The 113,333-nt window shown below is 72.4% G+C and carries 96 protein-coding genes and 1 riboswitch (1 of these 97 running past the window's edge); of the genes, 40 read left to right on the forward strand and 56 right to left on the reverse strand.

Going from position 1 to position 113,333, the window contains the following annotated elements; translation table 11 throughout:
* Positions 1–228: 228 nt before the first annotated feature.
* Entirely contained in the window at positions 229–1,077 is an 849-nt protein-coding gene (locus tag M5362_RS21195; RefSeq protein WP_260229259.1) for a L,D-transpeptidase family protein, read from the forward strand.
* A 156-nt stretch (positions 1,078–1,233) separates the two neighbouring features.
* Here the strand turns inward: M5362_RS21195 and M5362_RS21200 are convergent, their stop codons facing one another.
* The 3 genes from M5362_RS21200 to M5362_RS21210 all read right to left on the reverse strand — a co-directional run bounded on the left by M5362_RS21200 (position 1,234) and on the right by M5362_RS21210 (position 4,011).
* Positions 1,234–2,355: a hypothetical protein gene (locus M5362_RS21200; protein ID WP_260229260.1), complete on the reverse strand. Its 1,122-nt coding sequence runs from the start codon at positions 2,353–2,355 to the stop codon at positions 1,234–1,236.
* The gene (locus M5362_RS21205) at positions 2,355–3,020 is read right to left on the reverse strand and encodes an RNA polymerase sigma factor (protein ID WP_260229261.1); all 666 of its coding nucleotides are present in this window, start codon (positions 3,018–3,020) and stop codon (positions 2,355–2,357) included. The genes M5362_RS21200 and M5362_RS21205 overlap by 1 nt, the downstream gene beginning before the upstream one ends.
* Positions 3,021–3,324: 304 nt before the next feature.
* Entirely contained in the window at positions 3,325–4,011 is a 687-nt protein-coding gene (locus M5362_RS21210; RefSeq protein ID WP_260229262.1) for a DinB family protein, read from the reverse strand.
* 75 nt (positions 4,012–4,086) lie between these two features.
* Here M5362_RS21210 and M5362_RS21215 point away from each other — a divergent pair, with 75 nt between their 5' ends.
* A complete protein-coding gene (locus tag M5362_RS21215) occupies positions 4,087–4,821 on the forward strand; it encodes a Clp protease N-terminal domain-containing protein (RefSeq protein WP_260229263.1) in 735 nt (244 codons plus the stop codon).
* Positions 4,822–4,969: 148 nt separating this feature from the next.
* On the opposite strand, the gene M5362_RS21220 is transcribed toward M5362_RS21215, so the two are convergent.
* From M5362_RS21220 to M5362_RS21230, 3 genes are all read right to left on the reverse strand, one after another.
* Positions 4,970–5,521 (reverse strand): hypothetical protein, encoded by a 552-nt coding sequence (locus M5362_RS21220; RefSeq protein WP_260229264.1) that lies wholly within the window; start codon positions 5,519–5,521, stop codon positions 4,970–4,972.
* A gap of 58 nt (positions 5,522–5,579) precedes the next feature.
* Positions 5,580–6,218 (reverse strand): DUF4328 domain-containing protein, encoded by a 639-nt coding sequence (locus M5362_RS21225; protein WP_260229265.1) that lies wholly within the window; start codon positions 6,216–6,218, stop codon positions 5,580–5,582.
* 121 nt (positions 6,219–6,339) lie between these two features.
* Positions 6,340–7,947 (reverse strand): glycoside hydrolase family 20 protein, encoded by a 1,608-nt coding sequence (locus M5362_RS21230; RefSeq protein ID WP_260229266.1) that lies wholly within the window; start codon positions 7,945–7,947, stop codon positions 6,340–6,342.
* A gap of 282 nt (positions 7,948–8,229) precedes the next feature.
* Between M5362_RS21230 and M5362_RS21235 the strand changes: the two genes are divergently transcribed.
* The 6 genes from M5362_RS21235 (at position 8,230) to M5362_RS21260 (ending at position 12,988) form a co-directional block, all read left to right on the forward strand.
* Complete coding sequence (locus M5362_RS21235) at positions 8,230–8,778, forward strand: 2-oxo-4-hydroxy-4-carboxy-5-ureidoimidazoline decarboxylase (RefSeq protein WP_374214506.1); 549 nt, start codon at positions 8,230–8,232, stop codon at positions 8,776–8,778.
* Between the two features lie 193 nt (positions 8,779–8,971).
* Positions 8,972–9,352, forward strand: coding sequence for a succinate dehydrogenase, cytochrome b556 subunit (sdhC, locus tag M5362_RS21240; protein ID WP_260229268.1), 381 nt, complete (start codon positions 8,972–8,974; stop codon positions 9,350–9,352).
* A gap of 8 nt (positions 9,353–9,360) precedes the next feature.
* Entirely contained in the window at positions 9,361–9,834 is a 474-nt protein-coding gene (locus tag M5362_RS21245) for a succinate dehydrogenase hydrophobic membrane anchor subunit (RefSeq protein WP_260229269.1), read from the forward strand.
* Positions 9,835–9,859: 25 nt separating this feature from the next.
* Positions 9,860–11,614, forward strand: a complete 1,755-nt coding sequence (sdhA, locus tag M5362_RS21250) for a succinate dehydrogenase flavoprotein subunit (RefSeq protein WP_260229270.1) — start codon at positions 9,860–9,862, stop codon at positions 11,612–11,614.
* Positions 11,614–12,372 carry a succinate dehydrogenase iron-sulfur subunit gene (locus tag M5362_RS21255; protein WP_260229271.1) on the forward strand — a complete coding sequence of 253 codons (759 nt, stop codon included), beginning with the start codon at positions 11,614–11,616 and terminating at the stop codon, positions 12,370–12,372. Before sdhA ends, M5362_RS21255 begins: the two co-directional genes overlap by 1 nt.
* An 82-nt stretch (positions 12,373–12,454) precedes the next feature.
* The gene (locus M5362_RS21260; protein WP_260229272.1) at positions 12,455–12,988 is read left to right on the forward strand and encodes a hypothetical protein; all 534 of its coding nucleotides are present in this window, start codon (positions 12,455–12,457) and stop codon (positions 12,986–12,988) included.
* 15 nt (positions 12,989–13,003) lie between these two features.
* Here M5362_RS21260 and M5362_RS21265 read toward each other — a convergent pair whose 3' ends face one another.
* Positions 13,004–13,552, reverse strand: a complete 549-nt coding sequence (locus tag M5362_RS21265; protein ID WP_260229273.1) for a MarR family winged helix-turn-helix transcriptional regulator — start codon at positions 13,550–13,552, stop codon at positions 13,004–13,006.
* Positions 13,553–13,638: 86 nt separating this feature from the next.
* Here M5362_RS21265 and M5362_RS21270 point away from each other — a divergent pair, with 86 nt between their 5' ends.
* Both M5362_RS21270 and M5362_RS21275 read left to right on the forward strand, forming a co-directional pair.
* On the forward strand, positions 13,639–14,895 hold the full coding sequence (locus M5362_RS21270; RefSeq protein ID WP_260229275.1) for an MFS transporter: 1,257 nt from the start codon (positions 13,639–13,641) through the stop codon (positions 14,893–14,895).
* Between the two features lie 46 nt (positions 14,896–14,941).
* A complete protein-coding gene (locus M5362_RS21275) occupies positions 14,942–17,491 on the forward strand; it encodes a DUF4132 domain-containing protein (RefSeq protein WP_260229276.1) in 2,550 nt (849 codons plus the stop codon).
* Here the strand turns inward: M5362_RS21275 and M5362_RS21280 are convergent.
* Entirely contained in the window at positions 17,460–18,263 is an 804-nt protein-coding gene (locus tag M5362_RS21280; RefSeq protein ID WP_260229277.1) for an alpha/beta fold hydrolase, read from the reverse strand. The two genes, M5362_RS21275 and M5362_RS21280, sit on opposite strands and share 32 nt — an antisense overlap.
* A 138-nt stretch (positions 18,264–18,401) precedes the next feature.
* On the opposite strand from M5362_RS21280, the gene M5362_RS21285 reads away from it, so the two are divergent.
* From M5362_RS21285 to M5362_RS21295, 3 genes are read left to right on the forward strand one after another with little or no spacing between them, the layout of a single operon-like run.
* On the forward strand, positions 18,402–18,836 hold the full coding sequence (locus M5362_RS21285) for a hypothetical protein (RefSeq protein ID WP_260229278.1): 435 nt from the start codon (positions 18,402–18,404) through the stop codon (positions 18,834–18,836).
* Positions 18,837–18,846: 10 nt separating this feature from the next.
* Positions 18,847–19,269: a thiol-disulfide oxidoreductase DCC family protein gene (locus M5362_RS21290; RefSeq protein WP_260229279.1), complete on the forward strand. Its 423-nt coding sequence runs from the start codon at positions 18,847–18,849 to the stop codon at positions 19,267–19,269.
* 29 nt (positions 19,270–19,298) lie between these two features.
* Entirely contained in the window at positions 19,299–20,084 is a 786-nt protein-coding gene (locus tag M5362_RS21295; RefSeq protein ID WP_374214507.1) for a TetR family transcriptional regulator, read from the forward strand.
* 70 nt (positions 20,085–20,154) lie between these two features.
* Here M5362_RS21295 and M5362_RS21300 read toward each other — a convergent pair whose 3' ends face one another.
* From M5362_RS21300 to M5362_RS21310, 3 genes are all read right to left on the reverse strand, one after another.
* Positions 20,155–21,711, reverse strand: coding sequence for an ABC transporter substrate-binding protein (locus M5362_RS21300; RefSeq protein WP_260229280.1), 1,557 nt, complete (start codon positions 21,709–21,711; stop codon positions 20,155–20,157).
* A gap of 249 nt (positions 21,712–21,960) precedes the next feature.
* Complete coding sequence (locus M5362_RS21305; RefSeq protein WP_260229281.1) at positions 21,961–23,361, reverse strand: metallophosphoesterase; 1,401 nt, start codon at positions 23,359–23,361, stop codon at positions 21,961–21,963.
* A gap of 12 nt (positions 23,362–23,373) precedes the next feature.
* Positions 23,374–23,619, reverse strand: coding sequence for an SCO4848 family membrane protein (locus M5362_RS21310; protein ID WP_260229282.1), 246 nt, complete (start codon positions 23,617–23,619; stop codon positions 23,374–23,376).
* Positions 23,620–23,782: 163 nt separating this feature from the next.
* Between M5362_RS21310 and M5362_RS21315 the strand changes: the two genes are divergently transcribed.
* Positions 23,783–25,129, forward strand: a complete 1,347-nt coding sequence (locus M5362_RS21315; protein WP_260229283.1) for a D-alanyl-D-alanine carboxypeptidase family protein — start codon at positions 23,783–23,785, stop codon at positions 25,127–25,129.
* On the opposite strand, the gene M5362_RS21320 is transcribed toward M5362_RS21315, so the two are convergent.
* The 3 genes from M5362_RS21320 to M5362_RS21330 form a co-directional block, all read right to left on the reverse strand.
* Positions 25,053–26,000 (reverse strand): YihY/virulence factor BrkB family protein, encoded by a 948-nt coding sequence (locus M5362_RS21320; RefSeq protein ID WP_260229284.1) that lies wholly within the window; start codon positions 25,998–26,000, stop codon positions 25,053–25,055. The genes M5362_RS21315 and M5362_RS21320 overlap by 77 nt on opposite strands.
* Positions 26,001–26,149: 149 nt before the next feature.
* On the reverse strand, positions 26,150–27,118 hold the full coding sequence (locus M5362_RS21325) for a decaprenyl-phosphate phosphoribosyltransferase (RefSeq protein ID WP_260229286.1): 969 nt from the start codon (positions 27,116–27,118) through the stop codon (positions 26,150–26,152).
* On the reverse strand, positions 27,111–27,695 hold the full coding sequence (locus M5362_RS21330; RefSeq protein ID WP_260229287.1) for a phosphatase PAP2 family protein: 585 nt from the start codon (positions 27,693–27,695) through the stop codon (positions 27,111–27,113). The genes M5362_RS21325 and M5362_RS21330 overlap by 8 nt, the downstream gene beginning before the upstream one ends.
* 171 nt (positions 27,696–27,866) lie before the next feature.
* Here M5362_RS21330 and M5362_RS21335 point away from each other — a divergent pair, with 171 nt between their 5' ends.
* Together M5362_RS21335 and M5362_RS21340 are read left to right on the forward strand one after the other, a co-directional pair.
* A complete protein-coding gene (locus M5362_RS21335; protein WP_260229288.1) occupies positions 27,867–29,231 on the forward strand; it encodes an FAD-binding protein in 1,365 nt (454 codons plus the stop codon).
* A 25-nt stretch (positions 29,232–29,256) separates the two neighbouring features.
* Positions 29,257–30,012, forward strand: coding sequence for a decaprenylphospho-beta-D-erythro-pentofuranosid-2-ulose 2-reductase (locus tag M5362_RS21340; protein ID WP_260229289.1), 756 nt, complete (start codon positions 29,257–29,259; stop codon positions 30,010–30,012).
* A gap of 98 nt (positions 30,013–30,110) precedes the next feature.
* On the opposite strand, the gene M5362_RS21345 is transcribed toward M5362_RS21340, so the two are convergent.
* Positions 30,111–30,704 (reverse strand): 2'-5' RNA ligase family protein, encoded by a 594-nt coding sequence (locus M5362_RS21345; RefSeq protein WP_260229290.1) that lies wholly within the window; start codon positions 30,702–30,704, stop codon positions 30,111–30,113.
* A gap of 94 nt (positions 30,705–30,798) precedes the next feature.
* Positions 30,799–31,809: a tryptophan--tRNA ligase gene (gene trpS / locus M5362_RS21350; protein ID WP_260229552.1), complete on the reverse strand. Its 1,011-nt coding sequence runs from the start codon at positions 31,807–31,809 to the stop codon at positions 30,799–30,801.
* 130 nt (positions 31,810–31,939) lie between these two features.
* Here trpS and M5362_RS21355 point away from each other — a divergent pair, with 130 nt between their 5' ends.
* Both M5362_RS21355 and M5362_RS21360 read left to right on the forward strand, forming a co-directional pair.
* Entirely contained in the window at positions 31,940–32,533 is a 594-nt protein-coding gene (locus tag M5362_RS21355; protein ID WP_260229291.1) for an RNA polymerase sigma factor, read from the forward strand.
* Positions 32,526–33,308, forward strand: a complete 783-nt coding sequence (locus tag M5362_RS21360) for a hypothetical protein (RefSeq protein ID WP_260229293.1) — start codon at positions 32,526–32,528, stop codon at positions 33,306–33,308. The genes M5362_RS21355 and M5362_RS21360 overlap by 8 nt, the downstream gene beginning before the upstream one ends.
* A gap of 87 nt (positions 33,309–33,395) precedes the next feature.
* On the opposite strand, the gene glyA is transcribed toward M5362_RS21360, so the two are convergent.
* Entirely contained in the window at positions 33,396–34,685 is a 1,290-nt protein-coding gene (glyA, locus tag M5362_RS21365) for a serine hydroxymethyltransferase (protein ID WP_260229294.1), read from the reverse strand.
* A gap of 79 nt (positions 34,686–34,764) precedes the next feature.
* Positions 34,765–34,855, reverse strand: a riboswitch (ZMP/ZTP riboswitch).
* Between the two features lie 107 nt (positions 34,856–34,962).
* Here glyA and rocD point away from each other — a divergent pair.
* Positions 34,963–36,168: an ornithine--oxo-acid transaminase gene (rocD, locus tag M5362_RS21370; RefSeq protein WP_260229295.1), complete on the forward strand. Its 1,206-nt coding sequence runs from the start codon at positions 34,963–34,965 to the stop codon at positions 36,166–36,168.
* Between the two features lie 69 nt (positions 36,169–36,237).
* Here rocD and M5362_RS21375 read toward each other — a convergent pair whose 3' ends face one another.
* Together M5362_RS21375 and M5362_RS21380 are read right to left on the reverse strand one after the other, a co-directional pair.
* Positions 36,238–37,431 (reverse strand): glutathionylspermidine synthase family protein, encoded by a 1,194-nt coding sequence (locus tag M5362_RS21375; RefSeq protein WP_260229296.1) that lies wholly within the window; start codon positions 37,429–37,431, stop codon positions 36,238–36,240.
* Between the two features lie 53 nt (positions 37,432–37,484).
* Positions 37,485–37,766 carry a hypothetical protein gene (locus tag M5362_RS21380; RefSeq protein WP_260229297.1) on the reverse strand — a complete coding sequence of 94 codons (282 nt, stop codon included), beginning with the start codon at positions 37,764–37,766 and terminating at the stop codon, positions 37,485–37,487.
* Positions 37,767–37,856: 90 nt separating this feature from the next.
* Here M5362_RS21380 and M5362_RS21385 point away from each other — a divergent pair, with 90 nt between their 5' ends.
* Positions 37,857–38,711 carry a hypothetical protein gene (locus M5362_RS21385; RefSeq protein ID WP_260229553.1) on the forward strand — a complete coding sequence of 285 codons (855 nt, stop codon included), beginning with the start codon at positions 37,857–37,859 and terminating at the stop codon, positions 38,709–38,711.
* A 62-nt stretch (positions 38,712–38,773) separates the two neighbouring features.
* Here M5362_RS21385 and M5362_RS21390 read toward each other — a convergent pair whose 3' ends face one another.
* Positions 38,774–40,186: a PLP-dependent aminotransferase family protein gene (locus M5362_RS21390; protein WP_260229298.1), complete on the reverse strand. Its 1,413-nt coding sequence runs from the start codon at positions 40,184–40,186 to the stop codon at positions 38,774–38,776.
* A gap of 47 nt (positions 40,187–40,233) precedes the next feature.
* On the opposite strand from M5362_RS21390, the gene M5362_RS21395 reads away from it, so the two are divergent.
* Together M5362_RS21395 and M5362_RS21400 are read left to right on the forward strand one after the other, a co-directional pair.
* Positions 40,234–40,752 (forward strand): carboxymuconolactone decarboxylase family protein, encoded by a 519-nt coding sequence (locus tag M5362_RS21395; RefSeq protein WP_260229299.1) that lies wholly within the window; start codon positions 40,234–40,236, stop codon positions 40,750–40,752.
* A gap of 128 nt (positions 40,753–40,880) precedes the next feature.
* Complete coding sequence (locus M5362_RS21400; protein ID WP_260229301.1) at positions 40,881–41,591, forward strand: isocitrate lyase/phosphoenolpyruvate mutase family protein; 711 nt, start codon at positions 40,881–40,883, stop codon at positions 41,589–41,591.
* Between the two features lie 99 nt (positions 41,592–41,690).
* Here the strand turns inward: M5362_RS21400 and M5362_RS21405 are convergent, their stop codons facing one another.
* The 4 genes from M5362_RS21405 to M5362_RS21420 all read right to left on the reverse strand — a co-directional run bounded on the left by M5362_RS21405 (position 41,691) and on the right by M5362_RS21420 (position 45,719).
* Complete coding sequence (locus M5362_RS21405) at positions 41,691–42,680, reverse strand: malate dehydrogenase (protein WP_260229303.1); 990 nt, start codon at positions 42,678–42,680, stop codon at positions 41,691–41,693.
* Between the two features lie 172 nt (positions 42,681–42,852).
* Positions 42,853–43,875, reverse strand: coding sequence for an XRE family transcriptional regulator (locus M5362_RS21410; protein WP_260229304.1), 1,023 nt, complete (start codon positions 43,873–43,875; stop codon positions 42,853–42,855).
* Positions 43,876–44,187: 312 nt separating this feature from the next.
* Entirely contained in the window at positions 44,188–44,856 is a 669-nt protein-coding gene (locus tag M5362_RS21415) for a DUF3017 domain-containing protein (protein ID WP_260229305.1), read from the reverse strand.
* Positions 44,857–44,858: 2 nt separating this feature from the next.
* Positions 44,859–45,719, reverse strand: coding sequence for a bifunctional methylenetetrahydrofolate dehydrogenase/methenyltetrahydrofolate cyclohydrolase (locus tag M5362_RS21420; protein ID WP_260229306.1), 861 nt, complete (start codon positions 45,717–45,719; stop codon positions 44,859–44,861).
* 256 nt (positions 45,720–45,975) lie between these two features.
* On the opposite strand from M5362_RS21420, the gene M5362_RS21425 reads away from it, so the two are divergent.
* Positions 45,976–46,572, forward strand: a complete 597-nt coding sequence (locus M5362_RS21425) for a hypothetical protein (RefSeq protein ID WP_260229307.1) — start codon at positions 45,976–45,978, stop codon at positions 46,570–46,572.
* 60 nt (positions 46,573–46,632) lie between these two features.
* On the opposite strand, the gene M5362_RS21430 is transcribed toward M5362_RS21425, so the two are convergent.
* The 3 genes from M5362_RS21430 to purN form a co-directional block, all read right to left on the reverse strand.
* Positions 46,633–48,084, reverse strand: coding sequence for a DUF2079 domain-containing protein (locus M5362_RS21430; protein WP_260229308.1), 1,452 nt, complete (start codon positions 48,082–48,084; stop codon positions 46,633–46,635).
* 168 nt (positions 48,085–48,252) lie between these two features.
* Entirely contained in the window at positions 48,253–49,815 is a 1,563-nt protein-coding gene (gene purH / locus M5362_RS21435; RefSeq protein ID WP_260229309.1) for a bifunctional phosphoribosylaminoimidazolecarboxamide formyltransferase/IMP cyclohydrolase, read from the reverse strand.
* Positions 49,812–50,426, reverse strand: a complete 615-nt coding sequence (gene purN, locus M5362_RS21440) for a phosphoribosylglycinamide formyltransferase (protein ID WP_260229310.1) — start codon at positions 50,424–50,426, stop codon at positions 49,812–49,814. The genes purH and purN overlap by 4 nt, the downstream gene beginning before the upstream one ends.
* 265 nt (positions 50,427–50,691) lie before the next feature.
* Between purN and M5362_RS21445 the strand changes: the two genes are divergently transcribed.
* Positions 50,692–51,417 (forward strand): hypothetical protein, encoded by a 726-nt coding sequence (locus M5362_RS21445; RefSeq protein ID WP_260229312.1) that lies wholly within the window; start codon positions 50,692–50,694, stop codon positions 51,415–51,417.
* 20 nt (positions 51,418–51,437) lie between these two features.
* Here M5362_RS21445 and M5362_RS21450 read toward each other — a convergent pair whose 3' ends face one another.
* Positions 51,438–52,991, reverse strand: a complete 1,554-nt coding sequence (locus M5362_RS21450; RefSeq protein ID WP_260229313.1) for a DUF6350 family protein — start codon at positions 52,989–52,991, stop codon at positions 51,438–51,440.
* A 131-nt stretch (positions 52,992–53,122) separates the two neighbouring features.
* On the opposite strand from M5362_RS21450, the gene M5362_RS21455 reads away from it, so the two are divergent.
* Positions 53,123–54,577, forward strand: coding sequence for a helix-turn-helix domain-containing protein (locus M5362_RS21455; protein WP_260229315.1), 1,455 nt, complete (start codon positions 53,123–53,125; stop codon positions 54,575–54,577).
* 109 nt (positions 54,578–54,686) lie between these two features.
* Here M5362_RS21455 and sucD read toward each other — a convergent pair whose 3' ends face one another.
* The 6 genes from sucD to M5362_RS21485 all read right to left on the reverse strand — a co-directional run bounded on the left by sucD (position 54,687) and on the right by M5362_RS21485 (position 62,533).
* Positions 54,687–55,571: a succinate--CoA ligase subunit alpha gene (sucD, locus tag M5362_RS21460; RefSeq protein ID WP_260229316.1), complete on the reverse strand. Its 885-nt coding sequence runs from the start codon at positions 55,569–55,571 to the stop codon at positions 54,687–54,689.
* 20 nt (positions 55,572–55,591) lie between these two features.
* Positions 55,592–56,770: an ADP-forming succinate--CoA ligase subunit beta gene (sucC, locus tag M5362_RS21465; RefSeq protein WP_260229317.1), complete on the reverse strand. Its 1,179-nt coding sequence runs from the start codon at positions 56,768–56,770 to the stop codon at positions 55,592–55,594.
* A 377-nt stretch (positions 56,771–57,147) separates the two neighbouring features.
* On the reverse strand, positions 57,148–58,290 hold the full coding sequence (locus M5362_RS21470; RefSeq protein ID WP_260229554.1) for a VWA domain-containing protein: 1,143 nt from the start codon (positions 58,288–58,290) through the stop codon (positions 57,148–57,150).
* A 152-nt stretch (positions 58,291–58,442) separates the two neighbouring features.
* Complete coding sequence (locus M5362_RS21475; protein ID WP_260229319.1) at positions 58,443–60,812, reverse strand: DUF5682 family protein; 2,370 nt, start codon at positions 60,810–60,812, stop codon at positions 58,443–58,445.
* Positions 60,809–61,978 carry an AAA family ATPase gene (locus M5362_RS21480; RefSeq protein WP_260229320.1) on the reverse strand — a complete coding sequence of 390 codons (1,170 nt, stop codon included), beginning with the start codon at positions 61,976–61,978 and terminating at the stop codon, positions 60,809–60,811. Before M5362_RS21480 ends, M5362_RS21475 begins: the two co-directional genes overlap by 4 nt.
* 144 nt (positions 61,979–62,122) lie before the next feature.
* The gene (locus tag M5362_RS21485) at positions 62,123–62,533 is read right to left on the reverse strand and encodes a hypothetical protein (protein WP_260229321.1); all 411 of its coding nucleotides are present in this window, start codon (positions 62,531–62,533) and stop codon (positions 62,123–62,125) included.
* Between the two features lie 147 nt (positions 62,534–62,680).
* On the opposite strand from M5362_RS21485, the gene M5362_RS21490 reads away from it, so the two are divergent.
* Both M5362_RS21490 and M5362_RS21495 read left to right on the forward strand, forming a co-directional pair.
* Entirely contained in the window at positions 62,681–64,036 is a 1,356-nt protein-coding gene (locus tag M5362_RS21490) for an SWIM zinc finger domain-containing protein (RefSeq protein WP_260229322.1), read from the forward strand.
* Between the two features lie 80 nt (positions 64,037–64,116).
* Positions 64,117–65,721 (forward strand): DUF5691 domain-containing protein, encoded by a 1,605-nt coding sequence (locus tag M5362_RS21495; protein WP_260229323.1) that lies wholly within the window; start codon positions 64,117–64,119, stop codon positions 65,719–65,721.
* 214 nt (positions 65,722–65,935) lie between these two features.
* Here the strand turns inward: M5362_RS21495 and M5362_RS21500 are convergent, their stop codons facing one another.
* Positions 65,936–66,343, reverse strand: coding sequence for a cobalamin B12-binding domain-containing protein (locus M5362_RS21500; protein ID WP_260229324.1), 408 nt, complete (start codon positions 66,341–66,343; stop codon positions 65,936–65,938).
* 293 nt (positions 66,344–66,636) lie between these two features.
* Here M5362_RS21500 and M5362_RS21505 point away from each other — a divergent pair, with 293 nt between their 5' ends.
* Both M5362_RS21505 and M5362_RS21510 read left to right on the forward strand, forming a co-directional pair.
* Complete coding sequence (locus tag M5362_RS21505) at positions 66,637–67,449, forward strand: triacylglycerol lipase (protein WP_260229325.1); 813 nt, start codon at positions 66,637–66,639, stop codon at positions 67,447–67,449.
* Positions 67,450–67,728: 279 nt separating this feature from the next.
* Positions 67,729–69,159, forward strand: coding sequence for a peptidoglycan DD-metalloendopeptidase family protein (locus tag M5362_RS21510; protein ID WP_260229326.1), 1,431 nt, complete (start codon positions 67,729–67,731; stop codon positions 69,157–69,159).
* 77 nt (positions 69,160–69,236) lie between these two features.
* On the opposite strand, the gene pcrA is transcribed toward M5362_RS21510, so the two are convergent.
* Positions 69,237–71,693, reverse strand: a complete 2,457-nt coding sequence (gene pcrA, locus M5362_RS21515) for a DNA helicase PcrA (protein WP_260229327.1) — start codon at positions 71,691–71,693, stop codon at positions 69,237–69,239.
* 276 nt (positions 71,694–71,969) lie between these two features.
* Here pcrA and M5362_RS21520 point away from each other — a divergent pair, with 276 nt between their 5' ends.
* Entirely contained in the window at positions 71,970–73,133 is a 1,164-nt protein-coding gene (locus tag M5362_RS21520) for an NlpC/P60 family protein (protein WP_260229328.1), read from the forward strand.
* Positions 73,134–73,270: 137 nt separating this feature from the next.
* Here the strand turns inward: M5362_RS21520 and M5362_RS21525 are convergent, their stop codons facing one another.
* A complete protein-coding gene (locus tag M5362_RS21525) occupies positions 73,271–73,624 on the reverse strand; it encodes a hypothetical protein (protein ID WP_260229329.1) in 354 nt (117 codons plus the stop codon).
* Between the two features lie 345 nt (positions 73,625–73,969).
* Here M5362_RS21525 and M5362_RS21530 point away from each other — a divergent pair, with 345 nt between their 5' ends.
* Positions 73,970–75,049: a C40 family peptidase gene (locus M5362_RS21530; RefSeq protein ID WP_260229330.1), complete on the forward strand. Its 1,080-nt coding sequence runs from the start codon at positions 73,970–73,972 to the stop codon at positions 75,047–75,049.
* 214 nt (positions 75,050–75,263) lie between these two features.
* Here M5362_RS21530 and M5362_RS21535 read toward each other — a convergent pair whose 3' ends face one another.
* Both M5362_RS21535 and M5362_RS21540 read right to left on the reverse strand, forming a co-directional pair.
* Complete coding sequence (locus M5362_RS21535) at positions 75,264–75,971, reverse strand: response regulator transcription factor (protein ID WP_260229331.1); 708 nt, start codon at positions 75,969–75,971, stop codon at positions 75,264–75,266.
* Positions 75,968–77,236, reverse strand: a complete 1,269-nt coding sequence (locus M5362_RS21540) for an ATP-binding protein (RefSeq protein WP_260229332.1) — start codon at positions 77,234–77,236, stop codon at positions 75,968–75,970. Before M5362_RS21540 ends, M5362_RS21535 begins: the two co-directional genes overlap by 4 nt.
* Before the next feature lie 171 nt (positions 77,237–77,407).
* On the opposite strand from M5362_RS21540, the gene M5362_RS21545 reads away from it, so the two are divergent.
* Positions 77,408–78,760: a PspC domain-containing protein gene (locus tag M5362_RS21545; RefSeq protein ID WP_260229333.1), complete on the forward strand. Its 1,353-nt coding sequence runs from the start codon at positions 77,408–77,410 to the stop codon at positions 78,758–78,760.
* A 156-nt stretch (positions 78,761–78,916) separates the two neighbouring features.
* Here the strand turns inward: M5362_RS21545 and M5362_RS21555 are convergent, their stop codons facing one another.
* The 4 genes from M5362_RS21555 to guaA all read right to left on the reverse strand — a co-directional run bounded on the left by M5362_RS21555 (position 78,917) and on the right by guaA (position 83,488).
* Positions 78,917–79,459 carry a DoxX family protein gene (locus tag M5362_RS21555; protein ID WP_260229335.1) on the reverse strand — a complete coding sequence of 181 codons (543 nt, stop codon included), beginning with the start codon at positions 79,457–79,459 and terminating at the stop codon, positions 78,917–78,919.
* 88 nt (positions 79,460–79,547) lie between these two features.
* On the reverse strand, positions 79,548–80,777 hold the full coding sequence (locus tag M5362_RS21560) for a hypothetical protein (protein ID WP_374214504.1): 1,230 nt from the start codon (positions 80,775–80,777) through the stop codon (positions 79,548–79,550).
* A 184-nt stretch (positions 80,778–80,961) separates the two neighbouring features.
* A complete protein-coding gene (locus M5362_RS21565) occupies positions 80,962–81,756 on the reverse strand; it encodes a class II aldolase/adducin family protein (RefSeq protein ID WP_260229337.1) in 795 nt (264 codons plus the stop codon).
* A 130-nt stretch (positions 81,757–81,886) separates the two neighbouring features.
* Positions 81,887–83,488, reverse strand: a complete 1,602-nt coding sequence (gene guaA / locus M5362_RS21570; RefSeq protein WP_260229338.1) for a glutamine-hydrolyzing GMP synthase — start codon at positions 83,486–83,488, stop codon at positions 81,887–81,889.
* Positions 83,489–83,797: 309 nt separating this feature from the next.
* On the opposite strand from guaA, the gene M5362_RS21575 reads away from it, so the two are divergent.
* Complete coding sequence (locus M5362_RS21575; protein WP_260229339.1) at positions 83,798–84,088, forward strand: chorismate mutase; 291 nt, start codon at positions 83,798–83,800, stop codon at positions 84,086–84,088.
* Between the two features lie 727 nt (positions 84,089–84,815).
* On the opposite strand, the gene M5362_RS21580 is transcribed toward M5362_RS21575, so the two are convergent.
* From M5362_RS21580 to M5362_RS21605, 6 genes are all read right to left on the reverse strand, one after another.
* Complete coding sequence (locus M5362_RS21580; RefSeq protein WP_260229340.1) at positions 84,816–86,645, reverse strand: GMC family oxidoreductase; 1,830 nt, start codon at positions 86,643–86,645, stop codon at positions 84,816–84,818.
* Positions 86,646–86,686: 41 nt separating this feature from the next.
* The gene (locus M5362_RS21585) at positions 86,687–88,315 is read right to left on the reverse strand and encodes a succinic semialdehyde dehydrogenase (RefSeq protein WP_260229341.1); all 1,629 of its coding nucleotides are present in this window, start codon (positions 88,313–88,315) and stop codon (positions 86,687–86,689) included.
* Positions 88,316–88,460: 145 nt separating this feature from the next.
* Positions 88,461–90,113 (reverse strand): serine/threonine-protein kinase, encoded by a 1,653-nt coding sequence (locus tag M5362_RS21590; RefSeq protein ID WP_260229342.1) that lies wholly within the window; start codon positions 90,111–90,113, stop codon positions 88,461–88,463.
* A 103-nt stretch (positions 90,114–90,216) separates the two neighbouring features.
* Positions 90,217–93,090 carry a serine/threonine protein kinase gene (locus M5362_RS21595; RefSeq protein WP_260229343.1) on the reverse strand — a complete coding sequence of 958 codons (2,874 nt, stop codon included), beginning with the start codon at positions 93,088–93,090 and terminating at the stop codon, positions 90,217–90,219.
* Positions 93,091–93,253: 163 nt separating this feature from the next.
* Positions 93,254–95,530: a serine/threonine-protein kinase gene (locus M5362_RS21600; RefSeq protein ID WP_260229344.1), complete on the reverse strand. Its 2,277-nt coding sequence runs from the start codon at positions 95,528–95,530 to the stop codon at positions 93,254–93,256.
* 288 nt (positions 95,531–95,818) lie between these two features.
* Positions 95,819–97,525, reverse strand: a complete 1,707-nt coding sequence (locus M5362_RS21605) for a glycerol-3-phosphate dehydrogenase/oxidase (RefSeq protein ID WP_260229345.1) — start codon at positions 97,523–97,525, stop codon at positions 95,819–95,821.
* Between the two features lie 226 nt (positions 97,526–97,751).
* On the opposite strand from M5362_RS21605, the gene M5362_RS21610 reads away from it, so the two are divergent.
* Both M5362_RS21610 and M5362_RS21615 read left to right on the forward strand, forming a co-directional pair.
* Positions 97,752–98,993, forward strand: coding sequence for a nucleotide sugar dehydrogenase (locus M5362_RS21610; RefSeq protein ID WP_260229346.1), 1,242 nt, complete (start codon positions 97,752–97,754; stop codon positions 98,991–98,993).
* A 90-nt stretch (positions 98,994–99,083) separates the two neighbouring features.
* On the forward strand, positions 99,084–99,575 hold the full coding sequence (locus M5362_RS21615; protein ID WP_260229347.1) for a hypothetical protein: 492 nt from the start codon (positions 99,084–99,086) through the stop codon (positions 99,573–99,575).
* Positions 99,576–99,644: 69 nt separating this feature from the next.
* Here M5362_RS21615 and M5362_RS21620 read toward each other — a convergent pair whose 3' ends face one another.
* From M5362_RS21620 to M5362_RS21635, 4 genes are all read right to left on the reverse strand, one after another.
* On the reverse strand, positions 99,645–100,769 hold the full coding sequence (locus M5362_RS21620) for a GuaB3 family IMP dehydrogenase-related protein (RefSeq protein ID WP_260229348.1): 1,125 nt from the start codon (positions 100,767–100,769) through the stop codon (positions 99,645–99,647).
* A gap of 105 nt (positions 100,770–100,874) precedes the next feature.
* Entirely contained in the window at positions 100,875–102,377 is a 1,503-nt protein-coding gene (gene guaB / locus M5362_RS21625; protein WP_260229349.1) for an IMP dehydrogenase, read from the reverse strand.
* Between the two features lie 139 nt (positions 102,378–102,516).
* Positions 102,517–103,119 (reverse strand): sigma-70 family RNA polymerase sigma factor, encoded by a 603-nt coding sequence (locus M5362_RS21630; protein ID WP_260229350.1) that lies wholly within the window; start codon positions 103,117–103,119, stop codon positions 102,517–102,519.
* A gap of 271 nt (positions 103,120–103,390) precedes the next feature.
* Positions 103,391–104,002, reverse strand: a complete 612-nt coding sequence (locus M5362_RS21635; RefSeq protein WP_003948568.1) for a response regulator transcription factor — start codon at positions 104,000–104,002, stop codon at positions 103,391–103,393.
* A gap of 451 nt (positions 104,003–104,453) precedes the next feature.
* Here M5362_RS21635 and M5362_RS21640 point away from each other — a divergent pair, with 451 nt between their 5' ends.
* Positions 104,454–104,795 (forward strand): WhiB family transcriptional regulator, encoded by a 342-nt coding sequence (locus M5362_RS21640; RefSeq protein ID WP_260229351.1) that lies wholly within the window; start codon positions 104,454–104,456, stop codon positions 104,793–104,795.
* A 254-nt stretch (positions 104,796–105,049) separates the two neighbouring features.
* Here M5362_RS21640 and M5362_RS21645 read toward each other — a convergent pair whose 3' ends face one another.
* Positions 105,050–105,955, reverse strand: a complete 906-nt coding sequence (locus tag M5362_RS21645) for a LysR family transcriptional regulator (RefSeq protein WP_260229352.1) — start codon at positions 105,953–105,955, stop codon at positions 105,050–105,052.
* 79 nt (positions 105,956–106,034) lie between these two features.
* Here M5362_RS21645 and M5362_RS21650 point away from each other — a divergent pair, with 79 nt between their 5' ends.
* Together M5362_RS21650 and M5362_RS21655 are read left to right on the forward strand one after the other, a co-directional pair.
* Positions 106,035–106,712, forward strand: coding sequence for an MOSC domain-containing protein (locus tag M5362_RS21650; protein WP_260229353.1), 678 nt, complete (start codon positions 106,035–106,037; stop codon positions 106,710–106,712).
* Positions 106,713–107,071: 359 nt separating this feature from the next.
* A complete protein-coding gene (locus M5362_RS21655; protein WP_260229354.1) occupies positions 107,072–107,845 on the forward strand; it encodes an SDR family oxidoreductase in 774 nt (257 codons plus the stop codon).
* Positions 107,846–107,935: 90 nt separating this feature from the next.
* Here the strand turns inward: M5362_RS21655 and M5362_RS21660 are convergent, their stop codons facing one another.
* Positions 107,936–109,825 (reverse strand): DUF2264 domain-containing protein, encoded by a 1,890-nt coding sequence (locus M5362_RS21660; protein WP_260229355.1) that lies wholly within the window; start codon positions 109,823–109,825, stop codon positions 107,936–107,938.
* A gap of 172 nt (positions 109,826–109,997) precedes the next feature.
* On the opposite strand from M5362_RS21660, the gene M5362_RS21665 reads away from it, so the two are divergent.
* Together M5362_RS21665 and M5362_RS21670 are read left to right on the forward strand one after the other, a co-directional pair.
* A complete protein-coding gene (locus M5362_RS21665; RefSeq protein WP_260229356.1) occupies positions 109,998–111,146 on the forward strand; it encodes a substrate-binding domain-containing protein in 1,149 nt (382 codons plus the stop codon).
* 76 nt (positions 111,147–111,222) lie between these two features.
* Entirely contained in the window at positions 111,223–111,927 is a 705-nt protein-coding gene (locus M5362_RS21670) for an ester cyclase (protein ID WP_260229357.1), read from the forward strand.
* A 133-nt stretch (positions 111,928–112,060) separates the two neighbouring features.
* On the opposite strand, the gene groL is transcribed toward M5362_RS21670, so the two are convergent.
* On the reverse strand, positions 112,061–113,333 hold the 3' portion of the coding sequence (groL, locus tag M5362_RS21675; protein ID WP_260229358.1) for a chaperonin GroEL. 356 nt of this gene lie beyond the right edge of the window; only the last 1,273 of its 1,629 coding nucleotides appear in the window; its start codon lies beyond the right edge, outside the window; its stop codon occupies positions 112,061–112,063.

Below are 113,333 nucleotides of genomic sequence, written 5' to 3' on the forward strand. Positions count from 1 at the left end.
CTGCTGTGCCTCCCGTTTGGACGTACTGACTGGTGCGGATCCCGCGACGGACATACGGCGAGGGCCGTGCGACGGGTGGGGAGCCGCTCGCCCAGGCCTTCCCCACCAGGATGCTCCGCGGATCCGGCCGGTGCGCAACCAAGCGCGCGCGGGAAGCATCCAATAGGTACACAGGCTGATTCCCGGGGGGCACAGATGCGTCGTACGTCCGTCATAGGCAGAGCACTCATGGCCGCGGTCGCGGTGGCGGTCGCCACCGGCTGTACGGCCCAGGCGGCGGGCGGCGGGGGCGCCTCGCCCTCGGCGAGCGGGAAGCCGTCGGCCTCCTCCTCGTCCCCCACGGCCCCGGCGCCGAGCTCGGACGCTCCGAGCGGTACCCCGACGACGGACGGCAAGCCGTCCTCCCCCACGCCCAGCTCCACCCCCACCTCCGCCCAGCCGGTCGGCAAGGTCCTCATGAAGGACGGCGACGAGAGCGAGCGGGTGCGGGAGCTGCAGGCGCGGCTGCGGCAGATCGGCTACTTCGACCGCGCGCCCACCGGCTTCTACGGCTCGATCACCGGCAAGGCCGTCTCGGCCTTCCAGAAGAAGCGGGAGCTGCCGCAGACCGGGTCGGTGGACGAGGTCACCTGGCAGCGGCTGGTCGGGATGACCCGCAAGCCGACGGCCGACGAGCTGAAGCCGTCCACGTCCAACGCGCTGGACACGCCGGACCCGCGCTGCATGACCGGGCGCGTGCTGTGCATCAGCAAGGAGACCCGCACGCTCGCCTGGATGATCGACGGCAAGGTCGTCTCGTCGATGGACGTCCGCTTCGGTTCGGAGAACACCCCGACGCGAGAGGGCACCTTCAACGTCGGCCGCAAGGTCCGCAACGACTGGTCGAAGCTCTACCACACGCCGATGCCGTACTCGATGTACTTCAGCCGGGGACAGGCGGTGCACTACTCGGCGGACTTCGCGGCCCGCGGCTACAACGGGGCCTCGCACGGCTGCGTCAACGTCCGGGACCGGGTGAAGCTCGCGAGGCTCTTCGACGAGGTGAAGGTCGGCGACAAGGTCGTCGTGCACTGGTGATCACCGGGCGCGGGAAGAAGGGGCGCGGGTGGGACCGGGGGAACGTGTCCCACCCGCGCCGGGTGCGCGGAGCCGGAGGTACGGGGGGAACCTCGGCTCACGCGCGGCCGATGACCAGTCGGCTCACTCTGTACTGCGCCGACGGGCCGAAAAGTGTCACACCTGGTTCGTCACGAGGGTTCTGACGCGGTCCTCGGCCCCGTCCGGGGCGTGGTCCCCGGCGCGGGCGCGGACGGTGTCCGGGGTGGTTCCACCGGTTCCGGCGGCGGGGGCGGAACCCTTGGCGTGACCGGTGTTCCGGTCGGAGGTCCGGTCGTTCCCCTGGTCGTCGCCCCAGCCGTCGCGGCGGCTGTCGGAGCCCGCTCGTTCGCCCTCGCCGGACGAGTCGCCGTCGCCCTTGCCGTCGCCCGCGCCGTCGCCTTTGCCGCCCGAGGAGTCGCCGCCCAGGACGCGCTCGCAGAAGCGCCGCAGGGTCTCGCCCCCGCGCGCCGACTTCTCCAGCCGGCTCTTGGCCGTGTCGTCGATGCGCCCGGCCCGGAAGTCCCGGCAGGCCTCGACGATCTTGGCGCCGAAGTTCGACCCGTCCCTGTCCGGCGTGCCCGTGCTCGTCCCCGGCTCCGGGGTGGTGTCGCCCTCGCCGCCCGTACCGGCGGAACCACCCGGGCCCGCCGTGGCGGGAGGCGCGGGCGTCGAGGATGAGGCGCCGGGGGAGCCGTCGCCGGACGGGGGCGCCGAGGGCGTACCCGTACCGAAGCCGGTGTCCGGGGAGGCCGACGGGTCCGGGACGTGCGGGAACTCCGACGCGTCCGAGGCGACCGGCTCGGGCGTGTCCAGCGCCGACACCGTACCCGCGGGACCGGGACGGTCCGTGGTGAAGGGCAGCATGCCCGTGCCGGAGGCGACGGCGACCCCGCCGACCGCCACGGCGGCGACCGCCGCGGCCAGTCCGTACCGCAGCGAGCGGCCCCAGCGCCGGGCCGCGGGCACCGGCCTGAGCCGTACCGCGCCGAGCTCGGCGGCGGTGGGTGCGAAGGCCGACGGGGCCGAGGCGAGACCGCGCTCGGCCCGCGCCTCGCGGAAGGCGGCCAGGGCGGCCGCCTCGCCGGGAAGTTCCGCGTCCGCCACGGAGGCGAGCGGGGCCGGGCGGGCCGCCGCGAGGGCCTGGGCCAGCCACAGCGCCTCTGCGCGGCTGTGATCGTCGACGGCGTCGACCGGTTCGCCGCGCAGCAGACGCTCCGCGGCCTTCTGGTCGAGCCACTGGTACCGCTCGTCGGCCATCACATGTCCTTCTGCGTACGCGCGCGCGATTGCGTCACACCACCGGGGGCCGGAGCCCCCGGCCTGCGGCCGCGCTGGGGCGGTACGCCGCCGAGGGAGCCCGGGCCGCCGTCGCCCTCGGCGCCGAGAAGTTCGGCGAGCCGCTTGAGGCCGCGGTGGGCCGCGGTGCGTACCGCGCCGGGGCGCTTGCCCAGGGTGTCGGCGGCGCTCTTGGCGTCCAGGCCGACGACGACCCGCAGGACGACGGCCTCGGCCTGGTCCTGGGGAAGTTGGGCGATCAGATGCATGGTGTCGCCGGTGGTCAGTGCTTCCAGCGCCTCGTCCGCGGTGTCGGAGTCGGCGGGCTTGTCGGTGAGTTCGGTCTCGTCGCCGCTGGCCGCGGGGCGCCTGCCGCGCATCCGGATGTGGTCGAGGGCCCGGTTGCGGGCGATGCGGGCCGCCCAGCCGCGGAACCGGTCGGCGTCGCCGCTGAAGCGGTCGAGGTCCCGGGCTATCTGGAGCCAGGATTCCGAGGCGACGTCCTCGGCGTCGGCGTCACCGACGAGCGTGCGCAGATAGCCGAAAAGCCGTGGGTGCACGGCGCGGTACACAGTACGGAAGGCGTCCTCGTCCCCGTTCTGCGCAGCGAGCAGCGCGGCCGTCAGCTCCGCGTCCTCCCCCAGCACTCCCCACCCTGTTCGTCATCACGGCTGGTCACCACCGCCGCACCTTCCGGCACGCATCAGAACGCTACGTCCTTCTCCGGCGCCCCGTCCACGTTCGTCCTCTGATTGTGCAACCTGCAACCAACTTGGGACATGGACGATGGTGTGACAGAAAACGCTTGTACGGCGCTGAAGGGAGTACGGGGCCGTGCTGCGGCTCCGGCGGACGACGACCGGGGCCTCTCCTGTGGGGGGTGGCGGCCCCGGTCGTCTTCCTTTTCCCCTCCGCTCCCGGCGCCGTCGCGGGCCTCGCCCGGGGCTCGTCTCAGGCCGGTCCGGTGGCCGTCCCCGACTCCCGCGGGGCGGCGAACCAGCGCCAGGAGGCGAGTCGTTCGCGTCCGGGGAGCTCGCCCCGGCCGGTGGCCCACAGCAGGGCCGGCCAGCGGTCCGCGTCCCTCGGGGCCTCGGGGAAGAGCCGGGTGAGCACCTGATCACACAGGCCGGCCGGCGGGTGGAACGCGACGCCGAGTCCGCTGGCGATGTCATGGGTGTGGACGAGGGTCTCGACGATCCCCATGGCCGCGAAGCCCTCGGCGTCGGAGAGGCCGAAGCAGTGGTACGCGCGCCGGTCCGCGGGGACCGTGCGGACGACGGCGGTCAGCATCGCGCCGCAGGACTCCAGGACCTGGAGCAGCCCGGTGGTCCCGGCCTCGGGATCGGCGTAGGTGACGTTGGCGGGGCCGCCCTCACGGCGCCGTTCCCAGCGGAAGGGGACCTCGGTGGCGAGCGTCGGCGCGTCGAGGCCGAGCTGGGCCGCGTAGGCGAAGAGGTCGTCGGCGAGGTGCTCGACGGTCTCCCAGCAGCTCCAGCTCAAGGTGCCGGCCGGGCGCTGCCAGTCGGCGACGGCGGTCGTGGACGCGGCGCCGCGCAGGGTGGTGAGGGAGAGGCGGACGGCGTGCTGGAGGTCGTCGGCGGTGATGCCGGGTGCGGTGGGATCGCTCGTCGTCGTCATGGCGATCATCATGGCGCCCGTCGAACTGTCAACCGATGGTTGACACCACTGAACTGTCAACCTAGGGTTGCCTCCATGACGAAACCAGTCGGCATGACCATCCCCGTCCGGCTCGACGACCTCATCGAAGCGATCAAGAAGAGCAACACCGACGCGCTCGACCAGCTGTCGAACGCGGTGATCGCCGCGGACCATCTCGGCGACATCGCCGACCACCTGATCGGCCACTTCGTCGACCAGGCCCGGCGCTCCGGCGCCTCCTGGACCGACATCGGCAGGAGCATGGGCGTCACCCGCCAGGCGGCCCAGAAGCGCTTCGTCCCCAAGGACCCGGACGCGGAGAAGATGGACCCGAACGCCGGGTTCAGCCGCTTCACCCCCCGGGCCAGGAACGTCGTCGTCGCCTCCCAGAACGAGGCCTCGGCGGCCGGCAACGCCGAGATCACCCCGGGCCACGTCGCCCTCGGTCTGCTCGCCGAACCCGAGGGCATCGCGGTGCACTGGATGACCACCCAGGGCGTGACCGCGGAGGCGCTGCGCGCGGCGGTCACCCCGACGCTGCCCGCGGCGGCCGAGGAGGTGCCCGAACTCATCCCGTACGACGCGGCGGCGAAGAAGGTCCTGGAGCTGACCTTCCGCGAGGCGCTCCGGCTCGGCCACAACTACGTCGGCACCGAGCACATCCTGCTGGCGCTGCTGGAGTTCGAGGACGGCGAAGGCGCCCTCACGGGCCTCGGCCTGGACAAGGAGCGGGCGGAGGCGGACATCGCGGCGGCGATCGAGCAGCTCGCGGTGAAGCCGAAGGAATGACGTCGGCGACGCCATGACGGCATCGGCCGGGCACCCCTGGGGGCGCCCGGCCGTGTCCTCAGGCCGTACGCGGGTCTCAGGCCGTACGGGTCTCAGGCCCTACGGGTCCCGGCGTCGTACCGGTCTCAGGCCGTCGGGCCACCGGGGCTCAGGCCGTGCGGGCCCGGCGGGAGACCACCGCGCGGAGTACCCGGCCGCCCTCCGTGGAGAGCTCGCGGGCCCGGCGCAGACCGGTCGGCCCGTGCGCGACGGATTCGAGGACGGTCTCCTGCCGGCGCAGCTCGCCGGCGAGGAGCGGGCCGGCGCCGGCCCCGTCCCCCGCCCGGCAGCGCGCGATCGACTCGTCGGTGACCTCGGCCGCGTCGTACCGGCCGTGCAGGGCGAGCGCGGTGACGGAGCATCCGGAGGCCCACGTCCGCAGCGGCCCGTCGGCCCACTCGGCGGGCGCGGCGCCCAGCATCTCGCGTACGAGCCCGGCCGCCTCGCCCTCCTCGGTACCGGCACCGTCCAGCTCGATCCGGGCCTTCGCGACCGCCTCGCCCCACGCCCCGCCGTCACCACGGGCCACCGCCGCCCAGACGGGCCGCAGCACCTCGCCGCCGTCGGGTGCGAGCAGCGGCAGACACCGGTCCAGGCAGGCGAGCCCGGAGGCCGCCAGACTCCGTTCGTCGGCGCGGTCGATCAGTTCCAGCAGGCTCATGGAGGCCTCCCGTTGCGGACGCAGTACTTCCCTTACTGCGCCGCTTGGCGTGATTACGTCACTGTGCGGCCGGAATCATGCCAGTGGCCTTGGTGTGCTGCATAGAGGTCAGCCGACGGACGAAGAGGATCGCGAGGACGGCGGCCGCGATGTCGAGGACGTATCCCGCCAGGGACCACGAGGCCGCGGTGACGTAGGCCTCGGGGGTCTCGGCCCGCTTGTACAGCTGCGAGGCGATCCGGTCCGCCACCATGTCGGCGACCCAGAGCGTCCACCAACCGTTGAGGAGCGCCAGCTCCCGAGCGCCGTCGGCGGCGTACGGCTGCCACCGGCTGGCCCGCCAGATGTCGGCGGCGATTCCCCGCGGAATCCACAGGTTGCCGATCGGGATGAACCAGCCGCCGACGGCCCAGCCCGGCTTCCGGCGCTGAAGGTCCGGGGCCCACACCCCGGCGTTCTTCCGCAGCCGGTGGAACCAGACGATGAAGACGATCCCGGTCGCCACGTACAGCGTGAAGGCGACGCTGTAGGCCAGGTTCAGGGCGATGATCCCGAACAGGTCCGGTTCGGCGTAGGCCGTGATGTAGTCGGAGACGAGGACACGGACCTCGAACTCGGCCAGCAGCACGTCGAAGGCGATGTTGCCCACGAGCAGGGCTATGACGGCGTACGACAAGCCGTTCGGATTGCGGAGCATGGTTGAGCGAACCCCCACGGGTGTTCGGCTCCCCTCCCCGAGGAGCCGGCGCGGCCGAGCGGCCGCCGCGGAGGGGACCGTACGTCCTGGGGAACCCTTCCGTCCATGGGAAAACCGCAGGTCAGCTGCGCACGTTCACGGCGAGCGCCCGGAACTGGTCCCAACTCATCGTCGGCGTCCGCGAGTCCCACAGCTTCTGCGCCGTCGCCGTCAGCGGCATCCGGATCCCGTCCGCCACCTGCGCCTGCGTCTGCGACTGGGACAGATCGCACCAGACCGCGAACCGGCCGCCCAGGATCTGAGGTCCGTACCGCGCCGGGACGGGGGTCGTGCCGCGCAGCACGAGCGGGGTCCACTGCTCGTAGATGCGGCGGCCGGTGGGGTACGTGAACTGGTTCGGCTCGCCGAGGACATAGTACAGGAACTCGTCGTTGAGGTTCACCAGCTTGCGGCCCTCGGCCAGGTACTCGGCCGGCGGCCGGGCGCCGATCTCCTTGCCGGTCCAGTACTCGACCTCGATGTCCTTGGCGGCGGTGACGGTACCGCCCGTGAAGAAGCCGTCGTTCCACGCCTTCGGGGTCTGCTTCGCGGCGCGCACCACGGCCGCGCGGTCGTTCATCCAGCCCTCGGTCAGGTCCTGGACACCGGCGTTCGGGCCGTACTTCTCCCGGGCCGCGCTCGCCAGCTGCGGGTAGGAGGCGGCGGGGTTGCTGACGGTCAGCGCCTGGTACTCGTCGGCCCCGATGTGGAACCACCGGCCGCCGAACAGCGCCGTGTACTCGCGCAGCAGATCGTCGATGAGCTCCGCCGACTCCGGCTTGGATATGTCGATCGCGCCCTGCCGCGGCACGCCCTGCACGTTGCGCAGCTGGAGCTGCGGGTAGGCCCGCAGCACCGCGCCGAGGTGTCCGGGCGAGTCGATCTCGCCGAAGACGTCGATGTGCAGGCGGTCACCGAGGGCCAGGATGCGCTTCACCTCCGCCGTCGTCAGGTGCGGATCGGTGACGATCTCGGGGTGCGAGGTGGACTCGATGCGGAACGCCTGGTCGTCGGAGAAGTGCAGCCCGAGCTGGTTGAGCTTGAGGTCGGCCATCTCCCGCATCCGGGCTTCGATCCACTCCGCTGTGAAGTGCTTGCGCGCGATGTCCAGGTTGAGCCCGCGCTGGGGCTTGGCGGGCGCGTCGCTGACGGTGCCCTCGGGCATCGCGCCGGAGCCGTTCACCGACTGCTTGAGGGTGCGGGTCCCGTAGAAGACCCCCGCCTGGTCGGGGCCGGTGATCCTGACCCGGTCGTCGCCGGTGGTGAGCGTGTACGACTCGGGGGCGCCCTTGCCGCCGAGGGCCAGCTCGACGTCGCCGGCGCGGGCGGCGACGGCACCCCGGTACGCGATCTTCAGCTCGCCCGCGAGCATCCGTCCCTCGTCGGCCAGCCCCTCGCTGCCCGCTGCGACGACGACGCCGGCCTGGGGCGTGGGGCGCCAGCCGGGTCCGCGGGCCGCCTCGTGGGACCGGACGGCGGGGACCGTGAGCGGGGCGGAGGAGAGCGGGTACGTCCGGGTCGGGCTGGGCGGGGGTGTGCTCGTCGGCGCGCTGGTGGCCGGGGTCGGTGTCCCGGCGCCGGGGGTGGGGCCGGCGGACGAGCTTTCGGAGCAGGCCGTCACGGTGACCAGTGCCACCGCGGCCGCGAGGAGTGTGGAGCCCGCGTGGGGCCTCCGTATGGCGTACCGCATCACTCGGAATCCTCCCTCAGCCGGTGGCGCGCGGCCATTCGGGGCGGGGTCGGCGACCCCGGAACGTCACGCACACGTTCCGAAACTCTCCCTTCCGGGTGAAATTCGCGCATCCTTCGGACAGTTCCCGCACCACGTCGATAACGTTGCGTCACACCCACCCCACCTTTCCCGGAGTCCACGGTGACCAGCGACACCCGAGCCCCTTCCCGGAACCGGAACCCGGGCTCCGCCGCCGCTCCCGGGACATCCGCGAGCCCCGCGACGCCCGCGAACCCCGCCATACCCGCCCAACAGGGCGAACCCCGGCACCCCGCCGCCCGCGCCACGCCCGGCGTCCCCGAGGGTCTCGCGCGGTTCAACGCGGTCGCCGCCTCCGTCGCCGAGGAGATCCTCCTCTCCTGCTGCCACAGCCGCCGCTGGGCCGAACGGGTGACCGCGCACCGTCCGTACCCGACGCTCGACGCGCTGCTCGCCGCCGCCGACGAGGCCGGTTACGACCTGCCCGCCGCCGAACGGGTGGAGGCGCTGGCCGCCGAGGACTCGGCCGCTCCGCACCCCGACGCCCCGCCCGCCGCCCACACCGCGCTGCGGGCCGCCCACGCCGCGTACGAGAGCCGGTTCGGGCACGCCTTCGTGATCAGCCTCGACGGCGTACGCCCCGGTGAGCGCCTCGACCAGGTGCTCGAAGGCATCCGGTCCCGGCTGGGCAACGAGCCCGAGGAGGAGCGGGTGATCGCCGCCGAGGAGCTGCGCCGGCTGGCCCGCGCCCGGCTCGCCCACCGGGTCGGCGCCGCGCCCTCTCCCGTACAGGCGTCCGGAATGCGGTGATTCGGGCGCGGACGATAGCCCGTCCGTGCCTCTTTGATCACACCTATGGACCCCGCGCGAGCGAACCGACAAGTCGTCGCTACGATGACCAGGGCCGGTGGACCGTACCCGGCCGGGTCAGACCGACACTACTGTTCTTAACTGGGTAGAAGATGGCGGCCGACCCTTCTCCCCGCTCCCGGAGGGTATTTCCGTGCCGGCTGGAACGCTGTACCGCGGCCGGGAAGGAATGTGGTCCTGGGTGGCTCATCGAGTCACCGGCGTCCTCATCTTCTTCTTCCTGTTCGTACACGTGCTGGACACCGCTCTCGTCCGCGTCTCCCCCGAGGCCTACGACGAAGTGGTCGCCACGTACAAGACGCCGATCGTCGCACTCCTCGAGTACGGCCTGGTCGCCGCCATCCTCTTCCACGCTCTGAACGGCCTGCGCGTCGTCGCCGTGGACTTCTGGTCCAAGGGCCCGCGCTACCAGAAGCAGATGCTCTGGACCGTCGTGGGCATCTGGGTCGTGCTGATGGCGGGCTCGCTGTACCCCATCCTCGGCCACGCCGCACGTGAACTGTTCGGGAGCTGACGCCAGACATGTCTGCTGACACCACTTCCGCGATCGGTCCCGTCGAGGGCGCGTCCTACGACGTGGACAACCCGGCCCCGTACATCGAGGCCCCCCGCAAGCGCACCGGCAAGACGCCGCGGGCGACGCGAGGCAACTTCGAGATGGCCGCATGGCTCTTCATGCGCCTCTCCGGCATCGTCCTCGTCGTCCTGGTCCTCGGCCACCTGCTGATCCAGCTCTTCCTCGACGGCGGCGTCTCCAAGATCGGCTTCGCCTTCGTGGCCGGCCGCTGGGCGTCTCCGTTCTGGCAGGTCTGGGACCTGCTGATGCTCTGGCTCGCCATGCTGCACGGCGCCAACGGCCTCCGTACCGTCATCAACGACTACGCGGAGCGGGCCAACACGCGCCTGTGGCTCAAGGGCCTGCTGTACACCGCCACGGTGTTCACCATCCTTCTGGGCACGCTGGTGATCTTCACCTTCGACCCGAACATCCGCTAGGCACGGGGCTGAGGTAATCCACGACATGAAGATCCACAAGTACGACACCGTCATCGTCGGCGCCGGCGGCGCCGGCATGCGCGCCGCCATCGAGTCGACGAAGCGCAGCCGCACCGCCGTCCTGACGAAGCTCTACCCCACCCGCTCCCACACGGGCGCCGCGCAGGGCGGCATGGCCGCCGCGCTGGCCAACGTGGAGGAGGACAACTGGGAGTGGCACACCTTCGACACGGTCAAGGGCGGTGACTACCTGGTCGACCAGGACGCCGCCGAGATCCTGGCGAAGGAGGCCATCGACGCCGTCCTCGACCTGGAGAAGATGGGCCTGCCGTTCAACCGGACCCCGAACGGCACCATCGACCAGCGCCGCTTCGGCGGTCACTCCCGCAACCACGGCGAGGCCCCGGTCCGCCGGTCCTGCTACGCCGCGGACCGCACCGGCCACATGATCCTCCAGACGCTGTACCAGAACTGCGTCAAGGAGGGCGTGGAGTTCTTCAACGAGTTCTACGTCCTGGACCAGCTGATCACCGAGGTCGACGGCGTCAAGAAGTCCGCCGGCGTGGTCGCGTACGAGCTGGCCACCGGCGAGATCCACATCTTCCAGGCCAAGGCCGTGATCTACGCCTCCGGCGGCACGGGCAAGTTCTTCAAGGTGACCTCCAACGCGCACACCCTGACGGGTGACGGCCAGGCGGCCTGCTACCGCCGCGGTCTGCCGCTGGAGGACATGGAGTTCTTCCAGTTCCACCCGACGGGCATCTGGCGCATGGGCATCCTGCTGACGGAGGGCGCCCGCGGTGAGGGCGGCATCCTCCGCAACAAGGACGGCGAGCGCTTCATGGAGAAGTACGCGCCGGTCATGAAGGACCTCGCGTCCCGTGACGTCGTCTCGCGCTCCATCTACACGGAGATCCGCGAGGGCCGCGGCTGCGGTCCCGAGGGCGACCACGTCTACCTCGACCTGACGCACCTCCCGCCGGAGCAGCTCGACGCCAAGCTCCCGGACATCACCGAGTTCGCCCGTACGTACCTCGGCATCGAGCCGTACACGGACCCGATCCCGATCCAGCCCACCGCGCACTACGCCATGGGCGGCATCCCGACCAACGTCGAGGGTGAGGTCCTGGCGGACAACACCACCGTCGTCCCGGGCCTGTACGCGGCCGGCGAGGTCGCCTGCGTGTCGGTGCACGGCGCCAACCGCCTGGGCACCAACTCGCTGCTCGACATCAACGTCTTCGGCAAGCGCTCCGGCATCGCCGCCGCCGAGTACTCCGCCAAGCACGACTACGTCGAGCTCCCGGAGAACCCCGCCGCGCTCGTCGAGGAGCAGATCGAGCGGCTGCGCAACGCCACGGGCAACGAGCGGGTGGCCGACATCCGCCGTGAGCTCCAGGAGACGATGGACGCCAACGTGATGGTGTTCCGTACCGAGCAGACGATCAAGACGGCCGTCGAGAAGATCGCCGAGCTGCGCGAGCGCTACAAGAACGTGTCCATCCAGGACAAGGGCAAGCGCTTCAACACCGACCTCCTCGAGGCCGTCGAGCTGGGCAACCTGCTCGAACTGGCCGAGGTCATGGCCGTCTCGGCCCTGGCGCGCAAGGAGTCCCGCGGCGGTCACTACCGCGAGGACTACCCGAACCGCGACGACGTCAACTTCATGCGCCACACCATGGCGTACCGCGAGGTCGGCGAGGACGGCTCCGAGACCGTCCGTCTCGACTACAAGCCGGTCGTCCAGACCCGCTACCAGCCGATGGAGCGTAAGTACTGATGGCTACCCCCGTACTGGACAAGGTGGAGAAGGACTCCGCCGCCTCGCCGTACATCACGGTCACGATGCGGATCCGCCGCTTCAACCCCGAGGTGTCGGACGCGTCGGTCTGGGAGGACTTCCAGATCGAGATCGACCCCAAGGAGCGTGTGCTCGACGCCCTCCACAAGATCAAGTGGGACGTCGACGGCACGCTGACCTTCCGCCGCTCGTGCGCGCACGGCATCTGCGGCTCGGACGCGATGCGGATCAACGGCAAGAACAGGCTCGCCTGCAAGACGCTGATCAAGGACATCAACCCCGAGAAGCCGATCACCGTCGAGGCCATCAAGGGCCTCACGGTGATGAAGGACCTCGTGGTCGACATGGAGCCCTTCTTCCAGGCGTTCCGGGACGTCATGCCGTTCCTGGTCACCAAGGGCAACGAGCCGACGCGTGAGCGTCTGCAGTCCGCCGAGGACCGCGAGCGCTTCGACGACACCACCAAGTGCATCCTGTGCGCCGCGTGCACGTCGTCCTGCCCGGTCTTCTGGAACGACGGTCAGTACTTCGGTCCTGCCGCGATCGTCAACGCGCACCGCTTCATCTTCGACTCGCGTGACGAGGCGGGCGAGCAGCGCCTGGAGATCCTGAACGACAAGGACGGCGTGTGGCGTTGCCGCACGACGTTCAACTGCACGGACGCCTGCCCGCGTGGCATCGAGGTCACCAAGGCGATCCAGGAAGTCAAGCGTGCGCTGATCACGCGTCGCTTCTGACGGTTTGCACGGCCGGAGGCCCGTTTCTGTACGCTCGGCGTGCAGAAACGGGCTTTTCCGTTGGTGGAGAGAGCGGGGAGAGATGAGCGAGCCGAACCCTTACGCGGACGGTGAGTACAAGTGGGGGCCCGGGCAGCAGGCGGGGACCCCGGGTTACGGCTATCCGCAGGCGGGGACGCCCGGTTACGGCTATCCGCAGGGCGGTGGCGGGTACCAGCCGACTCTTCCCGGCGTGCCCGTGCCGCCGCAGTACCCGCCGGTGGGGCAGAGCGGTGGCGCGTCGCTCGCGCTCGGGGACATCACCGTCGTCGGGGACCAGATCCACACGCCGGCCGGGCCGATGCCGCTGAAGGGCGCCGTGTGGAACGCGATGGACCTCTCGCGGACGGAGGAGAAGATCTCCACCGTCGGCATCGTCCTCGCCTGCGTCTTCGTCGCGGCCTGCGGACTCGGCCTGCTGTTCCTGCTCATGAAGGAGCATCAGACGACGGGCTTCGTCCAGATCACGGTGACCAGCGGCGGCCGCCACCACGCCACGATGATCCCCGCGACCGGGCCCCACACCATCCAGTGGGTCATGGGGCAGCTCAACTACGCGCGCTCGCTGAGCATGTGAGCATCTGAGGGACTTTCAGAGGGCGCCAGGAGCGTCCGTCGCGCCGGCGGCCGGCTCCTCGGCGGCCAGCATGATCCGGCGGAGCATGTCGTTGAAGAGGGTCCGCTCGTCCTTGTCGAGGACGCCGAGGAGCCGGTACTCCTCGTGACCGAGGACGTCCATCGCGCCGAGCCAGGTCTCCCGGCCGGAAGGGGTGAGTTCGACGACGACCCGCCGGCGGTCGGTCGTCGAGGGTGTACGGCGGACGAAGCCCCGCTTCTCCAGGGCGTCGAGGCGGCCGGTGACCGAGGCGGGGGCGAGGTCGAGGTCCTGGGCCAGTTCGGAGGGGGCCGCGCTGCCGCCCCGCCCGGCGAGCTTGTGGAGGGTGTCGAACTCGTGGCGCTCCAGCTCGAAGTCGACGAGGGACTGCTCGCGTACCCGCCGCAGGTGGACCGAGAGCTTCTTCATGCGGGTGACCGCGCCCTCCACCACCGGGTCGAGGCCGGGCAGGACGGGCTGCCAGCGGGCCACGTGCTCGTCGGTCCAGTCCCGCTGCGTCGGCCCTGCGGGCTCGGTCGGCTCCATGGGTCGATCCTACGTCGCCATCCATGATCCTTCGGTGCCGAATCTTTCGTTGACGAACCATTTGCCACCGAAGTACTTTCCCTGTCATGCCCACCACTCCTTCCGGCCCCGTCGGTCCTTCCGGCACGGCGTCGGGGCCCCTGCCCGCGCCCGCAGCCGTCCCGCACCCGCTGCGCACCCGTTCCTTCCGGCTGCTCTTCGCGGGCCGCACCCTCTCGCTCCTCGGCGACGCGGCGATCCCCGCCGCGCTCGCCATCGCCGTCTGGGAGGCCACCGGGTCGAGCTCCGCGCTCGCGATCGTCCTGGCCTGTGCGATGGTCCCCAAGCTCCTCCTCCTGCCCGTCGGCGGAGTCGTCGGCGACCGGTTCAACGCCCGCACGGTCGCCCTGACGACCGACCTCGTCCGCTGCGCGACCCAACTCCTCGTCGCCGCACAGCTGCTGGGCGGTGAGCCGTCGCTCGGGGTCGTCGCCGTCGCCGAGGTCGTCGGCGGTGCGGCGGGCGCCTTCTCGATGCCGACCGGTTCGCCCCTGGTCAAGGGGACCGTCGCCCCGGAGGCACTGCAGCGCGCCAACGCCGCGATGGGCATCGCCCAGAGCGCCACCCGCCTCGCCGGCCCGGCCCTCGCCGGAACGCTGATCCTGACGGTGGGGGCGGGGTGGGCGTTCGTCCTGGACGCGGCGACCTTCGCGCTCAGCGCCCTGCTGCTGGTCGCCGTACGGGTGGAGCGGGTGCCGATCCCGCGCCGGTCGCTGCGCGCCGACCTCAAGGAGGGCTGGCAGGAGGTCAGGTCGCGCGACTGGTACTGGACCAGCCTCGTCGGCCACGGCGCCTGGAACGGCGCCGCCGCCGTCCTGATGACCCTCGGCCCGTCCATCGCCCTCACCCGGCTCGGCGGCACGGAGGTCTGGCTCGCGCTCCTCCAGACCGGCGCCGTGGGCCTGTTGCTCGGCTCGCTGCTCGCCCACCGCGTGCGCCCCCGGCGCCCCGTCCTCACCGCGAACCTCGGCCTCGCCACGTACGCCCTGCCGCTGGTCCTGCTCGCGCTGCCGGCCCCCGCGCCGGTGACCATCGCCGCGTACGGGATCGCCCAGGCCGGTCTCGGTTTCCTCTCCCCCGTCTGGCAGACCGCCGTCCAACAGGCGATCCCCGCCCATGCCCTGGCCCGTGTCACCTCCTACGACTGGCTGCTCTCGCTCGCCGCCATGCCGCTCGGCTACGCCCTGGCCCCCGTCGCCGCCTCCGCCTGGGGCCCGGAGGTCCCCCTGATCGCCGCAGCGGTCGTGGTGGGCGGCTGCTGTCTGGGGACCGCACTGGTCCCGGGGGTACGGAAGTTCACCTGAGGGTCCGGGGGCGACACTGTCGGTGCGGCCCCGTACCGTCACCTGCATGGTGGGGACGACGAGTCTGGAAGTCAGGCTGTACGAGGCGGGGGTGCGGCAGCGGACGCAGGGGGGCGCCGCCGTCCAGGAGCTGCTCCAGGGGCTGCCGCCCGACGAGCTGCGCAGGGCGGCCCTGTGGATACACCGGAACCAGTGCCGGGGCGGCGCGGACCGGGTCACCGACTGGAGCGTGTCCTGGCTGGCGGAGCGGCGCCTCGGGTGGTCGGTGTCGCAGGCGGAGGAGCTGCTCGAACGGCTCGTGGGCGTGATGGCCATCGTCGATCCGGCCCAGCTGCTCCAGGAGTACGGGCCGCTGATGCAGCTCCCGCTGGCCGCCGCCCGTGAGGTGGGCGGCTGCGACCGGGCGCTGATGCGGGCGGCCCGCAAGGCCTCCCTGTCGGCCTGGGGGGACCAGACGGAGGGCTCGGAGAACGCCGCGACACGGGAGGTACTCGACCGGCTGATCGGCCCCGAGACGCCCGACGCCACGGGGCTGCCGTGGGCGATCCTGGACGACGAGGACGCGTACGGGCCGCGTATGCGGGCCGAGCACCCGGAGTTGCTCGCGGCGGCCGGTGTGCGCGCCTTCCTGGAGCACTGCGCGGCGCTCGGCACGGCCCGGCCGACCCGGAAGTGGCAGAAGGCCGCCGGGGAGCTGCTCGCGGCCGTGGGGCGCGGTGACGAGCTGGTGCGGGCGCTGCTCGACGGGGCCGCCGAACAGACCGAGCATCTGGTGGTCGCGGCCCGGTCGACGGGCGTGCACCGCGAGTGGGGTCTGGTCGGCGAGCGCAACGAGGCGGTCGTACGTGGGGCCCTGTGGGCGGCGGCCGACCTGACCGGCGCCTGGGTGGTGCCCGCCGTCGGCGCCGTGGCGCTGAACGCCGGTACGGGTACGGGTGGTTCGGGCGGTGTCTGCCGCAGCGCCAGGCTCGCCTCGGCCGGTGTCGCCTTCCTGGGCGCGTGCGAGGGCGAACGCGCCTCCGACGCCGTGCGGTGGCTCGGGCGGCTCAAGGGCACGGTGCGCAACCGGACGGTGGTGAAGGGCATCGGGAAGGCCCTGGAGGCGGTCGCGGGGCGGGCCGGGCTCACCCCGTCGATGCTGCGCGAACGCGGCACGCCGGCGCACGGACTCGACGCGCGCGGGATGCGCGAGGAGGCGCTCGGGGAGTACACGGCGGTGCTCGCGGTACGGGAGCCGGGCGTGGTCTCGCTGTCGTTCCACGGCCCCCAGGGGCGGGTCCTGAAGTCGGCGCCGAAGCCGGTCCGGGAGCGGCACGGGGAGCTGCTGGCGTCGCTGCGCGCCGCGACGAAGGAGCTGCGGACCCTGCTGGCCTCGGAGCGGGCCCGGCTGGAGGACCATCTGGCGGCGGGGACGACCTGGCCGACGGAGGACTGGGAGCGGTACTACATCGACCACCCGGTGACCGGCGCCGCCGCCCGCGCGCTGCTGTGGGAGGTCGACCCCGACGGCGACGGCCGGTGGACGGCGGGGCTGCCGGAGCGCACCGGCGGCGGCTGGGCGCTGGCCGGCGCGGACGGCACCGCTGTCCCGGTCGGCCCGGGCGCCCTGTTGCGCCTGTGGCACCCGGTCCTGGCCGACGGCGAGGAGATCGAGGAGTGGCGGGCCGAGCTCACGGGGAGGGAGCTGCGCCAGCCGTTCAAGCAGGGCTTCCGCGAGGTGTACCGGCTCGCCCCCGGCGAGGTGGGGACCGCTCCGTCCACCGACCGCTTCGCCGGGCACATCCTGCGGTACGGCCGGGCCAGGGCGCTGATGGCCGAGCGTGGCTGGTCCGGTGACGCCCTGGGGTACTTCAGCGGTGGCGGCTCCTCCGCGATGGTGCGGGAGCTGCCGCGCCCGGGTGAGCTGCCGGTCTCCGAGGGCACGTTCTGGCGGTCCCGGCTCGTCGTCGAGCTGGTCGACGCGGGCTCGGCGGCGACCGGCGTCGCGTACCTCTGCTCGACCGGTCAGGTGCGCTTCGAGCGCCGCGCCGCCTCGGCGGGGGCGCGCGGCCCGTGGGAGGGGGCCGCGTTGACCGACGTACCGGCGCCGCTGCGGTCGGAGGCGCTGCGGGACGTCGACCTGTTCGTCGGGGTGGCGTCCATCGGGGCGGACCCGGAGTGGCGAGACCGCGGCGAGCCGCGCGCCCACGACGGGTACTGGGAGAGCTGGTCGCTCGGCGAACCGTCCGAGCCGGCGCGGATCCGCCGGGAGACGCTGGCCCGGCTGCTGCCGCGCACCCGGATCGCGGACCGGACCGAGCTGACGGACCGCTTCCTGCGGGTGCGGGGCGAACTGCGCGCGTACCGGATCCATTTGGGCTCCGGCCACGTCCTGATGGAGCCGGACGGCACCCGGCTGCCCGTCGTCGCGGATCCGGGCGCGGCGGGCGCGGCGCTCGCCGCGGGCGCGGCGGCCGGCGGCGAGAAGGTCTTCCTGCCCTTCGAGGAGGAGGACGGCCTGCTGTCGGTGATCCTGTCGAAGGCCTTCCTGCTCGCCGACGACGCCCGGATCACCGACCGCACGATCACCGCCCGGATTCGGCAGGGCCTGTCGTAGCGCCCCGGCTGCCGCTCCCCCCGGTCAGGAACGCGGTGAGCAGCTCCGCCGTCTCCTCCGGGCGTTCCAGGGCCGGGAGATGACCGGCCCATTCCAGGTCGACGTGGTGGGCGTCGGGCAGGACGGCGGCGAGCCGGGTGGCCATCTCCCGGAAGTCCGGCACGTCATGGGCTCCGGAGACGACCAGGCACGGCACGTCGATGCCGGCCAGCTCCGCGGCCCCCACACCGGGGTCGACCGGGCCGTACTCCTCGGGGGCGGCGAGCTGTACGTCGAAGGCGCGCCGCTGCATCTGCCGTACGCGCTCACGCGCCTCGGCCCCGGCCTCCGGGCCGAGCCAGGTGTCGACGTTGAGCGCGACCGCGCCGTCGAGGTCACCGGCGTCGATCAGTTCGTCCTCGCGGCGGCCCCAGGCGCGTAGTTCGTCGCTCGCCTCGTAGCCGGGCATCCCCGCACAGAGCAGGGCGAGCGCCGAGACGCGTCCGGGGTGGCGGACGGCGACCTCCAGGGCGACCTCGCCCCCGAAGGAGGAGCCGACGAGGGCGGCCCGTTCGACGCCGAGGGCGTCGAGGAGCTCGACGACGTCGTCGCTGTGGGTGTGCGGGGCGTCGACGGGCGTCTCGCCGAAGCCGCGGAGATCGCAGCGCACCACGCGGGTTCCCGCGGCGGCCAGCGCCGCGAACTGGCCGTCCCACATCCTCCGGTCACAGACGCCGGAGTGGAGCAGCAGGACGACGGAAGGGCCTTCACCGGCCAGGTCATGAGAGAGCATCGGGCGCCACCTTATGTGCCGGGCCCGTCGCCCGCCTCCCTTTGCGCAGCTTCCGGCCACCCCCACTTGAACATGTTCAAGTCGAGGGTCTACAGTCATGACTACCAGCTTTTGAACGCGTTCAAGGGAGGGTGGGGCATGGACCTCACTGTCGTCGCGTACATCGTCTACCTGCTGATCAGCGTGGCCCTGACCGTCTGGGTCGCCCGCACGCTCAGCCGCAACGGAAGGATCTTCCTGGCAGACGTCCTGCACGGGAACGAGAAGCTCGCCGAGGCGGTCAACCACCTCCTGGTGGTCGGCTTCTACCTCGTCAACTTCGGCTTCGTCGCCCTCTACCTCAGCCAGGAGGAGGCCGTCGTCGACGCCCGGGCCCTCTTCGAGGCCCTGTCCGTCAAGCTCGGAGTGGTCCTCCTCGTCCTCGGCGTGATGCACCTGGGCAACGTCTACGTCCTCAACAAGATCCGCCGCCGGGGCGTGATGGAGCGCGAGCAGGTGCCGCCCGTGCCGCCGCAGGGCTGGACCGGCCCCGCCGCCAAGGGCCCCTGGGCCCCGCCCGTCACCGGATCCTGAGGAGAGACGGATGAGCCGGCCGCCCGTCACCCCCGTACACCGCCTCACCGTGCTGTACGACGCCGACTGCTCGCTCTGCGTCCATCTGCGCCACTGGCTGCTGCGGCAGCGCCAGCTCGTCCCGCTCGACCTCGTCCCGGCCGCCTCGCAGGAGGCGAGGCGGCGCTTCCCCGGCCTCGACCACGAGTCCACCCTCAAGGAGATCACCGTGATCGGGGACCGGGGACAGATCTACCGCGCCGCCTCAGCGTGGATCGTCTGTCTGTGGGCCCTGGCCGAACACCGGCCCAAGGCCCACTGGCTGGCCACCCCGGCCGGGCAGCCCTTCGCCCGGGCCACCGTCCTCGCCGCCGCCAAGTGGCGCGAGGTGGTCAAGGCCTCCGGACCGGCCTGCGAGGACGGGCGCTGCGAAGCACCCGGCACGCCCGGCTAGGCTCGGGCACTGTGAAGGACGTGAAGGAAGTGCAGCCCGCCGAGCCCACCGAGCCCGCCGCCGGGGCCGTCGAGCCCGCCGGGGCCAAGGCCCCGGCCAAGGCCGCGAAGAGCGAACAGACCCGCACGCTCATCCTCGAAACCGCCCTCCGGCTCTTCAAGGAACGCGGCTACGACAAGACGACGATGCGGGCCATCGCCCAGGAGGCCGGGGTCTCCGTCGGCAACGCGTACTACTACTTCGCCTCCAAGGAACACCTCGTCCAGGGCTTCTACGACCGGATCGCCGAGGAGCACCAGGCGGCGGTCGCGGACATCCTCGACGGCGGCGAGAAGGACCTCACGGCACGCATCCGCGGGGTCCTCCTCGGCTGGCTCGACATCGCCGAGCCGTACCACGAGTTCGCGGCCCAGTTCTTCAAGAACGCGGCCGACCCGGACAGCCCGCTCAGCCCCTTCTCCCCCGAGTCGGAGGGCCCGCGCGAGGCCGCGATCGAGGTCCACCGCCGGGTCATCGCCGGGGCCGACGTCAAGGTCGACCCCGAACTGGCCGAGCCGCTGCCCCAGTTGCTCTGGCTCCAGCAGATGGGCCTGGTGCTGTTCTGGGTGTACGACCGCTCCGAGGGCTGCGCCAACAGCCGCCGCCTGGTGGAGCGCCTCTCGCCGGTCACCGCGCGGGCGATCTCGCTCTCGCGCTTCCGGCTGCTGCGGCCCCTGGTGCGCGAGACCCATGACCTCCTCGCCGACTTCATGCCGACGGCGGCCGGCATGGCGGCCTCGGGCAAGCCCAAACGGGCGAAGACCCCGAAGGACTGACGACCGGCACCGGCCGGCCCGGGCCTCCCGGGCCCCCCAGGCCTCCCGGCCCTCCCGGGCCTCCCGGGCCTCAGATCCAGCCGAGCTCCCAGAGCCGCCAGATGCCCGTGCCGTCGGTGAGGTACTGCGAGCCGGAGACCTCCGTCGTCGCCAGCACGTAGTCCTTCTTCTGCCAGAGCGGCACCAACGGGACCTCCTCGGCGACCTCCGACTGGATGTCCTCGAAGTCGTTGGCGGCCGCCGCGCGGTCGCTGTACTGCTGCGTCGCGGTGATCAGCGAGTCGATCTTCTTGCTGGAGAACCCGTTGTGCATCGCGTTGTCCGCGCCCACCAGCGGGGCGGTGAAGCTGTCGGAGTCCGGGAAGTCGGGGAGCCAGCCGACGGGGTACGCGTCGTACTCGCCCTTCGCGTACGCCTTCTGGAACGTCTGCCAGTCCGCCTCGACGAGCTTGACCTTGAACAGCCCCGTCACCTCCAGCTGCCGCTTCAGCTCGGCCGCCTCGGCGCCGTACGTGGCGTCCTTGCGGTAGCCGAGGGTGAAGCTCACCGGCGTCTCGACGTCGGCTTCCTTCAGCAGGCTCTTGGCCTTCTTCTTCGACGGCTCGGGGTAGGCGTCGTAGAACGAGGTGCTGTGGCCGTTGAAGCCCTGCGGGATCAGGGAGTACAGCGGCTCGACCGTGCCGTGGTACGCGCCGGTGACGATCGCCGGGCGGTCGATCACCGCAGCGACCGCCTTCCGGACCGCCTTCTCCGCCATCGGCGAGCCCGACTTCACGTTGAAGTAGAGATTGCGGATCTCGGCGGTCTGCGCCTCCGTGATCCGGGCCTCCTCCTTGCCGTTGCCGACGGTGGAGAGGAACTCGGGCGGCATCTGCCGGTGCGTGATGTCGACCTGCTTGGTCTTCCAGGCCTCGGCGAGCTGCTCGGACTCGGTGAAGTACTTCACGACGACCGTTCCGCCGGTCTTGCCCACCTCGCCCCGGTACCTCGGGTTCGGCTCCAGGCGCGCGCGCTCGCCGGGCTTGTACTCCTTGAGGACGTACGGCCCCGAACCCTCGGCCGTGGTGCCCTCGCGCAGTTTCGTGGCGGGGTACTGGGTGCGGTCGACGATGGAACCGGCGCCCGTGGCGAGCTTCAGCGGGAAGGTCGCGTCCCGGCCGGCCAGGTTGAAGGTGACCTTCTGGCCCTCGGACACGACGCTCTTCAGCGTCGGGAAGAGCGGCGCGGGACCGACGTCGGCGTTGATGTTCAGCATCCGCTCGAACGAGTACTCGACGTCCTCGCCGGTGATCTTGCGGCCACTGGAGAAGGTGAGGTCGTCGCGGAGTTCGCACTGGTACGTGGTGAGCTTCGTGCCGACGAACTTGCAGTTGTCGGCGGCGTCCGGCACCGGAGTGGTGAAGCCGGGCTTGAAGGTCAGCAGCGACTGGAAGACGTTGCTGTACATCGCCCAGGAGCCCGCGTCGTACGCACCGGCCGGATCGAGCGAGGTCACCTCGTCCGTGGTGCCGACCGTGATCGGGTCGGTCCGGACGTCTTCGGAGGGCAGCAGCTGCCAGCCTCCCACCCCGGCGGCCACCACAACTCCACAAGTGATCAGGATCCGCAGACGGACCGTCGACCGCATCGCCGTGCTTCCTTTTTTCGAGCCCACCCCTGGCGCGGCGGCGCCCAGCCATGCCGCGATGGCGTCACCCAATCACACGGATTTCACAAGTGGAAGAGTAAACCTTCACAGTGCAGGCATATGTCCGTGATGGGCGACTTCAGGGGACTCAACGGCATGTATCGACCCTTACGCGATGAGTGACCCCTTCCGCCGTGCCGACCCGATGGGCCGCCCGGCACGGCGCCCCGACCCGTCGGACAGGTCCCCCTACGCCTGCTTGGAGGCCAGCTCCACGACGGTGATGTCGGAGGGCGCGCCGACCCGGACGGGCGGACCCCAGGCGCCCGCACCGCGGGAGACGTAGAGCTGAGTGTCGCCGTACCGCTCCAGACCGGCGACGGTCGGATTGGCGAGCTCGGCGAGGTAGTTGCCGGGCCACAGCTGACCGCCGTGGGTGTGGCCGGAGAGCTGGAGGTCGACGCCGTGGCGGACGGCGTCGTGGATGACGACCGGCTGGTGGGCGAGGAGGACGGCGGCCCTGGCGCGGTCGCGGTCGCCGAGGGCGGCGGCGAAGTCGGGGCCCTGGCCCTCGCTCTCGCCGGCGATGTCGTCCACCCCGGCGAGGTCGAATCCGGCCGGGATCTCCAGGCGTTCGTTGCGCAGCGGGCGCAGGCCGAGTTCGCGGACGTGGTCGACCCAGGCGTCGGCGCCGGAGAAGTACTCGTGGTTGCCGGTCACGAAGAAGGAGCCGTGCCGCGCCCTGAGCTGCGCGAGGGGCTCGGCGGCCGGCCCGAGGTCGGCGACGCTGCCGTCGACGAGGTCGCCGACGATGGCGATCAGGTCGGGCTGGGTGCCGTTGACAGCGTCCACGATGCGTTGGCTGTGGGCGCGGCCGAGGACGGGCCCGAGGTGGATGTCGGACACGACGGCGATCCGGTACCCGTGCGCGGCGCGCGGCAGCTTGGCCAGCGGCACGGTGACCCGCTTGACGCTCGGCCCGCGCAGCACGCCGTACGTCCCGTACCCGACGGTCCCCACGGCGGCGGCAGCGGCGGCCCCGCCGACGACCCGTGAGACGAAGAGGCGGCGCGACACCGCGGTCGCGCCGGCGACGCTCTTGACCTCCCCTCGCTCGGAGTCGTCCCCGCGGTCGGCGTCCGGGCGGTCGGCCTGCCCCCGCTCGGCTTCCGGGCGGTCGGCGTCCGGGCGCTCGGAGTCGTCCCCGCCGCCGGACGGGGTGGCGGGCGCGGGGTCGGTGACGGCCGTCTGGGCCGGGACGGGAGCCGGCGTCGGGGCCGGCGCCTGCGCGGGGGCCTGGGCCGGAGCCGGGGCGAGCGCCCGCGCGGCGGCACGCCTGTCGAGCGCGCGCCGGAGCAGCGGACGGACGGCTTCCCCGACCACGAGGGCGAGGGTCACGTACAGGAGCACCGCCAGCCAGAGGTAGCCGGGCCAGGCCACGACCTGCTGGAGCCAGAAGGGGGCGGCGGCCCGCGCGGAGCCCAGGGCCGCGAACGACAGCACCGGCAGAACGAACGCCGCGACCGTCCCCAGCCGCCGCGCCACGCTCCCGCGCGCGGTGACATCGCGCACAAGGCGCCGCCACACGTACCAGTGGACCGCGCCCAGAAGGGCGAGGATCACGACAAACACGAGCAGAAAGACGAGCACGCGCCCCAACCCCTATCCGTGCTCGCGTCGCAACGCGCGCACCCCACGCAACCCGATCACTCCGACCACCGTCCCCAGAACAAAGGACGTGATGGCGAGCAGCAGATGGACCCAGAAGTAGGCCGTCGGGTCGCCCGCGTCGTCGAAGGCGAGACCGCTCCCGTCGTTCCACAGGTTCTTGACGAAAGTGATCCAGATGAACCAGCTCCACACCCCGAACGCGAGCAGGAACCAGGAGACGGGACGGCTGAGCTTCATACCCCCAGTATCACCACCGGCCCCACGTGCCTCGTCCCCGGGGCGGGCCGGGCATCAGGGGCCTCCGGATCGCCCTGGGGCGGGGCAGCGTCCGAGTGGTCCCCTCCGTGCGAACCGCCTGGCGGGGTTCGGATCGTTGGTGGATGCCTGTACGTTTTCGATCGTGTCTGCTTCGAAGAAGACCGCTTGGGCGGTCACCGCTGCTGCGCTGCTCCCCCTTCTGACCGCCGCCCCCGCCCTCGCGGACACGGTGGACAACAAGGAGGAGAAGCAGCCCAAGCCGCCCGCCCGGATGTCGTCCGTGGGCGGAACGCTGCTCGCCGTGCCCGGCACGCAGGTGAAGCTCGGGCCCGGCGCTCCGGTGCTGCCCAAGGAGCTCAGCGCACGGTCGTGGATCGTCGCGGACGCGGAGACCGGTCACGTGCTCGCCTCGCACAACGCCCACTGGCCCCTCGCTCCCGCCTCCACGCTCAAGATGCTCTTCGCGGACACGGTCCTGCCCAAGTTCCCCAGGACGGCGACCCACACCGTCACACCGCAGGATCTGGCCGGTGTCGGCGCGGGCTCCAGTCTCGTCGGGATCAAGGAGAAGCAGACCTACACCGTCCACGACCTCTGGCTCGGTGTCTTCCTTCGCTCCGGCAACGACGCCGTGCGCGTGCTCTCCGCGATGAACGGCGGCCTCGGGCAGACCGTCGAGGACATGAACGCCCGCGCCGACGAGCTCCAGGCGCTCGACACCCACGTCGAGTCGCCGGACGGCTACGACGCCCCGGGCCAGGTCTCGTCCGCGTACGACCTCACGCTGATCGCCCGCAGCGGTATGCAGAAGCCGGACTTCCGGGAGTACGCCGCGACGGCCCGCGCCGCGTTCCCCGGTGAGCAGAAGCCGGGCAAGAAGCGCGAGACGTTCGAGATCCAGAACACGAACCGGCTGCTGACCGGCGCCCTGGGCATCGCGCCGTACCAGGGCATCGCCGGCGTCAAGAACGGCAACACCACGCACGCCGGCTCGACCTTCACCGGCGTTGCGGAGCGCAACGGCAAAGTCCTGCTCGTGACGGTGCTGAACCCGTCCTCCAAGGAGCAGCACGCGGTCTACAAGGAGACCGCCCGGCTCCTCGACTGGGGCTTCGCCGCGGCCGGGAAGGTACAGCCGGTCGGCGAGCTGGTCCCGCCGAAGTCCGCCCGTACGAACCCGACCGCCGAGGGCGACGGCTCGTCGCCGGCGCCGGGCGAGAACGCGCCGGGCTCGGACACCGCCAAGGCCGCCGCCGCGGAGAAGTCCGGTGGCGTCGGGGTGGCCCTCGGCGTGGTCGGCGGCGTCCTGGTGCTGCTCGCGGGTGGCGTCCTGCTCGTCAACCGCCGCTGGCCGCTGCCGGAGCTGGTCCGTCGCCGTCCCCGGACGGACGCGCCCGCCGGTTCCGACACCTCTACCGGTCCGGACGCCCCTGCTGGTCCGGGTTCCCCTCCTGCTCCGGGCGCTCCGGCTGGTCCGGGCGCTCCGTAGGCTCCGAGTCCGCCGGCCCGGAACGTGAACCCGTGGCCGTCCAGGCGGAGCAGAAGAGCAGGAGCTTCGCGGTGAAGTTGATCCAGAGCAGCAGCGCGACCGGGACGCCGAACGCGCCGTACATCGACTTCCCCGCGACGTCCCGCATATAGCCGCCGATCAGCAGCTTCAGCAGCTCGAAGCCGATCGCTCCGATCACCGCCGCCACCACCAGGCGGCGGCGCGGCGGATGGACGTCGGGGAGCAGCGTCAGCAGGTAGAGCAGGACGAGGAAGCCCGCGGCGGCGGCGACGGCGACGGAGGCCACCTGGAGCAGGATCCCGGTGGCCCCTTCGCCCGAGATGCCGACCCGGTCGGCGCTCCAGCCGACCGCGGTGGAACCGAGCCAGGAGGCGGCGAGCGAGCAGAGGCCGACCCCGCCGAGGCCGAACAGCACGAGCGCGTCCTTGCCCTTGCGTACGAAGGGATTGCCCTCGTCCTGGTCGTCGAGGCCCCACACCGCGCGCAGACACTCACGCATCGAGCCGACCCAGCCGATGCCGGTGAAGAGCAGCAGCGCGCCGGCGACGAGGCCGATCGTGCCCGCGTTGTCCACGAGCCCGCCGATGTTGAGCTGGTCGGAGATGCCGGGGACCTGGTCGGAGACCTTGTCCTCGATCTTGTCCAGCTGCTCCTGGCTGAGCAGCGCGGCGCCGACCGCGGCGGCGACGGCGATCAGGGGGAACAGCGCGAGGAAGCTGATGAAGGTGATGGCGGCGGCGAGCCGGGTCCAGTGGGCGGCATCGAGGGTCTCGTACGAACGCCAGGCGTGCGTCCGCATGAGCCGGGCGACCCAGGGGCCGATGACGGGGAGCTTGGTCAACCAGTCCATGTCGTACGCGTACCCCTTGATCCACCGTTAGTCCGGAAGACGAGCGTCAAGGTCCCCCAGAATCGCAGACACCCGACCGGAACCCTGCTGTTGGCGGCGCCGAGTCCTGACCTCGTGTCGGCGGGCGCCGAGGTGGGGCCCGGCCGCCCTCAGAGGTCCGTGACCGCCATGCCGTACATCGCCGCCCAGACCAGGCCGATGACCGCGAGGGGACGGTCCCGCAGGACGACGTCCTCGGGGGCGCCGGCGGAGCCGCGGTCGGCGAAGACGGCGTAGCGCAGTACGGCGAGGATGAAGGCGATCATGGAGAGCTGGCGCCAGGGCAGCAGGGAGCCGGTGGCGACGCCGCCGCTCTCCAGGGCCCACAGGCAGTAGCCGAGGACGGCGACCCCGGCCGCCAACTGCCAGACGAAGCGCAGGTATCCGGTCGTGTACTGGGTGAGCAGCGCGCGGGTCGCGCCCCGCGCGTCCTCCATCTGGACGGCCTCGGAGTAGCGCTTGGCGGCGACCATGAAGAGCGCGCCGAAGCCGGTGGTGATCAGGAACCAGCGGGAGAGCGGGATCGCCAGCGCGACCCCGCCGATCATGGCCCGCATCAGGAAGCCTGTGGTGACGACCGCGAGGTCGACGACGAGGACGTGCTTGAGACGCAGGCAGTACGCGCACTGCATGACGAGGTACGCGATGAGGAGCGCGGCGGTCATCGCGTTGCACAGGACCGCGCTCGCGACGGCTGCCGCGAGGGCGAGGAGGGCGCCGGTGACGTACGCGAGGGGTACGGGCACGAGACCGGCGGCCACGGGGCGCCGGCGCTTGACGGGGTGGGCGCGGTCGGCGGCGGCGTCGCGGGCGTCGTTGAGCAGGTAGACGGCGGAGGCGGCTGCCGTGAACAGGACGAAGACGAGGGCGAGTCGGACGGCGGTGTGCCAGGAGACGAGCTCCCCCGCGGCGACGGGCGCGGCGACGACGAGCACGTTCTTGACCCACTGCCGGGGGCGCGCGGTCCTGACGAGCCCGGCGGCCACCGCGTACGCCCGCCGTCCACCGCGCCCGCGCGGCCGTTCCCGTACGGCGACGGGCTTGTCGAGCACGGCACCGCCGACGGCCCGCTCAGCCACGACGCCCGCCGTGAAGCAGGGTCGCCACGCGCGCGTGGGGCGGTGGGGCCGCGGGGCCGGGCGGGCGTAGCCAGGGGCGGCCCAGCGTGGCCGTCGCCGCGCCCAGGAGCGCGCCGGCCGCCACGTCCGTCGGGTAGTGGACGCCGACGATCAGCCGGGAGACGCACATCGCGGCCGCCGCGGGGGCGGCGACGCGGCGGGCCCCCGGGTGCAGGGCGCCGAAGGCGACGGCCGCCGCGGCGGCGGAGGTCGCGTGGGAGCTGGGGAAGGAGTGCAGGCCCGCCGTGCGGACCAGGGGCTCGTACGCCGCCGCCCCGGGCCTCGGCCGCCGGACCACCCGCTTGACGCCCATGCTCGCCAGATGCGCACCGGCGACCAGGGCCGTGCCGCGCAGCCAGCCGGTCCGCCGGTCCCGGTCCACCGCCGCGCCGGTGAGCCCGGCGGCGAGCCAGAGGGCGCCGTGCTCGCCGCCGAAGGACAGCGCGCGGGCGGCCGTCGCCACGGGCGCGTGGCGCCCGCAGGCGCGCAGGACGGCCAGGAGTCTCCTCTCGGCCCCGGCCCAGTCCGCGTATCGCATCGGCTCCGCCTCCCCGGTTGTCGGTGGACTCCTCCGTCGACCCGGGGTGACTCTGACCCGGCGGCCCGGCGACCGCACGGCAATCTTTCCTGACACTCCTTTAATCACCCATTTGGCGAACCGAAGAGCAAACCCGGCATAACGCATAGACGGGGCGATACGGTCGCCCTCATGGCTGCCCACTCCGACGTCGAGCCCCTCACCGGCTGGGGACGCACCGCCCCCACCCTCGCGCGCGTGCACCGCCCCCGGACCTACGAGGAGGCCTCCGAAGTCGTCCGCTCCTGCGGCGCCCGCGGCTCCATCGCACGCGGTCTCGGCCGCGCCTACGGCGACGCCGCGCAGAACGCCGGTGGCTCCGTCCTCGACATGACCGGCCTCGACCGCATCCGCTCGGTCGACGCCGTCGAGGGTCTCGTCGTCTGCGACGCCGGTGTCAGCCTGCACCGCCTGATGGAGGTCCTGCTGCCGCTCGGCTGGTTCGTCCCCGTCACCCCCGGGACCCGCTACGTCACCGTCGGCGGCGCGATCGGCGCCGACATCCACGGCAAGAACCACCACGTCTCCGGCTCGTTCAGCCGCCATGTGACCGCTCTCGAACTCCTCACCGCCGACGGGGAGATCCACACCGTCGTCCCCGGCACCGACCTCTTCGACGCCACCACCGGCGGCATGGGCCTGACGGGCGTGATCCTCTCCGCGACCCTCCGGCTGCTCCCCGTCGAGACCTCCCTGATGTCGGTCGACACCGAACGCGCCGCGGACCTCGACGAGCTGATGGCCCGGCTCACCTCCACCGACCACCGCCACCGCTACTCGGTCGCCTGGATCGACCTGCTGGCGCGCGGCGCCGCGACCGGCCGGTCCGTCCTCACCCGCGGCGACCACGCCCCGTACGACGCGATCCCCCTCCGGGACCGCCGGGCCCGGCGCGCGCCCCTCGCCTTCCGGCCCGGCCGGCTGCCCGCCGCTCCCTCCCTCGTCCCCGAGGGGCTGCTCGGCCGCACGACCGTCGGCGTGTTCAACGAGCTCTGGTACCGCGGGGCGCCCCGCCGCCGCACCGGCGAACTCCAGCGGTTGTCCGCCTTCTTCCACCCGCTGGACGGCGTCCCGCACTGGAACCGGATCTACGGGCGCGGCGGCTTCGTCCAGTACCAGTTCGTCGTCGGCCACGGGCACGAGGAGACCCTGCGCCGGATCGTGAAGCGCATCGCGCGCCGCGGCTGTCCGTCGTTCCTCGCCGTGCTGAAGCGCTTCGGCGCGGGCGACCCGGGGTGGCTCTCGTTCCCCGTGCCCGGCTGGACGCTCGCGCTCGACATCCCGGCCCGGCTCTCCGGTCTCGGCGCGTTCCTCGACGAGCTGGACGAGGAGGTGGCGGAGGCGGGCGGCCGGGTCTACCTCGCCAAGGACTCCCGGCTGCGGCCCGAGCTGCTGCACGCGATGTACCCGAGGCTCGCCGACTTCCGCGCGCTGCGGGCCACGCTCGACCCGCGGTCCGTCTTCACCTCGGACCTCTCCCGTCGTCTCGCCCTCTGATTGCTCTCTGAGGAGTTTGATCGTCATGAAGGACGCCTTCGGTGCCCCGCAGTCCCTGCTCCTGCTCGGCGGCACCTCCGAGATCGGGCTCGCCACGGCTCGCCGGCTGATCGCCCGCCGCACCCGTACGGTGTGGCTCGCCGGACGCCCCTCCCCCGGCCTCGCGGCCGCCGCCGACTCCCTGCGCGCGCTGGGCGCGGACGTGCGGACGGTGCCGTTCGACGCGCTCGACACCGACGCGCACGAGGAGCGGCTCGGCAAGATCTTCACCGAGGGCGACGTCGACATGGTGCTGCTCGCCTTCGGGATCCTCGGCGACCAGGCGCACGACGAGGCCGATCCCCTGGCCGCCGTCCGGGTCGCCCAGACCAACTACACGGGGGCGGTCTCGGCGGGCCTGGTCTGCGCGGGCGCGCTGCAGGCGCAGGGGCACGGCTCGCTGGTGGTGCTGTCGTCGGTGGCCGGCGAGCGCGCCCGCCGCGCGAACTTCATCTACGGCTCGTCCAAGGCCGGTCTCGACGCGTTCGCCCAGGGGCTCGGGGACGCGCTGCACGGGACCGGGGTGCACGTGATGGTCGTACGCCCCGGATTCGTACGGTCACGGATGACGACCGGGCTGGAGGAGGCGCCGCTGGCGACGACACCGGAGGCGGTCGCGACGGCGATCGAGCTGGGGCTGCGGCGGCGCTCGGAGACGGTGTGGGTGCCGGGGGCGCTGCGGATGGTGATGTCGGCGCTGCGGCACGTGCCGAGGGCGGTCTTCCGGCGACTGCCGGTCTGACACCGGGAGCACGCGTCGGGGGGCGGGCGGCGGCAGCCGCAGGCCGGCCGGAGCGGGGCGGCCGGGGCGGGCCCCCGCGGACGGCCCGTCCGGGGCGGTCAGCCCGTCGTCGGGGTCGGTTCGTCGACCGGTGAGCAGCCCTGGGCCGGGACGGCGGAGACGGAGCGCCCGTCGCCGAACTCGTACACGCGGAGCTTGCGCCACACCCCGTCCGCGCCCTGCTCGTACAGGGCGAAGGAGGAGCAGGTCCACGCGGCCTCGAAGTCGGCCAGCTCCGCGTAGGCGCGGTCCATCGCCTCCTCGGCGATGCCGTGCGCGACGGTGACGTGCGGGTGGTACGGGAACTGCAGCTCGCGCACGAGCGGCCCCGACTCGTCCCGCACCCGCTCCTGGAGCCAGGCACAGGCGGAGACGCCCTCGGCGAGCCTCACGTACACGACCGGCGACAGCGGGCGAAACGTTCCCGTACCGCTCAGCCGCACGGGGAAGGACCGGACGCCCGCCGCGACCTCGGCGAGGTGGGACTGGATCGCGGGCAGCCGCTCCTCGTCCACCTCGGTCGGCGGGACGAGGGTGACGTGCGTGGGAATGCCATGGGCTGCGGGATCCCCGAAGCCCGCGCGCCGCTCCTGGAGCAGGCTGCCGTAGGGCTCCGGGACCGCGATCGAAACGCCGAGCGTTACGGTCCCCACGTCGTTCTCCTCCGTAGTCGTGTCATGTCGGGCGAATGGTGGTGCAGCCGCCAGTGTGCGGCCTGCACCACCCCTGAGGCCAGAGTCCTCGGACTCAGTGCTTCGCGGGCAGGAAGCCCATCCGCTCGTACGTCTGCGCCAGGGTCTCCGCGGCGACCGCGCGGGCCTTCTCCGCGCCCTTGGCCAGGAGTGAGTCCAGCGTCTCCGGGTCGTCCAGGTATTCCTGCGTACGGGTCCGGAACGGCGTGACGAACTCCACCATGACCTCGGCCAGGTCGGTCTTCAGCGCGCCGTACATCTTGCCCTCGTAGCTCTTCTCCAGGTCGGGGACGCTGGTGCCGGTGAGCGTGGACATGATCCCGAGCAGGTTGGAGACGCCGGGCTTGTTCTCCGGGTCGAAACGGATGACCGTGTCGGTGTCGGTCACTGCGCTCTTGACCTTCTTCGCCGTCACCTTCGGATCGTCGAGGAGGTTGATCAGCCCCTTCGGCGTGGACGCCGACTTGGACATCTTGATCGACGGGTCCTGAAGGTCGTAGATCTTCCCCGTCTCCTTCAGGATGTACGGCGCCGGGATCGTGAACGTCTCACCGAAGCGGCCGTTGAACCGCTCCGCGAGGTCGCGGGTCAGCTCGATGTGCTGGCGCTGGTCCTCACCCACCGGGACCTGGTCGGCCTGGTAGAGCAGGATGTCGGCGACCTGGAGGATCGGGTACGTGAAGAGACCGACGGTGGCCCGGTCGGCGCCCTGCTTCGCGGACTTGTCCTTGAACTGCGTCATCCGGGAGGCCTCGCCGAAGCCGGTGAGGCAGTTCATGACCCAGCCGAGCTGCGCGTGCTCGGGCACGTGGCTCTGGACGAAGAGGGTGCACCGCTCCGGGTCGAGGCCGGCGGCGAGCAGCTGCGCGGCGGCGAGCCGGGTGTTGGAGCGGAGCTCCGCCGGGTCCTGCGGGACCGTGATCGCGTGCAGGTCCACCACCATGTAGAAGGCGTCGTGGGACTCCTGCAGCGCGACCCACTGACGGACCGCACCGAGGTAGTTGCCGAGGTGGAACGAGCCTGCGGTGGGCTGGATTCCGGAGAGCACTCGCGGACGTTGCTGCATGGCGAAGCCATTCCCCTGGGGGTGGTGGTGGGCGACGGGCGGGCTGTCAGAGGCCATGCCCACATTCTCTCAGGTGCCGGAACTGATTCCGGACTGGGAACCGATCCTGTTCTGCCGGTGTATCAAAGGTGTGAGGACGCTGGAGGGGGGCCGGGTCGTCGTGGACGAGGCCGAGGCCGCGGTGATCGCTCGCGTGCGCGCCGGGGAGCCGGAGGCGTACGCGACGCTGGTCCGCGCGCACACGGCGGTCGCGCTGAGAGCGGCGGTGGCGTGCGGCGCGGGCCCGGATGCCGAGGACGTGGTGCAGCAGGCCTTCTTCAAGGCGTACCGCTCGCTGGGGCGGTTCAAGGAGGGGGCGGCGTTCCGCCCGTGGCTGCTGCGGATCGTGGTCAATGAGACGAGGAACACAGTCCGCGCCGCGGGCCGGCAGCGGGCGGTCGCGGGGCGGGAGGCGGAGCTGCTGGCCTCCGAGCCGCTGATACCGGACGGGGCGGACCCGGCGGTGGCGGCCGAGGAGCAGGAGAGGCGCCGTCAGCTGCTCGCGGCCCTGGACGGACTGAGCGAGGACCACCGGCAGGTGGTGATCCACCGGTATCTGCTGGAGCTGGACGAGACGGAGACGGCGGCCGCGCTGGGCTGGCCGCGCGGGACGGTGAAGTCCCGGCTGAGCCGCGCGCTGAAGCGGCTCGGGCCGGTCCTGGAGGGAGGTGACGAGCATGCGTGACGAGAGGGCGGGCGACGGGCTCCCGGATGAGCTGAGGGAGCTGGGGCGCCATCTGAAGGTGCCGGACGTGGACGGCGAGACCATGGCCGAGCGGGTGCTCGCCCAGCTCCTGGCGGAGCGGGTGCCGACGCCGGTGCGGCGGCGCCGGTTCAAGGGGCTGCGCAGGCGCTGGAAGGCGCTGCTCGCGGCGCTCTCCGGGGTGCTGGTGGTCCTGGTGCTCACGCCTCCGGTGCGGGCGACGGTGGCGGACTGGTTCGGTTTCGGCGGGGTCGAGGTCCGGTACGACCCCGGTGCGCATCCGGCGCCGGGTGCGGCGGTGCCTGCGTGCGCCGGGGCCGTTCCGCTGGAGGAGGCCGGGCGCAGGGCGGGGTTCGAGCCCTTGCTACCGAGCGGGCTCGGCACGCCGGACGCGGTCTCGGTGACCGGCTCGGCGGAGCAGGGGCGGGCGGTGATCAGCCTGTGCTGGCGCGGGGACGATGGCGGGACGGTCCGGCTGGACGAGTTCCCGGCGCGGCTGGAGGCGGGCTTCGCCAAGCAGGTGCGGACGCACCCGGAGTGGGTCGACCTGCCGGACGGTGCGGAGGGCTACTGGTTCGCCGAGCCCCATCTGCTCCGCTTCCCGATGACGGACGCGAGCGGGCGGACCTGGACCCACGCGATACGCACGGCGGGCCCCACGCTCCTCTGGACGAGGAACGCGGGAGCCCTGACCCTGCGGCTGGAGGGCGAGCCGTCCCTGGAACGGGCACGGACCCTGGCCGAATCGGCGGGCTGAGCCGGGAGCGGGTGGGCGCCGACCGTGCCCGCGGGCCGAGAGCCGGGGGCCGCGGCCGGGTCCCCCGGGGAGCCCGGCCGCGGTCGGTCAGCCCGGGAGGCCGGGGGCCGGGAAGGCGGCCATCAGCTCGCCGACCTCCGCGCGGATCGTGCGCAGGGCGTCCTCGTCGCCCGAGCCGGCGGCGGCGACGCCGCGGTCGATCCAGGCGGCGACCAGGGCCATGTGCTCGGTGCCGAGGCCACGGGAGGTGAGGGAGGGGGTGCCGATACGGATGCCGGAGGGGTCGAAGGGCTTCCGGGGGTCGTAGGGGACGGTGTTGTAGTTGACGACGATCCCGGCGCGGTCGAGGGCCTTGGCGGCGATCTTGCCGGGGACCTCCTTGGGGGTGAGGTCCATCAGGATCAGGTGGTTGTCGGTGCCGCCGGAGACGAGGTCGAAGCCACGGGCGAGGAGGGCCTCGGCGAGGGCCTTGGCGTTGGCGACGACCGCGTGGGCGTAGTCGCGGAAGGAGGGCTGGGCCGCCTCGCGCAGGGCGACGGCGATGGCTGCGGTGGTCTGGTTGTGCGGGCCGCCCTGGAGCCCGGGGAAGACGGCCTTGTCGAGGGCCTTGGCGTGCTCCTCGCGGGACATCAGCATGGCGCCGCGCGGGCCGCGCAGGGTCTTGTGGGTGGTGGTGGAGACGACGTCGGCGTGCGGGACCGGGGAGGGGTGGGCGCCGCCCGCGACGAGGCCGGCGATGTGGGCGATGTCGGCGACGAGTACGGCCCCGGCCTCGCGGGCGATCTCGGCGAAGGCGGCGAAGTCGATCGTGCGGGGCAGCGCGGTGCCACCGCAGAAGATCACCTTCGGGCGCTCCTTGAGGGCGAGCTCGCGGACCTCGTCGAAGTCGACGAGCCCGTTGTCCTGGCGTACGCCGTACTGCACACCGCGGAACCACTTGCCGGTGGCGGAGACGCCCCAGCCGTGGGTGAGGTGGCCGCCCATCGGCAGGGCCATGCCCATCACGGTGTCACCGGGCTCGGCGAAGGCGAGGTAGACGGCGAGGTTGGCGGGCGAACCGGAGTAGGGCTGCACATTGGCGTGGTCGACGCCGAAGACGGCCTTGGCGCGCTGGACGGCGAGGGTCTCGACCTGGTCGATGATCTGCTGGCCCTCGTAGTACCGGCGGCCGGGGTAGCCCTCGCTGTACTTGTTCTGCAGGACGGTGCCGGAGGCTTCGAGCACGGCTCGGGAGACGTAGTTCTCGCTGGGGATCAGCCGCAGGGTCTCGGCCTGGAGCTGTTCCTCGGCGACGACGAGAGCCGCGAGTTCGGGGTCGGCGGCGGCCAGGGCGGGGTGGCGGGCGGCGAGATCGTCGGACTGCGGGATGGTGGTCATGGCGTTCCTCCGGGCGATCGGCGGATCCCGGGGTACGGCTCAGTCCTGCTGGGCGGCACCACGCGGGAGGTTCGGTTCCCGAAGATGCCCAGGCGGGCGGCATCTCGTGTGGTCTGCCGCGCGCGGCTCCCCCAGGGTCGATTCCCCGTACGCCAGTCGCCGTGCGTGTTCCCAGAGTAGCGGGCGCGCCGTCGCGCAGGTTTCTTCGTCCGGCATCCGAGCGACGATAGGAAAGGGAGCCACACACGCCCCAGCCCGCAGGACGAACGGAGATCCCGTGTCGAGTACGCAAGACGCGATCGCTTCCGCGGAGGCGCACAGCGCGCACAACTACCACCCCCTGCCCGTCGTCGTCGCCTCGGCTGACGGGGCCTGGATGACCGATGTCGAGGGGCGCCGCTATCTCGACATGCTCGCCGGGTACTCGGCGCTCAACTTCGGGCACGGCAACCGGCGGCTGATCGACGCCGCGCGGGCGCAGCTGGAGCGGGTGACGCTCACGTCGAGGGCGTTCCACCACGACCGGTTCGCGGAGTTCTGCACACGGCTCGCCGAGCTGTGCGGCAAGGAGATGGTCCTGCCGATGAACACGGGCGCGGAGGCCGTCGAGACGGCCGTGAAGACCGCGCGGAAGTGGGGGTACGAGGTCAAGGGCGTGCCGGACGGGCACGCGAAGATCGTGGTCGCGGCGAACAACTTCCACGGCCGCACGACGACGATCGTCAGCTTCTCCACGGACCACGAGGCCCGCGACCACTACGGCCCGTACACGCCGGGGTTCGAGATCGTCCCGTACGGCGATCTGACGGCGATGGAGCGCGCGGTCACCGCGCACACGGTGGCGGTGCTCATCGAGCCGATCCAGGGCGAGGCGGGAGTGCTCGTCCCGCCGGCCGGCTATCTGCGCGGGGTGCGGGAGTTGACCCGCGAGCGGAACGTGCTGTTCATCGCGGACGAGATCCAGTCGGGTCTGGGCCGGACCGGGCGGACGTTCGCGTGCGAGCACGAGGGCGTGGTGCCGGACATGTACGTCCTGGGCAAGGCGCTGGGCGGCGGTGTCGTCCCGGTCTCCGCGGTGGTCGCGGACCGGGATGTGCTCGGGGTGTTCCGGCCGGGTGAGCACGGCTCGACGTTCGGCGGGAATCCGCTGGCGTGCGCGGTGGCCCTGGAGGTGATCGCGATGCTGCGGACGGGCGAGTACCAGCAGCGGGCGGCGGAGCTGGGCGAGCATCTGCACGCGGAGCTGCGGCTGCTCGTGGGCGGGGGCGCGGTGGAGGCGGTGCGCGGGCGCGGGCTGTGGGCCGGTGTCGACATCGCGCCGTCGCGGGGCACGGGCCGGGAGATCTCGGAGAAGCTGATGGAACGGGGTGTGCTGGTGAAGGACACGCACGGTTCGACGATCCGGATCGCGCCTCCGCTGGTGATCGGAAAGGAGGATCTGGACTGGGGTCTGGAGCAGCTGCGGGCGGTCCTCTCGGAGTGACCGGCCCCGTTTCGAGTGCGGCGGGGGCGGGAGCGGTCCGGGGATGACGTGCGGCGGGGGCGGGAGCGGTCAGAGGATGACGTGCGGCAGGAAACGCGCGTACTCGTCCGTGATCAGGCCCGCCGACTCCCGGATGCCGAGCCCCGCCGCCTCGTCCTCGACGACCCACGCGCCGAGCACCACACGGTTCCCGTCGAAGTCCGGCAGCGGGGCGAGCCCCTGGTAGCAGCAGGGCTCGTCGCGTTCGGCCGGAGCGACGGGGGCGGAGCCCGGTTCGTGGACGGTGACGCCGGCGCCCTCGCGGCCGAGCAGCGGCTTGGCGACGTAGCCGCCGGTCGTGGCCAGCTCGCGCGGGCCGTCGAGATAGGCCGGCAGCAGGTTCGGGTGGCCCGGGTACAGCTCCCAGAGGATCGCGAGCAGGGCCTTGTTGGAGAGCAGCATCTTCCAGGCGGGCTCGATCCAGCAGGTCGTACCCGTGCCACCGCCGTTGTCGAGGGTGTCCAGGACGTACGGGCCGAAGCGGTCGGTGGCCAGCCACTCCCACGGGTAGAGCTTGAAGCAGCTGCGTATGAACCGCAGCCGGTCGTCCACGAACCGCCCCGAGAGCCGGTCCCAGCCGATCTGTTCGACCGAGAGCGCCTCCGTGTCGAGCCCGGCCTGCTGGGCGGTCTCGCGCAGATACGCGACCGTCATCAGGTCCTCGCCGAGCTCGTCCCCGTCGGAGTGGACGAAGTGCACGGGGTTGCCCGGCGGCAGCAGTCTGGCCTGCCGCTTCCAGGCGTCGACGAGCCGCTCGTGGAGCGAGTTCCACTGGTCGGCGCCGGGGAAGCGCTCCTCCATCCAGAACCACTGCGGACTCGCGGCCTCGACCAGCGAGGTCGGCGTGTCGGCGTTGTACTCCAGCATCTTGGCCGGGCCCGTGCCGTCGTAACGGAGGTCGAACCGGCCGTAGAGCGACGGCAGTTCGGCCCTGCGGCGCCAGGACTCGGCGACCAGGGAGACGAGCCGGGGGTCGGTGAGACCGAGGTCGGCGAAACGATCCTGCTCGACGATGTGCGCGGCCGCCGCCAGGCACATCGCGTGCAGCTCCTCGACGACCTCCTCCAGGGCCTCGACCTCGGGGAGGGTGAAGGAGTAGTACGCGCTCTCGTCCCAGTACGGGCGCAGGGAACCGTCGGGGTAGCGCGTCAGGGGGTAGACGAGCCCCTGCTCCTCCACCGTCTGCTGCCACCCCGGCCGGGGTTCGATCGTGTGCCGCCGCATGCCGTCCGCTCCGTCCGTCCCGCTCCGTCCGCCCCGTCCGCCCGTCCCTCCGCTCAGCCGCCGCCGGAACCGGAACAGCCGAAGCCGCCGGTGTCGACGGCCGTCTTGTCGAAGCTGCCGCCGCTGACCTTGTCGTCGCTCACCCGGCCGCCGTAGTAGTACGACCCGCGGGCCGTCGAGCCTCCGCTGCCGCTCTCGCACTCGTAGCTCGGCAGCTTCTCGCGGGTCAGCGGGTCGACACACCGCTTGTCCGGCTCGGAGCCGCAGGACGTTATCGTCGCCGCGAGTACTCCCATACCGCCGAGCACGACCGTGCTCGACCTCAGCCTGCGCATGAATCAGCCTCCCCATCGCGTGGTCGCGACCGCACAGTTTAGGCCGGTGTCCGAGCGGCGCCGCACTAGAGTCCATTCGTGCTCTTTGGGATGATCTGCGCTCTCGGTTCCTCGCTCTGCTTCGGCATGGCCTCCGTGCTGCAGGCGCTCGGCGCGCGGGAGGCGACGCCCGGGACGGGCGCCGGCGTCGACGTGGCCCTGCAATTGCGGGTGATGCGGAAGTGGCGATATCTGGCCGGGCTCTCGCTGGACGGCATCGGTTTCGGCCTCCAGGTCGTCGCCCTGCTGACGCTGCCGATCTACATGGTGGGCGCGGCGCTCGCCGCGAGCCTGGCGGTCACGGCGGTGGCGGCCTCATGGCTGCTCAAGGTCCCACTGCACCGGATGGAGTGGGCGGCGGTGGGCGTGGTGTGCGTGGGGCTCGCGATGCTCGCCCTCGCCTCGGGCGACGAGGGCGAGCAGAGCTCGTCGGAGGCGCTGCGGTGGGCGATGCTCGCGGCGGCTTTCGGGGTGCTGGCTCTCGGCGCGGCCGCCGGGCGGCTGCCCGGCCGGCCACGGGCGCTGGCCCTGGGACTCTGCGCGGGCTTCGGCTTCGGGGTGGTGGAGGTGGCGGTCCGGCTGATCGACAGCTGGTCCCTCGCGAACCCCGCGGTGTACGCGCTGCTCCTGGGCGGCGTGACGGCGTACGTGCTGCTGACCTCCGCGCTCCAGCGGGGGTCGGTGACGACGGCGACGGCCGGCGCGGTCCTCGGCGAGACGATCGGCCCGGCGCTGGTCGGCGTGATCTGGCTGGGCGACCGCACCCGCGAGGGCCTGGCGTGGCTGGCGATCCTCGGCTTCACGGTGGCGGTGGCGGGGGCGCTGGTACTGGCCCGCTTCGGCGAACCCCCGACGCCGTCACCGGAACCGGAAGCGGAACAGGAACCCGCGCCGACGGGACCGTGACGGCCCCCGCCCTGTCAGGACGCGCCCCCGCCCCGCCACGGCACGGCCCACCTGCCGCCCCGTCACGGCAGGACGCGGCACAGCGCCGCCAGCGCGCCCGACCAGCCGCTGTCCGGCGGGGTCGCGTAGCCGACCACCAGGCCGTCCTGGGTCGGCGGGACGTCCGGGTGGCGGAAGCGGTCGAGGCCGCGGAGGGCGAGGCCCTGCCAGGCGGCCGAGCGCAGGACCGCCCGTTCCTGGCCCGGCGGCAGTCGAAGGACCGCGTGGAGGCCGGCCGCGATGCCGCTCACCCGGGTCTCCGGGGAGTGCGCGGCGACCGCCGCCACCAGCTCGTCGCGGCGCCGCCGGTAGCGCAGCCTCATCGCCCGTACATGACGGTCGTACGCCCCCGAGTCGAGGAACTCCGCGAAGGTGAGCTGCTCCAGCGAACTGGACACCCAGTCGACCTGCCCCTTCTCCGCGACCACCTCGTCCACCAGGCTCTCCGGCACGACCATCCACGCCAGCCGCAGACCGGGCGCCAGGGACTTGCTGGAGGTGCCCATGTACACGACCCGCTCGGGGTCGAGGCCCTGGAGCGCGCCGACGGGCTGGCGGTCGTAACGGAACTCCCCGTCGTAGTCGTCCTCCAGGACCAGCCCGCCCGAGGACCGGGCCCAGTCGATCACCGCCGCCCGCCGGTCGGGGTGGAGCGCGCCGCCGAGGGGGAACTGGTGGGCGGCCGTCATCAGCACCGCCCCCACACCCTTCATCCCGGGCAACCCCTGGGTCCGGGTGCCGAGTTCGTCGAAGGGCAGCGCGGGGAGCCGCAGCCCGGCGCGGGTCAGCAGCTCCCAGTGCACGTCGAGGCCGTAGGACTCGACCGCCACCTCCCGGACCTTCCGCGCGCGCAGCACCTGTGCCATCAGCATCAGCCCGTGCACGAACCCCGAGCAGATCACGATCCGTTCGGGCCGCGCGTGGACGCCCCGCGCCCGCGCGAGGTACTCGGCGAGCACGGTGCGCAGTTCGATCCGGCCGCGCGGATCGCCGTAGCCGAAGGCCTCGTGGGGCGCGGCCGTCAGGGCGCGCCGGGAGGCCTTTAGCCATTCGGCGCGCGGGAAGGACGCGAGGTCCGGCATGCCCGGCTTCAGGCTGTACGCCGGCCGTGCCGCGTCCCGCCGGGCAGCCGCCGTGGGCCGGACACCCGACGCGGCCGGCCGCCGCGGCACGGCCCGGCGGGCGACCCGGGTCCCGGAGCCCTGCCGGGCGGTCAGCCAGCCCTCGGCGACCAGCTCGGCATAGGCGTCGGCGACGGTGTTGCGGGCGATCCCCAGGTCCGCGGCGAGCGAGCGGGAGGACGGCAGCCGTACGCCCGCCTCCAGACGCCCGCTGCGCACCGCCTCCCGCAGGGCGCTCATCAGCCCCGTACGCAGGCCGGGTCCACGTAGGTCCAGATGGAGGTCGGCCCCGAAAGTGGCCCAGTCTTCCGCCATGGAAATGGACCATACTCCTGCGCCATCGAGTTCGTACGGTGAGAAGCATGACGACCACGACCCATGACCACGCGCAGACCACCGCCCCGCACGCCACCGAGCACGGCCCCCGCCTCAACCTCGCCGAGCGCGTTCCGGAGTTCTACCGGGCGATGCAGCGGCTCGAGCAGGCCACGGCGAAGGACATCGACCCCACCCTCTACGAGCTGATCAAGATCCGGGCCTCGCAGATCAACCACTGCGCGTTCTGCCTCGACATGCACACCAAGGACGCGCTCGCGGCCGGCGAGTCGGTCCAGCGGATCGTCCAGCTGTCCGCCTGGGAGGAGTCGCGGCACTTCTACACCGAGCGCGAACTCGCCGCGCTCGCGCTGACCGAGGCCGTCACCGTCCTCACCGACGGCTTCGTCCCCGACGAGGTCTACGCGAAGGCCGCCGCCCACTTCGACGAGACGGAACTCGCCCGGGTCATCGGCGCCATCACCGTGATCAACGCGTGGAACCGGATCGGCGTCACCACCCGCCTGACGCCCGGTCACTACGCCCCCGGGCAGCACAAGAAGTGACCCCGGACGGCCCCGCCCGCACGTTGCCCGGCCACACGTCGCCGGGACACACGGAGCCTGGACACACGTCACGCGGCCACACGTCGCCGGGACACACGTCGCACGGACACACGTCGCCCGCCGACGCGTTGCGCGCTCTGCACGCCGTGCGGGCCGGTGGGGCGCCGCTGATCGTCCCGGGCCCGTGGGACGCCGCCTCCGCCCGGGTCTTCGAGGAGGCCGGGTTCCCGACGCTGGCCACACCCAGCGCCGGGATCGCCGCCTCCCTCGGCTACGAGGACGGCGAGACCCCGGCCGCGGAGATGTTCGCGGCCGTGGCGAGGATCGCCCGGGCCGTCTCCGTACCGGTGACGGCCGATCTGGAGGACGGCTACGGCCTCGCGCCCGAGGAACTCGTGGAGCGGGCCCTGGAGACCGGCGCGGCCGGGGTGAACCTGGAGGACGGCCGCCGGTCCGGCGGGCTCAAGGACCCCCGGGAGCAGGCCGACCGGCTGGCGGCGGTACGGGCGGAGGCCGGGTCCGGGCTCTTCGTCAACGCGCGCGTGGACACCTACGTACGCGGGGTGGACGACGTGTCCGCAGCGGTCGAACGGGCGCGGCTCTACGCGGAGGCGGGCGCGGACTGCGTCTACCCGATCATGGCGCCCGCGGCCCATCTCCCGCTGCTGCGCGCCGAGATCGACGTCCCGGTGAACGTCCTCGCCGTGCCCGGCGGCCCGTCGTTCGCGGAGCTGGGGCGGCTGGGCGCGACCCGGATCACCTTCGGGCACGGGCTGTTGCTGCGGACCTTGAAGGGCGTGGCCGGGCTGGCAGGGGAACTTGCGCGCGAGCTTCCGTAGTTCGGGAGGGGAGCCGAACGACGACCGCCCCCGGCCGGTGAGGCCGGGGGCGGTCGTCGGTGCGTGGATGCGTCAGCGCATCGGCGCGCGCGGGCGGTCTCAGATGAGGCCGAGCTCGCGGACGGCGTCGCGCTCCTCCGCCAGCTCCTGCACCGAGGCGTCGATGCGGGCGCGGGAGAACTCGTTGATGTCCAGGCCCTGGACGATCTCGTACTTGCCGTCCTTGCAGGTGACGGGGAAGGAGGAGATCAGGCCCTCCGGGACGCCGTAGGAGCCGTCCGACGGGATGCCCATGGAGGTCCAGTCGCCCGCGGCGGTGCCGTTGACCCAGGTGTGGACGTGGTCGATGGCGGCGTTGGCGGCGGAGGCGGCCGAGGACGCGCCACGGGCCTCGATGATCGCGGCGCCGCGCTTGGCGACGGTCGGGATGAAGGTGTCCGCCAGCCACGCCTCGTCGTTGACGACCTCGGCGGCGTTCTTGCCGGCGATCTCCGCGTGGAAGATGTCCGGGTACTGGGTCGCCGAGTGGTTGCCCCAGATGGTGAGGCGCTTGATGTCCTCGACGGACGCGCCGGTCTTGGCCGCCAGCTGCGAGAGCGCGCGGTTGTGGTCCAGGCGGGTCATCGCGGTGAAGCGCTCGGCCGGGACGTCCGGGGCCGCCGCCTGGGCGATCAGGGCGTTGGTGTTGGCCGGGTTGCCGACGACGAGGACCTTGATGTCGTCCGCGGCGTGGTCGTTGATGGCCTTGCCCTGCGGCTTGAAGATGCCGCCGTTGGCGGCGAGCAGGTCGCCGCGCTCCATGCCCTTGGTGCGGGGGCGGGCGCCGACGAGCAGGGCCACGTTCGCACCCTCGAAGCCCTGGGTCGGGTCGTCGAAGATGTCGATGCCCTTGAGCAGCGGGAAGGCGCAGTCGTCGAGCTCCATGGCGGTGCCCTCGGCGGCCTTGACGCCCTGCGGGATCTCGAGGAGGCGCAGCTTGACCGGCACGTCCGCGCCGAGCAGGTGGCCGGAGGCGATGCGGAAGAGCAGCGCGTAGCCGATCTGGCCGGCCGCGCCGGTGACGGTGACATTCACGGGAGTGCGGGTCATGGCGATCTCCGTAAGACAGCTGGCGGTGGGGGTCCCTGCCCCTGGTGCGGGATAGCTCTCTTGATCGATCGGTGTCTCGACGTGAAGAGATATCCAGCGGTCAGGCTATCCGACCCGGGACCCGTCCATCCCCCACCCCCTTGTGGTCCGGCTCACTGCCACCCGACCGGGGTCAGCGGCCGCCGGTGCACACCCGCGCACCGCTCCTCGGTGTCACGCACACGGTCACGTCCGTCCCCTCCGCCACGGCGACCATCGGGCTGTACGCGTCGGAGTCGGCGCCCACGGTGGCGTCCTGGACGGTGCCGGTCTCCCCATCGGCGCCCCCACCGGCCCCTTTCGCGGAGACGCGGAGGACGTCGCCGGGTGCGGCCCCGGTGACGCGGGCCCAGGCGGCCGCGCAGGTCCTGCTGTGCCGGACCTCCAGCAGACCGGCGGCACCGATCGGGGTGCGGGAGACGGTGGTCGCGAACGTGCCGCCGCACCCCATGGTCTCCGGGTCCTGGCCCGTGCAGCCGGCGCCCGTGCATTTCACTCCCGCGGGGAGCGTCGCGCTCGGCGCGGTACCGGGCACCGTGGTGGAGGGACCCGCCCCCGCCCGGCCCGGGCGGTCGGTGGCGCCGCCGAGGTCGGCGAGGAGGACGGCGGCGACGACGACGAGCAGGGCGCCGACGATCCCGACGAGGACCAGGGCGGCGCGGCGTCGGGGCGGTACGGGAGCAGGCGGCGGCCGGTCCGCCGGCCCCGCGGGGGCGGAGCCCGTACGGCGTGGCGGGACCGCGTCCGTACGGCGTGGCGGGGCAGGGCTCGTATGCGCGCCGCTGGGGCTGCCGGTGCCGCTGGTCTCCGTCGAGGCGTTCGTGTCGGGGGCGGCGCGGGCACGCGCGATCCGCAGGGTTTCCGTGGTCGGCTCGTGGCGCGGTTCGGCGCGGCTCCAGGCCCCTTCGGCGAGCTCCCGCATCGCCGCGAGACGGCCGGCGTCGGCACCGGTCACCTCCGCGAGGGCGGCGACCGCTCCCCTGGGCGCGAGGAGCCGTCCGTCGAGATACCGCTCCCAGGAGGCCCTGCTGTGGCCGGTGCGGTCGGCCACGGCGGCGACGCTCAGCCCGCTGCGGTCGACGAGGCGCCGTAAGTGGCCGACGAAGTCCCGTACGGGTGGGTCGAGTTCGCCCGGAAGCGCCTTCCAGCCGGCCATGCGCGGTTCCCCCTCGTCACCTTGATGACACTCGGAAGGATGCTCGGGCCAGGATGACAGTTCCCGGGGCGTGGGCACACGGGCGCGGGCGTATCGGGCGGGCGCCCCGGGGCGTGACGGAGTAGCGGAATGGTCACTTCCGTGCCACAAGCCCCTGGCGGCACTTGAACCACGTTGGCGCGTACATGACCCTCAAAGGGAACGGCGCCCGTCCTCCCTCGGGGGAGAGGACGGGCGCCGTTTCGGTCGGCGGGCGACGTCTCGTTCTCGACTTCTCCGCGCCGGCGTGGTCCGCCGGAACTACCGGTGCGATCAGGTGATCGTCAGATGGAGGATGTCCTCCAGGAACGGGATTTTCAGCCACGGAGACGGCTGGGCCATGAGCGCGAGCAGCACGATGAGCCCGCCCATGACGCCGTACGTCACCATGTCGGTGAACCGCGACCGTACGGCGAGCATGCCGACGGACGGCAGCGCGCGCCGCAGCCCCGCGCCGGTCAGCAGCGCGATCCCGACGAGGATCGTCCCGACCCGGAACGACTGCGCGAAGAGGTCCGTACCGACGACCAGCAGCCCCAGCGCGGCGATCCCGAGCACGGTCAGCAGCGGCCACTGGCGCGCGGGCGCCGAAGCGTCGCCGGCCGCGGCCCGCCCGCCGCCTTCGGGCCGTGCCGTGTCGGTCGTGAGCGCCGGGGGCCGCCGCGAACGCCCGGAGGCGTCACCCGGGGCGACGCCGGGCCCGGCGTCGGACCCGCCGGGTTCCGAGGTGTCGCCCGGTGCGTGGGGCGCCGCGTCCAGGTCCTCCGCCGCAGGGGCGTCGCCCGGCACGTCGGACGCCGCGCCGCCGAGGCCCTCCGCCGCGGGGGCGGCTTCCGGGACGGACACCGAGGCCGCGGAGGCGTCGCCCGGGACGGACACCGAGGCCGCGCCCGAGGCGTCCTCCGCGTCCGACGTGTCGCCGCCCTTCACCTGCGACGTCATCGTCAGAGCGCCGTGGCCGCGCGCTCCGCGGCCTCGACGACGTTGACGAGAAGCTGCGCACGCGTCATCGGGCCCACGCCGCCCGGGTTCGGGGAGATCCAGCCCGCGACCTCGTTCACCCCCGGGTGCACGTCGCCGACGATCTTGCCCTCGCCGTCGCGCGAGACGCCGACGTCCAGCACGGCCGCGCCCGGCTTCACGTCCTCCGGCTTGATCAGGTGCGGCACGCCCGCCGCCGCGACGATGATGTCCGCGCGCCGCAGGTGCGCCGCGAGGTCGCGCGTCCCGGTGTGGCACTGCGTCACGGTCGCGTTCACCGAGCGCCGGGTCAGCAGCAGGGGCATCGGGCGGCCGATCGTGACACCGCGGCCGACGACCACGACCTCCGCGCCGTTGATCTCCACGCCGTGGCGGCGCAGCAGCGTGATGATGCCGTTGGGGGTGCAGGGCAGCGGCGCCGGCTCGTTCAGTACGAGACGGCCCAGGTTCGTCGGGTGCAGACCGTCCGCGTCCTTGCCGGGGTCCATCAGCTCCAGGACACGGTTCTCGTCGATGCCCTTGGGCAGCGGGAGCTGCACGATGTACCCGGTGCAGGCGGGGTCCTCGTTGAGCTCCCGTACGACGGCCTCGATCTCCTCCTGCGTGGCCGTCGCGGGCAGTTCGCGCTGGATGGAGGCGATGCCGACCTGCGCGCAGTCACGGTGCTTGCCCGCGACGTACTTCTGGCTGCCCGGGTCGTCGCCGACCAGGATCGTGCCGAGGCCGGGCGAGACGCCCTTCTCCTTCAGGGCCGCCACGCGGGCGGTCAGGTCGGACTTGATCGCGGCTGCGGTGGCCTTGCCATCGAGAATCTGGGCGCTCATGGGCCCATCCTCCCGGATGACCCCTCGCTTGTTCCAATTCGCCTGCGCACGGACCGCGCCGACGACGCGGCAGCGTGCGCAGAAGTTGCACTCGCACAACTCTCGTGCGAACCGACTGGACAAAAAGTCGAGGGTACGACGACGATGTCAGCGAAGTGCCGCGGGCAGTGCCGGGGGGTAGACCGCTCATATCTGTGAAAAGTTCCTCCGTCGCGGGCCGCGTCGTCCCCGCACAGACCCACGGAGGAATCCCGCGATGAGCTTCGGCGACCCGAACAACCCCTACGGCCAGCAGCAGGGCCAGCAGCCGGGCTACGGCTACCCCCAGCAGCAGGGACAGCAGCCGGGCTACGGCTACCCGCAGGCTCCCCCGGTCCAGCAGCCGTACGGCGCCGGCGGCTACCCGGGAGCGACGATGGAGATGCCCGGCGGCGTCAAGGCAGCGCGCGTGATGCTGTGGATCCTCGGCATTCTGCAGGCCCTCATGGCCGTCCTCGCGATCGTCGCGGGCGGCTGGATCGCCGACCAGATGGCCAGCTCCGGCGAGCTCAGCGGCTCCGACGGCGAGGACGTCGCGTCGGTCATGACCGGCGTCATGGTGGTCGTGGGCATCATCGCCCTCGCCTTCGGCGTGTGGGCGATCGTGACGGCCGCCAAGATCCGTTCCGGCGGCAACGGTCTGCGCATCTCCGGCATCGTGTACGGCTCGCTGGTGACGGCGGGCAGCGTGGTGAACCTGATCAGCGCGAACGTCTTCGCCCTGATCAGCCTGGTCATGGGCGTCCTGATCATCGTCTTCCTGGCCAAGTCCGACGGCGCGGCCTGGTTCAAGCGCAACACGCCGCAGTACTGATCCACCCATACCGAAGGGGCCCGGTTCCGTCAGGAACCGGGCCCCTCGCGTTTGCACACGTCACACGCGACGCAGCACCACGAACTGTCCCTCCCGCGCCGACACCGCGTACCGCGCCTCCGGGTGCAGCTGGGACGCCAGCTGCACCGGGTCCGTCACCGGCTGGGACCAGCCCGAGGCCAGGTCGAGGGCGAGGTAGTCCGGGCTGACGCCCTTCGCCCCGCCCACCCAGTAGACCGTGCGGTCGGCGGTCAGGTGGGCCATGAGCGTCACGTTCGTCTCCACGCTCGCCCCCTCCGGCACCGCGTCGACGGCCCGCCGGGCCTCCAGCGTCCGGGCGTCGGTGCGGTACGTCTCCGAGCGCAGCAGCTCCCGCAGCGGCAGGTCGAGGGCGGTCACGATCGCTATCGCCGTGACGACCGGGACGACGACCTTCCCGTACGCCACGAGCCACGCGCGCGGGGAGGTGCGGACGGCGCGGACCGCGTCGACCAGCGCGAGGAAGACGATCGGCATCAGGAGGGCGCTGTAGTGCCAGATCATCCCCCAGTGGTTCGGGTCCTGGGAGAGGAAGCGCCAGCCGAGCGTCGGCAGCACGAGGAGCATCAGCGGGGAGCGCAGGGCCAGGAAGCCGGTGATGCCGACGAGGAAGAAGACCATCTCCCACTTCACGTCGGAACCGAGCGAGCCGAGCAGCACCTGGACGAAGGAGACGTCGGCGCCCTCGTTCGACTTCTCGATCTTGGCCCAGTAGTCGTACTGGCCGACCCGGCTCGCCGCCGGGATCAGGACCAGGACCGTCAGCGCGAAGAAGGCGGCGCCGAAGGCGGCCAGAGAGGCGCCGAGGCGCTTCTGTCCCTTCAGGAAGAGGACGGCGCCCACCATGGCGACGGTGAGCCCCATGTCCTCCTTGACGAGGACCAGGGGCGCGGACCAGGCGACGGCCGCCGTCCAGCGCCCGAGGAGCAGCGCGCGGCAGGTCAGCGCGAGCAGCGGCACGGCGAAGGCGATCTCGTGGAAGTCGGACTTGACCGCCTCCTGGAGGCCCCAGGACAGGCCGTAGGCGACCGTGAGCCCGAGGCCGGCGGCCCGGCTGCCGAGCACCTGCTGGGCGGTGCGCCCGACGACGACGGCGGAGGCGGCGAAGAGCGCGGCCTGCGCGAAGAGGAGGGCCAGCGGGGAGGACCAGATCCAGTACAGGGGCGCGAGGAGCGCGGTCACGGGACTGAAGTGGTCCCCGAGTATGAGGAAGCCGGGGCCCTTGATGTCGACGATCGGCGCCCGGAACTCCGCGTAGGCACGGACGGACTGGTTGAAGATCCCGAGGTCCCAGGAGGGCGTGCGGAAGTGCGCGTACTGGACCCAGGAGTAGAGGAAGTAGAGCGCGCAGAGCACGCCCGCCACGAGCGCGTACGGGCCCATGGGCGCCTCGGCGGGACCGCTCCGCGGCGGTCCGGCGCGACCGGTCTCCGGGGCGGCGGTCTCCGCCACCCCGTTCTGTACATCCAACACCGCGCCCCCACCTGCAAGCCGCCGACAAAAGAGCAATCCATTAGACCAGAGCGCTCCGGACCGCCCCACAGCCCGAAACGGACGGCCCGCCGGTACGTCACGTACCGGCGGGCCGTCCGTTCACCGTTCGCCGCTCAGCGGAATGCGCCGCTCAGTGGCAGGCGCCGCTCAGTGGAAGAAGTGGCGCGTGCCCGTGAAGTACATCGTCACGCCGGCCTTCTTCGCCGCCTCGACGACCTGCTCGTCCCGCACCGAGCCGCCCGGCTGCACGACCGCCTTCACGCCCGCCGCCGTGAGGATCTCCAGGCCGTCCGGGAAGGGGAAGAAGGCGTCCGAGGCCGCGTACGAGCCGCGGGCCCGCTCCTCGCCCGCGCGCTCGACCGCGAGCTTCGCGGAGTCGACGCGGTTGACCTGGCCCATGCCGACGCCGACCGAGGCGCCGTCCTTGGCCAGCAGGATCGCGTTGGACTTGACCGCGCGGCAGGCCTTCCACGCGAAGGAGAGCTCGGCCAGCTCCTCCGCAGACAGGGCGTCGCCCGCCGCCAGGGTCCAGTTCGCCGGGTCGTCGCCCTCGGCCTGGAGGCGGTCGGTGACCTGGAGGAGCGCGCCGCCGTCGATCGGCTTGACCTCGACCGGGTTGGCCGGGGCGCCCTCGGCCCGCAGGACGCGGATGTTCTTCTTCTTGGCGAGGATCTCGACCGCGCCGTCCTCGTAACCGGGGGCGACGACGACCTCGGTGAAGATCTCGGCGACCTGCTCGGCCATCGCGACGGAGACCGGGCGGTTGACGGCGATCACGCCGCCGAACGCCGACAGCGGGTCACAGGCGTGCGCCTTGCGGTGCGCCTCGGCGACGTCCGCACCGACGGCGATGCCGCACGGGTTGGCGTGCTTGATGATCGCGACGCAGGGCTCGGTGTGGTCGTACGCGGCCCGGCGCGCGGCGTCGGTGTCCGTGTAGTTGTTGTACGACATCTCCTTGCCGTGCAGCTGCTCGGCCTCGGCGAGGCCACCGGTGCCGTCGACGTAGAGCGCCGCGCCCTGGTGCGGGTTCTCGCCGTAGCGCAGCACGTCGGAGCGCTCGTAGGTGGCGCCCAGGAAGTCGGGGAAGCCGGAGGTGTCCGCGGCGGCGTAGTCGTCGGCGAACCAGGAGGCGACCGCCACGTCGTACGCGGCGGTGTGCTGGAAGGCCTCGGCCGCCAGACGCTTGCGGGTGGCGAGCTCGAAGCCGCCCTCACGGGCCGCGGCGAGGACGTCGGCGTACCGCTCCGGGCTGGTGACGACCGCCACGGACGGGTGGTTCTTGGCGGCGGCGCGGACCATCGACGGGCCGCCGATGTCGATCTGCTCGACGCACTCGTCGGGGGTGGCGCCGGAGGCGACGGTCTCCTTGAACGGGTACAGGTTCACGACCACCAGGTCGAAGGGCTCGACACCCAGCTCGGCGAGCTGGTTGCGGTGGTCCTCCAGGCGCAGGTCGGCGAGGATGCCGGCGTGCACGCGCGGGTGGAGCGTCTTGACCCGGCCGTCCAGGCACTCGGGGAAACCGGTGAGCTCCTCGACCTTGGTGACCGGAACGCCGGCCGCGGCGATCTTCGAGGCGGTGGAGCCGGTGGAGACGAGGGCGACACCCGCCTCGTGCAGGCCGCGGGCCAGCTCCTCAAGGCCGGTCTTGTCGTAGACGCTGACGAGTGCGCGGCGGATGGGGCGCTTCGTACCTTCGGCGGTCACGGGATTGTTACCTTTCGTCCCTCAATGCGGTAGCCGTGCCGGGCCAGACGCCCCACGACCTCGACGAGCAGCGAACGCTCGACTTCCTTGATGCGCTCATGGAGAGCGGCTTCATCGTCCTCGTCCCGGACCTCGACCACGCCCTGGGCGATGATCGGGCCGGTGTCGACGCCGTCGTCGACGAAGTGGACGGTGCATCCGGTGACCTTCGCGCCGTACGCGAGTGCGTCCCGCACTCCATGGGCACCGGGGAAACTGGGCAGAAGCGCCGGGTGGGTGTTGACGACCCGGCCGCCGAAGCGGGCGAGGAACTCCTTGCCGACGATCTTCATGAAACCGGCCGACACGACGAGGTCGGGCTCGTACGCCGCGGTGGCCTCGGTCAGGGCGCGGTCCCACTCCTCGCGGGTCGCGTGGTCCTTCACCCGGCACACGAAGGTGGGGAGTCCGGCGCGCTCGGCCCGCTCCAGACCGGCGATGCCGGTGCGGTCGGCGCCGACGGCGACGATCTCGGCGCCGTACCCCTCGGGGTCGGCGGCGATGGCGTCGAGCAGGGCCTGAAGGTTGGTGCCGGAGCCGGAGACCAGGACGACGAGGCGGGCGGCGGCCACTGGGTCACTCTTTCCGTGGTGTTTGTACGGTCGCACGAACGAATCGTGCCTCTGGATACGGGGAACCCTACGAAGGGCCCGACCGTCAGCAACGATACCGGCACACGGGACGGCCCCCACGGGACGGGGGCGTGGCCGGGGGGTAGCGTCGGGTGCGACGACAGTCGTGCCCCTAGCGGCCCCGTAGCGGGACCAGTGGTTGAGCCAGTAGTTCGAACCGCAGTTGAGACAGCAGTTGCGACGACAGAGGGAAGACGTTCAGCAGATGCCGGAACGCCAGTCCACGGACGACAACAATCCGTTCGCGCCGCCGCCCGAGGGGCAGCCGGACCAGCCGTGGCAGCCGCGGCGGCCGGAGGGCTCGGGCGACGACACGTCGTCCGGGTCGTCCGGATCCTCCGACGGTTCCGGCCGCTCCGGTGGCCGGGGCCGCTGGAGCAGCCGCCAGCCCGGCCGCTCCTCCGACGGCTTCGGCCGCCGCCCGGAGCGCCCCAGCGGTCCTGACGGCCAGGGCCAGGGGCCCGGCCCCAAGTGGGACCCCACGGACCCGGCGCAGCGGCGGGCGCGGTACGCGCTGCTCGCGGGCATGTGGGCGTTCTTCTTCGCGATCTTCGAGATCCAGGAGCTGGCGCTGCTCCTGGGCGCGCTGGCCCTGTACTGGGCGATCAGCGCGCTGCGAGGCAAGCCGAAGGCCCCGGCGCCCCGGCCTGAGCAGGCACCGGCGCAGGCCGCCCCGTCCCCGGCCGCCCCGCAGGCGCCCGTCCAGGCGGGGGCCACCCGTGTCGCGGCCCGCTCGCAGCGCACGGCGGCGGTGAGCGGCCTGGTCGCCGCCGCGCTGTCCCTCATGATCGTCGCGGGCAGCTTCACCATCCAGATGGTCTACCGGGACTTCTACACCTGCGCCGACGACGCCCTGACCCAGTCGGGCCAGCTGGCCTGCAACGATCTGCTGCCGGAGCCGCTGCGGGAGATCTTCGGCGTACGGGAGTAGGCCCGCCGCCACACGCCCGCCTACGCGTCGGACTCCGCGCGCCCCGAGGTGTCCCCCGAGGTGGTGTCGCCTTCAGGCACCGGGGGCGAGGGCGCCGGGGACGAAGGCGCCAGGGGCGGGGGCGAGGGCAGCGAGGGCAGCGGCGGCAGGGCCGGTTCCCAGGCCGCCGGAAGGAAGTCGTACGACTCGTACCCCGCATCGTCATCGTCGTCGTCCTGCTCAGCCTCCTCGGGGAGCAGGAGGGGCGCGGATGCAGGTACGGGCACGGGTGCGGGAGCCGGTCCGGAGACGGGGCCGGGGCCCGGGGCGGAGGCAGCCCCGGCCGGAGGCTCCGTCGTCACCGGCTCGGACTCCTTCGGTTCCATGCCGCGCCGCGCCCAGGACCGTACCCCCAGCGCCACCGGCGCTCCCACCGCCGCGCACCACAGCACCGCCGCCGCGCTGGTCTGCCACCACACCGGGCCGAACACCGACAGCCGGCCCGAACCGAGCGGGCCCCCCGCGGCCGCCGCCGCCAGCACCGTCGCCGCCCCGCACGCCCAGGCGCCGATCAGGGCCGTGAGCGCCGTCTCCCGGCCCGTCCAGGTCCGCGCGGAGTGACCCACGCCGACACCGAGGACCACGGCCGCCACGAACGGGACCGCCACGGCGGCCCCCTGCGGCCAGCCGCCCGGGCCGTGGGCGGGCACGGCGGCCAGGAGCGGGAAGGAGGGGGCCGCCACGGTGCCGGTGAGGCCCAGCGGGGTCGCCGAAGCGCCCGCGCCGAGCGCGAAACCGGGCCCGAGGCCGTAGGAGGCACCCCAGACCGCCGCGTTCGGCACCAGTGCGGCGGCCAGGAGCAGGACCGACACGCGCCCCGACCAGTCGGTCGCGAGCCCGGCGAAGGACGCCTGCGCGGCGCCCGCGTGCCAGACCAGCGAGACACCGAACACCACCGCCCCGCCGCCCAGCAGGACCACGACGGCCCGGCCCGCCGAGCGCAGGGCCACGGACGCCTGCTCCTGCTCGGGCAGGGGCCGCCCGGCCGCCGTCCAGACACCGAGCCCCGCCGCCGCGGCCACCACCCCGGGCAGCCACAGACCGAGGCTCAGCGGGTCGGCGCGCAGCGGACCGCTCGCCGCGTAGGCCACGGCCCCGGCCGCGACCAGCAGATACCCGCCGGAGACCGCGGCCACGGTGGCGCTCGCCGAGGGCCCGGGCCGGGCCGGGCCCTCGGCGTACGGCTCCATCGTGTCCCGGGCGGCGCGGTGCACGAGCCAGCCGGGCAGGACCATGAGCAGCATCGGCGCGACCCCGACGGGCGCGGGCACCCCGGAGAGGGTCTCCGTGCGGATCAGGTCCACGCCGTGGGCGAGCAGCCACAGCCCGGCGGCCGCGTGCAGGGCCCCGCCGGGGCCGCTGTCGGGGTACGGCGAACTGATCCACAGGGCCGTCACCAGGACCGCCAGGGCCCCGAGTCCGAGCCCCGCCGCGACCCCACCGCGCACGAAAGCGGTCGCGAGAGCGGCGGACCGGCCGCCGTGGGCCGCTGTTTCGGCAGGCAGCGAGGGGGGCCGTTCGGTCAGATGGGTCACGCGCCCATGCTGCCAACGACACGCGCGTTTCTCGCGTAACAGGCAAAAGCCCGTTGTGTCGCTCAATATACGTTTATGTACTTTTCCGCCCGGAGCTGCACTGCGGGAGGTCGTCGCCGATGAACCGGAGCATGCCCTCCCCCAAGGAGCGGCGCAGACTGCGCGAGGCCCGAGGTCTGAGCGAGGACCAGGTCGCGGAGGCCATGGGCGTCACGCCTGCCACGGTCCGGTCCTGGGAGACCGGCCGCACCTCGCCACGAGGGCGCAAGCAGGAGGCGTACGCGAAGCTGCTCGGCGCGTACGACGAGCAGTCCACGCCCTCCGCACCGTCTTCGGGGTCGCAGCCGGAGCCCGCACGGGCACCGGAACCCGTCCCGCTCTCCAAGTCCGCCGCCACGCCCCTCACGGGCGCGGGACCGGCGACCGCGAACACCCGGCCGAGGGCCGCGACCAAGCGCGCGGCGAAACCGCCCAAGGCCCCCGCGGCTTCCGCCCTCGGCCTCGGCACCGGCGGCCTCGGCGGCCTCGGTGGCACCGGCGGCGGTCAGAAGGCCCCCCGCACCGTCCGCGCGGGCGGCGCGGCCGCCCACCAGCCCCTGGAGAAGCTGAAACCCGTGGAGGCACCCCCGCAGCCCCAGCAGCCCCCGGCCGGGCTGTCCTCCGCCCCCTCCTTCGAGGACGTGGAGGCCGCTCCCGAGGCCCACGAGGTGCACATGGCGCACATGACCCGTGTGACCGACGAGGCGAACGTGGCGCACGAGGGCCATGAGGTGCACCAGGAGCCCTCGCTCACCCCTGAGCAGGCCTTCGACGCCCTCTACGCCCACGCCGCGCCCGGACTCGTCCACCAGACGTACCTGCTCACCGGCCGCCGCAGGCTGTCCCGGGAGTCCGTCGAGTACGCCTTCCACCACGCCTGGGAGCACTGGCCCGAGGTCGCGGTCGACCGGGACCCGGTGGGCTGGGTACGGGCGGCGGCGTACGAGTACGCGCTCTCCCCCTGGCACCGCCTGCGCCGCGGCCACAAGCACCCGGACGCCCCGCCCACCGAGCCGGGACGCAGGGAGCTGCTCGCGGCGCTCCTGGAGCTGCCGCCGCCGTACCGCCGTACCGTCCTGCTCTACGACGGTCTCGGCCTCGACCTGCCCGACACGGCGGCCGAGACCGAGGCGAGCACCCCCGCCGCCGCCAACCGCCTGCTGCACGCCCGTACCGTCATCGGACAGCGCGTGCCCGAGCTCGCCGACCCCGACGCCCTCCACCAAAGGCTGGGCGCGCTGGCCACGGAGGCGCCGGCCACGACGATCGCGGAGCCCCGGGCCGTACGGGCCGGCAGCGAGCGCCGTAGCCGGCTGTGGACGCGGGCGGTGATCGGCGTGACGGCGGCGCTCATCGCCGTGACAGCCGTGACGGCCGCGACCGCGCCGACGCAGTACCTGCCGGTGAACCACCCCGGCGAGACGGTCAACGGCGTCCCGGTCCGCGGCGGCTCGCCGAAGCTCACCCCGGAGGACGTGAAGCTGCACGACAAGCTCCGCTCCCAGCCCCACCACGGCCCGGAGCGCCTGATCCCCGACCCGCACTAGGCCGCAGGCGCCTCGCGCCGACGGGCGGTACACACGCACGTGGGCCCCGCCCCCACCCGGTTTCCCGGGAGGGGGCGGGGCCCACCTGTGCGGTTCAGACGATTCCGCTTCAGCCCGCGAGGATCGCGCGCGCCAGCTTGGCGGTCTCGGTCGGCGTCTTGCCGACCTTGACGCCGGCGGCCTCGAGGGCCTCCTTCTTCGCCTGGGCGGTGCCGGAGGAGCCGGAGACGATGGCGCCGGCGTGGCCCATGGTCTTGCCCTCGGGCGCGGTGAAGCCCGCGACGTAGCCGACGACCGGCTTGGTGACGTTCTTCGCGATGAAGTCCGCCGCACGCTCCTCGGCGTCGCCGCCGATCTCGCCGATCATGACGATCAGGTCGGTGTCGGGGTCGGCCTCGAACGCCGCGAGGGCGTCGATGTGCGTGGTGCCGATGACCGGGTCGCCACCGATGCCGACGGCGGACGAGAAGCCGATGTCACGGAGCTCGTACATCATCTGGTACGTCAGCGTGCCGGACTTCGAGACCAGGCCGATGCGGCCCGGCTTCGTGATGTCGCCCGGGATGATGCCGGCGTTGGACTGGCCCGGGGTGATGAGACCGGGGCAGTTCGGGCCGATGATGCGGGTCTTGTTGCCCTTCGACTGCGCGTACGCCCAGAAGGCGGCGGAGTCGTGGACGGCGATGCCCTCGGTGATGACGACGGCCAGCGGGATCTCGGCGTCGATCGCCTCGACCACGGCGGCCTTGGCGAAGGCCGGCGGGACGAAGAGGACGGAGACGTTGGCGCCCGTCTTCTCCATCGCCTCGGCGACGGAGCCGAAGACCGGGACCTCGGTGCCGTCGAAGTCGACGGACGTGCCGGCCTTGCGCGGGTTCACGCCACCGACGATGTTGGTGCCGTCACCCAGCATGAGCTTGGTGTGCTTCATGCCCGTGGCACCGGTCATGCCCTGGACGATGACCTTGCTGTCCTTGGTGAGGAAGATAGCCATGGTGTGCTTGACCTCGTCCCTTACTTCGCAGCCGCGAGCTCGGCGGCCTTGTCGGCCGCGCCGTCCATGGTGTCCACACGCTGCACGAGCGGGTGGTTCGCGTCCGACAGGATCTTGCGACCCAGCTCCGCGTTGTTGCCGTCGAGGCGCACGACCAGCGGCTTGGTGACCTCTTCGCCCTTGGAGGCGAGGAGCTCCAGCGCCTGGACGATGCCGTTGGCGACCTCGTCACAGGCGGTGATGCCACCGAAGACGTTGACGAACACGGACTTGACGTCCGGGTCGCCCAGGATGATCTCCAGGCCGTTCGCCATGACCTCGGCGGAGGCGCCGCCACCGATGTCGAGGAAGTTGGCCGGCTTCACGCCACCGTGGTTCTCACCGGCGTACGCGACGACGTCCAGGGTCGACATGACCAGGCCGGCGCCGTTGCCGATGATGCCGACCTCGCCGTCCAGCTTGACGTAGTTGAGGCCCTTGGCCTTGGCAGCAGCCTCGAGCGGGTTGGCTGCGTCCTTGTCCTCGAGCGCCTCGTGCTCGGGCTGACGGAAGTCGGCGTTGGCGTCCAGGGACACCTTGCCGTCCAGCGCCAGGATGTCGCCGGAGGCGACCTTGGCCAGCGGGTTCACCTCGACGAGGAGCGCGTCCTCGGCGACGAAGGTGTCCCACAGGGTCACGAGGACCTCGGCGACCTTCTCGGCCACCTCGGCCGGGAACTGCGCCAGGGCCACGATCTCGCGGGCCTTCTCGATGTCGACGCCCTCGACGGCGTTGACCGGCACCTTCGCGAGCTTCTCGGGGGTCGTCGCGGCGACCTCCTCGATGTCCATGCCACCGGCCACGGAGGCCATGGCGAGGAAGGTGCGGTTGGTGCGGTCGAGGAGGTACGAGACGTAGTACTCCTCGAGGATCTCCGGAGCGGTCTCCGCGATCATCACCTTGTGGACCGTGTGGCCCTTGATGTCCATCCCGAGGATGTCCGTCGCGCGGGCGACGGCCTCGTCCGGGGTGGCGGCCAGCTTGACGCCGCCGGCCTTGCCGCGGCCGCCGACCTTCACCTGCGCCTTGACGACCGACTTGCCGCCAAGACGCTCGGTGGCCTCGCGCGCCGCCTCAGGCGTGTCGATGACTTCACCGGCCAGCACCGGTACACCGTGCTTGGCGAAGAGGTCCCTCGCCTGGTACTCGAACAGGTCCACGCGCGTCCGTCCCTTTTCTGATGATCGCGGTTCGTTGTCTGCGTGGGCGTGCCGCGAAGGGCAACGTGACTGCGCTGTCACAAGGGAGGCGTACACGGTGTCCGTGGACGCGGCATGTCCGTCCCGCAGGTTATCCCCGCATGCCGTGGGTCCCTAAATCGCAGGTCACACCGGAGCGGTGATACGGGTCACAGATCGTAGGGGTACCAGGGCGGTCCGTAGGGGACCGCGAGGGTGACACCGGTGCCACCGGCACAGGTGGGAACAGGGCTGTGGGGCCCTCACGACGCGCCTGGGCGCGAGGTGAGGGGGGCGCGGACCCTGATGTGATATGGACCTCAGTGTCCCCGGACGCGCCCGCCCGGGTGGCGGATCGGCTACGGATTCCGCAGCCCTTGTGCGGTGTCGGGCACGGGCAGGGGCCGCTTCTCGATCGCCGCCGCCATCACCTCGGGGAAGAGGTCCGGGGTGCAGGCGAAGGCGGGGGCGCCGAGCGCGGCGAGCGCCGCCGCGTGCTCGCGGTCGTAGGCGGGGGCGCCCTCGTCGGAGAGTGCGAGCAGGGCGACGAACTGCACGCCGGACGCCTTCATCGCCGCGACCCGCTTCAGCATCTCGTCGCGTATGCCCCCTTCGTAGAGGTCGCTGATGAGGACGACGACGGTCTCGGCCGGCCGGGTGATCTGTGACTGGCAGTAGGCGAGGGCCCGGTTGATGTCCGTGCCGCCGCCGAGCTGGGTGCCGAAGAGGACGTCCACCGGGTCGTCGAGCTGGTCGGTCAGATCGACGACCGCCGTGTCGAAGACGACGAGCCGGGTCGCGATCGACCGCATGGAGGCGAGGACCGCGCCGAACACGGAGGCGTAGACGACCGAGGCGGCCATCGAGCCGGACTGGTCGATGCAGAGGACGACGTCCTTCTTGACCGACTGGGCCGCCCTGCCGTAGCCGATCAGCCGCTCGGGGACGACCGTGCGGTACTCGGGCAGGTAGTTCTTGAGGTTCGCGCGGATCGTGCGGTCCCAGTCGATGTCCCGGTGCCGGGGGCGGCTGATCCGGGCCGAGCGGTCGAGCGCGCCGGTGAGAGTGGCCCGGGTCCGGGTGGCGAGGCGCTTCTCGAGGTCGTCGACGACCTTGTGTACGACCGCCCTGGCCGTCTCCTTGGTCGTCTCGGGCATGACCTTGTTGAGGGAGAGGAGCGTGCCGACGAGGTGGACGTCGGCCTCGACGGCCTCCAGCATCTCGGGCTCCAGCAGCAGGGTGGAGAGCCCGAGACGGTCGATGGCGTCGCGCTGCATGACCTGGACGACGGAGCTGGGGAAGTACGTCCTGATGTCGCCGAGCCAGCGGGCGACGGAGGGCGCGGAGGCGCCGAGACCGGCGGACCGGTCGCGCCCGGTGGCGTTCGCCCCGGTCTTCTTCGTACCGCCTCCGTAGAGCGCGGACAGCGCGCCGTCCATGGCGGCGTCCGTACCGGCGAGGGAACAGCCGGTGCCGTCCGCCTCTCCGCCACCGAGAACCATGCGCCAACGCCGCAGCCGCTCGCCGTGCGCGGTGTCGGCCGTCGCGCCGGCCGTCGCGCCGGTGGTCGTGTGACCGGTCGTTGCGCCGACCGTTGCGCCGGTCGTGGCAGCCGTCGGACCGGTCCTGCCCGTCGTGCCGGTCGTCGTGTCGGTCATCGGTTCGCCCCCACCATGTCGATGTCTCCCAGGATCAGCTCGAGCACCGGGAGGACCCCGTCGGCCCGCTCCTCGTCGAGGGCGGTGCCGAAGCCGGGCGTGCCGGCCTCCGCCCGGCCTCCCGCTGCGGACGGGCCGCGGGCGACCAGCTCCCCCAGGGTGCGGCGCACGCCGGGCTCGTACGCCGAGAACGTGCGGCGCAGCAGCGGCAGGACGTCGGTGAAGGCGTCCGCCGTGACACCGGTCAGCCACGTGTCGACCAGCGCGAGCAGCCGTTCGTCATGGACGAGGAGCATGCCTCCCCCGGAGGCCCCGCCGACGAAGCCCTCGATCCAGGCGGCGGCGTCGGCGGGCGGGGCGCCCGGAGAGAGAGCCAGGCTCATAAGCCGCGCGGCCTCCCCCTCGTCGAGGCGGCCCTCGTCGAGGAGCAGCCGGGCGGCCCGGCCGCGGAGGGTGCCGGCCACGCTGTCGCGGGAGGCGAGCCCGCGCAGGACGCCGGCCCACCGGCCGGTCAGCTCCGCGCTGTCGGGGAGCAGCTGGAGCGCGCCGTGCACGGCGTCGAGATGGCCGCGCATCTCGGTGGCGGCATCGGTGTCGAGCCCCGTGCAGGCCGGGGGCAGACCGACACAGATCCGTTCGGCGAGCCCGGCAGCGACCTCGCCGAGCGCGGCGGTGTCGGTGGCGCGTACGTCTCCGTAGCGCAGGGAGCGGGCGAGCGCGGGGAGGGCCTGGGCGAGGTGGGCGACGTCGGTGTCGAGCGCGGCGCGGTCGGCGAGGGCCGTCATGACGACGGGGAGGGCCGCGCCGAGGCCGCCGAGCAGGCACTGCTCGGCGAGCGCGGTGACGTCGGCGAGGGCGGTGGCCTCCAGGGCGCGGGCCTCCGCCTTGGAGGTGGCGGCGGATTCGACGGTGGTGCCCCAGACGCCGGCCTCGGCGATACGGACGTGCAGTTCGGGCTCCCAGCGCAGCCGCCAGGACTCCCGGAACGTGCCGGTGCTGCCGCGCCCCGCGACGGGTGTGCCCCAGCCCACGGCGAGCAGGCCCAGCCGGTGCAGCAGCCGGCTGCGGGTGGAGTCGTTCTCCTTGCGCAGATCGAGTTCCAGCTCCCGCTCCTGTGCCTCGGGCTTGAGGCGCAGGGCGCGCTGGAGGCGGGTGAGATCACGCTGAAGCGGTACGGCGGGGGCGGCGGCGGGGACCTCGCCGAGGATGTCGCCGACGACGAGGCGGTCGCGCACGAGGTCGAGCGGGACGTCGGAGCCGTCGCACATCACGGCCCGTACGGCGTCGGTGGTCTCGCCGAGTCCGGCCAGCGGCCTGCCGCGCATCGCCGCGAGGGTCTCCGCGAGCCGCACGGCCTCGATGACATGGGCGGAGGACACCATCGTGTCCTCGGCTCTGAGCAGCCCCGCGACCTTGGTCATCCAGCGTTCGATCGGACGGTCGGGGGCGGCGAAGAGGTGTCCGTACCAGCCGGGGGCGTCGATGCCGGCGCCGTAGCCGGAGCGGCGGGCGAGACGGCGGTGGGTCCAGGGCACCCACGTCGTCTCGGTCTTCACCTTGGGCAGTCCCTTGAGCAGGGCCCGGTCGGCGGTGGCGGTCGTCCTCCGGTCCAGCGCGGGCACGTGCCAGGCGCCGCAGACGACGGCCACGTCCTCCCCGAACTCCTTGCGGGCGGCGCGGAGCTGGAGGCGCATGTACGCCTCGCGGACCAGGTCACGGGCGTGGCCGCCGTGCCCGTACGTCTCGCGCAGGGCGCCCATGGCCTCGGCGAGCGCCTCGAACGGGGTCACGGGGTCGGCGGCGCCGCGCAGCTCGACCACGTCCTCCCACCAGCGCTCGGGGTCGTCGTATCCGGCGGCACCCGCGAGCTCGGCGATCGGGTCGATCCGCAGCCCCTCGTCGGCCTCGTCCTCCTCACCGTCGCCCCAGGTGGGGTCCGTGGCGGCGAGGGTGTGGGCGGCGGGGAGGTCGATGAAGCGGACGGCGGCGCCGTGCGCGAGGGCCCAGCGGATCGCCACCCACTCGGGCGAGAACTCCGCGAAGGGCCAGAAGGCGGCGCGGCCCGGGTCGTCCACGGCGTGGGCGAGCAGCGCGACCGGCGGCCGCATCCCCTCGTCCCCCGCGAGCGGGAGGATCGCGTCGGCCTCGGGCGGCCCCTCGATCAGCACGGCCGCCGGGCGCCTCGCGTCGAGCGCCCCCCGCACGGCCCGCGCGGACCCGGGCCCGTGATGCCGCACGCCGAGGAACAGCGGACCGGCCGCCCGGCCGGCGGGCCCCGCGACGGAGGGAGTCACTCCGCCAGGCACTACCGCCGTCGTGGCCGTGGTCACGGGCGTGGGCGCGACGACCGCCTGAGGCGCTGTCATGCGCTCACCTCGCGGCAGGCGCGGTAGAAGTCCTTCCAGCCGTCTCTCTCCCGGACGACCGTCTCCAGGTACTCCTGCCAGATGACGCGGTCCGCCGCCGGGTCGCGGACGACCGCGCCGAGGATGCCGGCGGCGACATCGGCGGGGCGCAGCACGCCGTCGCCGAAGTGGGCGGAGAGCGCGAGGCCGCCGGTGACGACGGAGATGGCCTCGGCCGTGGACAGCGTCCCCGAAGGGGACTTGAGCTTGGTGCGCCCGTCGGTGGTGACCCCGTCGCGCAGCTCGCGGAAGACCGTGACGACCCGACGGATCTCCTCGACGCCCTCCGGCACGGCCGGCAGGTCGAGCGAGCGGCCGATCTGGTCGACGCGGCGCGCGACGATGTCGACCTCGGCCTCCGGGGTGGCGGGCAGCGGAAGCACAACGGTGTTGAAGCGGCGGCGCAGCGCGCTGGAGAGGTCGTTGACCCCGCGGTCGCGGTCGTTGGCGGTGGCGATGAGGTTGAAGCCCCGTACCGCCTGGACCTCCTGCCCCAACTCCGGGATCGGCAGGGTCTTCTCGGACAGGATCGTGATGAGCGTGTCCTGCACGTCGGCGGGGATGCGGGTGAGTTCCTCGACGCGGGCGGTCAGCCCCTCGGACATGGCGCGCATGACGGGGCTGGGCACGAGCGCATCGCGACTGGGGCCGTGGGCAAGGAGCTTGGCGTAGTTCCAGCCGTACCGGATCGCCTCCTCGGGCGTCCCGGCGGTGCCCTGGACCAGCAGCGTGGAGTCGCCGCTGACGGCGGCGGCGAGGTGCTCGGAGACCCAGGTCTTGGCGGTGCCGGGCACGCCGAGCAGCAGCAGCGCCCGGTCGGTGGCGAGTGTGGTGACGGCGACCTCGACGATGCGGCGCGGTCCGACGTACTTCGGTGTGATCACCGTCCCGTCGGGGAGCGTCCCGCCGAGGAGGTAGGTGGCGACGGCCCACGGCGAGAGCTGCCAACGGGCGGGCCGCGGCCGGTCGTCGGCTGCGGCGAGCGCCTTCAGTTCGTCCGCGAAGGCGTGTTCGGCGTGCGGCCGCAGGGCCTCGGAGCCGAGGTCCGCGGCGGCCGGGGCGACGCCCGCCCCGGTGTCGGTTCCGGCACCGGGCACGGCGCTCGCGATGGTTTCGGACACGGTCATGGATCCCCCTCCAGATCGTCGACCTGATGTGGGATCCACCGTGCACCATGCCACTGACAGTCGGCGGTCGCCGCAGGTCAGAGGCCGAATCCGGGCGCGTGTCCGAACCCGTGGCCGGGTGCGAATCCGGGTGCGCGCGGGGCGTCAGCCGGCGATCGGCGAGACCGCGACGCAGCCTCCGGCCATCGCGTCCGCGCCCTTCGCCTCCTTGAGTACCTTGCCCTCGTGGATGACCTTGCAGGTGAGGTCGGCCGGGTTGAGCGAGATCGGCATGACGGCCGGCGGCATGATCCCCTTCAGCGTCACCGTCTTCTTCCACGGCGTGGTCGGCTTCGACTCCTTCTCGAGCTTCGGCTCCATGGCCGTACCGCTGCCGCCGTGGTACTCGATCGACTCGATGCCCTTGCCGGAGACCTCGTACGTCACCTCGAAGGTCTCGTTCACTGCCTTGTCGACCTGGTCGGCGGCCTTGTCCGCGGCGGAACAGGCGCCGAGCCCGAGCGCGAGGCCGGTGACGGCGAGCGCCGAGACGGCGGTGCGGATGGTGCGCTTCATGAGGGGTCCCCCTGGTGCGAGTTGTGTGACAGGTCCCGGGCAGAAAACCTTAAAGGGAAGGCAAAGTCAAATACCCGGCGCCGCCCTCCTCGCGTTCGAACGAGCAGGTCAAGTCCATTGTCAGTGGAGGCCCCTACCGTCGAGGGCATGAACACACAGGGGGTGCGCTGGACGGCGGATCAGGTGCTGGCACTGGCTCCTGACGACGCCTCGCGCAGAGCGGGCAGCAAGCTCGGCACGGCCGGACCGTGGTCGGGCACAGGCAGCGGCGGTGACGGGGCCGTCTGGGGCCTGTGCCGGGGCAGCGGCAGCAAGCCGTACCGCACGGTCGTGGACACCACGGGCCCGGCGTACTCCTGCAGTTGCCCCAGCCGGAAGTTCCCGTGCAAGCACGCGCTGGGGCTGCTGCTGCTCTGGGCCACGGACACGGCGGCGGTCGCGGGCACGGAGGTGCCCGACTGGGCGACGGGCTGGCTGGAGGGCCGCCGCGAGCGCGCGGCCGTCCGTGCGCTCGCGGCGGAGGGGACGGGACCGGCCACCGCCGATCCCGAGGCCGCGCGCCGCAGGGCGGAGCGGCGTTCGGCCCGGATCACCTCCGGCGCCGAGGAGTTGGAGCAGCGACTGGCCGACCTGCTTCGCGGCGGGCTGGCCTCGGCCGAGCGGTCCGGATACGGCCTCTGGGAGGAGACGGCGGCCCGCATGGTCGACGCCCAGGCCCCGGGACTCGCCGGCCGGGTCAGGGAGTTGGGCGCGATTCCGGGTTCGGGGCCCGGCTGGCCCGTCCGGCTCCTGGAGGAGTGCGCGCTGACCCATCTCCTCGACCGGGCCTGGCTCTCCGTCGACCGGCTCCCGGGACCCCTCGCCGCGACCGTACGGACCCGGGTGGGCCTGACCGCCCCCGCCGAGGGCCCCTCGGTGCGGGACCACTGGCTCGTCCTCGCGCAGTACGACACCGGCGACGGCAAGCTGACGACGCGTCGCATCTGGCTGCACGGCCGCGCGACCGGACGCACGGCGCTGCTCCTCTCCTTCGGAGCGGTCGGGCGCGCACCTCAACTGGCCCTTCCCGTGGGTGCGGTGATCGACGCCGCGCTCACCCCGCACGCGGGCGCGGGGCTCCGGGCCGAGCTGGGCGAGCAGTTCACCGCCCCGGCCCCGCTCGACGTCCCACCCCCCGGCGGCACGGTCGGCGACGCGCTCACCGCCTACGGCCTCGCCCTGCGGGAGGACCCCTGGCTGGACTCCTGGCCGGTGACGCTCTCCGATGTCGTCCCGATACCGACGGACCACGGCTGGCAGCTCGCCGACGCGACGCCGGCCGCGGACGGCGGGGCGGCCCTGCCCCTCAGCGGCCCCGCGCTCGGGCGGCCCGGCCTGTGGCGGCTCGCCGCGCTCTCCGGGGGCGGCCCCGTGACCGTCTTCGGCGAGTGCGGCCACCGGGGGTTCACCCCGCTCGCCGCCTGGTCGGCCGAGACCCCCGGAGAGACGGTCCCGCTCCACTGACTTCCGTACGACCGGTTCCGTGCGACGGACCCGTACGAACGACCTCGCACGACTCGCCCGACGACAGCTGGAGGAGCTCCATGGACGCCTGGGAAGAACTCGTCACCTCGGCGCTGCTCGGCACGGATCGCCGGCCGCCCGCACTCGCCACCCGCCCCGGGACGGCAGCCGGCGGCGCTCCCGTCGCTCTGCTGGACGCCGCCGCGCTGCACACCGTGCGGCGCAGGGCGGGTCTGCGGCCCGGGCCCGCCGCTCCGGCGCCCGAGCCCGCGCCGGAGGACCACCGCGCCCCCCTGCCCGAGGCCGCCCGCCGCCGGCTCGGCCAGCTCCTCGCGGGCCGGGCGGCGCCCGCCCCGTCCGGCGGGCGGCGCGGTGCCGCGCCCGATCTCGCCGAGCTGCTCCCCCAGTGGCTCGCCACGGCCAACGAACACGGCTACAAGGCACCCGCCTCCGCCCTGCCCGCGCTCCTCGACGCCGCACGCGCCCGTACGGACCTGCGGCCGCAGGCGCTGACCTTGGCCGGGCCACGCGGGCTCTGGCTGGCCCGGTTCAACCCGGACTGGAAGTTCGCCCTGCGCGGGGCGGGAGGCAGCACCACACTCCCCGACGTCCGGGACGGCGAGGCGGTCGAAGCGCTGTGGGAGGAGGGCCTGTTCGCCGAGCGGGTCGCGCTGCTGGCCTCCGTACGGGCGGAGGACCCGGAGGCCGGCCTGGCCCTGCTGCGTTCCACCTGGGTGGTGGAGCGGGCGGAGGACCGGCTGATGTTCCTGGACTCCCTGCGGGCCGGACTCTCCGGCGCCGACGAGGAGTTCCTGGAGGGGGCGCTGTCCGACCGCAGCCGTAACGTCCGGTCGACCGCCGCCGAGCTGCTCTCCGCCCTGCCCGGATCGGCGCTCGCCGGCCGGATGGCGGGCCGCGCGACGTCCTGCGTCTCCCTGGACCGTACGGAGGGGGGCGCGACGATCGTGGTCGAGGCGCCGCACGAGTGCGACGCCGGGATGGAGCGGGACGGGGTCGTCGCCGTCCCGCCGACGGGCCGGGGCGAGCGGTCCTGGTGGCTGGGGCGCATCGTCGAGTCGGCGCCTCTGTCCTGCTGGCCTGCGCGGTTCGGCGGGCGTTCGCCCGAGGAGATCGTCACGCTTCCGGTCGCGGACGGCTGGGAGGGCGAGCTGCACGCCGCGTGGTGCCGTGCGGCGGTCCGTCAGCGGGACGCCGACTGGTCACGGGCACTGCTCGGCGCCCCGACCGCACCTCCGGCGACCGGGCCGGGCACGTCGTCCCTGGCGGAACGGGCGAAGCTGCTCTCGACGCTCCCGCACGAGGAGCGGGCCCAGTGGGTCGCCGCCTTCATCGCGGCCCATGGTCTCTCGGAGGCCTTCCAGCTCCTCGGCGTCTGCACGGTGCCCTGGTCGGGGCCGCTGGGCGGGGCCGTGATCGACGCCCTGGACATCGCACGGGACGCGGGCAGCTACCCGTGGAGCTTCAGCGGGGTGATGGGCCTCGCGGAGCGCTGCCTCGCGCCCGAGGCGGCGACGCAGCTGGAGTCCCTGACCGCCCTCACGACGGACCCGGAGGACGCGTCCCCGGGGGCCGGGGGCTACTGGTCGGAGGCGTTCCAGCGCCTGGTGTCGACGCTGCGTCTGCGCGCGCAGATGCAGACGGAACTGGCACCCCTGGCGGAGTGACCGGGCGACGCGACGGCCGGATGCCGGAGGGATCACGCGATCATGGGTCCAGGGGATCACGAGACGGGGTCCGGCGGGCGGCCGGTTAGGCCGTTCGGGGGACTTTTCGGCGGGAGCGCACGGCGGCTGGACGGCCGCCCCGTGCACCCCCGCTTCCCGCGGCGAGGTGCCGTGCCAGGCGTGGCGGCCCCGGCCATGATCCGCCGGACGCCCCCTAGGCGGCGACGCGGACGTTCGCGTTCACCCAGGCCACGATCGACGCCGTCGTCGCGCCCGGCGTGAAGATCTCAGCCACGCCCTTCTCCTTCAGAGGCGCGATGTCCGCGTCCGGGATGATGCCGCCGCCGAAGACCTTGATGTCCTCCGCGTCGCGCTCCTTCAGAAGCTCCAGGACCTTCACGAACAGCGTGTTGTGGGCACCCGAGAGGATCGACAGCCCGATCGCGTCGGCGTCCTCCTGGATGGCCGTGTCCACGATCTGCTCGGGCGTCTGGTGCAGCCCTGTGTAGATGACCTCCATACCGGCGTCGCGCAGCGCCCGCGCGATCACCTTGGCCCCGCGATCGTGGCCGTCGAGACCCGGCTTGGCCACCACCACGCGGATCGGACCGGTCACACCCATCACTGCCTCCACATGCGACCCCCGCGCTTCATTGCCCGGGGAGGTGAACGAACGTTATCGCCAGCATCCCGCACGCCGCTGTTTCGCGGTGGGCAGCGAGGGGGAAATCACACGGTGGGACATTGTTCGCATGTGCCGGACCCCTCCGGGCCCTCCTCCTGGGCCCACCAGCCGCAGGGGTCCTGCGCAAGGGAGCCGCAACGGGGTAGCCGTACGTCCGGGTCGTCAGGCGACCCGGACGTACGGCTCACCGGACTACCGTTCGGCGCCCGCATGCCGCACGGAGGTCGCCGATGGAGCTCACCCGGCTCACCAAGGTCACCACTGCGCTGAAGGCCAACGCCCTCGAGCTGGCGATCCTCACCGGCCATCTGCTCCTCTACCCCTCCGGCATGGTCGCCGAGCGCCCGTATGCCGCCCCCGCCCCCGACCCCGACGCGGGGCCGGACACCAAGGCCCGCGCGGGACGCCCCGTCGTCCTTCTCCACGGCTTCGTCGACAACCGCTCCGTCTTCGTCCTGCTGCGCCGCTCCCTGGCCCGGCACGGCCGTCGCCCCGTCGAGTCGTTCAACTACTCTCCGCTCACCTGCGACCTGCGGGCCGCCGCCGGCCTCCTGGGCCGCCACATCGAGGAGGTCTGCGCCCGCACCGGCCACCACGAGGTCGACATCGTCGGGCACAGCCTGGGCGGGCTCATCGCCCGTTATTACGTACAGCGCCTGGGCGGTGACGAGCGGGTCCGCACGCTGGTCATGCTCGGCACCCCGCACGCCGGCACCACCGCCGCCCCGTGGGCCGCGGCCCATCCGCTGGTCCGCCAGATGCGCCCCGGCTCCGACGTGCTGAACGAGCTCGCCGAGCCCGCGCCGGGCTGCCGGACGCGCTGTGTCAGCTTCTGGAGCGACCTGGACCAGGTGATGATCCCCGTCGAGACGGCGCGGCTCGACCACCCCGACCTGCTGGTGCACAACGTCCAGGTCAGTGGGATCGGCCATCTCGCCCTGCCGGTGCATCCGACCGTCGCGACGGGGATCTGCGAGGCGCTCGGCACCGACACGCCCGACGCCGCGCCGGGAGCCGAACCGGGAGCCGCCTCCGTGGCGTGACCGGGCCCGGCTCCACGGGTGGAGACCGGCAGCGCTCGCAGACGCCTGACGACCCGCCAGAAGGCGTCTGTTCTTCGAACGTTCCTCGAACACAGAGCCAAACCTGTACCCCGAGACCACCGAAACACGGCCGATTGCCCGTTTCCTGTGGACCCAAAACCCGCGGAAGATTGTCGCCCGCGTATACCGCCGGGTACAGTCGCGCCACTGCTTAACCCCGGGACACCCTCGTCGGGCCCGCCCCGGACTGGTCCTGCCGCCGAGGCGAGAGAGAAGTTGGTGAACGACCAGCACCCCCACGCCGGGTACGTCGGAGACGACGCCCACAGCACCGGCAGCTTCGCCACGGACCCGCTCTTCGGCGCCCTCCCGGGCGGTTACGACGCCGGTCACAGCGGCCAGTACGACACCACGCAGTGGAGCGGCGGCCAGCAGTGGGACACCGGCGCGTACGCGACCACGGGTCAGTACGCCACGACCGGACAGTGGGACGCCTCCGCCTGGAACGAGGCCCAGCAGACGGGTCAGTACGAGACGGCGCACTTCGCCTCGTACGACACCACCGGCCAGTGGACGGCCCCCGCCTTCGAGACGGGTACGTACGACGCCACCGCCTGGAACTACGCCGCGCCGCAGCAGGACCTCCTGGTCGCCGAGCCCCTCGTTCCGCAGCAGTACACCCCCGAGTACGAGTTCGTCCCGGCCCCCGAGGCGCAGCCCGAGCAGCCGGCCACCTACGAGGAGTCGTACGACGACTCCTACGAGAAGCCCGTTGAGCAGTCGTACGAGGAGTCGTACGAGGCCGACTACACGTACGCCTACGAGTACGAGGCCCCGGCGGAGTCCGAGGACCCGGCCGTCGAGACCCTCACGGAGTCTCCGGACCCGGAGCCGGTCGCCGTGCCCGCCGCCACGGCCGCGACCGCCGCCCGCCCCGTGCGCCGCTCCTCCGGTGGCAGCCGAGGCCGTCGCCGTACGCCCGCCAAGCGCTCCGCCCTGCTGACCGTCGCCGTCCCCTCCGCCTGCGTCATGGGCGTCGCCGGGATCGCCGCCGCCTCGGTCGGAGGTCTCGCGGACGCGGGCGCCGAGACGAAGGACGACACGACGTCGATGGCCGCCGCCGACCCGGCCTCCGTCAAGCCGGTCGCCGCCAACAACGAGCTGGACACCCAGCTCGCCGCGCTCAGCGCCGACGCCCGCGACTTCGGCGACCGTGCCAGCCGCACCCAGGAGCGCATCGACCTCAAGGCGCGCCAGGAGGCGGAGAAGAAGAAGCGCGAGGAGGAGGCGGCCCGCAAGGAGGCGCTGCGCCCCAAGTTCGCGCTCCCGGTGAAGCTGCACCAGCTCAGCGCGAGCTACGGCCAGGCGGGCGTCAACTGGATGTCCGTGCACACCGGCATCGACTTCCCCGTCCAGTACGGCACCAAGGTGATGGCCGCGACCGACGGCACCGTCCGCACCCAGTGGAACAGCGCCTACGGCAACATGGCGATCGTGACCGCCCCGGACGGCACCGAGACCTGGTACTGCCACCTGAGCAGCACCAAGATCCGCTCGGGCAAGGTCAAGGCCGGCGACGTCATCGCGTACTCCGGCAACTCGGGCAACTCCACCGGCCCGCACCTCCACTTCGAGGTCCGTCCGGGCGGCGGGGCGGCGATCGACCCCGAGGCGTGGCTGCGCAGCCACGGTCTCAACCCGACCGGCTGACACATCCGTAGCGACCATCCGTAGCGACCATGGGAGAGGGCCCCGGCCGAAGCCGGGGCCCTCTCCTCTGCGCCGTCCTACAGCTTCTCGACCGGCGCGTACCGCAGAAGCAGCCGCTTCGGCTTCTCGTCGCCGAAGTCGATGGTCGCCTGCGCGTCGCCGCCGGCGCCCGTGACCTGCATGACCGTGCCGAGTCCGAACTGGTCGTGCGTGACCCGGTCGCCGACCTGGAGCGTGATCACCGGCTTGTCGCTGGTGCGGCGGGTCGCGAAGCCCGAGGGGCCCGAGCGCGCGCGGGAGGAGGAGAGCGAGGACGTGATCCCCGAGGTCGGCCCGGCGGGCTTGACCATGGGGCCGGTCCGCTTCCATTCCAGATACGTCGGCGGGATCTCCTCCAGGAAGCGCGAGGCCGGGTTGTACGAGGGCTGGCCCCAGGCGCTGCGCATCGAGGAACGCGTCAGATACAGCCGCTCGCGGGCGCGGGTGATGCCCACGTACGCGAGGCGCCGCTCCTCCTCCAGCTCCTTGGCCTGGCCGAGCGCGCGCATGTGCGGGAAGACGCCGTCTTCCATGCCGGTCAGGAACACGACCGGGAATTCGAGGCCCTTGGCGGTGTGCAGGGTCATCAGCGTGATGACGCCCGACCCCTCCTCGTCCTCGTCGGGGATCTGGTCGGAGTCGGCGACGAGCGCGACCTTCTCCAGGAACTCGGCCAGGGTGCCGGTCTCCTCCTCGCCGCGCTCCTGCTCGAACTCCAGGGCCACGGCGGCCAGTTCCTGCAGGTTCTCGATGCGGGTCTCGTCCTGCGGGTCGGTGGAGGCCTGCAGCTCGGCGAGGTACCCGGTCCGCTCCAGTACGGCTTCGAGGACGACCGCGGGGCCGGCGCCGGAGTCGACGACCGTACGGAGCTCCTCCATGAGGGTGTTGAAGCGCTTGACCGCGTTCGCGGACCGCGCCGCCATGCCGTACGCCTCGTCGACCCGCTTCAGCGCCTGCGGGAACGTGATCTTCTCCCGGAGGGAGAGCGCGTCGATCATCGCCTCGGCGCGCTCGCCGATGCCACGCTTGGGCACGTTCAGAATGCGGCGCAGCGGGACGTTGTCCTCGGGGTTGGCGAGGACGCGCAGATAGGCGAGGACGTCGCGGACCTCCTTGCGCTCGTAGAAGCGCACGCCGCCGACGACCTTGTAGGGCAGGCCGACGCGGATGAAGATCTCTTCGAAGACACGGGACTGGGCGTTCGTCCGGTAGAAGACGGCGACGTCACCGGCCTTCGCGTCGCCCGCGTCCGTGAGCCGGTCGATCTCGTCGGCGACGAACTGGGCCTCGTCGTGCTCGGTGTCCGCGACGTAACCGGTGATCTGCGCGCCCGCGCCCGCGTTGGTCCACAGGTTCTTGGGGCGGCGGGACTCGTTGCGCTCGATGACGGCGTTGGCGGCCGAGAGGATCGTCTGCGTGGAGCGGTAGTTCTGCTCCAGGAGGATCGTCGTCGCGTTCGGGTAGTCCTCCTCGAACTGGAGGATGTTGCGGATGGTCGCGCCGCGGAAGGCGTAGATCGACTGGTCCGCGTCACCGACGACGCACAGCTCGGCCGGGTCCAGGTCTTCGTAGCCGGTGCCGACCAGCTCCCGTACGAGGGTGTACTGGGCGTGGTTGGTGTCCTGGTACTCGTCGACGAGGACGTGACGGAAGCGGCGGCGGTAGTGCTCGGCGACGTCCGGGAACGCCTGGAGCAGGTGGACCGTCGTCATGATGATGTCGTCGAAGTCCAGGGCGTTGGCCTCGCGCAGCCGCGCCTGGTACATCCGGTACGCCTCGGCGAGCGTCTTCTCGAAGCCGTCGGCGGCCTGGTCGGCGAAGGTCTCCTCGTCGATCAGCTCGTTCTTCAGGTTCGAGACCTTGGCCGTGAAGGACTTCGGCGGGAACTTCTTCGGGTCGAGGTCCAGGTCGCGGCAGACCAGCGCCATCAGGCGCTTGGAGTCGGCGGCGTCGTAGATCGAGAAGGAGGACGTGAAGCCGAGCTTCTTGCTCTCCCGGCGCAGGATGCGGACGCAGGCGCTGTGGAAGGTCATGACCCACATGGCGTTGGCGCGCGGGCCGACGAGCTGCTCGACGCGCTCCTTCATCTCGCCGGCGGCCTTGTTGGTGAAGGTGATCGCCAGTATCTGGCCGGGGTGGACGTGCCGGGTGGCCAGGAGGTGGGCGATGCGGTGCGTGAGCACGCGGGTCTTGCCGGAGCCGGCGCCCGCGACGATGAGCAGCGGGGCTCCGCTGTGGACGACGGCTGCGCGCTGCTCCTCGTTCAGCCCGTCCAGGAGCGCGGCCGCGTCCACGACGGGCCGGGCGGCACCGTCGCGGTAGTACGCGTCCCTGGACGGCGGCGCGTCGAAGCGCCCCTCGAAGAGGTCGTGCGGGACCTCCTCCGCGGCCGGGGCGCCGGGAGCGTGGTGCTCGTCCTCGGGCGGGGGCGGGGGCTCCTCCGAGGGGTGGTTCTGGAGGCTCGCCAGGAAGCTGTCGTCAAAGAGGCTGCTCATCGCCTAACGAGTCTAGGCCGCCGCACTGACAGCCCGCCGCCACCTCCCGAAGTGACCGAAAGATTACGGAAGGTGATGCTCCACTTAAGGTCACGGAAATGTATCGGGCATATCGAACATCGGCCTTCCCAGCCGCACCGCGGGTTGGCTAGCGTGCTCGCCCAAGCAGCCCGTCCTCTCCGACGGCGAAACGCGCCGAGCGGGCCGCCCACGCCGAAGCCGGTCCTGCCCTGGGCAGTTGACGCCGGTCGTCCCACTCGGCGGCCACGGAAGGAGATGCCGGTCTTGGCGTCCCATCGCAAGCCGCGCAGCACCCGCTCACACTCCCCCGCCGTCGGGGTCACGACGGCCGCGCTCGCCGGGGTCACGCTGCTGACCACGCAGAGTGCGCAGGCGACGCCCGCGGCACCGCCGAAGCCCACGGTGGAGGAGATCCAGAAGAAGGTCGACGACCTCTACCGGCAGGCCGGCACGGCGACGCAGGAGTACAACCGGGCCAAGGAGACCACCGACCAGCAGCGGCGCAAGGTCGACGGGCTCCTCGACGACGTGGCCAAGCGGACGGACGAGATCAACGAGTCACGGCGCGCGCTCGGCTCGTACGCGGCGGCGCAGTACCGCGCCGGGGCCGTCGGCCCGACCGCCGCGCTGATCTTCGCGGACAGCCCGCAGTCGTACTTCGACCAGACCCACCTCATGGACCGGCTCACCGAGCGCCAGCGCAGCGCGGTGACGGACTACGAAGGCAAGCGCCTCGCGGCGGCGAAGCAGCGGGCGGAGGCGACGAAGAGCCTGGAGACCCTCACCGAGTCGCAGGCGACGCTGCGCACGACCAAGCAGACCGTCCAGCGGAAGCTGGGAGAGGCGCGGACGCTGCTGGCCAGGCTGACGGCCGAGGAGAAGGCGCGCCTGGAGGAGCTGGAGCGCAAGCGGCAGGCGGAGGCGCGGCGCAAGGCCGAGGCGCAGGCCAAGGCGGAGGCCGAGGCCAGGGCGGCGGAGGCCGAGCGGCGCAGGCAGGCGGAGGCGGCGCAGGAGCAGCAGCAGCCCGCCCAGCCGCCGGCGAACGGCGGATCGAGCGGCTCGACCTACGCGGCGAAGGCCGAGAAGGCGCTGTCCTTCGCTCGCGCCCAGATCGGCAAGCCGTACGTGTGGGGCGCGACGGGGCCGTCGTCGTACGACTGCTCGGGGCTGACCCAGGCCGCCTGGAAGGCCGCGGGCGTCGACCTGCCCCGTACCACCTGGGACCAGGTGGAGGTGGGGACCCGGGTCGCCACGGCCGATCTGCTCCCCGGCGATCTCGTCTTCTTCTACGACGACATCAGCCACGTCGGCCTCTACATCGGCGGCGGCAAGATGATCCACGCGCCGAAGCCGGGCGCGAACGTCCGCGAGGAGTCGATCTACTACATGCCGATCTACGGAAGCATCCGCCCGGCCTGAGGCTCTGCCCGATGCTGGGGGCCGTGCTGGGCGGGGGTCGCGGCCGGTCTCCGTCCGGTGCCGGACCGGGCCGTCAGGTCCAGGCTCGCGGGCCGGACCGGGCCGGACCGTCAGGTCCAGGCTCGCGGGCCGGGCCGTCAGGTCCAGAGCGTGGCGATGAAGATGTTGGCCACGGTCAGACCACCCACCGCTGCGAACAGGCCCTTGTCGACCGCCTCCTCGTCTCGCTTCACGTACACGAGGGCGAGGATGACGACGAGGACCGCCATCTTGATGCCGATCTTCACGTTGTTGACGGTCTGGTCGTCCGCCTGGTTGAGGCCGACCAGGGCGACGCCGGTCACCAGCATGGTGAGCGCGCCGTGGAGCATCGCGGGCGTGAAGCGGGCCGTACCCGCGCCCATCGCCTTCATCTGGGTGAGGAACCCGCCGAGCAGCGAGGCGATCCCGATGATGTGCAGGGCGACGAAGACATTGATGAGTACGTCCATGGGGCGGAGCCTAACCGGGCCATAGCACCCCCGTTCGGCCGGGTCCAGCTCATCCGCCTCTTCGGTCATGCCCACGCCCGAATGCGGCGCCCAGCCGTTGTCGCGGCCGAAGGGGAACGGTCCCGAAGCGGCAAGTGACGCCAATAGCGGTCAAGCCCCCGCCGCCCCGTGACGGGCAGGTTTAGCGTCCTCCCCCAGGTGGCCGGCTCCCCACCACCGTCGGTCCGTCCGGCGGCAGTCGGTCGCCCCCGCCGAGAATCCGGCGGTGGGCCGTCTCCCCTGTGCGGTCCATCGCCGGACCCGGTGGGCATCGACCCCCACAGGGAGAGGATGTGACCCGCCCTCGTGGCATCGCACCGGAAGCCCAGGAACTCCCCCCTCGGTGGCCAGGCGGTACGGACCGCCGCCACGTTCGCCCTCGCCTCTGCGGCGACCGCGACCGTCTTCGAGGGCTCCGGGCACGCCGAGCCCCGGCTCACCCCCGCCCAGGTCAAGGCGAAGGTCGACCGGCTGTACCAGGAGGCCGAGGTGGCCACCGAGAAGTACAACGGCGCGAAGGAGAAGGCGGACGCCGCGCGGGACGCGCTCGACCGGCTGCGGGACGAGGCGGCCCGGAGGACCGACCGGCTCAACACCGTGCGCAACGGCCTCGGTTCCATCGCCGCCGCGCAGTACCGCTCCGGCGGACTCGACCCCGCCGTGCAGCTCGCGCTCACCTCCGACCCGGAGCAGTACCTGGAGCGCGCCGCGCTGGCCGAGAAGGCCGGGGCGCGGCAGGCGGCGACCGTCGCCTCGGTGCAGCGGGAGCTCGCCGGGATCAGGCAGGTGCGGTCCGAGTCGGACGAGCGGCTGACGCAGCTGCGCGGGCACGAGGCCGATCTGCGGCGCCAGAAGGCGGCCGTACAGACCAAGCTCGGCGAAGCGCGCTCGCTGCTCGCCAGGCTCACCGCCGAGGAGCGGGCGCGGTACGAGGCGGCGTCGGCCGGATCGGGTCGCGACGACGGCTCCACCACGGGCACGACCGGAAGCCGAGCCGACCGTACCTCCGGGCCGCGCGGTCCGGTCACGGCGCCGAACAGCCGCGCGGCGGAGGCGATCTCCTTCGCCCGGGACCAGATCGGCAAGCCGTACGTGTGGGGCGCGACGGGGCCGTCGTCGTACGACTGCTCGGGGCTGACGCAGGCGGCGTGGCGCTCGGCCGGGGTGGCGCTGCCCCGGACGACGTACACGCAGATCAACGCCGGACAGCGGGTCTCGCGCTCCGCACTGGCCCCGGGTGACCTGGTGTTCTTCTACTCGGGGATCAGCCACGTCGGTCTGTACATCGGCGGCGGCCAGATGATCCACGCGCCCCGGCCGGGCGCCCCGGTGCGGATCGCGCCGATCGACGAAATGCCGTTCGCAGGAGCGACCCGGGTGGGATGACGCGCGGGGCGCCCGTGCGCGGGTGCCCGGGTGCCGGTGCCCGCGCGGGGCGCGGGTGCGCGGGTGCCGGTCCCCGCGCGGGGCGACGTAGGGGGCGACGGCACAGGGTGCGCGGCGGGCTGGCCCACGGCGCGACGCCGCGGGTCCCCGCGCGGGGGGCGGCCTGCGGGCCGCGCCGGGCGCCGGGCCGGCGAGCTGCGGCCGGCCCGGGGCCTCAGACCAGTCGACGGGCCGTCGCCCAGCGGGTCAGCTCGTGCCGGTTGGACAGCTGCAGCTTGCGCAGGACCGCCGAGACGTGCGACTCGACCGTCTTCACCGAGATGTAGAGCTGCTTGGCGATCTCCTTGTACGCGTATCCACGGGCGATCAGCCGCAGCACCTCGCGCTCACGCTGGGTGAGCCGGTCGAGGTCCTCGTCCACCGGCGGGGCGTCGGTGGAGGCGAAGGCGTCGAGCACGAACCCCGCCAGCCTGGGCGAGAACACCGCGTCGCCCTCCTGGACACGGAAGATCGAGTCGACCAGATCCGTGCCCGTGATCGTCTTGGTGACATAGCCGCGGGCGCCGCCCCGGATCACCCCGATCACGTCCTCCGCCGCGTCCGAGACCGACAGGGCCAGGAACCGCACCGGGTCCTCAGCCGCCGTCATCAGACTCGTACAGCGGCGCAGCACCTCCACCCCGCCGCCGCCCGGCAGGTGCACGTCCAGCAGCACGACCTCGGGGCGGGTCGCGTTGATCACCGTGACCGCCTGGTCGACGTCGGCGGCCTCGCCGACCACCTCGACACCCGTGGTCTCGGTCCGGCCGATCTCCGCCTGCACCCCCGTGCGGAACATCCGGTGGTCGTCGACGAGCACGACCCGCACCCGACGCTCCGTGGTCGGTGCCGCCGTCGTCCCGGTGCCGCTCTCGTCGCTCATCCGTCCGCCCTCTCCATCTCAAGCTCCACTTCGGTGCCCCCGTCCGGCACGGACCGCAGCCGGGCCGAACCGCCGTTGCGCTGCATCCGGCCGATGATCGATTCTCGTACGCCCATCCGGTCGTCGGGCACCGCGTCGAGGTCGAAGCCGGGGCCGCGGTCCCGCACGGAGACGAACACCGTACGGCCCTCGACCTCCGCGTAGACCTGCACCGCCCCTCCCTCGCCACCGTACTTGGCGGCGTTGACCATCGCCTCGCGCGCGGCCTGCATCTGTGCCACCAGTTTCTCGTCGAGCGGGCAGTCGCCCACGACCACGACCTCCAGCGGCACGCCGTGCTTGTCCTCGACCTCGGCCGCGGCGCGTTTCACCGCCTCGGCGAGGGTCTCGGGCTCCTCGCCCTCGTCCTTGCCGGTGCCCTCCGGCTTGTACAGCCAGTTCCGCAACTCCCGCTCCTGGGCGCGGGCGAGCCGGCGCACCTCGCCCGGCTCGTCCGCGTTGCGCTGGATCAGCGTGAGCGTGTGGAGGACGGAGTCGTGTACATGGGCGGCGACCTCGGCGCGCTCCTGCGCGCGGATGCGCATGGTGCGCTCCTCGGAGAGGTCCTGCGACATCCGCACCAGCCACGGCCCGGCGAGCAGGGCTATGCCGGTGAGCACGGCTATCGCGGCGGTCAGCGCGGTGCCCAACTGGGCCGCCGAGCCACGGACCACCATGAAGACGGTCAGCCCCATGCCGACGAGGGCGACGCCCGCGAAACCGCGGGCGAGCTGCAGGGTGCGCCGGCGGCGTCCGGGCTCGGTCCAGCTCGCCCGGCGGGCGTTGTCCGCCTGTCTCCAGACGAGGACCACACCGACGCCGATGAGGAGCGTGGGCCAGACATAGCGGTCCGTCCGATTGCCCCAGTCGATGTTGCCCGCGAAGACCGCGGCGCCGATGGCCAGCGCGATCAGCGCGAAGACCTGTCCCCGGTCGGGCTTGCGCAGCCGTCGCCGGCCGTCCGCGGTGGTCTCGAAGACCGGACGGGGCGCGCTCCGGCCGCCGACGCCGAGCGGGACGACGATCCAGAACACCGCGTACAGCAGGGCGCCCAGGCCGTCCGCGAGGAGCAGGGCGACGAACAGGACGCGGACCCAGACCACGGGCAGTCCGAGGTGCCCCGCGAGGCCGCGCGCGACACCGCCGAGCCACCGTCCGTCGGCGCTCCGGTAGAGCTTGCGCACGGGCGGTTCGTCGGTCTCGGTGACATGGGCGGCTGCTGGCATGCACCGATCGTCACACGGGCGGCCGGGCGGGTACATCAGGGTCGATCCCTGAGATCGCCCCTAGGAAGCGGCCCCTAGGCACTTCTGGGGGTGGACGGCCCGCGGAATATCAGGGTCGGGCCAGGGTCGGTCCCGGTGCCGCGGCGGGGCGGCGGCCGTCACCATGGACGCATGACGAGTTCGACGCCTTCTTCGCACGAGGCCCCGCCGCCGGCGGAGGCCCCATCTGTCTCGCCCCTGCGCCGCTCGCGGCAGCACCGGGTCGTGGCCGGTGTGTGCGGCGGCCTCGGTCGGCACTTCGATCTCGATCCGGTGATCTTCCGTATCGCGATCGGCGTGCTGTCCGTGACCGGCGGCATCGGGCTGATCTTCTACGGCTTCGCGTGGCTGCTCGTGCCGCTCGCGGGCGAGGAGGAGAACGAGGGCCGCAGACTGCTCTCGGGCCGGGTCGAGGGCGCCGCGCTCGCGGCCGTGCTGATGGCCCTTGTGGGCTGCGGGGTCTTCCTGTCGATGCTGCGCAACGGCGGGACGCTCGCGTTCGCGATGATGCTGTCGATAGCGGTGTGCGGCGCGGCGGTCTGGTCGCAGCGGCGCATGCAGGCCGCCGCCGGCGACGCCGAGAGCCGCATGGACGCGGCGACGGCCGCCGCGGTCGCGGAGGCGCCGCCCGAGGCGAAGGCACCGCCGCTGGTGGAGTTCCCGTCCTGGTGGAAGGACCCGATAGTCAAGGACGGTTCGACCGGCAAGGTCGCCGTCGGCTACCTCTGGGGCCCGCACGGCGCGGGACCGGACGGCCGGATGCCGAACGGCGAGATCCCGGTGCCCGGCAGCCAGTGGGGCACGGGCGAGCCCGCGGCCGGGCGGCGGCCCGAGGCGTCGGCGGTCCAGCGCGGCCCGCGCTCCATCGGCGGCCTCGTCTTCCTTCTCGCGCTGCTCGCGGGCGGCCTGGGGACGGGGCTGTCCTGGGAGACCCATCCGCTCGGCACGAGCCTGCAGATCGGTCTTGTCGCCGCCCTCGCGGTGTTCGGTCTCGGTCTGGTGGTCGCCGGCTTCCTCGGCCGGACCGGGTTCGGCACGATATTCCTGACCGTGGTCACCGCGGGCCTGCTCGCGGTGGCGGCGGCGCTGCCCAAGGAGATCTCCACGGAGTGGGTCCGTACGACCTGGAGACCGGCGTCGGTCGCCGCCGTCGAGCCCCGCTACGAACTGGGCACGGGCGTCGGCACGCTCGATCTGTCACGGCTCGCGGTCCCCGCGGGCACGACGGTGGGCACCGAGGCCGAGGTCGGCGCCGGAAAGCTGGAGGTGATCGTGCCGAAGAACGTCACGGTGAAGCTGCGGGCACAGGTGGGCCTCGGGGACCTGCAGCTGCCGCAGCAGCGCCCGGAGGACATCGACATCGCACCCGACCGCGACGAGAGCAGGACGCTGCCCCCCGCCGCCGGCACCACGCCGGGTGGGACGGTGGATCTCTCGCTGGAGGTCGGTCTCGGACAGGTGGAGGTCACCCGTGCTGATTCATGAGTTCCGGCCCGGCCGACTGGTCGCCGGCGCGACCGCCCTCGCTCTCGCCGTCCTATACGCGGGGGACGCCGCGGACGCCTGGGAGACGCCCTGGTACGAGGTGATCCCGGTGCTCTGCGGGGGCATGGGCCTGGCCGCGTTGACGACCTGGCTGGCCTACCGGGTGCGCCGTCGTTCGGCGAGAACGGCGTCGAGCGAGAAGTACGCGGCCCCGGCGAGCACGAGCGGCAGCCAGGACATGAGATAGGCGAGGTCGTTCCCGTAGTAGTACGGGTTGACCTGCCAGCTCACCGTCAGCCAGAGGCTCAGGGAGATCAGCGCCCCGCCGAGAGCGGCCAGCCGGGCGAACAGGCCCACCAGGGTCCCGATGCCGACGGCCAGCTCACCGAAGGCGATCGCGTACCCGAACCCGACCGGGTTGTTGAGCGCCAGGTCGACGAGGGCGGGGACGGCCGAGGTGTCCCGGACGCCGCGCATCATCTCGCCGATGGACCCGCTGCCGCTGTCGGCCATGAAGCCGGAGTCGGTGAGCTTGTCGAGCCCTGCGTAGACGAAGGTGATCCCGAGGAAGAGGCGCAGAGGCAGCAGCGCGTAGCGCGAGGCGGCGTTCTTCCAGGCGGTGAGCCCGCCGGGGCCACCACCGCGGCCGCCACGACCGCCGTGGCCCCCGCCCGTCGTACCCATGCTGTGCTGTGCCATCGTCGGCCTGCCTCTCCGCGCCACTGTCCGCAGAACCGATTGTCCCCGGACCCCCTCCCTGTGGATACGTGGAGGACACTCCGGGAGTTCAGTCGACGACGTCGATGGTGACCCGGTTGGTCTCCACGCCGGAGGCCGTCACCACCGACACCTCGACCCGCCCCGGCTCGACGTCGACCGGGAGAGGGACGGTCAGGACCGAGTCCGTCGGGTTGGCGAAGCCGCCCGGGACGGGGACCAGCGGGACGTGCGCGTGGACGGAGCCGACGCGCACGACCAATCGGGTCAACGGGTCCGGTCCGGAGGCCCCGGCGGGGACGAAACCGGTCCCTCGGATCTCGATGTCGTCGCCGGTGCGGATCGGGGCGTCCAGGTCGCCCGCCTCTCGGGAACGGACGACGGAGAGGATCGCCGGCCGGCCGCCCTCCGTGCACTTGGCGGCGAGGTAGCCGGCCGCCGCCACGGCGACAAGGAGCACGAGGGACCAGGGCACCCCGGGGAGCCGGTCGGGGGCGCGCCCGAGCCGCACGGCGGCGAGGGCCAGGACGGCGCCGGAGACCAGGACGTGGGCGACGTCGGTGAGGCAGGCGCGGCCGTCGTCGTCGCAGAGCAGGTCGGCGGCGCGGGGCCGGTCGGCACGGACCTTCTGCAGCCGCTGTCCGGCCACCCGGGCCCACACGATCCGGCGGGTGGCGACGGCGACTGCCGCCGTCAGCGCGAAGACGGTCAGCAGTCCGGCGCCGTGCGCGATGCCGAGGCCGGCCCGGTCGGCGCCGGTGGCCAGGCGCAGCGCGAGGAAGAGCACGGTGTAGACGGCGAAGAGCAGCCAGCCGGCGGCCACCGCGCGCGAGGTGGAGAGCCGGTTGTCCTCCCCGACGAGCGGGGCGAGGACGCCGCCGCTCGCCCGGTGGGCGTGGGCGGCGATGGTGAGCGGGACGGCGAGGAGGAGCGCGGCGACGAGTCCGGCGGTGCGCGGCCCCGTCCAGCCGGTGCCGATCGCGGTGAGCGCCTGCCCGAGGAGCAGGGCGACGACGCCGCCCCATACGGCGCCCAGCGTGGCGTACCGGACCCGGCGGCGCCAGGCGTCGCCCGCCGCCCGCCCGCGTGCCTCGATCGCGCGGGCGGACTGGGCCAGTTCGTCGGAGACCCACTGCCGCGAGGCCCCCGGCGAGTGGGCGACGGCGGCGGGCACGCCCTGGCCCGCGGCCAGCTCGTCCCGCCGGGCGAGGAACGCGGCGACCACACGCCGGTGACCCGCGCGCCCGCCCTCCGCGCACCGCACGTGGTCACCGCACTGTCTCGCCTCTTGCACCGCCACGGAGCTCACTTCCCGATGTATCCGTCAACCGTCAACTGGCCGTTGCGTCCTGGGAATTGTGTCGCACCCGGGAGCCGCCGGACTGCTCCGAGCGCCCCGCGCGAGAGTGATTGAACCGTCATCACATTGACGTAAGGACAGTTAAGGACAGTTAAAGGCGGTTAAGGGTGGTGAGGGCCACCTTCTACGACAGCAGTTCGGGCTCCTCGCGGCTGATCCTGCGCCACAGCGGCTGGTAGTTGATCCAGGCGGCGAGGTCGGTGCCGAGCTGCTCACGGGTGGCGACCGCGTCCTTGTGCCCGATGGGCACCGGCTTGCCCGCGGCCCGCGCGGCCAGCTGGATCCGGGCGCACCGTTCCATGGCGATGAACCACCAGGCGGCCGCGTCGACCGACGTCCCCACGGTCAGCAGACCGTGGTTGCGGAGCACGATCGCCTTGTACGGGCCGAGGGCGGTGGCGATCCGCCGCCCCTCCTCACGGTCGACTGCGACACCGGTGTACGCGTCGTAGAGCGCGTGGTCCTGGTAGAAGCCACAGGCCTCCTGGGTGATCGGCTCGATCAGCTCGCCGAGCGCCGCGAGCGCCCGCCCGTAGGTGGAGTGGCTGTGCGCGACGGCGACGACGTCCGGCCGGGCCCGGTGCACCTGGGCGTGGACGGCGAAGGCGGCCTGGTTGACGAGTGCGGCGCCCTGCACCACCTGCCCGTCCCCGTTGACCAGGACGAGCTCGTCGGCGGTCAGCTCGGCGAAGGGGGTGCCGAAGGGGTTCACCCAGAAACAGTCGGCGTACTCGGGGTCCCGCGCGGTCACATGACCGGAGACGCCCTCCTCGTACCCGAACCGTCCGAAGAGTCTGAGCGCGCCCGCGAGTCTCCGCTTGCGGTACGTCCGCTCCTCGTCGAGGGTCTCGTGGACGGGCGGCATCGCGACGTGGAGCTGCTCGACGGGTACGGGCGCGGGTGCCGGTGTCTCGCTCATGCGCGGGAAGGTAACGCCGGGCCGCGCAACTGACCAGAGAGATCACACGACGAACGCGACGAAACCGCCGCCCCCACGGATGGGGACGGCGGTTCGACGTTCAGGACCCGTTCTCAGGATCCGTGCGGGATCACTCCCACTCGATGGTGCCCGGCGGCTTGCTCGTCACGTCGAGCACCACACGGTTCACATCGGCGACCTCGTTGGTGATCCGGGTCGAGATCCGCGCCAGGACGTCGTACGGCATCCGCGTCCAGTCCGCCGTCATCGCGTCCTCGGAGGAGACCGGGCGGAGGACGATCGGGTGACCGTACGTCCGGCCGTCGCCCTGCACGCCCACCGAGCGCACATCGGCGAGCAGCACGACCGGGCACTGCCAGATGTCGCGGTCGAGACCGGCGGCCGTCAGCTCCTCGCGGGCGATGGCGTCGGCCTCGCGCAGCAGGTCCAGGCGCTCCTTGGTGACCTCGCCGACGATACGGATGCCGAGGCCGGGGCCCGGGAAGGGCTGGCGCTGGACGATCTCCTCCGGCAGGCCGAGCTCCTGGCCGACCATGCGGACCTCGTCCTTGAAGAGCTGGCGCAGCGGCTCGACGAGCTCGAACTCCAGGTCCTCGGGGAGGCCGCCCACGTTGTGGTGGGACTTGATGTTCGCGGTGCCGGTGCCACCGCCGGACTCGACGATGTCCGGGTAGAGCGTGCCCTGGACGAGGAACGCGACGTCCTCGCCGGCGCCCGCCGACTCGGCCACGATCTCGGCCTGCGCCTGCTCGAAGACGCGGATGAACTCGCGACCGATGATCTTCCGCTTCTCCTCGGGGTCGGAGACCCCGGCGAGCGCGCTGAGGAATCGCTCCTGCGCGTCGACGACCTTCAGCTGCACACCGGTGGCCGCGACGAAGTCCTTCTCGACCTGCTCGGTCTCGTTCTTGCGCATCAGACCGTGGTCGACGTAGACGCAGGTCAGCTGCGAGCCGATGGCCTTCTGCACGAGCGCGGCGGCCACGGCGGAGTCCACGCCGCCGGACAGACCGCAGATGGCGCGCTTGGTGCCGACCTGCTCGCGGATGGCCGCGACCTGCTCGTCGATGACGTTGCCGGTGGTCCACGTCGGCTCGATGCCGGCGCCCCGGTAGAGGAAGTGCTCGAGGATCTGCTGGCCGTGCGTGGAGTGCAGCACCTCGGGGTGGTACTGGACGCCGTACAGCTTCTTCTCGTCGTTCTCGAAGGCGGCGACCGGCACGACGTCCGTGGACGCGGTGACGGCGAAGCCCTCGGGGGCGGCGGAGCAGGCGTCGCCGTGCGACATCCACACGGACTGCTCGGTCGGCGTTCCCTCGAAGAGGGTCGATCCGGCCTTGGAGACGTGCAGCGGCGTACGGCCGTACTCGCGGGCGCCCGTGTTGTCGACGGTGCCACCGAGGGTCGTCGCCATCAGCTGGAAGCCGTAGCACATACCGAAGACGGGGACGCCGGCCTCGAAGAGCGCGCGGTCCAGGCGCGGGGCGTTCTCCGCGTACACGGAGGACGGGCCGCCGGAGAGGATGATCGCCTTGGGCTTCTTGGCCAGCATCTCGGCCACCGGCATGGTGGACGGGACGATCTCGCTGTAGACCCGCGCCTCACGGACGCGTCGGGCGATGAGCTGGGCGTACTGGGCGCCGAAGTCGACAACGAGGACTACGTCCGGGTTGGTGACGTCGGGCGCGGCAGCGGGAGTCGCTGATGACACTACGGCGGCCTTCCGGCGGTAGGAGGGGGTTCTATTTGTCGATTCTACCGGCGCGCCGGGCTCGCTTTTCGTCTCACCATCCGAACCCGGGTTGTCCCGGTCCCCGAGGCGGGGTCCATACTGTCCGCATGCGCAAGCTCACGACCTTCGTCTTTACCTATGGCACCGGCCCGTCCGGCTGCCATGGTCGTGCTGCTTGAGCAACTGACAAGCGACTTCCCAGGCGCCCCGGGCCGACAAGGCCCGGGGCGCTCTGTCGTTTCCGGGCCCTGCCGCCCCGGGGCACCCGACACCCCGAGGAGCCCCACCATGACCGCCCTGACCCACACCGAGAAGACCGGCGCCCGGACCGACGAGGCCGCCGCGCTCATCGGTGACGCGCGCGAGCGGATCGACGCGCTCGACGACCGGATCATCGGCCTGATCCAGGAACGGATGGCCGTCTCGGCCGTGATCCAGGAGGCCCGGATCGGCTCCGGCGGCCGGCGGGTCAACCTCGCCCGCGAGATGGAGGTGCTCGGCCACTACAGGGACGCGCTGGGCAAGCCGGGCACGGCTCTGGCGATGACGATGCTGGAGCTCTGCCGCGGCCGCATCTGAGCGCGCTCGCACCGGAGCGCCTCCTCGCGCCCGAGCGCGTGTCCGGGTGCGTCCCCGCATCTGAGTTCGGGCGCGCTCTCACCCGTACGGCGCGTGACCGGCTCCGGCGCCCCTTCGTTGGTCCCGTTGTCCGTGCCAGCCAGGGGCGGGCCCGAAAAATCCACGCGTGGCTTCGCTGGGGCGTGTGACGTACCGCAAGTACGTCGTGGGACCTCGCACCAGCGCGCGTGACCGGACGGCAGGGGACAGCAGCCCGGTCACCCAGAAAGGGCGGTCGGCTCCGGGGACGCCCGGGGCCGACCGCAACCGGTCCGGTCGGACGCGCCGGCGTCCGTCCCGCACGAACACCCCACACCCCGTCCTCCCCACCCCACCTCACCCCTCGCGGCGCAACCCCCCGGCGCCGCGCTCCCACGGCACCGCCGCTGCCCTGACACCGGTGCCGATTGCCGAGGGCCCCGCGCCGCGACCGGAATCGCGGCGACGGGGCCTTCGTGCTGCCCGGGAACGGAACGCTCCGCGGCACGTGACGCGCGTCACACGAAGAATTCGCTGATCGACTACAACCAATCCCCCTGGCCACAGGTCATGCATGCAGCACCACCCAGAAGCTGGAGAGGCGCTGCACTCGGAGGGGGGTGCAGCGCCTTTTCCATCTCTCAGGACCGGCCTCCGGTCACGCTCTCAGGACCGGCTTCCCGTCCCGTCCCGCGCGACGGGCTTCCCGTCACCGCTCCTTCGGCGGGACGGTCGGCATTCCCAGGAACGGCAGCTTCAGCGCGCCGAAGGCGTCCGCCGGGACCGTCGGGGACTTCGGGGCGACGGCGGCGAGACGGACGTACGCCTCCCCCTGGCCGGGCCGCGCGTCCTCCTCGCCCTTGTTCGGCCAGAAGGACATCGCCCGCTCCGCCTGCGCCGTGATCGTCAGCGACGGATTGACGCCGAGGTTGGCGGAGACCGCCGCCCCGTCGACGACCGAGATGCCCGGGTGTCCGAAGAGACGGTGGTACGGGTCGATGACACCGGACTCCGCGTCCGCGCCGATCGGACAGCCGCCCAGGAAGTGCGCGGTGAGCGGGGTCCCCATCAGTTCGCCGATGTTGGAGCCGGCGAAGCCGTTGATCTCCTCGGCGAGCAGGGAGGCCGCCCGGGTCGCCTCGGGGATCTGGTTCGGGTTCGGGGCGCCGTGCCCCTGTCGGGCCGTGAGCAGTCCCTTCCCGACGCCGCCCGGCTTGCGGTAGGTCGTCAGCGAGTTGTCCAGGGACTGCATGACGAGACCGATGATCGTCCGCTCCGACCAGCGGCGGTTGGAGAGGGCGCGGAGGGCCAGAGTGGGGTGCTTGACCATCTCCAGGAGCCAGTTCCGTACCCGGTGGGCGCCGTAGGGCACCTGGAGGACGGTCATGCCGCCCATGGCGTTGGAGCCCTTGCCGTAGCGGACCGGCTCGATGTGGGTGTTCTCGTCCGGGTGGATCGAGGAGGTGATCGCGACCCCGCGCGTGAAGTCGACCTTCTCCGCACCGTGCTTCTTGCGGTAGCGCCGGTCGGTGGTCTGCGAGCCGACCAGCGCCTCCGAGTTGGTGCGGGTCAGCTCGCCGAGCCGGGTCGAGATGCGGGGCAGCAGCCCGGTGTCCTTCATCCGGTGCAGCAGGGTCTGCGTCCCGTACGTACCGGCGGCGACGACGACCCGCGGGGCCGTGAACGTCCGGCCCTTGCCCTTCTTCTTGTTGTCCGTCGGCAGCGTCTTGACCGCGTACCCGCCCCGCGAGTCCTCGGTGAGGGCGACGACCGAGGTCATGGGGTGGACGACGGCACCGGCCTGCTCGGCGAGGTAGAGGTAGTTCTCGTTGAGGGTGTTCTTGGCGCCGTGGCGGCAGCCCGTCATGCACTCGCCGCACTCGGTGCACGCCTTGCGCGACGGCCCGACGCCGCCGAAGTACGGGTCGGCGACCTCCGCGCCCGGCTTCGCCCGCGACGCGCCCTCCCCTTCCCCGCCGACGGCGTCCTTCCCGTCTCCGAAGAAGACCCCGACCGGCGCCATGTGGAAGGTGTCGCCGATCCCCATCGCCTGCGCCGTCGCCTTGAGGTGGACGTCGGAGGGGGTCAGGGTGGGGTTGAGCCGTACGCCCAGCATCCGCTTGGCCTGGTCGTAGTACGGCGCCAGCTCCTCCTGCCAGTCGGTGATGTCCTTCCACTGCGGGTCCTGGAAGAAGGGCGTGGGCGGGACGTAGAGGGTGTTGGCGTAGTTCAGCGAACCGCCGCCCACGCCCGCTCCGGCCAGCACCATGACATTGCCCAGCAGGTGGATGCGCTGGATGCCGTAGAGGCCGAGGGCCGGGGCCCAGAGGAAGTTCTTCAGGTCCCAGGAGTTCCTGGGCAGCTCGGTACGGGCGAAGCGGCGGCCCGCTTCCAGGACGCCGACCCGGTAGCCCTTCTCGGTCAGGCGCAGGGCCGTGACCGAGCCGCCGAACCCGGAGCCGACGACGATGACGTCGTAGTCGTACGCCGAGTCCAGGTCGTCGCCGTCCTGATTCTGGGCAGGGGGTACCGCGGTCATGGCTCTCCTCGTGCGAGAAAGGGGCTGGAACGGGCAGGGCGTCAGCGCAGGCGCAGGGCCTTCATCGCCTTCAGGGACAGGCTCATGAACGCGGCGTACTTCTCGTCGTCCATCCCGAAGGAGGGCGCGAGCGGGATCAGCCGCTGCTGGGCCACGGTCTGGGCCTCGGTGAACTTGAGGATGCCCTCCGAGCCGTGGCGCCGGCCGAGCCCGGAGTCCTTCATGCCGCCCATCGGCGCCTGGACGCTGCCGTACGCCGGCGCGTACCCCTCGTTGATGTTGACGGTGCCGGTGCGCAGCCGGGCGGCGACGGCGTGGCCGCGCCGGGAGTCCTTCGTCCAGACGGAGGAGTTGAGTCCGTACGGGGTGGCGTTGGCCAGCTCGACGACCTCGTCCTCGTCCTTGAAGCGGTAGATCGAGACGACCGGGCCGAAGGTCTCCTCGGTGCAGACGGCCATCGGGGCCTCGACGCCGTCGAGGATGGTCGGCTCGTAGAAGAGCGGGCCGATGTCGGGGCGGGCTACGCCGCCGGCGACCAGCTTGGCGCCCTTGGCGACGGCCTCCTCCACGTGCTTCGTCACCGTCTCCAGCTGCCGCTCGCCGACGAGGGAGCCCATGTCGGCGCCGTAGGAGAGGGAGTTGCCGAGGCGCATCGCCTTCGTACGGGCGGCGAAGCGGGCGACGAAGTCGTCGGCGACCGACTCGTGGACGTACAGCCGCTCGATGGAGATGCAGAGCTGTCCGGCGGAGGAGAAGCAGGCACGGACGGCGCCGGCGGCGGCCTTCTCGATGTCGGCGTCCTTGAGGACGAGCATGGCGTTCTTGCCGCCGAGTTCGAGGGTCACGCCGACGAGCCGCGCCGCGGCGCCCTGGGCGACCTCACGGCCGGTACGGGTGGAGCCGGTGAAGGAGACGTAGTCGGCGTGCTTGACGACCTCGGGGCCGACGACGGGCCCTTCGCCGATGACGACCTGGAAGACCTCGGCGGGCAGCCCCGCCTCGATGAGCAGGTCACGGGCCCAGAGCGCGGTGAGCGCGGTCTCGGTGTCCGGCTTCATGACGACGGCGTTGCCGGAGACGAAGGCGGGCAGCGCGTCGCCGACCGACAGCTCCAGGGGGTAGTTCCAGGGCGCGATCTGGCCGACGACACCGCGCGGCTGCCGCAGCTCGGTGACCTTGGTGAGGGTCGGTACGACGCCGGTGTGGTGCTTGGGGCGCAGGTAGGCGGGGGCCTTGCGGCCGTAGTGCCGGGCGGCGACCGCGACGGCGAGGACCTCTTCGTGGGCGTGCAGACGGGCCTTGCCGGTCTCCAGCTGGATGAGGTCGAGGACCTCGGCCTGGCGCTCGAGGACCAGGTCGTGGAAGCGGAGCAGGACGGCCGCGCGGGCCTTGACGGAGGTCGCCGCCCAGGCGCCCTGGGCGGCGCGGGCACGGGCGAAGGCCTCGGCGACGTCCTCGGGGGTGGACTCGGGCAGCTCGGCCAGCTTCTCCCCGGTGAACGGGGTGTGGTTCGCGGTGCGACCGGAACCGGCGACTCCGCGGGTGAGCTGGGCGACCACCTCGGGGGTGACCACGTCGGCGGCGGTACGGACACCGGCCGGCGAGGGCGCGAGGGGGTTCGTGCCGGGGGCGGCGGTGGCCGGGGCGGTGAGTGCCTGCGAGTCCGTCATGAGGGCGAGAGTAGGCCGCATTCAGGTCTTTGGGTACCCGTCGGTAACGCGTTTTCACCGGGTGCGCACATCACGCCAGCGATCGCTGGCACATAAGCCCTGATCAGGGGCTTACGGTCGGCCGGGAGTGCGATTTCCCGCCTACTCAGCCCGTCTGCCCGCCCGGGCCCGGCTGCTCGCCCGGGGCCCGCCAGTGCTGCAGGACGACGTCGAACTGCTCCCGCGTGGTCTGCCAGCTCGACTCCGGCGAAGACATGTACACGGCGTACTCGGTGCCGTCGTCCCCGAAGTACAGCTGGTCGATGGCGTGTCTCGGGCCCGGGAACTCCTGCTTCTCGTACCAGGTGAACTCCCACCGGGCGGAGCTGACCTGGTCGCGGTAGGTGTTCTGGTTCAGCTTGATCCGCTTGTACTGGAGCCGCCTCTTCAGCGTCTTCTCCAGGTCCAGCACGTGCACGTACGGGTTCTCGAAGTCGGGCGTGGGGTCGACACTGATCCGGATCCGGTGGCGTCCGTTGTCCGGCGTGTAGTCGATGCTGTCGCCCTCCGTCTGGCGCTTCCAGCCCTTCGGTACCGCCAGGCTGAAGCCCTTGGGGTCCTCGACGCGGTGCCAGCCGTCCGGGAGGGTGTCCTTGGCGGCCTTCGTCACCTCGGGCTGCGTGCTGTGACCGGCGTCCCCGGCCTTGCCGCCTCCGCCCGAGTACTGCATGGCGGCGAAGACGGCTCCACCGGCGACCAGGCCGGCGAGGACGGCCGCCGGGACCGCCGTACGCCACCGTCCGCGGCCGCCCTTGGCCGCGGGAGCGGCCGGCCGGGGCGCGACCGCGGGCGCGGGGGTGGACACGGGGGTGGCGGTGGACGCGGAGGAGTCCTGGGCCGGGAGCGGCGTCGTGGCGGAGACCAGTTCCTCCTGTGCGACGCGCTGTGTCGGCACGTACGCCTGCGCGGCCTGCGGCGCACGGCCCTCCATGGCGTCCAGCAGCATCCGCTCGGCCTCGTCGGCGCGCGGCCGGTGCGCCGGGTCCTTGCGGAGCAGCGCGACGATCACGGACGCCAGCGCGCCCGCCTTCGCCGGGTGCGGCGGCTCCTCCGTCACCACGGCCTGCATGGTGCTGATGGGCGAGGTCCGCCGGAACGGCGAGGTGCCCTCCACCGCCGTGTACAGCGTCGCGCCCAGCGACCAGAGGTCGGAGGCGGGGCCGGGGTCCCCGCCCCGTACCCGCTCCGGCGCCAGATAGTCGATGGAGCCGACGAGTTCGCCGGTACGGGTGATCGTCGAGTCGCCCTCGATGGCCGCGATGCCGAAGTCGGTGAGCAGGACCCGCCCGTCGCGGGCCAGCAGGACGTTTCCGGGCTTGACGTCGCGGTGCAGCACTCCGGCGGCGTGCGCGGCGCGCAGGGCCCCGAGGACGTGCAGCCCGATCCGGGCCGCCTCGCGGGGCTCGATCGTGCCTGCCTCCTTCGCCGCGTCCGCGAGCGAGGGTCCGTCGACGTACTGCATGACGATCCACGGACGGGCGTCGTGCTCCAGCACGTCGTGCACCGTGACCACGCCCGGGTGGGTGATCCGTGCCGCGGCGCGGGCCTCCTTCTGCGTACGGGCGTGCAGGACGAGACGGTCGGCCTCGGCCACGAACCGACCCGCCGTCAACTCCTTGACCGCCACCACCCGGTGCAGCACTTCGTCGTGCGCACGCCAGACCTTGCCCATGCCGCCACGGCCGATGGTCTCGCCCAGCCTGTACCGCCCGGCGAGCAGGAGTCCCGCCCCCGTGTCCGCGCCCTGAGAATGTTCCACTGTCCCCCGCCTGTTCCTTCGGATGCCAGGTTACGGAGGGGGAGACGGGAGACGGAACCTCGGGGCTCGCAAAGGAACCTCACTGTGACCCGAACGGGTCCCCTCAGCGCGTCGCGCGGTAGACCTTCACGGCCTGGTCGTAGATCTCGGACACCTTGTCGCGCTCGCTCTCCGGGCCTATGACCTGGACGACGTGGTAGCGGCCCGCCTCGATCAGGGCGAGGTTCCGGACGAAGACGTCGCGGCCCGTGCTGTCCTTCCAGGTGAACTGGCCGACCGCCATCGCCTGCTGACCCACGTCGATCCGCCGCAGACCGGAGGCGCCGGCCCAGCTGGAGTCCCGCCACGGCTGGAGCTCGCCCTCCTTGGTGCGCTGGTACGCCATGGGGTCCGAGCCGTTGGCCTGCACCGTGTCGCGGCCGGGGACGACGATCAGGGTGAAATCTCCCCCTGTGTACCGCACTTGCCCGGCGTCATTGATCGGGCTGCGCCGCCAGTCCTTGGCGACACCGACCTCGAAACCCTCCGGGTCCTTGCGCAGGCCGTACCCGGCGGCGAGCGGGGGGCCGCTCGGGGTGGCGGCCGGCGGGGTCGTCTTCACGGAACCGGGCCTGGGGCTTGGCTTGGAGCTGGGCCGGTCGCCCGGCCCGGTGGACGCCGCCGAACTCGGTCCGGACGTCGGTGTGCCCGTCCGGGCGGCGGGCTGCCCGCCGTCCGCGCCGTCCTTGGGCATGAACAGCACGGCGTACGCGACGACGCCGACGAGCAGCAGCAGGATCAGCAGCAGGAGCGTGAGGCCGAGCGAGCGGGCGGAACGAGCCCCTCCGCCCGCGCCGCGTGGCGTTCGTGGCGGCCGGGGGGCGCGGGGCGCGCGCTGCGGGAGCTCCTCGTGAAAGCGCTCCTGGGCGAACTCCTGGCGCTGGTCGTACCGCTGTCCCTGGCGCTGGTCGTGGCGCTGGTGGTCCTGTCCTCGGTCCTGCCGCGGGTCGTGACGTACGGCCTGGGACTCGTCGCGGGCGGGCAGGTCCTGGTGCCGCTTGCCCTTCCGGTGGCGGTGACGGCCTCCTGCCGCCCCTCCGCGGCGCCTGCGCACCAGCTCGCCACGGCGCCGCACGACGGGCAGCCGGGCCGTGTCCACGGACGGCAGGGGGACGATCCCCACGCCCGCCTCCGGCTCCGGGGCGGACCGCACGAGGGAGCGCATCCAGCCGCGCAGCTCCTCGAAGTCGGGGCGCTCGGTGGGGTCCTGGCGCAGCAGGGACTCGACGACCGGGCGCAGCGGGCCGCACTCCTCGGCGAACGCCGGGGGCTCGGCGCAGACCAGCTGGACGAGTTCGGCGGCGTTGTCCTCCGGGTACGGGGCATGGCCCTGGACGGCGCGGTAGAGGAGCGCGCCGAGCGCCCAGAGGTCGGTGGCGGGGCCGATGGGCGGGGCCAGACGCCAGTTCTCGTGAACCGGTCCCGCCTGCTCGGGGGCCCAGCGCTCGGTGACAGCGCCGACCACGGCGATCCGGGCCTGGCGGGCCCGCTCGGCGGCGAGCCGGGTGGCCGGGCCGCGGTAGACGGACGCCGGCGGGCCCGCCTCGGCCGGACCGTCCCAGCCGCCGGAGGCGGGCACGGGCGCGTGCACGGGGGCGGGGTCCGGGGCGGGCGCCGGGGTGTAGCCCGCGGGGAGAGCCGGAAGCGCCTGGCCGCCGCCGGCCGGGATGGGGCCGGAGGAGTCGCGCGAGGCGTGCGGGCCGTCGCTCCAGGTACCGGCGAGCAAGGCGCGGGTCGGCCCGCCGTCTTCGCTTCCGTACCCCTTGCGGTACGGCGCCGGGTACTCGTCGTCGACGTCGTCCTCGTCCTCGTCGTCGCCGGTCTGGGACCACCAGTGCGGCTCGGGGCCGAGCCCCTGCGCGGGCACGGGCGCGGGCGGCGTGGGAAACGCAGGGAGCGCGCCGGAGGGCCCGGGGTCGTAGGCGCCGTAGGGGTCGGCTTCAGGGGCGCTGTGGGGGCCGGTCTCGGGATCCTCCGGGGCGGGTCCGGGGGCGGGCTCGGGGTCGGTCTCGGGATCGGTCTCCGGGAGGGCCTCGGGGGCGGGCTCGGGCTCGGGGGTCCGGCGCTGTACGGGGACGGCGGCCCCGGTCTCGCCGATGTGCGCCGCGGCGCGGGCTCCCGCCCGGTACGCGGCGATGGCGCCCGCGCGGGCCGCCCGTACGTCCGTGGCGGGTGCGCTGCCGCCCGCCGGGAGTTCGGGCCGCGCCACCGGTTCGCCCACCGCGGGCGCGGCCTCGCCCGTACCCACTCCCGTCGCCGCGCCGGTGCCGGCAGCCGTACCCGTAGCTGCACCCGTGCCGGCAGGCTCCTCGTCGGACCCGTACCCCTGCTCGTCCTCCTCGGCGAAGGGCACCGGTGCGTACCCGCAGAGGGCCTCCTCCGCCGCACCCGCCGCGAGGCCCGTCAGGACCACCCGTCCGTCGTCGCAGACGAGCACGGTCCGCGGGGTGATGTTCCGGTGGGTCCAGCCGTGCGCGTGGAGCGCCCGCAGGGCGGTGAGGACGTCGGAGCCGATCTCCGCCGCGCGGTACGGGCTCAGGGGCCGCTCGGCGAGGAGCGCCGCCAGCGGCCTGGCCGCGACCAGTTCACTCACTATCCACAGCGAACCGGCCTCCGCGAACACGTCGAAGACCTGGTCGAGCCGCGGGTGGTCCGGGATCTGCGCGGCGGCCTGCGCCGCCTCGACCGCGCGCCGGACCGCGGGGTCCGCCGGCCGCCGGGTCGCCCGGCCGGAGGCCGGCCGGTGCGGGGTGTATCCGGTGCCGTCCTCGTCGACGACCTCGGCGTCGATCACCTCGGGCAACGGCACCTGGTGGACCAGGACTTCCTGCCCGCTGTAGGTGTCAAAGGCGCGGGTCTCGACGAGTTCGTACGCGTCCTGCGGCGGTACGGGCAGGCGATAGCGGTCGGCGAGCACCCTTCCCGCATAGTCGTCCACGACGCCTCCCCACCGAGCGCGTTGCCCCCGGGTCGCACGGATCCCGTTCAGCTCATGAATCGCACGGAACGCGCGAAACCGTCAATTCCGGTCCGGGCCCGTACAGTTCGCGGCGCTTTTCGGCTGCGTACGGTCCACGGCCTCTCACGATACGTGGCGCCGGTCAGTCCTTGGGGCTGAACGTGGCGAACGCGGTGTCCCGCAGCGTCTTGCACGCGGCGGCGTTCCACTCGTCCGCCTTGCAGCTGACCATGATCGAGTAGCCGTGCGTGGCGTCAACCTTGAAGCCCCGGTTGAGTATCCGGACGCGCATGCCCTTCTCGTTGCGCTCGAACTCCCAGTCGGCGACCGTCGGGTACCCCTTGTACGAGACGGGCTTGATGGCGATGTGGCGGTAGCCGTTGCTGGAGGCGGAGACTCCGGCCACGGCGGCCGCCCACGCGGCGGCCGCGTCGTCCTTCGGGCTGCTGTTGTAGTCGACCTGGACGCGCGGATATCCGCCGTCGGCGTTGAAGATCCCGCCCGAGTTCCGGCCCGCTATGCCGTTGAGCTTGAACGTGGACGGCATCGCCATGGAGAAGTGGAACGTGCTGTTGGTCACCATCACGTACCCGGCGGGCAGCTGCGTCCCGGGGGTGCCGTTGCTCGGCTTCCCGGAGGGCCGGCCGGTCTGCCCACCCGAACCGGAACCCGAACCGGAACCCGAGCCGGAGCCGGAACCCGAGCCGGACGGCTGCTCGCCGCCCTGCTCTCCGGGATCGCTCGGGGTCTCTCCCTTGCCCTGGGTGTCTCCGTCGCCCGCCGTGGCCCCGGCCGAGGCCGCCTTGTCGGAACCCTTGCCGCCGCCCTTGTCGGCCGTACCGTCGTCACCGCCGCCGAGCGCGACGGCGAGGATGGTGCCGAGCAGGGCGAGGACCACGATCGCCGCGATGATGACGAGGGTGCGGCGCGGCACGACGTCGGTGAGCGAGGCCCGCGCCTGTGCCGGCCTGTTCCCGCCCTGCAGCGGCTCCGGCCTGGGCTTGGGCCGCTGCTCGGACCGCGCCGAGGCGGCCGCGTTGCGCACGGACTTCAGCGCGCCGCGCATCCGCTCGGCGGCCACGTCCGTGGCCTTCCCCTTCGGGGCGGCCTTCGGCTTCCTCGGCAGCTCCGGCGGCACCGGAGGCAACGGCACGACCCGGGTCGCCTCGGGCGACGGCTCGGGCTCCACCGGGGCGGGCGCGGGCGCGTCCAGCACGGCCCGGAGCAGCACGCGCGCGCCGGCGTCGTCGAGCCGCTGGTCCGGGTCCTTGGCCAGCAGACCGTAGATGACCTGCTCCAGCAGCGGCCCCGCGTTCTTCGGCGGGTCGACGGGCTCGGTCATCACGGCGGTGAGCGTCGCGATCGCGGAACCCTTGTCGTACGGCGGGCTCCCCTCGACGCTCGCGTACAGGAGTCCGCCCAGCGACCACATGTCCGCCGCCGGTCCGGGCTTGTGGCCGCGGGCCCGCTCGGGCGAGATGTAGGAGGGCGCGCCGACGAGCATGCCGGTGGAGGTGATCGACGGGTCGCCCTCGACCTGGGCGATGCCGAAGTCGGTGAGGACGACGCGGCCGTCCTCGGCGATCAGCACGTTGGACGGCTTCACGTCGCGGTGCAGGATGCCCTGGCGGTGCGCGGAGCGCAGCACGTCGAGGATCGCGAGACCGACCTCGGCGGCGCGGTGCGGCGTGAGCGTGCCGTCCTCACGGACCGCGTCGGCGAGGGACTTGCCCTCGATGAGCTCCATGACGATCCACGGGCGGTCGTCCTCGTCGACCACGTCGTAGACGGTCACGGCGCCGTTGTTACGGATCCGGGCGATGGCCTTCGCCTCGCGCAGGGTCCGGGTGATGAGGCGTCGCTTCTCGTCCTCGTCGATGCTGTTGGGGAAGCGGAGCTCCTTGACGGCGACGGTCCGGCCGAGGGTCTCGTCGACCGCGCGCCACACGGTGCCCATGCCGCCGCGCCCGAGGACGCCGTCGAGGCGGTACCGGCCGGCGAGCAGACGCTCCTCGGTCGTGGCACCGGCACGCTCGGACGCACCGGAGCGCCCGCTGCCCGCGGGCTTCCTGAGCCTCGGCGCATCGGCCTTCGGCTTCGCGCCGGAGACCCCGGCCGCCCTCTCCGGCTCGGGCGCCTTCTCCAACGCCGCTGCCTTCTCCGACCCGGGCGCCTTCTCCGGTGTGCCAGGCGCCTTGTCCGACCCCGCCGCCTTCTCCGACCCGGCTGCCTTGTCCGGCGCGCCGGGCGTGGCCTCGGCGGTGCCGTCGGCCGTCACCGCTTCCGTGCCGGACTTCACGTCCGGCTCCGCCTCACGTGCCGCGGGAACCACACCCCGGTCGCCGTCGGTTCCGGCACCCGCGCCGGCGTCCCGCCGAGGGTCCCGCGCCGTGTCCCGCGACTGCTCCGCCTCCGACATGCGTCCCCTCTGCGATCCCTGATCTTCGCCCGCGTCTGCCGCTTCTCGCGCGATGCGGTAACCCGCCCTGGAAGAGAGCCCATTGTCTCTCACCCCGGGACCGATCCCGCTCCCGGGTCCGCACTCCGAGAAGTCGGCCCCGCGCGAAAGCGCTCCCGCCAAGGCACCCGACGCCGCAGCGCCCCCCTCGGGTTCCGCACCCGTACGAACAGGATGCCGCAGACCCCTCCCAACGGCCCCTTCCGGACGCCCAGTTCGTCCAGAACCGAGCCGAGTGGACCCGACGGATCAGATCGGGACGATGTCCGGTGCCCCCAGTCGGGCCGCGTCGGCCGTCAGGTCGTCCGGCTGCCGCTGCGACTCCCGCTCCGCCTCGACCCGCTTCTCGTAGTGCTCCACCTCCTTCTCGATCTGGCGCGCGTCCCAGCCCAGCACCGGGGCCATCAGCTCGGCGCACTCCCGCGCGCTGCGGGTCCCGCGGTCGAAGGTCTCGATCGAGATCCGGGTGCGCCGGGTCAGGACGTCGTCCAGGTGCCGGGCCCCCTCGTGCGAGGCCGCGTAGACGATCTCGGCGCGCAGATAGTCGTCCGCCCCGGGCAGGGGTTCGGCCAGACCGGGGTCGGCGGCGATGAGCTCCAGGAGCTCCTCGGTCATCGAGCCGTACCGGTTGAGCAGATGCTCGACCCGGACGACATGGAGTCCCGTGCTCGCGGCGATCCTCGCCCGGGAGTTCCACAGGGCCCGGTAGCCCTCGGCGCCCAGGAGCGGGATGTCCTCGGTGACACAGGCGGCCACCCGCTGGTCGAGCGCGTGCACGGCCTCGTCCACGGCGTCCTTGGCCATCACCCGGTAGGTGGTGTACTTGCCGCCGGCCACGACGACCAGGCCGGGGACCGGGTGCGCGACGGTGTGTTCGCGCGAGAGCTTGCTCGTGGCGTCCGACTCGCCGGCCAGCAGGGGCCGCAGACCCGCGTACACCCCCTGGACGTCGTCCCTGGTGAGCGGCGTCGCCAGGACGCTGTTCACATGCTCCAGGAGATAGTCGATGTCGGCGCTGGAGGCGGCCGGATGGGCCTTGTCCAGGTCCCAGTCGGTGTCCGTGGTGCCCACGATCCAGTGCCGTCCCCACGGGATCACGAACAGCACGGACTTCTCGGTGCGCAGGATCAGTCCGGTGCTCGAATGGATACGGTCCTTGGGCACGACCAGATGGATGCCCTTCGACGCCCGTACGTGGAACTGCCCCCGCTCCCCGATGAGCGCCTGGGTGTCGTCCGTCCACACCCCGGTCGCGTTCACGAGCTGCTTCGCGCGGATCTCGTACTCCCCGCCCGCCTCGACGTCCTGGACCCGGGCGCCGACGACCCGTTCGCCCTCGCGGAGGAACCCGATCACCCGCGCGCGGCTGGCGACCTGCGCGCCGTAGCTCGCGGCCGTGCGGACGAGGGTGGTGACGAAGCGGGCGTCGTCCATCTGGGCGTCGTAGTACTGCAACGCGCCGACCAGGGCGTCCTTCTTCAGGCAGGGGGCCACCCGCAGGGCGTTGCGCCGGGAGAGGTGGCGGTGGACCGGCAGTCCGCGGCCGTGGCCGGAGGAGAGCGACATCGCGTCGTACAGCGCGACGCCCGAGCCCGCGTAGAGCCGCTCCCAGCCCTTGTGCTGCAAGGGGTAGAGGAAGGGGACGGGCTTCACCAGATGGGGTGCGAGCCGCTCCAGGAGCAGGCCGCGCTCCTTCAGGGCCTCCCGCACCAGCGCGAAGTCCAGCATCTCCAGATAGCGCAGGCCGCCGTGGATCAGCTTGCTCGACCGGCTGGAGGTGCCGGATGCCCAGTCCCGAGCCTCCACGAGGCCGGTCGAGAGTCCTCTCGTGACCGCGTCGAGGGCCGTCCCTGCGCCGACCACGCCGGCGCCCACGACCAGTACGTCCAGTTCACGCTCGGCCATCGCCGCGAGCGCCTCGGCGCGCTCGGCCGGTCCCAGTGTCGCTGTCCTCACCGCTGCCTCCCGTCGTCCCCCTGAGTGATCGGGCTCACAGACTTGATTCTGTCCCGGCCCTCCGACTTCAGCCACCGCCTGTGGATAACACTCGGCGACCTTTGACCACGCAATGCGGCATATCGGTCATATTTACGCCTAGTCTGACATTGCACTCGCCCCGTTCTGTCCACCGGGCTTGCGCGTCTCGTCCCCTCCGGCTATTGGGAAGGACGGCCCACCCCTCATGCCCGCTGACCTCGCCGTCATCGGCCTCGGCCACCTCGGACTCCCCCTCGCGCAGGCCGCGATCGCCGCCGGCGTCGACACCGTCGGCTACGACACCGACCCCCGTCCCGTCGCCGAACTCGCCGCCGGCCGCTCGCCCGTCGACGGCTCCCTCACCGCGTCGGAGATCCGCCGGATGCTCTCGGGGGGCTTCCGGCCCACCACCAACCCGGCCGAGCTCGGCCGGGTCCGAACAGCCGTCATCTGCGCCCCGGCTCCACTCGGCCCGGACCGGACCCTCGACCTCACCGCCGTCGCCGACGCCGCCCGGGCCCTCGCGGCCAGGCTGCGCCCCCACACCACGGTCCTGCTGGAATCCCCCGTCCACCCCGGCACCACCGAAGGTGTGCTGAGGGATCTTCTGGAGGAGGGCTCCGGACTCCGCGCGGGCCGCGACTTCCACCTCGCCTACTCCCCCGGCCGGCTCGACCCCGGAAACCGCGTACACGGCTTCGCCGGCACCCCCAAGGTCATCGGCGGCCTCACCCCGGCCTGCACGGAGTCCGCCGCCGCCTTCTACGGCCGGCTCACCGACAAGGTCGTACGCGCGCGTGGGCCGCGCGAGGCCGAGACCGTCAAGGTCCTGGAGACCAACTTCCGGCACGTCAACATCGCGCTCGTCAACGAGATGGCGGTGCTCTGCCACGAACTCGGCGTCGACCTCTGGGACGTCATCCGCTGCGCCGAGACGAAGCCCTTCGGGTTCCAGGCCTTCCGCCCCGGCCCTGGCGTCGGCGGACACGGCGTCCCCGTCGACACCGTCGGCACCCACCGCCCGCTCCGCATGGTCGAACTGGCGACCCAGGTCAACGAGCGCATGCCGCAGTACGTCATCCAGCGCTGCACCACCCTCCTCAACGAGCACGGCAAGTCGGCGCGCAGCGCCCGGGTGCTTCTGCTCGGCGTCACGTACAAACCCGATATCGCCGACCGGGAGGGTTCGCCGGCCGACGAGATCGCGCGCCGCCTGATGGACCTGGGCGCGGTGGTCAGTTACCACGACCCGCTCGTCCCGGACTGGCGTGTCCGCGACCTCCCGGTCCCCCGCGCGGACTCCCTCTACGAGGCCGCCGCCCATGCCGATCTGACAGTCCTTCTGCAGCACCATCGCACCTACGACCTCCAGGGTCTGGCGGTCAAGGCCCAACTCCTCCTCGACACCCGCGGCGCCACCCCTGCGGGAGCGGCCCACCGGCTCTGAATTCCCATGGGCGACTGTCGGAGCGGGCTGCTAGTCTCCGGCTCTTCGATCGCACACCCGTGCGCATGCGTCCCTGGGGGGATCAGCACCATGTCTCAGCCCGTTCCGCCGCCCGGCAACCCGTTCGCCGACGGCGCCGCGCCCGCTCCGTACCCGGCCGCCCCGGCGCCCGCGCCGGCCCGCAACAACGTGGGCCTGGGCCTGGTGGCCGCCCTGGTCGCCGCTCTCGTCGCCGCCGGCGTCTACGGCGGCCTCGCCGGAGCCATCGAGCGGGAGATCGGCTGGGCCGCCGTGGGCGTCGGCTTCCTCGTCGGCTTCGCCGCCGCCAAGGCCGGCGGCAACTACGCGGCCCTTCCGGTGGTCAGCGCCGTGCTCTCCATCGGCGCGGTCTACCTCGGACAGCTCATCGGCATCGCGATCATCGGCGGCAAGGAGCTGGACGTCCCCGCGACGGAGATGTTCTTCGGCCACTTCGGTCTCATGACGGAGGCCTGGAGCGAAGGCAAGGACGCCATGACGTTCGTGTTCCTCGCGGTGGCCGCCGTCGCCGCGTTCGCCGGAGCCAGGAAGGCCGCCCGCTAGGACACCGCGTACGGAGAGGGGCCCCGCACCACCCGGTGCGGGGCCCCTCTCCGTAGCGACGGAAGAGCGTCAGCGCTTGTGCTGCGAGTCCGCGACGGTGACCTCGACGCGCTGGAACTCCTTGAGCTCGCTGTAGCCCGTCGTGGCCATCGCGCGGCGCAGGGCGCCGAAGAAGTTCATCGAACCGTCCGGGATGTGCGAAGGACCGGTGAGGATCTCCTCGGTCGTGCCGACGATGCCCAGGTCGACCAGCTTGCCGCGCGGCACGTCCTCGTGGACGGCCTCCATGCCCCAGTGGTGGCCCTTGCCCGGCGCGTCCGTGGCGCGGGCCAGCGGGGAGCCGATCATGACCGAGTCGGCACCGCAGGCGATCGCCTTCGGCAGGTCGCCCGACCAGCCGACACCGCCGTCCGCGATCACGTGGACGTACCGGCCGCCGGACTCGTCCATGTAGTCGCGACGGGCCGCGGCCACGTCGGCGACCGCGGTCGCCATCGGGACCTGGATGCCGAGCACGTTGCGCGTGGTGTGCGCCGCGCCGCCGCCGAAGCCGACGAGGACACCCGCGGCGCCGGTGCGCATCAGGTGCAGGGCCGCGGTGTACGTGGCGCAGCCGCCGACGATGACCGGGACGTCGAGCTCGTAGATGAACTGCTTGAGGTTCAGCGGCTCGGCCGCGCCCGAGACGTGCTCGGCGGAGACCGTCGTGCCGCGGATGACGAAGATGTCCACGCCGGCGTCGACGACGGCCTTCGAGAACTGCGCGGTGCGCTGCGGGGAGAGCGCGGCGGCCGTGACCACACCCGAGTCGCGCACCTCCTTGATGCGCTGCCCGATCAGCTCTTCCTTGATCGGGGCGGCGTAGATCTCCTGCAGACGGCGGGTCGCGGTGGCCTCGTCCATCTCCGCGATCTCGTCGAGCAGCGGCTGCGGGTCCTCGTACCGGGTCCACAGCCCTTCGAGGTTCAGGACCCCGAGGCCGCCCAGCTCGCCGATGCGGATGGCGGTCTGCGGCGAGACGACCGAGTCCATCGGGGCGGCCAGGAAGGGGAGCTCGAAGCGGTAGGCGTCGATCTGCCAGGCGATCGAGACCTCCTTCGGGTCCCGGGTGCGCCGGCTCGGTACGACGGCGATGTCGTCGAACGCGTACGCCCTGCGGCCGCGCTTGCCGCGCCCGATCTCGATCTCAGTCACGATGTGTGGCCTTTCCCTCTACGTCTGCGCCTACCAGTATCCCCGACACAGACGCGTGGGGCGGCTCCGGCCACATGCCGGAACCGCCCCACGCGTCGCGCTGCGTTACTTCCTGCTGTAGTTCGGCGCCTCGACCGTCATCTGGATGTCGTGCGGGTGGCTCTCCTTGAGGCCCGCCGAGGTGATCCGGACGAAGCGGCCCTTGGACTCCATCTCCGCGACGGTGGCGGCGCCGACGTAGCCCATCGTCTGGCGGAGACCGCCGACGAGCTGGTGCAGGACGTTGGAGAGCGGGCCGCGGTAGGGCACCTGACCCTCGACGCCCTCGGGCACGAGCTTGTCGTCGGAGGCGACCTCGGCCTGGAAGTAGCGGTCCTTCGAGTACGACCTGCCCTGGCCACGGGACTGCATGGCGCCGAGCGAACCCATTCCGCGGTACGACTTGAACTGCTTGCCGTTGATGAAGAGCAGCTCGCCGGGCGACTCCTCACAGCCCGCGAGGAGGCTGCCGAGCATCACGGTGTCGGCGCCGGCGGCGAGCGCCTTGCCGATGTCGCCGGAGTACTGCAGGCCGCCGTCGCCGATCAGCGGGACACCGGCGGGACGGGCCGCGAGAGAGGCCTCGTAGATGGCGGTGACCTGCGGGACGCCGATGCCGGCGACCACACGGGTGGTGCAGATCGAGCCCGGGCCGACGCCGACCTTGATGCCGTCGACACCGGCGTCGATCAGCGCCTGCGCGCCGTCACGCGTGGCGACGTTGCCGCCGATCACGTCGACGTTCACGCTCGACTTGATCTTCGCCATCCAGCTCAGGGCGTTGCTGTTGTGGCCGTGCGAGGTGTCGACGACCAGGAAGTCGACACCGGCGCCGGCGAGCGCCTGGGCGCGCTCCAGCGCCTCGGGGCTCGCGCCCACGGCGGCACCGACGAGCAGGCGGCCCTCGGCGTCCTTGGCGGCGTTCGGGTACTTCTCCGCCTTGACGAAGTCCTTGACCGTGATCAGGCCCTTGAGCACGCCCTCGTCGTCGACGAGCGGCAGCTTCTCGATCTTGTGGCGGCGCAGCAGCTCCATGGCGTCGACGCCGGAGATGCCGACCTTGCCGGTGACCAGCGGCATCGGCGTCATGACCTCGCGGACCTGGCGGCTGCGGTCGCTCTCGAAGGCCATGTCGCGGTTGGTCACGATGCCCAGCAGCTTGCCGTCCGGGTTGGTGACGGGGACACCGCTGATGCGGAACTTGGCGCACAGGGCGTCCGCCTCGGCGAGCGTCGCCTCCGGGTGCACCGTGATGGGGTCCGTGACCATGCCGGACTCGGAGCGCTTCACCAGGTCGACCTGGTTGACCTGGTCCTCGACGGAGAGGTTGCGGTGCAGCACGCCGACGCCGCCCAGACGGGCCATCGCGATCGCCATGCGGGACTCGGTCACCTTGTCCATCGCCGCCGAGAGCAGCGGGATGTTGACCCGGACGTTGCGTGAGATACGGGACGAGGTGTCGACCGCGTTGGGGAGCACCTCGGATGCTCCCGGCAGCAGCAGTACGTCGTCGTAGGTCAGCCCGAGTGTCGCGAATTTACCGGGCACTCCGTCGACGTTGACAGTCATGACACCTTCCCCAATGGCCTTGATCGGTGCGGATGTCCATGCTAACGGGCCTCGACGGTGTCTCATTCCACGATCAAGATCAGAGAGCAGGTTTGGACGTTCGTACGTGTACGTGAGGGCCACCGGCCCTCGCCGACCCTTACTGCTCGGCGAGTGCCCGCAGACGGCTGAGCGCGCGGTGCTGCGCCACCCGTACCGCCCCGGGGGACATCCCGAGCATCTGGCCGGTCTCCTCGGCCGTGAGGCCGACCGCCACCCGCAGCACCAGCAGCTCGCGCTGGTTCTCCGGGAGGTTGGCGAGGAGCTTCTTGGCCCACTCGGCATCGTCGCTGAGCAGCGCGCGTTCCTCGGGGCCCAGCGAGTCGTCGGGCCGCTCGGGCATCTCGTCGGAGGGCACGGCCGTCGAACCCGGGTGCCGCATGGCGGCCCGCTGCAGATCGGCGACCTTGTGTCCGGCGATGGCGAAGACGAAGGCCTCGAAGGGCCTGCCCGTGTCCTTGTAGCGCGGCAGCGCCATCAGGACGGCGACGCAGACCTCCTGCGCGAGGTCCTCGACGAAGTGGCGAGCATCACCGGGAAGCCGGTTCAGCCGCGTGCGGCAATAGCGCAGGGCGAGAGGGTGCACGCGCGCCAGAAGGTCGTGCGTGGCCTGCTCGTCGCCGTCGACGGCACGGTGAACGAGTGCACCGATCTCCCCCGGCCCTACGGGCATGGGGGACCCCACGGTCTCGTCGTCGCGCATCGCTCCATGGTGCCTTGACGCCTGAGCGTTCGCGGCACCGCGTCCGTTGTTGTGCACTGAAGCGTTATGAGCAGGTGCGCCGGAACTCATCTCCTGCGCCCTCCCCTTCCGCTCGATCGACTCGTCCCCGAGGAACTCCACATCTTCAAGGATGCGGCATCCCGCGCGGAAGTGACACAAGCCGCCGCAACGGAGACCCGGGCAGCCGTCGTGACGGGGCCCGGGTGCCGCCCCGTCCGCGCTCGGCGGACGGGGATGCGGCCGACAGGGCCTAGCGGACCAGGCCCCAGCGGAATCCGAGCGCGACGGCGTGCGCCCGGTCCGACGCGCCCAGCTTCTTGAACAGCCGCCGCGCGTGCGTCTTGACCGTGTCCTCCGAGAGGAAGAGCTCGCGCCCGATCTCCGCGTTGGACCGGCCGTGGCTCATTCCTTCGAGCACCTGGATCTCACGTGCGGTGAGCGTCGGCGCCGCCCCCATCTCGGCCGACCGCAGCCGACGAGGGGCGAGCCGCCAGGTCGGGTCGGCGAGGGCCTGGGTGACCGTGGCCCGCAGCTCGGCGCGCGAGGCGTCCTTGTGCAGGTAGCCACGGGCACCGGCGGCGACCGCGAGCGCGACACCGTCCAGGTCCTCGGCGACGGTGAGCATGATGATGCGGGCGCCGGGGTCCGCGGACAGCAGCCGGCGGACGGTCTCCACGCCGCCCAGACCGGGCATGCGTACGTCCATCAGAATCAGGTCCGAGCGGTCCGCGCCCCAGCGGCGGAGGACTTCCTCGCCGTTGGCCGCGGTGGTCACGCGCTCCACGCCGGGCACGGTCGCGACCGCACGGCGAAGAGCCTCTCGGGCAAGCGGGGAGTCGTCGCAGACGAGGACGGATGTCATGGCCGCCCTCCGCAGCTGATGCGCGTCACCTTGAGCCTCCAGGGCTGGTACGTATCGTCACCTGTGCGGTTGACGCTCTCGGACACCTGCCCGAGCGCTTGTTCCTTCAACCGCCTCCGCACTCTCAACGACGGTCACTCGAAAGAGTTACGGGCCGGGCGGCCGCCTTCGGCACTCTACGTGAGGGCGCGTGCGCAGAGGAGAGCCACGCAGGTGATCCGTCCATCGCTGGAAGCTATGCCCCATTTAGCGGGTTTTCTTCCCTTTTTGTGGTGTCTGTGGCTAGATTCGCAATGAGTCATATTTACATCTACTAAGACAGTAGTTGTACGGTCGGGTCGAGCCCGCGAGAGCGGGTACGCGAGACCCATGGGGGGAGAAGGGCCCCCGGCTCATCGGCCATCAACCCGCCCACCAATCCGTTCGACACGGTTTCAAGGGGACTAGCGCAATGGCAGATTTCTCCCGCCTTCCCGGACCCAACGCCGATCTGTGGGACTGGCAGCTGCTCGCGGCCTGCCGCGGAGTCGACAGTTCCCTGTTCTTCCACCCCGAGGGAGAGCGCGGCGCGGCACGGAGTGCGCGTGAGAACTCGGCGAAAGAGGTCTGCATGCGGTGCCCGGTGCGCGCGGAGTGCGCGGCACACGCACTCGCCGTACGCGAGCCCTACGGCGTATGGGGCGGCCTCACCGAGGACGAACGCGAAGAGCTCATGGGACGAGCCCGCAATCGCCTGATCACGGCTTCGGCCGCGGCGTCGGCATCGGGTTCGGCAGGCGCGGGGCGCGCCTGAACGCCCGACGTCACTGAAGGAACGTTTCTGCCCGTGGCGGGGCCGGGACCTCACCCCACCCGGCCCCACGGTCCCGCGCCGCACGCGGCCCGGGGGCGTGCGGCGCGGAGGGGCAGCTCGGCACAGAAGACAGAAGTGCGCCGGGGCCCGGATGGCGCCACGGTCCGCCCCGCGCCGCGAGGCGGCGTCGTGTGCGAGGTGACCGCCGCGCCCGAGGCGACATACGCCCGAGGTGGCATACACCCGAGGTTGCGCTACGCGCGCGTGGCCGCGCGTCCGGCCGCGCGGGTCAGTTCGTCCAGGGTCGCCGCGACCGCAGGGACCTTCGCCAGGTCGGGCAGGGTGAGGGCGACGATCTCGCGCTCCACGGCCGGTTCCACCGCGACGGTCCGCGCCCCCTTGGGGCGTACGGACTCGATCGCGAGCTCCGGCAGGACCGCGACCCCAAGGCCGGCCCCGACCAGCCCGACCACGGCCGGGTAGTCGTCGGTGGCGAAGTCGATGCGCGGGGTGAACCCCGCCTCCTCGCACACGTCCACCAACTGCCGCCGGCAGCGCGGGCAGCCCGCGATCCAGGACTCGTCGGCGAGTTCGGCGATGCCCACCGCGCGGGCGTCGGCGAGGCGGTGCCCCTCGGGCACCAGGCCCACCAGGCGGTCGGCGAGCAGCGGCCGGACGATCAGGTCGTCCCACTCCGCCGGACCCGCGCCGTAACGGAAGGCCAGGGCCACGTCGCAGTCGCCCTCGCGCAGCATCTCCACCGAGCGGGGCGGCTCGGCCTCCACCAGCGAGACGCGCGTGCCCGGGTGCGCCGCGCGCAGGGCCGCGAGGGCGGTGGGGACCAGCGTCGAGCTGCCGCTGGGGAAGGAGACCAGCCGGACACGGCCGGCGCGCAGCCCCGCGATCGCGGCCACCTCCTCCTCGGCGGCGGTCAAGCCGGCCAAGATGCCCGAGGCGTGCCGGACCAGGGCCTCGCCCGCCTGCGTGAGGCGCATCTCGCGGCCCGTCCGGATCAGCAGGGTCGTACCGGCGGAGGTTTCCAGCGCCTTCATCTGCTGGCTCACCGCGGGCTGGGTGCAGCCCAGTTCGCGCGCGGCGGCGGAGAAGGAGCCGGTCGCGGCGACGGCGCGCAGGACGCGGAGATGGCGGGCCTCGATCATGTGTCGAGCATAAGCGAAGCTTGGACCTCGGAGCGAATACTTCTTGGCGGCTTTGGGGCGGGAGGCCTAGGGTGCCGTTATGAAGCTTCTGAGTGTGAATGTCGGACGCGCCATGGCCGCGGACTACACGGAGTCGGCGTCGGGCCTGACGGGCATCGACAAGCGTCCGGTCGAGGGGCCGGTGCGGGTCGACGCGCCGGGTCCGCGCGGTGTGGGGACGAGTGGGCTCGCCGGGGACGTCGTGTGCGACCTGCGCTTCCACGGCGGGGACGACCGAGCCGTGTCCGCCTTCGCCCGTGAGGACATGGACGCCTGGGAGCGCGAGCTGGGCCGGCCGCTGGCCAACGGGTCCTTCGGCGAGAACCTGACCACGCTCGGGCTCGACGTGAACGGGGCCCTGGTCGGCGAGCGTTGGCGGATCGGTCCGGAGGTCGTCCTGGAGGTGACCGGCGGCCGCATCCCCTGCCGTACGTTCGGTGGCTTCGTCGGGGAGAAGGGGTGGGTCCGCCGCTTCACGCAGTCGGCGGCCGGGCCCGGCGCCCTGCTGCGGGTCGTCACGCCGGGCGAGTTCACCGTCGGCGACCCGGTGGAGATCGTCCACCGCCCCAGCCACGACATCACGGTCTCGCTGCTGCACCGGGCCGCGACCACGGAGCGCGCTCTGCTGCCGAGCACCCTGGTCGCCGCCGAGTGGATGGAGTCGGGACTGCTCGAACTGGCCCGTACCTACACGGAGAAGTACGGCACCGGCGCATAGCCGCCCGTCCGCTCCGGCCTCGGGGACAGCCCCGAGGCCGGATCAGGGGCCTTTCGGGGGCGGACCAGGGACCGTCCCCGATGTGTGCGCCGGGGGCGGGACGGGACGCTGTTCGCATGTCTCGGCTCAAGCGCGTTCTCATCGTTCTCGGGTCGGTCGTCGCGGTCCTGATCGCGGCGGTCGGCGGCGGTTTCCTGCGGCTGTACTCGGACGCGACGGCGTCCCCGGCCGGCTCGACGGAGTCGGCGGGAGGATCGCCGTCCGGATCAGGAACGGACCGTTCGTGGTCCTGGAGAAGGGGCAGGGGGCGGGGAAGGTCCATATGCCGCGCGCACACGCGGGGCACTAAGTTGCCGCGTATGACGACTGCACTGATTACGGGCGCGACGGCGGGGATCGGGGCCGCCTTCGCGCGGAAGCTGGCGGCGGACGGACACGATGTCGTGCTCGTGGCCCGCGATGTGAAGAGACTGCGGGAGCAGGCGACCGAACTGCACGACCGGCACGGCATCGAGGCCGAGGTACTGGCGGCGGATCTGGCCGAGGAGAAGGGGATCGCGGCCGTTGAGGCCCGGCTCTCCGACCCGAAGCAGCCGGTGGACCTGCTGGTGAACAACGCCGGCTTCGGCAACAAGGGCCGGTTCCTGGAAGTGTCCATGGCCGACGAGCTGAAGATGCTGACGGTGCACTGCGAGGCGGTGCTCCGGCTGACGTCGGCGGCGGCGGAGTCCATGCGCGCCCGGGGCAGGGGCGGGGTCGTCAACGTGGCCTCGGTGGCGGCCTTCGTGCCGCGGGGCACCTACGGCGCCTCCAAGGCGTGGGTGGTGCAGTTCACACAGGGCGCCGCGCGCGACCTGGCGGGGACCGGGGTACGGCTCATGGCGCTCTGCCCGGGCTTCGTGCGGACGGAGTTCCACGAGCGGGCCGGGATGGGGACGGACAACATCCCGGGCTGGATGTGGCTCGACGCGGACAAACTGGTGGACGCGGCGCTGAGCGATCTGGCGCGCGGGAAGACGCTGTCCATCCCCGACCCCCGCTACAAGGCGCTGATGGGTGTGGTGAAGCTGGCGCCCCGCGGCCTGCTCGGCGGTGTGTCCTCCAAGGCGGGCCGCAAGTACGGGCCCAAGTGACGTCCGTCCGGCGCTACTTGCATCCACGACCCTTGTACGCCCCGATACCGGGAGGCGACGCCGCCGACACGTCGTTTCCGCCGCGGGGTCTCACCGGTCCTCCGGATCGAGGGCGTCGGGACCGTCCAGTGTGTTCAGTGTGTCCAGCCCGTCCAGCACGCCCGCCACGTCCAGTGCGTCGAGGTCGAGTCGGGCCGTGGTGCCGTTCTGCCAGGTCACGTGGATCGTGCGGCCGGTGACCTGGACGGTCGCGAGGGTGGTGACGGGGGCCGGGTCCGGCTCGGCGGTGAGGGAGGCGAGGGCGACGAAGAGTGATTCGGCGCCGCCGGTGGTGCCGTGCAGGGCGGCGGTGCGGGTGTGCGGGCCGCCCTGGAGCGTGGCGCCGGTGGCGAGTTCGGTGGTCCCGGCGGCGCGCGGGTAGCCGTGCACCGCGTGGAGCTGGACCGTCGGACCGTCTGGCGTGGTGGTCCAGCCGGTCTGGCGGACGGGGGTTCCGTCGGGGGCTCCGAGGACGAGGTGGGCGCGGACCTCGGCGCGGCCGTGGGCCAGGGTCGCGGAGAGGACGCGTATCCCGGGGAGCGGGGTATGGAGGGAGGCGGCCCAGCCGGGGCCGGTGCCGGCCGGGGTGGCCGGGCCGCGCCGGGTGACCCGGCCGTCGAGGACCAGGGCGAAGTGGTTGTCGGCGTGGTCGGGCGGGGCCGTCGGGCCGGTGCGGGTGGAGTACGCGTAGCGGCCGTAGCCGGGGTCGTCCTCGGCCGCCGGGTCACCGGCTCCGTGGTTGCTGCCGTGGTTGTGGAGGCGTACGAGTCCGTCGGCGGCGGTGGTCTGGATGAGCAGCGCGGCCGGGGCGACGGGGCGCACGGTGTCGGCGCGCTCGACGGGGAGGGGCTCTTCACGGTCCGTCCAGGCCGGGTGGTCGGCGGGCAGGAGGAGGCCGAGGAAGCCTTTGGAGGCCCAGTAGGGGGAGGCGGGGCCCGAGTAGCTCTGGACGATCGGTGCGTAGGGGCCGTGCCAGCCGAGGGTGAGCAGCTCGCGCTCGTCGCACGCGCCCCGGTCCAGGAAGTACCGCAGCGTGCCGGAGGCGAGGCGGCGGGTGGCGCCGGCTGTGAGCGGGGTGTGGCCGGTGAGGGCGCCGAGCCAGGGGGCGGCGGCAGCGGCGAAGCGGTAGACGAGGGAGCGGCCGTACGGGAGGGGGGCGCCGCTGGCGTCGAAGAGGTGGACGTAGTCGTCGAGGTGGGCGCGCAGGCGGGGGCCGTAGCGGGCGAGGAGTTCCCGGTCGCCGGAGAGGTGGGCGTGCAGGACGGGGTAGAAGTGCAGCGCCCAGCCGTTGTAGTGGTCGAAGGCACGGTTGTCGCCGTCGCTGTACCAGCCGTCGCCGAGGTACCACGTCTCGATCCGGTCGAGGGAGCGGTCGATCGTCGCGGTCGCGCGGTCCGTCTCGATGCCGGCGTCCTGGAGGAAGCCGGCGACCGTGAGGCCGAAGAGCCACCAGTTGTTGTCGACCGGGGAGGGTTCGAGGGCCGGCAGCAGCCATGCGACGGCGCGCTGCCGGGTGCGGTCGTCGAGGGTGTCCCAGAGCCATGGGCGGGTCAGCCGCAACCCGAGGGCGACGGAGGCGGATTCGACGACGGCCTGGCGTACGTCGGTGAGGAGCGGCCAGGCGTCGGGGCCGTCGCCGCCCGGGGCCTCCGTGCCGGCGGCGAGGCCTTCGGCGTGGAACGCCAGGTGGCCGTGCGGGTCCGCGCCCCGGGCGCCCGCCGTGCGAAGGGCGGCCAGGAGGAACGTACGGGCATGGCCTTCGAGGCCGTCGGAGCGGATGCCGGACCAGCTGGGCCGGGGCCCGGGGAGGTCGACGCGTCCGTTGCGGGGCGAGGCGTAGGGCCGGACGGCGAGCAGGAGCCGGTCGGCGGCGTCCTCCCAGTGGGCGCGGGTCCAGCCGGTGTACGGACTGAGCTCACGGTTCTCGGGCGGCGTGGGCATCATGCTCCCTGAGGCGGAGATCGTCGTCGCCCGGAATCATGAACAGACTTCGATCGAACGTCAATAAGATCGGAGCGAATGATCGAAACTCCCACTATTCGATCATTCTGGCGTAGGCTCCGGTCCCGGGACCGGCGTCACGCCGGACCAACCGACCGCGAGGGGATGCACCGTGCGCGCGAGTGCCGCCGAACGACACGACCGACTCCTGGCCCTGGTGCGCGAACACGGCACCGCTCGCGTCGCGGAGTTGGCCGACCGGCTCGGCGTCTCCCCGGTGACCGCCCGCCGCGACGTCGAGGCGCTGGCCGCCAAGGGGCTGCTCGACCGGGTGCACGGCCAGGTGTCCTGGCCCGAGCGCCACGCGACCCCTGAGACCGTCCGCCGCTCCGGCGAGGGCCTGGTCCTCGGGCTGCTCGCGCCCTCCGCCACGTACTACTTCGCCGAGGTCATCCGGGGTGCGCACGAGGCGGCCGCACGGGCGGGGGCCCGGCTGATCCTGCGGATCTCGGACTACCGCCCCGAGGAGGACCGCGCGCGCACCGAGGGCCTGCTCACGGCCGGCGCCGAGGGCGTGCTCGTCGCGCCCGGCTGGCGGGGCCCCGAGGACCGCACCGCGTACGGGAACTGGCTGGCCGAACTCCCCGTGCCGGCCGTGCTCCTGGAGCGCCGGGCCGATCCCGGCAGCCCGCTCGACGCCCTGGACCGGGTGGTCTCCGACCACGGGCACGGGGTCCTGCTCGCCCTGCGCCACCTGCTCGGCCTCGGCCACGGCACCCCCCTGCTCGTGGCCCGGGGCGACAGCCCGACCGCACTCGCCGTGCGCGCCGGGTACGCGGAGGCACTGCTCACGCTGGACCTCACGGCACCCGGCCCGGTGATCGACTCCGTACCGGCCGACCAGGACCCGGAGGGGTTCGAGCGCGCGGTCAGAGCGCTGTACGAAGCGGTGAACTCGGGCCGGGTCAGCGCCGCCTTGGTCCACAACGACGTGGACGCGATCGAGATCGTCCAGCGCCTGGCCGAGCTGGGGGTGAAGGTGCCGGAGGATCTGGCCCTCATCGCGTACGACGACGAGGTCGCCGCGCTCGCCGACACCCCGCTCACCGCGGTCGCCCCGCCCAAGCGCCAGGTCGGCAGGTACGCCACGGAACTGCTGGTGGAGCGGCTGACGGAGGCACGGGAGGCGGCCCCGGACGGTCCGGGCGAGGAGCCCGCCCGGCGCCATCTGAGCCTGTTGCCGCGGCTGCGCGTGCGGTCCTCCTGCGGGGCCCCGGCCGGCGCTGCCGGCGCCACCCCCTCGGGGGTACGCCCCTCCTGATCGATTCGGTCCGGCCCCATGCACGTCAGAGCCCCGGACCTAGACTGGAAGGGTCCCACCCGGTCCGGGAGGTGCCATGACATTCGTACAGATAATCGATTGCAAGACCAGTCGGTTCGACGATCTGAACCGGCTCATGGACAAGTGGGTCGAACAGACCAAGGGCAAGCGGACGGCCAGCCACAGCGTCATCGGCAAGGACCGCTCCGATGCGGACCATCTCGTGGAGATCGTCGAGTTCCCCTCGTACGAGGTGGCGATGACCAACTCGCAGCTCCCCGAGACGGATCGCATCTTCCGGGAGATGGTCGCGCTCTGTGACGAGATGCCGACCTTCACCGACCTGGACATCGTGCGGGACATCCAGCTGTACAAGGGCAACGCCCAGCGGTTCTTCGAGCTCATCGCCTCCGGCGGAGAGCTTCCGCCGCTCGACGAGGTCCTCGCGGAGGGCTACCACGACCACGATCCGACCAGCGAGCAGGACTCCATCGGCATGGACGCGATCCGGCGCCAGGTGGAGATGTGGCGGGGCGGGTTCGACTTCGACTTCACCGTGAACGACCAGATCGCCGAAGGCGACCGGGTGTGCACACGGTGGACCTGGGTGGCCACGCACAAGGGCGACTTCATGGGGCTCATGCCCACCACGCCCGGCACGAAGGTCTCCATGACCGGCACGACGATCCACCAGTTCAGGAAGGACGGCAAGATCGCGGAGGGGTGGTGGCAGTACGACCTGCTCGGGCTCATGGAGCAGCTCGGCGCCGTCGAACCGTAGAAACCCCCGCGCCGTCGAACCGTAGAGAAACCTCGAGACCTTGGAGCCGTGAAACCTCGAGGCCGTGAAAAACACCGAGGTCCGGTGTCCCCGCTTCGGGGGCACCGGACCTCAGTGAGCGGTTACGCGCGCGTCAGTGCGAGTGGCCGTGACCGTGGCCGTGGCCACCGTCCGCCGGCTCCTCTTCCTTCTTCTCCACCACGAGGGTCTCGGTGGTGAGGAGGAGGGAGGCGATCGAGGCGGCGTTCTCCAGCGCGGAGCGCGTCACCTTGACCGGGTCGATGACGCCGGCCTTGACCAGGTCGCCGTACTCGCCGGTCGCGGCGTTGAAGCCCTGGCCCTTGTCGAGCTCCGCCACCTTCGAGGTGATGACGTAGCCCTCGAGGCCGGCGTTCTCGGCGATCCAGCGCAGCGGCTCGACGGCGGCGCGGCGGACGACCGCGACACCCGTGGCCTCGTCGCCGGTCTTGCCGAGGTTGCCCTCCAGGACCTTGACGGCGTGGACCAGAGCGGAGCCACCACCGGAGACGATGCCCTCCTCGACCGCGGCGCGGGTCGCGGAGATGGCGTCCTCCAGACGGTGCTTCTTCTCCTTGAGCTCCACCTCGGTGGCGGCGCCGACCTTGATCACGCACACGCCGCCGGCCAGCTTCGCGAGGCGCTCCTGGAGCTTCTCGCGGTCCCAGTCGGAGTCGGTGGACTCGATCTCGGCCTTGATCTGGTTGACGCGGCCCACGACGTCCTCGGAGTTGCCGCCACCGTCGACGATGGTGGTGTCGTCCTTGGTGATCGTCACGCGGCGGGCGGTGCCCAGCACGTCCAGACCGGCCTGGTCGAGCTTGAGGCCGACCTCCTCGGCGATGACGGTGGCACCGGTGAGGGTGGCCATGTCGCCGAGCATCGCCTTGCGGCGGTCGCCGAAGCCCGGGGCCTTGACGGCCACGGCGTTGAACGTGCCACGGATCTTGTTGACGACCAGGGTCGACAGGGCCTCGCCCTCGACGTCCTCGGCGATGATCAGCAGCGGCTTGGAGGAGCCGGCCTGGATGACCTTCTCGAGGAGCGGCAGGAGGTCCTGGATCGAGGAGATCTTGCCCTGGTGGATCAGGATGTACGGGTCGTCGAGGACGGCCTCCATACGCTCCTGGTCGGTGACCATGTACGGGGACAGGTAGCCCTTGTCGAAGGCCATGCCCTCGGTGAAGTCGAGCTCCAGGCCGAAGGTGTTGGACTCCTCGACGGTGATGACACCGTCCTTGCCGACCTTGTCCATCGCCTCGGCGATGAGCTCGCCGACCTGCTGGTCCTGCGCGGAGAGCGCGGCCACGGCGGCGATGTCGGACTTGTCCTCGATCGGACGGGCGGTCGCGAGCAGCTCGTCGGAGACGGCCTTGACCGCGGCGTCG

The sequence above is a fragment of the Streptomyces sp. Je 1-79 genome (genome assembly GCF_025195125.1).
GTDB lineage: Bacteria > Actinomycetota > Actinomycetes > Streptomycetales > Streptomycetaceae > Streptomyces.

What these genes read in the sequence shown, in the direction of transcription:
- M5362_RS21410 (WP_260229304.1), bottom strand. Translation starts at nt 43,875, where the DNA reads ATGGCCGGCTGGAAGGCGCTTCCGGGCGAACTCGACCCACCCGTACGG.
- M5362_RS21455 (WP_260229315.1), top strand. Translation starts at nt 53,123, where the DNA reads ATGCCCTCCCCCAAGGAGCGGCGCAGACTGCGCGAGGCCCGAGGTCTG.
- M5362_RS21280 (WP_260229277.1), bottom strand. Translation starts at nt 18,263, where the DNA reads ATGCTCTCTCATGACCTGGCCGGTGAAGGCCCTTCCGTCGTCCTGCTG.
- M5362_RS21565 (WP_260229337.1), bottom strand. Translation starts at nt 81,756, where the DNA reads ATGAGCGAGACACCGGCACCCGCGCCCGTACCCGTCGAGCAGCTCCAC.
- trpS (WP_260229552.1), bottom strand. Translation starts at nt 31,809, where the DNA reads ATGCAGCAACGTCCGCGAGTGCTCTCCGGAATCCAGCCCACCGCAGGC.
- M5362_RS21265 (WP_260229273.1), bottom strand. Translation starts at nt 13,552, where the DNA reads ATGGAGCCGACCGAGCCCGCAGGGCCGACGCAGCGGGACTGGACCGAC.
- M5362_RS21270 (WP_260229275.1), top strand. Translation starts at nt 13,639, where the DNA reads ATGCCCACCACTCCTTCCGGCCCCGTCGGTCCTTCCGGCACGGCGTCG.
- pcrA (WP_260229327.1), bottom strand. Translation starts at nt 71,693, where the DNA reads ATGAGCAGCCTCTTTGACGACAGCTTCCTGGCGAGCCTCCAGAACCAC.
- M5362_RS21645 (WP_260229352.1), bottom strand. Translation starts at nt 105,955, where the DNA reads ATGATCGAGGCCCGCCATCTCCGCGTCCTGCGCGCCGTCGCCGCGACC.
- M5362_RS21470 (WP_260229554.1), bottom strand. Translation starts at nt 58,290, where the DNA reads ATGGTTCTCGGTGGCGGAGAGGCGGACGGCACCGGCTGTTCCCTCGCC.
- M5362_RS21320 (WP_260229284.1), bottom strand. Translation starts at nt 26,000, where the DNA reads ATGGACTGGTTGACCAAGCTCCCCGTCATCGGCCCCTGGGTCGCCCGG.
- M5362_RS21525 (WP_260229329.1), bottom strand. Translation starts at nt 73,624, where the DNA reads ATGGACGTACTCATCAATGTCTTCGTCGCCCTGCACATCATCGGGATC.
- M5362_RS21610 (WP_260229346.1), top strand. Translation starts at nt 97,752, where the DNA reads ATGCCCGCTGACCTCGCCGTCATCGGCCTCGGCCACCTCGGACTCCCC.
- M5362_RS21275 (WP_260229276.1), top strand. Translation starts at nt 14,942, where the DNA reads ATGGTGGGGACGACGAGTCTGGAAGTCAGGCTGTACGAGGCGGGGGTG.
- M5362_RS21380 (WP_260229297.1), bottom strand. Translation starts at nt 37,766, where the DNA reads ATGCGCAGGCTGAGGTCGAGCACGGTCGTGCTCGGCGGTATGGGAGTA.
- M5362_RS21490 (WP_260229322.1), top strand. Translation starts at nt 62,681, where the DNA reads ATGAACACACAGGGGGTGCGCTGGACGGCGGATCAGGTGCTGGCACTG.
- M5362_RS21255 (WP_260229271.1), top strand. Translation starts at nt 11,614, where the DNA reads ATGGCTACCCCCGTACTGGACAAGGTGGAGAAGGACTCCGCCGCCTCG.
- M5362_RS21340 (WP_260229289.1), top strand. Translation starts at nt 29,257, where the DNA reads ATGAAGGACGCCTTCGGTGCCCCGCAGTCCCTGCTCCTGCTCGGCGGC.
- M5362_RS21390 (WP_260229298.1), bottom strand. Translation starts at nt 40,186, where the DNA reads ATGGCGGAAGACTGGGCCACTTTCGGGGCCGACCTCCATCTGGACCTA.
- sdhA (WP_260229270.1), top strand. Translation starts at nt 9,860, where the DNA reads ATGAAGATCCACAAGTACGACACCGTCATCGTCGGCGCCGGCGGCGCC.
- M5362_RS21245 (WP_260229269.1), top strand. Translation starts at nt 9,361, where the DNA reads ATGTCTGCTGACACCACTTCCGCGATCGGTCCCGTCGAGGGCGCGTCC.
- M5362_RS21545 (WP_260229333.1), top strand. Translation starts at nt 77,408, where the DNA reads ATGACGAGTTCGACGCCTTCTTCGCACGAGGCCCCGCCGCCGGCGGAG.
- M5362_RS21195 (WP_260229259.1), top strand. Translation starts at nt 229, where the DNA reads ATGGCCGCGGTCGCGGTGGCGGTCGCCACCGGCTGTACGGCCCAGGCG.
- M5362_RS21535 (WP_260229331.1), bottom strand. Translation starts at nt 75,971, where the DNA reads ATGAGCGACGAGAGCGGCACCGGGACGACGGCGGCACCGACCACGGAG.
- M5362_RS21630 (WP_260229350.1), bottom strand. Translation starts at nt 103,119, where the DNA reads ATGCGCGACGACGAGACCGTGGGGTCCCCCATGCCCGTAGGGCCGGGG.
- M5362_RS21600 (WP_260229344.1), bottom strand. Translation starts at nt 95,530, where the DNA reads ATGTCGGAGGCGGAGCAGTCGCGGGACACGGCGCGGGACCCTCGGCGG.
- M5362_RS21310 (WP_260229282.1), bottom strand. Translation starts at nt 23,619, where the DNA reads ATGAAGCTCAGCCGTCCCGTCTCCTGGTTCCTGCTCGCGTTCGGGGTG.
- M5362_RS21290 (WP_260229279.1), top strand. Translation starts at nt 18,847, where the DNA reads ATGAGCCGGCCGCCCGTCACCCCCGTACACCGCCTCACCGTGCTGTAC.
- M5362_RS21655 (WP_260229354.1), top strand. Translation starts at nt 107,072, where the DNA reads ATGACGACTGCACTGATTACGGGCGCGACGGCGGGGATCGGGGCCGCC.
- M5362_RS21415 (WP_260229305.1), bottom strand. Translation starts at nt 44,856, where the DNA reads ATGACGTCGCAGGTGAAGGGCGGCGACACGTCGGACGCGGAGGACGCC.
- M5362_RS21485 (WP_260229321.1), bottom strand. Translation starts at nt 62,533, where the DNA reads ATGAAGCGCACCATCCGCACCGCCGTCTCGGCGCTCGCCGTCACCGGC.
- M5362_RS21425 (WP_260229307.1), top strand. Translation starts at nt 45,976, where the DNA reads ATGAGCTTCGGCGACCCGAACAACCCCTACGGCCAGCAGCAGGGCCAG.
- M5362_RS21215 (WP_260229263.1), top strand. Translation starts at nt 4,087, where the DNA reads ATGACGAAACCAGTCGGCATGACCATCCCCGTCCGGCTCGACGACCTC.
- M5362_RS21375 (WP_260229296.1), bottom strand. Translation starts at nt 37,431, where the DNA reads ATGCGGCGGCACACGATCGAACCCCGGCCGGGGTGGCAGCAGACGGTG.
- M5362_RS21200 (WP_260229260.1), bottom strand. Translation starts at nt 2,355, where the DNA reads ATGGCCGACGAGCGGTACCAGTGGCTCGACCAGAAGGCCGCGGAGCGT.
- M5362_RS21495 (WP_260229323.1), top strand. Translation starts at nt 64,117, where the DNA reads ATGGACGCCTGGGAAGAACTCGTCACCTCGGCGCTGCTCGGCACGGAT.
- M5362_RS21615 (WP_260229347.1), top strand. Translation starts at nt 99,084, where the DNA reads ATGTCTCAGCCCGTTCCGCCGCCCGGCAACCCGTTCGCCGACGGCGCC.
- M5362_RS21230 (WP_260229266.1), bottom strand. Translation starts at nt 7,947, where the DNA reads ATGCGGTACGCCATACGGAGGCCCCACGCGGGCTCCACACTCCTCGCG.
- M5362_RS21225 (WP_260229265.1), bottom strand. Translation starts at nt 6,218, where the DNA reads ATGCTCCGCAATCCGAACGGCTTGTCGTACGCCGTCATAGCCCTGCTC.
- M5362_RS21575 (WP_260229339.1), top strand. Translation starts at nt 83,798, where the DNA reads ATGACCGCCCTGACCCACACCGAGAAGACCGGCGCCCGGACCGACGAG.
- M5362_RS21385 (WP_260229553.1), top strand. Translation starts at nt 37,857, where the DNA reads ATGATCTGCGCTCTCGGTTCCTCGCTCTGCTTCGGCATGGCCTCCGTG.
- M5362_RS21475 (WP_260229319.1), bottom strand. Translation starts at nt 60,812, where the DNA reads ATGACAGCGCCTCAGGCGGTCGTCGCGCCCACGCCCGTGACCACGGCC.
- M5362_RS21395 (WP_260229299.1), top strand. Translation starts at nt 40,234, where the DNA reads ATGACGACCACGACCCATGACCACGCGCAGACCACCGCCCCGCACGCC.
- M5362_RS21300 (WP_260229280.1), bottom strand. Translation starts at nt 21,711, where the DNA reads ATGCGGTCGACGGTCCGTCTGCGGATCCTGATCACTTGTGGAGTTGTG.
- M5362_RS21210 (WP_260229262.1), bottom strand. Translation starts at nt 4,011, where the DNA reads ATGACGACGACGAGCGATCCCACCGCACCCGGCATCACCGCCGACGAC.
- M5362_RS21650 (WP_260229353.1), top strand. Translation starts at nt 106,035, where the DNA reads ATGAAGCTTCTGAGTGTGAATGTCGGACGCGCCATGGCCGCGGACTAC.
- M5362_RS21405 (WP_260229303.1), bottom strand. Translation starts at nt 42,680, where the DNA reads ATGACCCGCACTCCCGTGAATGTCACCGTCACCGGCGCGGCCGGCCAG.
- guaB (WP_260229349.1), bottom strand. Translation starts at nt 102,377, where the DNA reads ATGACTGTCAACGTCGACGGAGTGCCCGGTAAATTCGCGACACTCGGG.
- M5362_RS21555 (WP_260229335.1), bottom strand. Translation starts at nt 79,459, where the DNA reads ATGGCACAGCACAGCATGGGTACGACGGGCGGGGGCCACGGCGGTCGT.
- M5362_RS21480 (WP_260229320.1), bottom strand. Translation starts at nt 61,978, where the DNA reads ATGACCGTGTCCGAAACCATCGCGAGCGCCGTGCCCGGTGCCGGAACC.
- M5362_RS21220 (WP_260229264.1), bottom strand. Translation starts at nt 5,521, where the DNA reads ATGAGCCTGCTGGAACTGATCGACCGCGCCGACGAACGGAGTCTGGCG.
- M5362_RS21505 (WP_260229325.1), top strand. Translation starts at nt 66,637, where the DNA reads ATGGAGCTCACCCGGCTCACCAAGGTCACCACTGCGCTGAAGGCCAAC.
- M5362_RS21330 (WP_260229287.1), bottom strand. Translation starts at nt 27,695, where the DNA reads ATGCGATACGCGGACTGGGCCGGGGCCGAGAGGAGACTCCTGGCCGTC.
- sucD (WP_260229316.1), bottom strand. Translation starts at nt 55,571, where the DNA reads ATGGCTATCTTCCTCACCAAGGACAGCAAGGTCATCGTCCAGGGCATG.
- M5362_RS21520 (WP_260229328.1), top strand. Translation starts at nt 71,970, where the DNA reads ATGCCGGTCTTGGCGTCCCATCGCAAGCCGCGCAGCACCCGCTCACAC.
- M5362_RS21670 (WP_260229357.1), top strand. Translation starts at nt 111,223, where the DNA reads ATGACATTCGTACAGATAATCGATTGCAAGACCAGTCGGTTCGACGAT.
- M5362_RS21585 (WP_260229341.1), bottom strand. Translation starts at nt 88,315, where the DNA reads ATGACGGACTCGCAGGCACTCACCGCCCCGGCCACCGCCGCCCCCGGC.
- M5362_RS21260 (WP_260229272.1), top strand. Translation starts at nt 12,455, where the DNA reads ATGAGCGAGCCGAACCCTTACGCGGACGGTGAGTACAAGTGGGGGCCC.
- M5362_RS21660 (WP_260229355.1), bottom strand. Translation starts at nt 109,825, where the DNA reads ATGCCCACGCCGCCCGAGAACCGTGAGCTCAGTCCGTACACCGGCTGG.
- M5362_RS21285 (WP_260229278.1), top strand. Translation starts at nt 18,402, where the DNA reads ATGGACCTCACTGTCGTCGCGTACATCGTCTACCTGCTGATCAGCGTG.
- M5362_RS21420 (WP_260229306.1), bottom strand. Translation starts at nt 45,719, where the DNA reads ATGAGCGCCCAGATTCTCGATGGCAAGGCCACCGCAGCCGCGATCAAG.
- M5362_RS21445 (WP_260229312.1), top strand. Translation starts at nt 50,692, where the DNA reads ATGCCGGAACGCCAGTCCACGGACGACAACAATCCGTTCGCGCCGCCG.
- glyA (WP_260229294.1), bottom strand. Translation starts at nt 34,685, where the DNA reads ATGACCACCATCCCGCAGTCCGACGATCTCGCCGCCCGCCACCCCGCC.
- M5362_RS21500 (WP_260229324.1), bottom strand. Translation starts at nt 66,343, where the DNA reads ATGGGTGTGACCGGTCCGATCCGCGTGGTGGTGGCCAAGCCGGGTCTC.
- M5362_RS21335 (WP_260229288.1), top strand. Translation starts at nt 27,867, where the DNA reads ATGGCTGCCCACTCCGACGTCGAGCCCCTCACCGGCTGGGGACGCACC.
- M5362_RS21540 (WP_260229332.1), bottom strand. Translation starts at nt 77,236, where the DNA reads ATGCCAGCAGCCGCCCATGTCACCGAGACCGACGAACCGCCCGTGCGC.
- M5362_RS21580 (WP_260229340.1), bottom strand. Translation starts at nt 86,645, where the DNA reads ATGACCGCGGTACCCCCTGCCCAGAATCAGGACGGCGACGACCTGGAC.
- M5362_RS21640 (WP_260229351.1), top strand. Translation starts at nt 104,454, where the DNA reads ATGGCAGATTTCTCCCGCCTTCCCGGACCCAACGCCGATCTGTGGGAC.
- M5362_RS21635 (WP_003948568.1), bottom strand. Translation starts at nt 104,002, where the DNA reads ATGACATCCGTCCTCGTCTGCGACGACTCCCCGCTTGCCCGAGAGGCT.
- M5362_RS21360 (WP_260229293.1), top strand. Translation starts at nt 32,526, where the DNA reads ATGCGTGACGAGAGGGCGGGCGACGGGCTCCCGGATGAGCTGAGGGAG.